This window comes from Bradyrhizobium sp. SZCCHNR1053 (assembly GCF_032381235.1).
Taxonomy (GTDB): Bacteria; Pseudomonadota; Alphaproteobacteria; order Rhizobiales; family Xanthobacteraceae; genus Bradyrhizobium.
In genome coordinates this window covers 1-105,713 of sequence record NZ_JAUHJM010000016.1, presented here as the reverse complement: position 1 = coordinate 105,713, position 105,713 = coordinate 1, and the positions used below count along the sequence as shown (strand labels likewise).

The window sequence follows — 105,713 nt, the reverse complement described above, 5'->3', positions numbered from 1 at the left end:
CTCTCCACCGAACCGGTCGAAAACTTTGAATCACATCCAGAAATCGCTTGGAATCGCTTTCGGGCATCCCGTAGCCCACAAGGGGAGAGGGTGCACCGAATACGTAGCTCAAACTTTCTCGTTATCAAGCCCCTAAGCTCGCTCGCCGAAGCACCAGGCCAGGATGCCCTTCTGCGCGTGCAGGCGGTTCTCGGCTTCATCGAAGACCACCGACTGCGGGCCGTCGATCACCTCGTCGGTGACCTCCTCGCCGCGATGCGCCGGCAGGCAGTGCATGAACAGCGCCTCGGGATTGGCGAGCGACATCAGCTTGGAGTTGACCTGATAGGGCTTGAGCAAATTGTGGCGATGCTCGCCGTCCTTGTCACCCATCGAGACCCAGGTGTCGGTGACGACGCAGTCGGCACCGGCGACAGCGACCTCCGGATCGTGGCCGAGATGGATGTCGGCCCGGGTGGCGCGGATGAAATCCTTCATCGGCTTGCCCGGCGACAACTGCGGCGGGGTCGCGACGTTGAGCCTGAACTTGAAGCGCTCGGCGGCATGGGCCCAGGAGGCCAGCACGTTGTTGTCGTCGCCGGTCCAGGCCACGGTGCGGCCCTCGATCGAGCCGCGATGCTCCTCGAAGGTCATCACGTCGGCCATCACCTGGCAGGGATGCGAGCGCCGGGTCAGACCGTTGATCACGGGCACGGTGGCGTGCGCGGCAAGCTCGAGCAGCGCCTCATGGCTGAGGATGCGGATCATGATGGCGTCGACATAGCGCGACAGCACGCGCGCGGTGTCGGCGATGGTCTCGCCGCGGCCGAGCTGCATCTCGGTGCCGGTCAGCATGATCGCCTCGCCGCCGAGCTGGCGCATGCCGACGTCGAACGACACCCGGGTTCGCGTCGACGGCTTGTCGAAGATCATCGCCAGCACCTTGCCCTCGAGCGGCTTCTTCGCCGGCTCGCGCGCCTTCAAGGTCTTCTTCATCGCGCTGGACAGCGCCAGCACGTTGCGCAACTCCTCCACCGGCATCTCGGTGAGATCGAGGAAATGACGCGGCGTGTTGCCCATGGTCTTGCTCATGATGCGGCCGCCTGCTTGGCAGGCCCGCCCGACAGCGCCGCGCAGGCGCGATCGAGCATCTCGACCGATTGTTCGATTTCGGATTCGTTGACGATCAGCGGCGGCAGAAAGCGTACGACGTTGTCGCCGGCCCCCACCGTGAGCAGCTTCTGATCGCGCAGCGCCGCGACCAGATCGCCCGACGGCACCACCGCCTTGACGCCGATCAGCAGGCCCTCGCCTCGGATCTCGGAGATGACATCGGGATGACGATCGAGAACGGCACCGAGCTTCTGCTTCAACAGCAGCGACATCTTGCGGACGTGATCGAAGAAGCCGGGCGCCAGCATCACGTCGAGCACGGCGTTGGCCGCGGCGACCGCCAGCGGATTGCCGCCGAAGGTCGAGCCATGCGAGCCCGGCGTCATGCCCGACGCGGCCTCGGCCGTGGCGAGCACGGCGCCGATCGGAAAGCCGCCGCCGAGCGCCTTCGCCAGCGACATCACGTCCGGCGTGACGCCGAGCCAGCGATGCGCGAACAGATCGCCGGTGCGGCCCATGCCGGTCTGGACCTCGTCGATGACCAGCAACAAACCGTTGTCGTCGCAGAGCTGGCGCAGCGCCTTGTAGAACGGCAGCGGCGCGGTGCGCACGCCGCCCTCGCCCTGCACCGGCTCGACCAGGATACCGGCGGTGTGCGGACCGATCGCCTTCTTCACTGCTTCGATGTCGCCGAACGGAACCTGATCGAAGCCGTCCATCGGCGGACCGAAGCCGTCGAGATATTTGGCCGAACCTGTCGCGGCGAGCGTGGCGAGCGTGCGGCCGTGGAACGCGCCTTCGAACGTAATGATACGATAGCGTTCGGGATGTCCCTTGGCGGCGTGATATTTGCGCGTGATCTTGATCGCGCCTTCCATCGCCTCCGCGCCCGAATTGGCGAAGAATACGTAGTCGGCAAAGCTCTGCTCGCACAGCCGCGCGGCAAGGCGCTCGCCATCCGGGCTCTTGAACAGGTTCGACATGTGCCAGAGCTTGGCCGCCTGCTCCTGCAGCGCCTTGACCAGATGCGGATGCGCATGGCCGAGCGAATTGACTGCGACGCCCGAGGTAAAATCGAGATAACGGTCGCCATTGGTCGCGATCAGCCACGCGCCTTCGCCGCGCTCGAACGAAAGATCGACCCGGGCGAATACGGGGAGGAGATGCGTAGCGGCAACACTGGTCATGGCGGATCACATGAGCTGACGGGCCGGCCGAGACACGCGCCACGCGGCGCCATCGCGCATCAGGGACCCCACCCTGGAAAACAAAATGTGCCGCCTTTTCAAGGCGGCACGTGTATCTATTGTATGCGGGCAGCGGTGGGAGTCAACTACGCGTCAGCTGATGCATGGGGGGCCGGCCCGTGAGATTCCGGACGCCTGACACAGATCGAGACGTGCCACAGGGAACCACGGAATGTGTGGACTGCGGCCGCCGACTCTTGCGCGGGAGTCACGCCATATTGTAGCGTTTTCAACGTCGAGTACGACATCTCGTGCGGCAGTTCTGATCCCTCTCGAAGTTCTCTGAGTTTGCGTAACGTCCGGGTGCCTTGCGCGCGCCCGGCGAGGGACAAGGGATTCTGCCGCCAGGGATTTTCTTGAGACAGCATCGCAGCGCCGTCCCGGAATTGGCCGGCGCAACGCGAAGGGAAAGGTTCGATGACCGTATTGACCTGGTCCGACGATCGCGTCGAGCAACTGAAAAAACTCTGGGAAGCCGGACTGTCGGCCAGCCAGATCGCCGCGGAACTCGGAAACGTGACGCGCAACGCCGTGATCGGCAAGGTGCACCGGCTGGGCCTGTCCGGCCGCGCCAAGAGCCCGGCCACCGCGGCACCGCGCCAGCGCAAGGCGGCCCGCCCGGCACAGCCGATGATGCGGGTGGCGCGCCCGGTGGCGCGCGGCAACACGGCGCTCGCACAGGTTTTCGAGGTTGAGGCGGATCCCGATCCGGTTGCATTCGACAACGTCGTGCCGATGAACCAGCGGCTGTCGCTGCTGGAGCTCAACGAGGCGACCTGCCACTGGCCGGTCGGCGATCCCTCGAGCGCGGATTTCTTCTTCTGCGGCGGCAAGGCGCTGTCCGGCCTGCCCTATTGCGCGCAGCATTCGCGCGTCGCCTATCAGCCCGCAGCCGACCGCCGCCGCCAGCCGGCGAAGTCGACCACGCGCTGAGCGGCCGGCGACCACGGCGGGCGATGAGGTGCTCCGCATCGCCTCGCGATGTCCGGCCTCTGTTCACAACGATCGATGACGTGCGCCCGGCCTGCGCCGGGCCGCAAGATGCGCCCGCCCGTCAGGCGCGTGCTGCGGGCCTGGACTGCGGAAAGCAGGCCGTGAAAGCGGCGCCGTTGCGCGGCACGCTCTCGATCAGAAGCCGGCCGCGATGGCGGTTGAGGATGTGCTTCACCAGAGAGAGGCCGAGCCCGGTGCCGCCCTGCGCGCGGCTGTCGCCGACATCGACGCGATAGAAGCGCTCGGTCAGCCGCGGCAGATGCTCGGGCGCGATGCCGGGGCCGAAATCGCGCACCTTGACCCGGATCTCCGGCGCGTTCTCGGCGGAGACGGCCTGCTCCAGCGAGACGATCACGCGGCCGCCCGAGGCGCCGTATTTCAGCGCGTTCTCGATCAGGTTCTCGAACACGCGCAGCAGCTCCTCGCGGTCGCCGGCGATCGTCACCGGCGCCTCCGGCAGGCTGGTCTCGATCACCACCTGGCGCTCGCGCGCCAGCGACTCCAGCCCGTCGGTGACCTGGCGGATGATGGGGACGACGTCGACCATGGCGTGGGGCTGGACATGCGCCGACAGCTCGACCCGCGACAGCGACAGGAGATCGTCGATCAGCCGCGCCATGCGCGTCGCCTGGATGTGCATGATGCCGAGGAAGCGCTCGCGCGCCTTCGGATCGTCCTTGGCCGGCCCCTGCAGCGTGTCGATGAAGCCCGAGAGCGCCGCCAGCGGTGTGCGCAGCTCGTGGCTGGCATTGGCGACGAAATCGGCGCGCATCTCCTCGACCCGGCGTAGCGGGGTCAGATCGTGGAACGTCATCAGCATGCATTTGTCGGTGCCGCCGAACGCCGTCGGCACCGGCACCGGCGTGATGATCAGCTCCATCCAGCGATCGACCGGAACGTGATCGTGATAGGTGGCGCGGCGGATCTCGGTGGTGGCGATCGCCTCGCGCAGCGCGGTGATGATCTCCGGCGTGCGCAGCGCGAATTGGGCCAGTTCGCCCTTGCGCAAGGCAGGCGCGAGCTGCGCGGCGGCGGCGTTGAGGTGGATGACGCGGCCGGCGCGATCGAGCAGCACGGCGGGATCGGGGATGCCTTCGACCACCGCGCTCACGGCCGGCGCCTCGACCGGGTTGGCGTGGCGCTCCTCCTCCCGCTTGGCGACCGCGCCATGCAGCCGCCACGGCACCAGGGCTGCGGCGGCGATACACAGGAATACCGCCAGGGCCCGCAGCGGCAGCAGCTCGTCCAGCAGCACGAGCCCGGCAAGCGCGAGCGCCGCAGCCAGCAGAATGATCGCAGAATGGCGCAGCCGGTCCGGCCAGGGGGTGAAGATCGAAAGCGCCGTGTCGGAGGGAGCGTCGAGAGCCATCTCGTCCTACTGTTCCCTTGAGCTGGCGTCAGGCACCGGAATCGCTGCGCTTCCTCACAAAAGCGGCTTCGGGCGGGGGGGCCGGATCGAGGCTGAGCGCGGCCTGCCGCAGCCGTTTCGACCGCGTGCTGATGATAACCTCGCGAAACGTCAGCAAGATTACAGAAATGAGGAACGGCGCCAAATAATACAGCATCCGGAACAAGAGCATTCCGGCCAGCAGCTCCTCGCGGTCCATCTGCCACAGCCCGACCAGCATCGCGGCGTCGAACACGCCGAGCCCGCCGGGGGAATGGCTGGCGAAGCCGAGCAAGGTCGCCGAGACGAAGATCACGGCCACGACGACGAAGCCGAGATTGGGCTCGTCCGGCACCAGCACATACATCGCGAGCGCGCAGAAGCCGAGGTCGATGATGCCGATCGCGATCTGCAGCAGGGTCAGCGGGCCGCTCGGCAACACCACGGTCCACGGCCCGCGGCCGACCACGCGCGGCTTGGTCCATACCCAGGCGACATACCCCAACAGACCGACCAGGATCGCGATCGCCGCCATGCGGTTGGCCCAGGGCGGCAGCTGGTCGATCGAGGCCGCCGCCTCCGGATGATAGCTGATGCCGAGCCCGAGCACGGCGGCATTGCCGAGCCAGAACGTCAGGCCGGCGAGGAAGCAGATCTTGGCGACGTCGATGGCGTTCAGCCCATGGGCCGAATAGACGCGGTAGCGCACGGCACCGCCGGTGAAGACGCTGGCGCCGACATTGTGGCCGATCGAATAGCTGGTGAAGGCGGCCAGCGCATTGACGCGGTAGGGCACGTGGTCGTGGCCGATCGCGCGCACCGCGAACAGGTCGTAGAAGGTCAGCGTGAAATAGCCGGCGGCGACGAACAGCGCGGCGAGCGCGATCTGATGCGGCTCCGTGCTCTTGATCGCCTCGAGCACCTCGTAGGTGTCGATGCCGCGCAGCATGTGGTAGAGGACGTAGCAGGCGACCGCGATCACAGCGATGCTGATCAGCACGCCGAGCTTGTGCAGGACTTGCTTCTCGCGCAGGAACGTGGCCGCTCTGCGTATGGCTTCAAGCATCTACACCTCTCACCGTGATCCGATCACGACGGCCGGGGACGCCGCGCCCCGGAGGCCGCAGCGTCATGTGCGCATACAACGCCCTCGTAGCGCGTTTCGACGCATTGGGGAACACGGAGCGTGCGAACAAAAGCGTACACATGGATATACTTAGCAGGCTTTACGGAAATGCGATGCACCGTTTTGCCGCACATGAGGCAAGACATCAGGCAAAGACATCAGGCAAGCCATCATGCAGGACGGAGCGTCGGCGCACGCTCCCGGCCAGCCTGCAAAGCCCAGGTTAAACTTCGGTGAGGAACGCGCATCTCCGGGCTTTCCGGGGGGCCCCAGGGCTGGGCGGGTCGTCATCGTTCAACGATAAGCGCCGGCTGCGCGTTTGACAGGGTCGCACCTCGTCAAACCTTCGTGTCTCGCAGTTGCGATGACCCGGGCACGCGGACGGCGGCGCGCGCCGCCGCAGTCTTGGCAGGTGGCGTCGGACGCAGACCGGCGGGCGGCCGCTTCAGGCCGCCGATTTCGTCCGCATGCTGCGGATCACCACCAGCGCCCGCAGCCACGTGCCGATGGCGCAGCCGACGAGGTAGGGCACGAACATGATCAGCAGCAGCTCGAGCCAGTAGCCGGCCCGTCCGGGGATCAGGCAGGCCACGGCCGCCGCGACCAGGCCGGCGGCCAGCACCGCCAGCAGCCAGGTCAGCCAGCCCGACACGCGCGGGGCGCGATGCACCACGGCGACCCAGCCCATCGCCAGCCCGATGGCGAAGGCGCCGGCCAGCCAGCCCCAGTGAAAGGCAACGAGATAGGCCATGACGTTACCTCACCACGAATTCGATGCGGCGGTTCTGTGCCCGGCCGTCGGCGGTGTCGTTGGAGACGACCGGCTGGGTGCTGCCATAGCCGATCGGGGTGAAGCGGTCGGCCGGCAATCCGGCCTTGACCAGATAATCGACCACGGCCTGGGCGCGCTTCTGCGACAGCACCTGATTGGCCGCGGGGTCGCCATCGGCATCGGTGTGGCCGATGATCTCGACATTGGCGGAGGGGCAGCGGAACGCGATCTCGACGAGGCGGTCGAGCAGACCGGTGGAATCCCTGTCGAGGTCGCTGCGGCTGGTCTCGAATCGGATCTTCGCCTTGCCGAGCAGGTCGGAGAATAGCTGTTGGCACACCGTGGGATCGACCGGGGCGGCTGCCGGCTTCACCGTGATGTCGGCCTTCACCTGCCAGCCCTGTGGGACATCCTTGGCGAGCCCGGTCCGGATCTGGGCGGCGGCGGCGTCATAGAGCGCGTCGCCGGAGATCTTGATGTCGCGGTCGGACACCACCAGCGTGCCGGTCGACAGCCGGGACAAGGCGCCCAGCGCCGGCACCACCGCATTCACGAAGTTGGTGGGCGCACCGATGCTGTTCTTGAGATTGTCCACGACCTTCTCGCTGAAGAATTTTCGCGATGAAGAGCCGACGACGACGGCGTGGATGTTCTCGTCGGGAACGTTGCCGGCGAGCGTCACGGTGACCGCGACCGGGTCCTTGTAGGCCTGGAAGATGTAGGGCGGCGCCTTGACGTCGTTGCTGGCGACCTTGAAGCCGTCCGGCAGCTTGCCGAGCGCAGCTGCGATCGCCTCGCGGCCGCCGAGCTCGCGTGCCATGCCGGACAATGCGACCTCGCCATCGGAGATCGTGAACTTGCCGTCCTTCAGCCTGCCGATCTGGCCGATCAGCAGCAGCGCCGCATCCTCGAAGCGCGTTGGCGCGCCGCGCGCCAGGCCCATCTGGTCAGCGACCTCCACGCCCGGCAGCGCCGCCCGCGTCGCGTCCATCAGCCTGCCCTTCAAGGCGGGCAACGGCGCATTGCCGCCCAGCGTCACCCGGACGACGTCGCGTTCGGCCGACCAGACGAAGGGCTTGGCCTCGGCGACCAGCCGCGTCTCGTCGTTGACGAGCCGCACGCCGGCCACGCCGTCCACCGCAGCGACCGCATCGCGGCGTCCAGCCTCGGAAAAAGCATTGGCGCGCAGCGAGACATCGCGGCCATCCACCGTGACGCTTGTCCTGTCGAGCACGGCCCCCTTCAGGACGGCCGAACTGCGGCCGGCGAGATCATTCTCCAGGGGAACGGTGCTGGTCCAGGCCGCGAGGCCCCAAAGCACGATCAGCGGGAGGACGCCAGGCCACCATTTCCCGCTCCACCTGAAAAGTCCACGCATTCGTCATCCGTCGCATCGAGGAAGCAGAGAGAAAACAAACCCTTGCATGCCTGTCAAACCGGAAATGAGGCGCGCCGCACGGTACGTTGCGACCGCAGGCTAAGGCTTTCTTCAATCATTCGTCGGTAACCTTGTCCCGACACTCACCGGGCCGCATATTTCAGATGAGGCGATTTCGCAAAACCTTTATCCGTGCCGGCCTGGAAGCGCTGTATCTGAGCGGCGCGCATGTCTGGCTGCGCCCGATCTTCTCGGGCGTGGGAGCGATCTATACGCTGCATCATGTGCGGCCGCACCACGACGCCGATTTCCAGCCCAATCGTCACCTCGAGGTCACGCCGGATTTCCTGCGCGAAATGTTGTCGCACCTGCGCGACCACGACATCGAGATCATCACCCTCGACGAGTTGCACAGCCGGCTGGTGGCGAAGGACTTCTCGCGCCGCTTCGCCTGCTTCACCTTCGACGACGGCTATCGCGACAACCGCGACTTCGCGCTGCCTGTCATGCGCGAGTTCGATGCGCCGTTCACCATCTATGTGACGAGCGATTTCGCATCGGGACTGGGCCGGCTCTGGTGGGTGACGCTGGAGCGGCTGGTCGCGAAGGCGCAAACGATCGACATCGAGATCGGCGGGCTGTCGCTGCAGCTCGATGCATCGACGCCGGCAGCCAAATGCGTGACGTTCCAGCGCCTGCACGATTGGCTGCGCGCACTGCCGGGCGAGCACGACGTCCGGCGTGAGATCAGCGCGCTGTGCGCGCGCTACGACGTCGACGAGGCCTCGATCTGCCGTGAGCTCTGCCTGTCCTGGGACGAGCTCCGGGCGCTTTCGACTGAGCCATTGATCTCGATCGGCGCACATTCGATCAGTCACTGCAATCTCGCCAAGCAGACCGAGGAGACGGCGCGCATCGAGATCGCCGACAGCCGTGCTCGGATCGAGAACGAGTTGCAGCGGCCGGTGCTACACATGGCCTATCCCTACGGCGACTGCGCCGCCGCCTCCCAGCGCGAGTTCGTGCTGGCGGCCGCGAGCGGCTACAAGACCGCCGTCACCACCCGCCCCGGCATGATCTTCGCCGGGAGCGCCGATCATCTCACGGCCCTGTCGCGTGTCTCGCTGAACGGCCACTACCAGGACGCCCGCGTGCTGCCGGTGCTGACCTCGGGCGCGGCCACCGCGATGTGGAACGGCTTCCGCCGCATCGACGCGGCATAGCCCCGCCATAACGTTCCCCCGATTGAATTGCGGCGAATTCGTGCGACTGCGTCTCACTTGACGTGCTGGCGCGTCCCGCTCACAAGCACGCATGACATAAGAAAAGGGAGGCTTCATGCTCAGGAACTTGTTCTCACTCGAAGGACGCATCGCGCTCGTCACCGGCGGCTCGCGCGGCATCGGCAAGATGATCGCATCCGGCCTGCTCGCGCATGGCGCGGCGAGGGTCTACATCACCGCGCGCAAGGCCGGGCCCTGCGAGGCGACCGCCAAGGCACTGACGACGGAATATGGCGGCGAATGCGTCGCGCTGCCGATCGACATTTCGACGATGGCCGGCATCGAGACGCTCGCGAGCGAGATCAAGAAGCGCGAGCCCAAGCTCGACATCCTCGTCAACAATGCCGGCGCGGCGTGGGGCGCCGACTTCGACGAATTCCCGGAGAGCGGCTGGGACAAGGTGATGAACCTCAACCTCAAGACGCCGTTCTTCCTGACCAAGGCGCTCGCAGCTCCCTTGCGTGCGGCGGCCAGCGCCGAACGGCCGGCAAAGGTCATCAACATCGCCTCGATCGACGGCATCTTCGTCAACCCGCTCGAGACCTATTCCTATGCGGCGAGCAAGTCCGGCCTGATCCATCTGACGCGGCGCATGGCGGCCAAGCTGATCAAGGACCACATCGTGGTGACCGCGATCGCGCCGGGACCGTTCAAGTCCGACATGAACAAGGCAGCACGCGACAACGCCGACGAGGTCGCCTCGCGCGTGCCCGCCGGGCGCATCGGCACCGACGAGGACATGGCGGGCACAGCGATCTTCCTCGCCTCGCGCGCGGGCGACTACGTGGTGGGGAATACGATCGCGGTCGATGGCGGTATCGTCTACGCAAATCCGGGCATTCCGGGCGCGGGCTGGGATAGCTGAGAAGGGCGAATAGCGAATAGCGAATAGCGAATAGCGAATAGCGAATAGCGAATAGGCTACTTCCCCTATTCGCAACTCGCTATTCGCCTCTCATCAAGTCTCGATCTTCACGTACTCGAAGTCACCCGGCTTGTTGTCGATGCCGACCTTCGGGGGCGCGATCCACGACGCGTACTCGCCGATCTCGGTGACCGGCTTCATCAATGAGGAGATGTAGGCGCCGTCATCGGTCGAGGGCAGCCAGTCGCTCTTGCGCTTGGCCCAGGTCCCCTCGTCGATCAGGATGCCGTCGGGCGTCGCATGGACGTCCTTGAACTCGCCGATGGCGCGGTGGAAGGCGGTATGCGGCAGCTTGAGCTGGAAGTCGTAGCCCGCCGTGCTGATGATCTTGTTCCAGCGCAACAGGCCCTTGACGCAGTCCTGCGAGTAGTCGTCGCGCAGGCGCATGTTGAGCGCGGTCAGCGCCGGCTCGTCGACCCGCTTGATCTCGCCGTCGACCAGCTTGAGCACCGGATAGGTCGCGTTCTTGAGCTGGTGATCGTCCTGGATCTGGGTCTCGTGATAGCGGCCCTTGATGCCGGCATTGAAGGCGTTCGCAGCGTTGGTCGAGACCTCCGAGCCGAACAGGTCGAGCGACAGCGTGTAATGCAGGTTCAGCTTCTTCTGGATGGTCGGCAGGTCGATGACGCCGAGCGCGCGGACCTTGGCGATGTCGGTGGGATCATCGATCCCGGCGGCCCGCATCGCCTCGACCGTGCGCTGGATGACGCGGCCGACGCCGGTCTCGCCGACGAACATGTGGTGCGCCTCTTCGGTCAGCATGAAGCGGCAGGTGCGCGACAGCGGGTCGAAGCCGGACTGCGCGAGCGAGTGCAGCTGCATCTTGCCGTCGCGGTCGGTGAAGTAGGTGAACATGAAGAACGACAGCCAGTCCGGCGTCTTCTCGTTGAAGGCGCCGAGCATGCGTGGGGAATCCGCGTCGCCCGACCGGCGGCGCAGCAGCTCGTCGGCCTCCTCACGGCCGTCACGGCCGAAATATTTCTGCAGCAGATAGACCATCGCCCAGAGGTGGCGACCCTCCTCGACGTTGACCTGGAACAGGTTGCGCATGTCGTAGAGCGACGGCGCGGTCTTGCCGAGATGGCGCTGCTGCTCGACCGAGGCCGGCTCGGTGTCGCCCTGGATCACGATCAGGCGGCGCATCAGCGCGCGGTATTCGCCGGGCACCTCCTGCCAGGCCGGCTCGCCATAATGCTCGCCGAACGGGATCTTGCGATCCTCTTCCTGCGGAGCAAGGAGAATGCCCCAGCGATAGTCCGGCATCTTGACGTAGTCGAACTTGGCCCAGCCGCGCGGATCGACCGAATAGGCCGTGCGCAGGTAGACGAGCGACTGCTGGAAGCCGTCGGGACCCATGTCGTTCCACCAGTCGACATAGCCGGGATGCCAGCCCTCCAGCGCCTTGAGGACCTGGCGGTCCTCGGCGAGATTCACGTTGTTCGGAATCTTGGTCGAGTAGTCGACGTTCATGATGTTCATGTTCATGGAGACCTCCCGGGGGCTTTGATCTGTTGGAGGCGAGTAGCGAATGGCGAGTAGCGAATAGGGGGTCCAGACATCCTTCCCTATTCGCTATTCGCCACTCCCTGCTCCCCTTACACTCGCGTCATATCGTAGCTCGGCCGCTCGCCGGTGCCGTAGCGCCGGAGCGCGCCCTCCTCGCCGACCGCGTTGGGGCGCTGGAAGATCCAGTTCTGCCAGGCGGTGAGGCGGGCGAAGATCTTCGATTCCATCGTCTCGGGGCCGGCGAAGCGCAGATTGGCTTCGAGACCCGTGAGGCTGTCCGGCGAGAAGCTGGCGCGCTCCTCGAGGAAGACGCGGATCTCGTCCTCCCAGTCGATGTCGTCGAGCGCGAAGGTGACGAGGCCGAGCTCCTCGGCCTCGTCGGCCTCGAGCGGCTTGCCAGTCTGCGCGCGGACACGCTCGAGATCGTTGGGATCAGCGAGGAAGCGCGACTCCAGCCGCGTCAGGCCGTGACTCATCGGATAGGGGCCGAAATTCATCGCCGACAATTCGATCGCCGGCGCCGGACGGTTGTCGCCCTGGATGGTGCCGATCAGCATGTAGGAGCGGTCGGAGGCGAACACGAGCTCGGCGAGTGTGCCGGCAAAGCAGGAGCCGGGCTCAACCAAGGTCACCAGCGTCCGCGACGTGACATCGATGCGCTTCAGAACGCGCTTCCAATAGTGACGGATCTCGTTGACCAGCCAATGCGCCTTGTTGGCCTCCAGGAAGGCGTCATGGGCCAGCACCTGGGCACGGTCGCCATGCGACTTGAACACCAGCATGGCGATGCCGAGCTCGTTGATGCGCAGATGCAGGATGGCATCATCCAGCTCGCGCGCAACCTGCAGCGGCCAGAACGATGCGCCCTGCGCGATCATGCCGTCGATGTCGGCGGGCGGCGCGGTTTCGGGGGCCGAGATCGTGATCGTAGCGATGCGGGCGGCGCGATCGATGTCGACGTTGACGAAGCCGTAGCGTACGCTTGACGCATCGATCACCCGCTTGAGCGGCGTGAGCGCAACGCCCTTGCCGCTGCCGTTGCGCTTGGAGGCGGCCGCGAACTCCTTGGCGCGCTCGGCCACCTTGGCATCGACCTTGGAGTTCGGCGCGATCTCATCGACCAGTCGCCACTGCACGGCGCGCTTGCCCTTGACGCCCTCTTCCGTCGTGCAGAACGCATCGGCGCGATCGCGGCGCACCTTGCGCTTGTCGACGACGCGCGTCAGGCCGCCGGTGCCCGGCAGCACGGCGAGCAGCGGAACCTCCGGCAGCGACACCGAGGACGATCCGTCATCGGCGAGGATGATGTGGTCGGTGGCGAGCGCGAGCTCATAGCCACCGCCGGCCGCTGTGCCGTTCACCACGGTAATGAAGCGCTGGCCGGAATTCTCGCTGGAATCCTCGAAGCCGTTGCGGGTCTCGTTGGTGAACTTGCAGAAGTTCACCTTGTGGGCATGGGTGGCGCCCGCGAGCATGCGGATGTTGGCGCCGGCGCAGAACACACGCGGCTTGGCCGAGCGCAGCACGACCACCTTCACCTCGGGGTGTTCGAAGCGCAGCCGCTGCACGGCGTCCGCCAGCTCGATGTCGACACCGAGATCATAGGAATTGAGCTTGAGCTGGTAGCCCTCGAACAGGCCGCCATTCTCGTCGACGTCCATGGCGAGCGTCGCCACCTCGCCGTCGATCGAGAGCTTCCAATGTTTGTAGCGAGAGGGATCGGTCTGAAAATCGATGAACGTCTTGCCTCCCGCGAGCACGCGGTCTTCCCCGGCCATGAGTCACCCTTCGTTGGAGTGCTTATCGTTGAGATGCACAATAATTCATGTTTTGACTGACGTCTACGACAAAAAGCCGAAACATGCACTTTGTTTCATGTTCGTGATGCCGGGGCCGGCAAGGTCGCGGCCGCGAACTCGGCAATGACCCGCAAGGTGGCGTCCAGAGACTCGCGATGCGGGGAATGGCCGGTCTTGGGAAGCATCGTCACCTCGACCGGGCAGTAGCACTCCTCCTGGATGATCTCGACCTGGCGGATGGTACCGTACTGGTCGTCGATGCCCTGGATCACCGCGACGGGGACGCGGATGTAGGCGAGGTCGCCGGTGACGTCCCAGGCCCGGAATGCCGGATCGAGCCAGGCGCCGTTCCAGCCGTAAAACGCGTTGTCGACGTCCTTGTGCCAGCGGCCGAGCTTGGTGCGCAGCTCCGTGGTTTCGTAAGTGGTCTTGATAGCGGCGATCGACGCGACCGAGACGTCCTCGACGATCACGTGCGGGGCGATCAGCACGACGCCGTCGAGGCGATGATCGGCGCGGCCGCCGGCGTAGATCGCCGCGATCGAGGCGCCGTCGGAATGGCCGACGAGGAGACCGCGCTGGAAGCCGATCGCATCAAGTAGCTTCGGCAGCACATCGCGGGCCTCGCGTTGCATGTAGTCGAGCGGCCGCGGCAGCATCACCGGGCTTGAGGCGCCGTAGCCGGCGCGCGAATAGGCGAACACGGAGGCGCCGGTCGCGGCTTGGAGCTTGTCGGGAAAATCGCCCCACAGGCCGACCGAGCCGAGGCCCTCATGCAGCAGCACGATGCATGGCGCGTCGGATGGCTGCGGACCGATTAAGCGATGTTCGAGTTGAGCGGTGTCGATGGTGAGGAAGCCTGATGCAGCTAGCGCCATCGCGACCGCTCCGTCTGCACGTGATGTAAAATGCTCCCGCAGCTCGCTCCCTCGTTCCCTCCCCCCTTGTGGGGGAGGGCTAGGGAGGGGGGTAAGCCACACGCACCGGCGCGCGTGGTACCCCCCTCTCCACCTCTCCCCCACAAGGGGGGAGAGAGCCGAGCGGAGTTCGCGGCGATGAGTTGCGTCACCATGCACATATCCCGGCCCCGACATTCCGGACGGCGCAGCGAAGCTGGGCCGATCGGGAATCTCGAGATTGTCTGTCGCTTGATCTCACCCACGTCGAGCTTCCGGATTCGCGACTGCGGCGCGCGCGGGAATGACAGCCAATGACAGCTAATGCGCCCCCTCGCGCAGCTTGAAGCGCTGGATCTTGCCGGTCGCGGTTTTCGGCAGGCTGTCCACCACCTCGATCCAGCGCGGATATTTCCACGGGCCGATCTTCTGCTTGACGTGATCCTTGAGCGCCTCGTGCAGGGTGGCGCGGTCGACGCTCGGGCGCAGCACGACATAGGCCTTGGGCTTCAACAGGCCTTCCGGATCGGCTTCCGGCACCACGGCCGCTTCGAGCACCGAGGGATGCGTGATCAGGGCGCTCTCGACCTCGAACGGCGACACCCAGATGCCGGAGACCTTGAACATGTCGTCGGAGCGGCCGCAGAAGGTGTAGCGCCCATCGGCGTCGCGGACATATTTGTCGCCGGTGCGCGTCCAATAGCCCTCGAAGGTCGAGCGGGTCTTGTGGCGCTGATTCCAGTAGCCCTCACCGGCGGACGGTGCATGCACCAGCATCTCGCCGACCTCGCCGTCCGGCACGTCCTGGCCGGCCTCGTTGACAAGACGAACCTGATAGCCCGGTACAGGGCGCCCCGATGAGCCGTATTTGATGTCCCCGGGCACGTTGGACAGGAAGATGTGCAGCAGCTCGGTCGAGCCGACGCCATCGAGAATGTCGACGCCGAACCGCGCCTTCCAGGCATTGCCGACCGATTCCGGCAGCGCCTCCCCGGCCGAGGTGCAGATGCGCAGAGCGCTGCCGGCCTTCTCATGGCGCAGCGACTCATCGTGCAGCATCGCGGCGAACAAGGTCGGCACGCCGTAGAAGATGGTCGGATTGTAGCGGTTGAGGAGCTTGAACATCAGCGCCGGCGTCGGGCGCTCGGAGTTGAGGATCGTGGTTGCGCCGACCGACAGCGGGAAGGTCAGCGCATTGCCGAGGCCATAGGCGAAGAACAGCTTTGCGGCTGACAGACAGACATCGCTCTCGCGGATGCCGAGCACTTGGCTGGCATAGGTCTCGGCCGTCGCGGCGAGATTGCCGTGCAGATGGCGCACGCCCTTGGGCATGCCGGTCGAACCGGATGAATACAGCCAGAACGCAGGCTCATCCTCGTGGGTCGCGACCGTGTCGAACTGATCGCTCTCGCGCGCGAGCTCCTCGGTGAGCAGCTTGTGGCCGAAGGCATTGGCGCCGCACACGACGACGCAATCGAGATCCGGCATCGGGCCGACAATGTCCTTCACGACCGGATACAGCGCCTCGGACACGAACAGCACGCGGGCGCGGCAGTCCGCGAGCACATAGGCGTATTGCTCCGAGGTCAGCAGCGTGTTGAGCGGCACCGGGACGACGCCCGCGCGCATCGCGCCGAGAAACACCGCGGGGAAATCCACCGTGTCGAGCATGATCATCGCCACGCGCTCCTCGCGGCGGACGCCAAGGCGGCGCAGCATGTTGGCGACGCGGCAGGTCTGCTGTTGCAGACCGCGATAGGTCAGCTCCGAGATCGTGTCCGTGTAGGCGAGCTTGTCGCCGCGTCCCGCCTCGACATTGCGGTCAAGCAACCACGATACCGCATTGTACGACTTCACGGCATTCTCCCCGGATTTTTGAATTATAATTCATACAAGGCCACCAACATCGCTTGCTGTCAATCCTCCTCGGCATTATGTTTCCTGGTCAAAAGAGTACCTCAGGGATATGACGCCACACAGCGATGCCCCGCGCGACGACGGCCAGTCCGCGGCCGAGACCGATTTCCTCGACCAGCTGGGCCAGCGGGTGCGGCGGATGCGCGGCCTCGCCGGCATGTCGCGCAAGGTGCTGGCCGAGGTCTCCGGGATTTCCGAGCGCTACATCGCCCAGCTCGAGAGCGGCAAAGGCAATGTCTCGATCGTGCTGCTGCGCCGGATCGCCAATGCGATCAACGCGCCGCTCGACGACATCATCCCCGGCGGCGAGCCATCGCCGGACTGGCCGGTCATTCGCGATCTCCTGAAGAAGGCGACCCCGAGCCAGATCGCGGAGGTCAAGGAGCTGCTTGCCGGCAGCGCATCGGCGCCATTGCGGCGTTCGTTCTCAGGCATTGCGCTGATCGGCCTGCGCGGCGCCGGCAAGTCGACGCTGGGCAAGATGCTGGCGGAGCGGATCGGCTGGAGCTTCGTCGAGCTGAACAAGGAGATCGAGCGGCAGAACGGGCTTTCGGTTGCCGAGATCATCGCGCTCTACGGCCAGGAAGGCTTTCGCCGGATGGAGCAGGCCGCCCTGGTGCAACTGCTCGCGCGCAAGGAGCCGATGGTGCTGGCGACCGGCGGCGGCATCGTCTCCGAGCCGGTCACCTTCGACCTGATCCTGACCTCGTTCTACACCATCTGGCTCAAGGCCGAGCCGGAGGAGCACATGGGGCGTGTGCGCAAACAAGGTGACCTGCGCCCGATGGCCGACGACCGCTCGGCGATGGCCGAGCTGCGCAACATCCTGGCGAGCCGCGAGCCGCTGTACGCAAGGGCCAATGCGGTGGTCGATACGGCGGGGCTGTCGGTCGAGGCAGCGGCCGCACGGCTGGGCGAAGCCGTGAAGCCGGTCATCGCCAATGAGGCGCGCATGTTCGCGCGGGGGTGACGGTCGTTTAGAGGTGAGCGACGCGCGACCTGCGAGCTTTCGACGATCCGAGCTTGAGCTTCTGATGCGAGCGCATCGACACCAGCCTCGCGGTCGAGCCGCCCAGCCGCGTCCGCCACGCCGGCGGCAGCGCATCTGGCGAGACAGCCACGGTCGTCCGCGCGCGAACAGGTGTCGAGGCGTAGCGCGTCGGCTGCTGGCCATCGGCCATCGACACCAGCATGTCGCCATCCTCACCAGGCGGCTGGTATTTCAACCTGCAGTCCGCGGGCGACGGCGGCACCTGATAGGTCTTCAGGCGGTCGCCGTCATAGGACAGCTCGACCGTCTTGACCGCGAGCGGACGAATGCCGTGAAGGTTCAGCAGTCCGGAGCCCGGGACCGCGTCGACCTTGACGGTCCTGACGAACGGGCCGCAGGTCGAACTCGCCGACGGATATTCCTGGACCGCCCAGCGCGGCCACGCCAGGACCTCGCCCTCCTGATAGATGCGATCGATCACGAGTTGCTGGGAGTTGGCGGTGCGGATCGTGTTGGCGAGCAGGTGCGCGCCGGTCACGGGCGAGGGATCGAACGCAAACACCTTCACGATCTTCGGGGCGTTCGGATCGTGCGCGAGCGCGACGAACTGCGCCAGGCCGCCGCCGAGCGAATGTCCCGTCGATACGATCTGCGGCTTCCTGCGCGCCACGCGGTAGCAGTCGAGGCCTTGGATCATGCCGAGAATGCCGTCGATGTTGCGGCGCAGTTGTTGATAGTAGTCATCATAGGGCGAATAGAAGCGGTTGGCGTTCGACAGCCAGTCGCCGGTGCTGAGGCCGACAGTGCCGCGAAACACGAGATTGACCTCACTGCACGCGGTGTGATCGACAGCCGGCGAACGCTTGCGGGCCCAGACCTGGAAGGCGGGCCCGCTGCCGAACTCCCATCCCCGGTTCTTGAAGGCTGCCTGACACGCGGCATCGGTGGGCACGATGCATGTCAACGGCTTGTCGCTGCCGAACTGATATTGCCATCCCTTCAGCGCGGCCTGGCCGAACGGGGCAGCCTTTGGCTCGAAGATGTTGCCGACCACGAAATTGACGTCGGCGCCAACTCCGTCATCGTCCTGCTTGAACCTGTAACGGTCGAGATCATCGATCGCGAGATAGGCCGCAGCGGCCTGGATGGCATAGGGCGCGTAGTAGCGCGCATATTTCACGAACGGTGAGGCCTTGATCCGCTGGACGTCTTCGTCAGACGCCTTCTGCGCATGGGCCGAGCAGGTGATCAGCAATCCGAGGAAGGTCGAAATGACAAGGCATACCGCCGAAACGAATTGTCTGCGCATTGCAGCATCTCACGATTGAAATCAATCAGGGGATGCATATGAACACGATCGCTCGCGAGCGGCAATACGTATCGACCGCCGCGGCTGGCGCTGCGAGAACGCCCTATCCTGACACCCGTTCACGGCGCTGCGGTGACGTGCGCCTGCCTGCCACGATCAGCGCGACGACGAACACGAGAAACGCCACCAAGGCCACCGGGGCCCCGATGAAGACGTTCCAGCCGATCCGCACGGCTTCATGCGCGGGATCGCCGACGTCTCCGCCGTAGATCCTGCACCAGGGTGGAATGCCGCCCTCATTGGGATGGCACTCGGCGTTCACCAGTGGCGAGATCGACAACATCGGCCCAAAATAGGGAAGGATCGCCAGCGGGAGGCTCGTTGCCAGCGCGAGCAGAATGCGGCTCCAACGCCGCCGCCATCCCTGGACGATCGCAAGGTAGCACAGGGCTAGCCACACCGCGGAGAGACCGAAAGAGAAGCCGATTGCAACCATGGAGCCGGCCTGGAGCGCGCCGCGGATCAGGGCGCTGGCCGCAAGCGGGCCAAGATGGCAAGGCGCGTTGGCGGCGGGCTCGCAGCCGCCCAGCCGCGCACCGAAAGAGACGAGCAGTATTGTAATTTCGGGGAGAAATGGAATCAGCACGAGCGCAAGGAGAGCGATTCTCCAGCGCCCGCCGCCACCGCTCCCCTCAGAGTTCGTCTCCATGGGCTCTGCTGTTAGCCAAATCGCGCCCTGGTTGCAATCTCTCCGTAGCGAGCCCTGGGCCCGAGCCGGTCACCTTCGACCTGATCCTGACCTCGTTCTACACCATCTGGCTCAAGGCCGAGCCGGAGGAGCACATGGGGCGTGTGCGCAAACAAGGTGACCTGCGCCCGATGGCCGACGACCGCTCGGCGATGGCCGAGCTGCGCAACATCCTGGCGAGCCGCGAGCCGCTGTACGCAAGGGCCAATGCGGTGGTCGATACGGCGGGGCTGTCGGTCGAGGCAGCCGCTGTGCGGCTGAGCGATGCCGTGCAGCCGGTGCTGACGGGCGACGCCCGGATGTTCGCGCGGGCGTGAGACGTCGTGCGACTTCGACCGCGCCGCAAGCGTCCGGTACGCATTAACCACCACCCACATTTCAATACCGGCGAGACTCGCCACACACCCTCCGATTGATTAATCAATCGTTAAGTCATTGGAGGACGTGGGATGCAAAATCGTCGTCGTGAGGCTCGCCAGCGCGTCTACTATGGCGGCGTGCTGACCTTCAATTCAGGCTGCTCGACGCTGGCCTGCGTCGTGCGCAATTTCAACCACCGCGGCGTCAAGGTCGAGCTCGAGGGCAGCGTGCTGCTGCCGGACCGCGTCGAGATCGGCATCGAACGGCGCGGATGGTCACGACCGGCGCAGATGGTGTGGCGCGACGGCGCGGGCGCCGGCCTCGCCTTCCATCACGACGATGGCGAGGTGATCGATCTCGAAACGGCGCGCGCCTTGCGCCTGCAGGAGCGCGCCAACAGGCAGCTCAAATCGCGCCTCGAGCAATTGCTCTCGGGGCACTGAGCAAATGTCCGAATCCTCGCAAGAGCACGACGACTGGCTGATCGCCCCCGATGCGCCGCCGCCGGTCGCGGCGCGCACCGCCGAGCGCCCGCGATCGCACTGGCTCCGGCGCGTCACGCTGCTGCTCGCCGCTCAATATGTCATCGTGCTGGTGAGCGGCGTCGCCGCGGCCTCGACCGTGCGCGCATTCGTGCTGCCGGAAGTCACCGGTCGCTTCGAGGCGCTTGCAGCGGCGCTCAAGCGAACGCCGCTGCCTTGAGTTCTGAGCTGGTCACTCGATCTCCCGCAGCTCCGCATAGGTCAGCGGCAACAGGCCGGTGCCGTCGAAATAGACAAAGCGCAGCCGGCGGCGGCGTGAGATGAAGTTCGACGGCAGCGGATCGTAGCGGAAGGTGCCGCCGCCGAGATGCGGCGTCAGGCTGCCGACATCGGTCAGCGCATCGATCTCCACCCGCAGCAGCTTGAGGCTGGCGCCGTCGCGCAGGATCTCGAACGGGACGCGCGCCAGCCGCAGGAAGCTGGTCGGATCGGGGGCGGCGATGAAACCGTCGACGAAGGCGGCCTCGACCTTGTCGAGGTCGGGCTCGACGATGGCGGCCGGCTTGGCGCCCTCGGGCTGGTGCGGCGTCTGCCACTGCACCGGTGTGCGCCCGTGCGGATGGTTGTGCCCGGGGCCGTGCGGCGGATGGTCATGATGATGGTCGTGATCATGCGGATGGCCATGATCATGGTGGTGATCGCCGTGGTGGTGGTGGTGATGTCGCATCGCAGGCCTCAATAGCTGACCGGCTTGTTGATGATGTGCTTGTGGCTGCCGAGCTTGCCATGGGCGACCATCGAGCCCAGCGCCTCGACGACGACGCGGACGCCGATCAGCGCGGTGATATCAGAGGTGTCGTAGGGCGGCGAGACTTCGACCACTTCGAGCCCGCACAGCCCCTCGGCGGCGACGAGGCCGAGCAGCTTGAGCGCCTCGCGCGGCAGGAAGCCGCCGGGCTCGGGCCAACCGGTGCCGGGCACGAAGCCGCAATCGATGGAGTCGACGTCGAACGAGATGTAGACCGCGTCGGCATCCTTCCAGGCCAGCTCGAGCGCGATCTCCGCCGTCTTCTCCAGGCCGATCTTCTCGATGTCCGCGATGGTGAGGACGTTGGTGTTGCGCTTGCGCGCGACCTCGACACCCTCGCGCGGCACCTGCCAGCCGCCGATGCCGAGCTGCACCAGGTTGGTCGGCGACACGTTCGGCAAATTGGTCGCCCAGTACCAGGGCGTGGTGTGCATGCGCTCGTCGAGATCCTTCTCCTGGATGTCGATGTGGCGGTCGAAATGAATGATGCCGATGCGCTTGTCGGTACACTCAGCGATGCCGCGCACGCAGGGGAAGCCGATCGAATGGTCGCCGCCGAGCATGATCGGCAGCGCTCCGGACGAGAACACATGCGCGACGCCGCGGCTGATCTGGTCGAAGCTCTTTTCGAGGTTGGCGGGAATGGTGAAGACGTCGCCGGCATCGCACAGGGTCATCTGCTCGCGCAGGTCGACCCCGAGCTCGTAGTTGTAGGGCGTGTAGAGCGCGGAGATGCGGCGGATGCCCTGCGGCCCGAAGCGGGTGCCGGGGCGATAGGTGGTGCCGGAATCGAAGGGAATGCCGATCACGGCGGCGTCGTATTTGGCGACGTCACGGACGTTCTCGACATAGGGCGCCTTCATGAAGGTGTTGATCCCGGCGAAATGCGGCAGCTCACCGCGCGCAAAGGTCGGGATCTCGCGATCGGTCAGGCTGTCGGCACCGGGCAGGCCCATGTCGAGCGCCCATTGCCGCTCCTTGCGCCAACCATTGCTCGGCAGCTTGCCCTCGGCCTCCAGCGCCTGCCAGCCTTGGGTGGCCATCTTGTCGAAGTCCGGATGGTGACGCCGCATGCTCCGGCGCTGCGGCTGCAATCCGGCGCGGCGCGACCGGCGCATGGATGGGAATGACATGAAGACTCTCCTTCGTTTCTTTCGACGTTTCTTGAACTGACTATTGCGCCGCCTGCACGCTGGCGCGGATGAAACCGAGCACGGGCACGGCGCTGTCGCGGGTGAGATCGAGGTCGTAGGTGATGCGCGCGCCGAACCGCTCCGGCGCCTGCGGATCCTTGCGCGGCCGGTCGAGTGCGATCAGCCGCGTGGCGAGGCCGAACGCCTCCTTGATGTCGTGGGTGACCATCACGATGGTCATGTTGTGCTCGCGCCACAGCGGCTTGATCAGCGAATGCATCTGGGCGCGGGTGCCGGGATCGAGCGCGCCGAAGGGCTCATCGAGCAGCAGCACGCGCGGCTGCTTCGCCAGTGCCTGCGCGATCGCCAGGCGCTGCTGCATGCCGCCGGACAACGCGCTTGGATATTTGTCGCGATGCTCGGCCAGGCCGACGGCCTCGATCAGCGCGAGGCTCTTCTCCATCGCCTCCTTGCGCGCCGACCCGAACAGCCGCGCCGTGAACGGGCTCGCCGCGAGCTCATAGCCGAGCAGCACGTTGCCGAACACGGTCAGATGCGGAAACACCGAGTAGCGCTGGAACACGATGCCGCGGTCCGGCCCCGGCTCGGCCGGGAAAGGCTGGCCGTCGAGCAGCACGGCGCCTTGCGTCGGCTTCTCCTGGCCGAGGATCAGACGCAGAAAGGTGCTCTTGCCCGCGCCGGAAGGACCGACGATCGACAGGAACGTACCGGAGGCGATCTCGAGATTGATGCGTTCGAGCACCACCTGGTTGCCGTATTCGACCCAGACATTCCGGAACGAGAGCGTGCTCATCAGCGCGCTCCGCCGTCATATGCCCAGGGGAACGCGCGCCGGCCGATCCACACCAAGGCCAGGTCGAACAGATAGGCGAGCAGCGTGATCCAGACGACATAGGGCAAGATCACGTCCATCGACAGATAGCGCCTGACCAGGAAGATGCGGTAGCCGAGCCCGACGTCGGAGGCGATGGCCTCCGCCGAGATCAGGAACAGGAACGCCGGGCCGATCATCAGCCGCAGGCACTTGATCAGGCGCGGCATGATCTGCGGCAGCACGACACGGATCGCGACCTGCCAGGTCGAGCCGCCGAGCGTTTGCGCCTTGATCAGCTGCTCGCGCGGCATGGCCTGCACCTCGAGTGAGAGATCGCGCACCAGCGTCGGCGTGACGCCGATGACGATCAGCACCACCTTGGACAATTCGCCGAGCCCGAACACGATGAACAGAACCGGCAGCACCGCCATCGGCGGGATCATCGACAGCACCGCGACCAGCGTGCCGAAGCCGGCGCCGGCCACCGGCAGCAATCCGATGGCGAGTCCGAGCACGAGCCCGATCACCGCCGCGATGCCGAGCCCGAGCGCGAGGCGCTGCAGGCTCGCCGCCGTGTCGGACCACAGCACGTAGTCGCCGGAGCGGCGATCAGGCTCGGTCGCGAGCCGCTTGGAGGTCGCGACCATCTCGGAGACCGGCGGCAGCAGCTTGTCGTCGGGATTGTCCGCGCGCCGCTGCGCCGATCCGACCACGTAGATCAGCGCGATCAGCAGGAACGGCAACAGGGCCAGCAACAGCCGGCTGCCCCGGTTCGGAACGACGTTCATGGCACGCGGCATCGACAGACTCCGTCATTCCTCATTGAAAGGAGGCGCGCCAGCGCCGTCTCGAACCATGAGGCCCCGATCCGGGCGTCATTCTTCGAGACGCTTGCGCCCGCGCAAGCTCCTCAGGATGAGGGGAGACACTGGTTGCCCGGCGGGAACACGATCAGAGCTTTCCTTCGGCCGCCATCTTCATGAAGGTCGGATCGAAGCGCAGCTTCACGTTGCTGGCCGAGCCCAGCGCCTTCGTTGGCGTGGAGATGCCGACCGCATCCTTCGACTTCACCTTCTCGCCAAGCAGATTGTGATCGAAGCAGAAGGTGCGCACGAGATCCATGATCTTCGGCAGCTCCGGTCCGGTCATGAAGGCGAGCGCGTCCTTCGGCTCATAGTACATGAACGTGGTCTTGAGCTGGGTCTCGAAACCGGCGAGATCGGTGCCCGACAGCTTGGCCATCGCCTCGCGCGCGGCCTTGCCCTTCTCGCTCTGGTCCTTCATCAGCGAGATGGTCTCGTACCAGATGCCGGTCAGCGCCTTGCCGAGTTCCGGATTGTCCTTGAGCGTCGCGCTGTTGACGACCAGGAGATCCTCGATTTCGCCGGGGATCTTGCTGGAGTCGAACACCAGCGTTGCACCCGGCTCGGCCTTCACCTCCAGGAGTTGCGGATTCCAGGTCACGACCGCGGTGGTGTCGGGCGACTTCGCAGCGGCGACGATGTCGGCGTCGGAGGTGTTGACGGTCTTGATGTTCTTCTCGGACAGCTTCACGGTCTCGAGGCCGCGCGCCAGCAGATAGTGCGACACCGAGAGCTCGACGAGGTTGACCTTCTGGCCCTTGATGTCGGCCAGCGTCTTGCCTTTCTTCAGCACGACGCCGTCATTGCCGTTGGAATAGTCGCCCATGATGATGGCCGACGTGTCGACGCCGCCGGCAGCGGGGATGGTCAGCGCATCCATGTTGGTGACGGTGACGCCGTCGAACTTGCCGGCGGTGTACTGGTTGATCGACTCGACGTAGTCGTTGATCTGGGTGACCTTGATCGAGATGCCGTATTTGTCGGCCCATTTCTTGACGATGCCGGACTCGGCCGCATAGGGCCACGGCATCCAGCCGACATAGATCGTCCAGGCGATATTGAATTCCTTCTTCTTCTCAGCTGACGCTGATGACAGCGATGCGGTCGCCAGCGTCGATGCAGCGAGCAGTGCAACAAACAGATTTCGCGCTTTTCCCATGTCCAGTCCCTCATCGGTTTTCTGACCGCGGACTGGCATGAAGAACCTCGTGCCTGCCAAGCGCGGCCACTGAGGTCTCCCGGGTTTTTATCCCGCCGTGCACCAGGGCTCTCCCCTGGCGGCTGCTCTCGGACCAGCATTCTCGATGGAGAACCGGAACCCTAGCTGCCAACTCTGAGCAGTGAGAGGAGCAATCCGCGTGCCAGCGAAAAATGCTTGCGATTCAACGGAACCGGCGGCACGCTATGCTCAAAAATTCGGCACTCAGAATTCTTCTTGGGCGAGGTGGCGCGTCAGCCGACGCCGGGCCATGCGACGACAGCATGAACCGTCCGGTGCACGGGGGCGACATCATCAGGCAGGCCCGTCAGTCGCGGTGGCTTGGAGTCTCGTTGATATGATCAGGTCTTCCGGGATCGCATTGGCAACCATTCTGGCTCTCAGCCTCGCCGCCGATGCAGCCCTCGCGCAGAGCGCGCCCGCTCCCGATACGCCGGCGCAACCTGCTCCCGCCGCGAGCCCCACGCCGACAGCCACTCCCGCACCAGCCGCCTCGGCCGAGAAACCCGGCGACGCCAAGCCGGCCAGCGAGGCGACCGCGCCGAAGAAGACGCGGACGAGGACCAGCACGCGCAAGGAAGTCGAGGACTCCCTGCGCAGCGGCACGGTGCCGTCGCGCTATCGCAGCCGGGTGCCGAAGGAGTACCAGAAGTACATCCCGTTCCATCGCTGAGGTCTAAAGTGGCGGCGTCATTTTCACGATGATTCCGACGATCAGCATGAAGGCGAGACACAGCCCCGTCTCAAGGTCGGAATGAACAGACCAGAAGCCGCGCAGGCCGGCCACGGCTTTCTGCGGTGATTCGATTCGGATACGAGGTGCACGCATTTGTTCAACCTCTGATAAAAGGAAAAACAAACTACTACCCTGGAAAAATAATCCCGTCCAAGCCGCGCCTCAATGCGAAAAATCGGCGCATGTCGGGGCAACTGTCAAAATCTACGCCCCAACGCCCGACGCGATCTTGATTTGAGTCAATCCGCTTCCACGTCGGAATAGCCGGCAGCGCGCCGCCCTCAAATCCCCAGATAGCGGTGCTGCAGCTCCGGCTCGGCCATCAGTTGCTCCGACGTGCCGTGCCACACGGTGCGGCCACGCTCGATGATGTAGTGGCGGTCGCAGATGCGGGTCAGATGTCCGACATTCTTGTCGATCACCAGGATCGACTGCCCGCGCGATTTCAGCAGCGAGAGGCAGTTCCAGATCTCCTCTCGGATCAACGGCGCCAGGCCCTCGGTCGCCTCGTCGAGGATGAGGAGTTTTGGGTTGGTCATCAGCGCCCGGCCGATCGCCAGCATCTGCTGCTCGCCGCCCGAGAGCTGGTTGCCCATGTTGCTGCCGCGTTCGGCGAGCCGCGGAAACAGCGCGTGGATCTTGTCGAGCGTCCAAGGATCGGACGCGCCGAGCCGGTTGGCCGAGGCCGCCACGAGATTCTCGGTGACGGTCAGATTCGGAAAGATCTGCCGTCCCTCCGGCACCAGGCCGATGCCGAGCTGAGCGATCCTGTAGGACGGCAGCTTTCGCGTCTCCTGACCGCTGAAGCGGATCAGGCCGGCGCGGGCCTGGGTCAGACCCATGATCGAGCGGATGGTGGTGGTCTTGCCCATGCCGTTGCGGCCCATCAGCGAGACCATCTCGCCGGGACGGATCGCCAACGACAGGCCGAACAAGACCTGGCTCAGGCCGTAACAGGTCTCGATGCCGTCGACCTCGAGCAGCATGGCGCTTGTCCCCAGATCAACCATGGCCGACCACCACATGCTGATCGCCGAGATAGGCGCGCTTGACCTCCTCGTTCTGCCGGATCTCGTCCGGCTTGCCTGAGGCGATGATGCGGCCATAGACGAGGACCGAGATGCGGTCGGCGAGCGCGAACACCGCCTCCATGTCGTGCTCGACCAGCACGATCGACACTTCCTTGCGCAGCTCGTTCAGCAACTTCACCATGCGCTGCGACTCGGTCACCCCCAGGCCGGCCATCGGCTCGTCGAGCAGCAGGAGCTGCGGCTTGGTCGCGAGCGCGACCGCGAGCTCCAGCTCGCGCTGCTCGCCATGGCTGAGCTTCGACACCAGCACGTCGGCGCGATGGCCGAGACCGACGCGCTCCAGCGCGGCGTGCGCGGCGGCGCGCAGCGGCTTGTCCTTGCGCGCGGCGGCGAAGAAACGGAACGAGTGCTTGCCGTCATGGGCTTGCGCCGCAAGCGCGACATTGTCGGCCGCGGTGAAGTCGGTCAGCAGCGAGGTGATCTGGAACGAACGCGCCAGCCCCAGCGCGCTGCGCTTATAGGCGGGGAAATGCGAGATGTCGCGGCCCCCTAAGAAAATGCGACCCGCATGCGGCGCCAGGTGGCCGGTGAGCTGGCTGATCAGCGTGGTCTTGCCGGCGCCGTTCGGCCCGATGATGGCGTGGATCTCGCCCTTGGCAACGTCGAGACAGACGTGATCGGTCGCGACGATGCCGCCGAACCGGCGCACGAGATTGTCGACGCGAAGCAGAGGTTCAGCCACGGTTCAACCTCCCGAGCATGCCCATGATGCCGCCGCGGCCGAACAGCACGATCAGCAGCAGCAGCGGCCCCATGATCAGCGCCCAATATTCGGTGATCTGCGACAGCACCTCTTCCAGCACCAGGAACACGACCGAGCCGACGACCGGCCCCATCAGGGTGCCCATGCCGCCGAGGATGACCATCACCATGAGGTCGCCGGAGCGGGTCCAGTACATCACGGCAGGGCTGACGAAATCGGTGTTGTTGGCAAGCAGCGCGCCGGACAGGCCACAGAGCATGCCGGCGATGACGAAGCACGCCAGCTTGTAGCGCTTCGACGGGAAGCCGATCGCCTGCATGCGCTGCTCGTTGGAGCGCAGGCCCTGCAGCACGAGGCCGAAGCGCGAATTGACGATCCGCCAGATCAGGACCACGACGGCAAGCAGGCAGAACAGGCAGAGATAATAGAACTGCACGCGGTTGCCGAGATTGATCAGGCCGCCGAAATCGCTGCGCTTGTAGACCGTGAGCCCGTCATCCCCGCCGTAACGGGCGAGGCCGGACACGACGTAGTAGGCCATCTGCGCAAAGGCCAGCGTAATCATGATGAAATAGACGCCGCGGGTACGCAAGGAGAGCGCGCCGATGACCAGCGCGTAGAGCGCCGAAACCGCGATGGCGACCGCGAACTGTGCATAGCCGGAGCCGATGCCCTCCTGCGCCAGGATGCCGACGGCGTAGCCGCCGATGCCGAGATAGGCGGCATGGCCGAAGCTCATCATGCCGCCATAGCCCATGATCAGGTTGAGGCTGACGGCCGCCAGCGCCAGGATCACGATGCGGGTGAACAGCGTGAGGATGAAGATGTTGCCGGAGAGGTTCGAATAGACCGGCAGCAGCACCAGGCCGGCCACGACGATGATGGCCACGATGGTCGAAACGTTGAACGAGGATTTCATCTGCGGTTGGCCGGAAACAGACCTTCAGGCCGCGCCACCAGCACGATCGCCATCAGGAGATAGATCAGCATCGACGACATCGCCGGCGCCGCAGTGGAGGCCGCGGCCGAGTTCAGGACCTGGCGCAGCAGATTGGGCAGGAAGGCGCGGCCCATGGTATCGATCAGACCGATCATGATCGCCGCGATGAAGGCGCCGCGGATCGAGCCGATGCCGCCGATCACGATCACCACGAAGGCGAGAATCAGGATGTTCTCGCCCATGCCGATCTGCACCGTGAGGATCGGCGCCTGCATGAGCCCGGCGAGGCCGGCGAGCGCGGCGCCGAGGCCGAACACCAACGTGTAGAGCAGCTTGATGTTGATGCCGAGCGCGCCGATCATCTCGCGGTTGGAGGCGCCTGCGCGGATCAGCATGCCGATCCGCGTCCTCATCACGCCGAGATAGAGCAGAAGCGCCACCAGCAACGCCACGACGATGATCGCGAGCCGATAGGCCGGATATTGGATACCGGGCAGGATCGTGACCGGGAAGGCGAGCCAGGATGGCAGCGGCAGCGCCAGTCCCGCCGGGCCCCAGATCAGCCGGACGGCCTCGTTGAAGAACAGGATCAGGCCGAACGTCGCGAGCACGTGGTCGAGATGGTCGCGCCCATAGAGATGGCGTAGTGCCGTGAATTCGAGCACGATGCCGAGCAGAAGCGTGGCACCGAGCGCCATGACCGCGCCGAGCACGAAGCTGCCGGTCCAGGCCACGAAGGTCGCCGCGAAATAGGCGCCCATCATGTAGAGCGAGCCGTGGGCGAGGTTGACGAGGTCCATGATGCCGAACACCAGCGTCAGGCCGGCGGCCAGCAGGAACAGCAGCAGTCCGAACTGCAGCCCGTTCAGGAATTGTTCGACGACGAGAAGCATGCCCCTCACTTCACGCTCAAAAAGACGGCGGCAGAACCCGTTCCAGGCGCTGCCGCCATGTCCGTCCCGATCTTAGGCCGGAGATGTTTTAAGCTTCAAGCAAATTCCAGGCCTGTTTCGTCCCCTGGCTCGGAATTCTTTCCGCTCACTTCATCGGGCACTTGTCGTGGAAGCGGTCCTGGTCGTTCTCGACGATGGTGGCGACCATCTTCAGCGACAGCTGGCCGTCGGCGTCCTTGACCACGTCCTGCAGGTAGAAGTTCTGGATCGGGATGTGGTTGTTGCCGAACTTGAAGGAGCCGCGCAGCGACTTGAAGTTGGCCTTCTCCATCTCGGCCTTCATCGCGTCCTTCTTGGACGTGTCGCCCTTGACCGCAACCACGGCGCTGTTGATCAGCTGCGCCGCGTCGTAGGCCTGAGCGCCGTAATAGGTCGGACGCAGGCCGGTGTATTTCTTGCGGTAGTCGGCGACGAACTTCTTGTTCTGCTCGTTCGGCAGGTCGTTGACCCATTCCTGGGCGCCGGGCACGCCGATCGCATTGTCCTTCTGCAGCGGCAGCGACAATTCGTCGACGGTGAAGGCGGTGTAGAGCGGCATCTTCTCCTTGAGGCCGGCCTGCGAATATTGATTGAGGAATTGCACGCCGGCAGCGCCGGGATAGAACACGAAGATGGATTCGGCGCCCGAGGCGCGCGCCTTGGAGAGCTCGGCGGAAAAGTCGAGCTGGCTCGGCCACACCGTGTATTCCTCACCGACGACCTGGCCCTTGAAGGTGCTCTTCACGCCCGCCAGCATGTCCTTGCCGGCCGCATAGTTCGGGCCGATCAGAAACACCGACTTGACGCCCTTCTGGTTCATGTAGAGGCCCATCGCGGCGGGCGTCTGGTCGTTCTGCCAGGAGGTCGAGAACACGTAAGGCGAGCACAATTCACCGGCGAGCTGCGACGGGCCGGCATTGGCCGAGATCAGAAAGGTCTGGGAATCCACCGCGGTCTTCAGCGACGCCAGCAGCACGTTCGACCAGATGTAGCCGACGATGAAGTCGACCTTGTCGGACTGCACCAGCTTCTCGGTCTTCTGCTTGCCGACGTCAGGCTTCTGCTGGTCGTCCTCGTAGATCACCTCGACCGGTTTGCCGTCGATCTTGCGGCCGAGATGGTCGAGCGCGAGCTCGAACGAGTTGCGCATGTCGTTGCCGATCACGGCGGTCGGGCCGCTGAACGTCGAGACGAAGCCGATCTTGATGGTGTCGCCGGCATAGGCCGTGCTCGAAAACAGCAGTGCCGCAGCACCCGCCAGCCAGAACCTCTTCATGGTCTTCCCTCCCCTCAAGCAAATCGTTCTTATCGTTGTTTCGTCGCCGGCACGCAGTAGCACGACCAGCGGCGGCGTTTCGCCGCAGCGCCCGCCGCGCGGTGCTCATCCTGCGCGCCATCGATCCATGCACCATAATTCCCGGAAACGGACAAAGGCAAGAACTATAGTGCCTGTTAAGGATACCGCAGCACAGCAGAACCGGCCGCGTCAGCCTGACACGGCCGGCTGCGATACTCTCGGTATCACTCGCAACGAGCGTCACTTCACCAGCGCGCAACCACCGTCCGCAATCGGCCGGAACGCCCGCTCGGCCGGAATCGTCGAGACCAGACGATAGTAGTCGTAAGGATATTTCGACTCCTCCGGCTTCTTGACCTCGAACAGATACATCGGGTGCACCACGCGGCCGTCGGCCCGGATCGTCACATCGCCGAACAGCTTGTCCTTGCCCTTCACCGTCTTCATCTGCGGCACGACGTCCTTGGCATCGTCACTGCCGGTGGCCGCAACCGCATTGAGATAGGCAAGCGTCGAGGCGTAGACGCCGGCCTGGTTGCCGCTCGGCATCTTGCCGTTCATGCCGGGGCGCGCCGCGAAGCGCTTGGCGAAGGCGCGGGTATCGTCGTCCATGTCCCAGTAGAAGGCTTCGAGCAGTTGCAGGCCCTGCGCCGCCTTCAAGCCCATGCCATGGATGTCATTGATGAACAGCAGGAACGCGACCAGCGACTGGCCGCCCTGCTGGATGCCGAACTCGGACGCCTGCTTGACCGCATTGATGGTGTCGCCGCCCGCATTCGCCAGCCCGATCACCTTGGCCTTCGAGCCCTGCGCCTGCAGCAGGAACGAGGCGAAGTCCGTCGTGCCGAGCGGATGCTTGGCCGAACCGAGCACCTTGCCGCCGTGCTTCTCGATGTAGTTGGTGGCCTCCGCCTCGATGCCCTGGCCGAGCGCGTAGTTGACCGTGATGAAGTACCAGTCCTTGCCGCCGCGGCCCATCATCGCGGCTGCCGTGGTGTTGCCGGTCGCCCAGGCGTCGTTGACCCACTGGATCGTATTGGGCGAGCACGCCTTGCCGGTCAGATCGGAGCTGGCGGTGGACGAGGCTAGGAACGTCATCCGGCTGTTGCGTAGCAGCTCGTTGACGGTCAGGCCGACCGCGGAGTTGGGCACGTCGACGACGGCGTCGACCTTGTCGACATCGAGCCATTTGCGCGTGATCGCCGAGCCGACATCGGCCTTGTTCTGGTGATCGGCATAGACGATCTCGACCTTGATGCCTTTACCGCCACCGTTGAAATCCTCCGCCGCCATGCGCGCGGCCTCGACCGAGCCCATGCCGTTGGTGTCCTGGAAGATGCCGGAAATGTCGTTGAGCACGCCGACGCGTACGACATTGTCCGAGATCTCGCCGGCCCGCGCCGCGCCTGCAAGGCAGAATATTGCGACCAGCGCCAGCGCGCACGAATTGAGCTGCCTCATGATGTCCTTCCCCGTGTGTTGCTTGTTTGATTGTTGTCGTTGCGACTGGAGATCGTCTCCAGTTGCGAAATCAGCTCTGCCGACCCGGAATGCGCACCACCAGTCCGGCCAGCGCCGGCTGCACCTTGATCTGGCAGGACAGCCGGCTGTTCGGCCTTCGCTCGGCGGCGGTGCCGTCCAGCAGCGCATCCTCATCGTCGGACACGGGATCGAGCTTGCCGGTCCAGGCGCCGTCGACATAGACGTGGCAGGTGGCGCAGACGGCGTTGCCGCCGCATTCGGCGACGATGCCGTCGATGCCGTGGGTCAGGGCCGCCAGCATGACGCTGGCGCCGTCCTCGGCCTCCACGCTTTCGCTGCGGTTGTCGGGATGGATGAAGGTGATCGTGGTCATGGTACAGCTCAGGCTGGAGTAAAGGTGACCGGCAGGCTCTCCAGCCCGCGCAGCGTGTTGTTGTAGCGGCGCTTCGGCTCGCCGCTCATCGTGATGCTCCCGACCTTGCGTGCGAGCGCCGTCAGCACCGCCTCGCCTTCGAGTCGCGCGACGAGCTGGCCGACGCACATGTGGATGCCCGAGCCGAAGCCGACATGGCCTGAGACTTTTCGGGTGACGTCGTAGGCGTCGGGCTGCTCCCAGCGGCGCGGGTCGCGATTGGCGCTACCTAAGAACATCAGCACCTTCTCGCCTTCGGGAATCGTGACGCCGCCGAGTTCGACGTCACGCGTGGTGGTGCGGAAGAAGGTCTGCACCGGGCTCTCGAAGCGGACGGCCTCCTCAAAGGCGTTGCGGGCGAGCGAGGGATCGGCGCGCAGTCGCGCCCATTGGTCGGGGAAGCGCGCGAGGCAATAGACGGCAGCACCGATGCCGTAGACGGTGGTGTCGAGCCCGGCCGACAGCAGCGAGCGCACCAGCAATGGCGCTTCGGCCGGCGTGATGTCGCCGCTATCGGTGAAGGCATGGATGCAGGAGCCGAAGCCGCCGGACGTGAGATTGTCGCGCTGGCACTGCTCCGTGACATAGGCCTGGTGCGGCGCCGAGCGCTCGATCGCCTGCTGGCGCAGCTCATTCGGCGGACCGAATGCGTTGAACACCAGGCTCGCATAGGGAATGAGATGCTCGCGCCCCTCCGGCTTCAGCCCGAGCGCATCGGGAAACACCGACAGCGGATAGGCCTCGGCGAGATCGGGGATCGCGTCGAACGAGCCCCGGCCTACGAGCTCGTCGACCTTGGCCTCGGCCGCGGCCATGAAGCCGTCGCGCAGCCGCTTCATGACAGCCGGCGACAGCACCTTGCTCAGCACGGCGCGGGTGCGCGTATGCGCCGGCGGATCCGCCTCGAGGATTAGGCTCGGCGGCCGCCACGGCTTCTCCTTGGCGAAGTCGCTCAAGCCCACGCCGCGGCTGGAGCAGAACGTCTGGGGATCGTTGAGAACGGCATAGACCTCGGCGTAGCGGGCGACGCCGTAGACGTTCCACGCGTCCAGATGGACGACGGGGCCGGCCTCGCGCATCTCCTGATGCGCGGGATAGGGATCGTCGAAGAATTCATACGAGAACGGGTCGATGGCGAGGTGCGGGATGGCCGGCGCCACACCGGCAGCAGGGGAAAGACCTGTTGGGTTCATGCGGAGCTCCCGAAGTTTGGCCTTGTCATGCGGCTTTTCGTATCCGTATGAGTGGCGATGCATGGACGTTGGGGATCATGAGCGAGAAATCCGGGACGCCGCGCAAGGCGCAGCCGCGCGAAGCTGAGGGGCAAGGCCTCACGCTCGATCTCGACCGCTATGTGCCGGCCTTCATCACCTTCATCGCCAACAAGCTGTCGAACAGCGCCACCGCGTTCTATCAGCGCAATTTCGGCGTCAACGTCACCGAATGGCGTATCATGTCGCTGCTGGCGATCGAGCCGGGCATCCCGGCCTCGCGCATCTGCAGCGTGATCGGCTTCGACAAGGGGCCGGTCAGCCGTACGCTGGCGCTGATGAAGGGCCGCGGCCTGATCGCGATCCGCAACGATCCGGAGGACGGCCGCAGCCATTCGATCTCGCTGACGGCCAAGGGCCGCGCGACGCACGACAAGGTCATCATCGCCGCGCTGGAACGCGAGCGGCGTCTGCTTGCCTGTCTCGACAAGGATGAGCGGGAAGTCCTGATCACGCTGCTGCGCCGAATCCACGACAATCTCGACGCCGTCACGGGCGCGAGCTGAGCCACTCAGGCAGGAGCCGCCGAACGGCTGACCCGTCCGCTGCGGCAATCTGTTGGCGCGCGCGCAAGGGGCCGCGCCTGCGGCGAGCAGGCTGCGCATGACGTTCCCGTCCCTTCTTCGAGACGCGGATCATCCCGCGCCTTCATTGCTGATCGGGTCGATCGTTCCATATATTAGTTGCTTTAGCAACGATATATTTTCGGCCGCATGAGATCCCGCAGCGCGAAAGCGCCGTCGCACTCGATCCTTCAAATTCTAGCTATCGGCGAAGGCGCGCGGCAATTTCGCCCTGATATGCCGTGTCGGCTGCACTCCCGATTGCGGCGCGGCCTGCGGGGAGAGGCGGATGTTGGGGTTCATTTTCGGTTTCAATGCGCGTCTCGGCCGTCTGCAATATTTTCTCGCCTCGCTCGGTCTTGCGCTGGTTTCGGTGGTCCTGATCGTGGTCGTGGCCGTCGGTCTTGCCGCCCTCGCCCCGCAAACGTCGGAGCTGACGGTGAGCCTGCCGATCGTGGTGCTGATCGGCCTATGCCTGGTGGCGAACCTGATGCTGCAGGCGATGCGCTTTCGCGACATCGGCTGGGACCCGGTCTGTGTGATCCCGGCCTGGATCGCCGTCATGGTTCTGGACTACGTGATCGCCGGCCGGTTTCCCGAATACGCGGCGACATCATTGCACCACGGCACGTGGGTGGGCGCCCTGGTCAATCTCGGCCTAAGCGTTGCGCTGCTGTTCTTCCCCAGCGGGGCTGACGACGCGCCGTCGTCGGGAGCTACCGTGGGTCGCCCGCCGTCCGCATCGTTCCGGACGGCCCGCGGCGCCGGCTCGGCCACCGAGGCACGACTTGCGCGCATCACGGGCGGGGAGGCCGAGCGGCGCGGGTACTAGGCGGCGGCGGCGGCGGCGCCAAGCCTGCTCACCAAATAGGCAAATCGCCTTCGGCAGCCACATCCGAACGCCCGACGACCTGCCGGACGGCGCACCAACCTACTGACTTTCAATATTTTTCCGTATCAGGCCCGCATCCCCGCCGTGTACACAATGGCACATGGCTTGCTACGTTCGCAGCCGGATTGGCGAAGCGGAGCGCAAGGGAATGGCAGGCCAGAGTTTGGGCTCGGACGAGACGCGGAGCGCCGCGTGACCGAGACCATTGCCGAGATCGTCGCCGCCCATCGCGCCGGCCTGACAACGCCAAGCGACACGATCGCGCGCTGCTACGCCCGGATTCGCGCGCACAACGACCCCGCCATTTTCATCAGCCTGCGCGGCGAGAAGGACGCGCTCGCGGAGGCCGAAACCCTCGCCGACAGGGACAGATCGTTGCCGCTCTACGGCGTGCCCGTTGCGGTGAAGGACAACATCGACGTGGCGGGCCTGCCGACCACCGCCGGCTGCCCGGCCTTCGCGTACACGCCATCTCGTGATTCCACCGCGGTGGCGCGGCTGCGCGCCGCCGGCGCGATCATCATCGGCAAGACCAATCTCGACCAGTTCGCCACCGGCCTCGTCGGCGTGCGCTCGCCCTATGGCATTCCGAAAAATCCGGTGCGTGCCGATCTCGTTCCGGGCGGATCGAGCTCGGGCTCAGCGGTCGCCGTCTCCGCGGGTCTCGTGCCGCTGTCGCTCGGGACGGATACGGCAGGCTCCGGCCGTGTGCCGGCGATGCTCAACAACATCGTCGGCCTGAAGCCGAGCCTCGGCATGATCTCGACCTCCGGCCTGGTGCCGGCCTGCCGCACGCTCGACTGCATTTCGGTGTTCTCGCTGACGGTCGACGACGCCGTCGCGGCGCTCTCGGTGCTGGCAGCGCCGGATCCGCTCGATCCATTCTCGCGCGACCGGCCGCTTGCGGCCGTGACGGCATTTCCCGAGGGCGTGAAGCTCGGCATTCCCCGCCCCGGGCAATTGATCTTCTTCGGCGACAAGGCAGCGGACGCCGCCTATGGCGCTGCGGCCGCGCGCTTCGTCAAGCTCGGCGCAGAGCTGGTCGAGTTCGACCTCGAGCCGTTTTACGAGACCGCGCGGCTGCTCTATGAAGGCCCCTGGGTCGCCGAGCGCTATCTCGTGATCCGCGATCTCCTCGCCTCCGATCCCGATGCCATCCATCCGGTCACGCGCGAGATCACCATCGGCGGCGCGCGCGGCAGCGCCGCTGATACCTTTGCTGCGCTGTACCGCCTGCAGGCGCTGCGCAAGGTGGCCGAGCACACCTTCGCCGATGTCGACGCGCTGGTGCTGCCGACGGCGCCGACCGCCTACACCACCGCGGACGTGCTCGCCAACCCGATCGAGCTCAACAGCCGGCTCGGCACCTACACCAACTTCGTCAACCTGCTCGATCTCTGCGGGCTTGCCGTGCCGGCTGCGATGCGCAGCGACGGCGTCCCGTTCGGCATCACCCTGCTTGCGCCAGCCGGCCGCGATGCGGCGCTCGCCAGTCTCGGGCGCGCCTTCCATGCCGACACGGCGCTGCCGGTCGGCGCCAAGCCGGTCCCGCTTCCGCCGCTCGCGCCCGTGTCTCCGGCACTGCATGGCGACGAGATCGCCGTCGTCGTCGTCGGCGCGCATCTCTCTGGCATGGCGCTCAATCACGAGCTGACCGCTCTCGGCGGCCGCCTGCTGGAAGCAACGACCACCGCGCCTGACTACAAGCTCTACGCGCTGTCGACCACGCCGCCCAAGCCCGGCATGCTGCGGATCGACGACGGCCAGGGTACTTCGATGGCGGTCGAGCTCTGGGCGCTGTCGGCGGCGAGCTTCGGCAAATTCGTCAACCTGATTCCGCCGCCGCTGTCGGTCGGCACCATCCGCTTGGCGGACGGCCGCACCGCCAAGGGCTTCCTCGTCGAGCCGGCCGCGCTCGATGGCGCCCGCGACATCTCGGAGTTCGGCGGCTGGCGAGCGTATATGGCGCAGAAGGGCTGATCTATTTCGCGCGTCATGATTGCGTGCGCTGCCGTAGGGTAGGCAAAGGCGCGCCCGTACTGTCCCAACGAGCGAGATCGCGGTTGCGCCGTGCCCACCGTTTCGCCGCGGAGTCCGTGGCCCGATGGTGGGCACGCTGCCGCCTAACGGCGGCTGCTTTGCCCACCCTACCGCTCGAACGAAGAGCTACACCGACACCGCGTAGATCTCGTATTCGCCGCGCACCAGCTCGATGTGGGCTTTCATGGCACTCGCCGCGCCGGCCTTGTCGCCGCGCAGGATGGCGACGACGACGCGGTCGTGCTCGGCATGCGACTTGGCGAGGCGGCCGAGATTGCGGAACTGTGCGCGGCGGAACGGCTGCACACGCACCCGCGTCGCCAAGGTGATCTCGGCGATGTAGGCATTGTGCGCGCCGGCATAGATCGCGTTGTGGAAGCGCTCGTTGACCTCGTGGAAGCGCTCGGGATTGCCGGCGTGGCTGAGATTGCGCAGCTCCTCGTGGATGGCTTCCAGCCGCTGCCGCTCGACCGGCGTCATGCGCTGCGCCGCGAGACCGGCGCACAGGCCCTCGAGCTCGGCCATCGCCTCGAACATGCCGGTGAGACGGTCGGCCGACGGTCGCGCCACGACAGCGCCGCGATGTGCACGCGCCTCGATCAGCCCGGAAGTCGCCAATTGACGCAGCGCTTCGCGCACCGGCGTGCGCGAGACGTTGAAGCGCTTGGCGATCTCGGTCTCGTCCAGCGGCGCCCCCGGCGCTAGCGCGCCGCGCACGATCTCATCGGCGAGTTGCAGGCGCAACTCCTCGGCGCGGGTGATCTTCGCAACCGCAGGCGGCGCGCGGTCGATGCGCTTGATCTCGGAGTCGCGGGCGGGCCGCTGCCGCGTTCGCGGCGGAAGATCGTCCAGGCTCATCCTCAGCCGCCTTTTGCTTCATCGATGATGCTGACATGGGCAGCGACGATTCTCCAGCCTTCCGGAAACCGGATCCAGGTCTGCATCTGGCGTCCGACCTTGCCGGGCGCGGTGTCGCGATAGAACAGCGTCGAGGCGACCGCGGCGTCACGGCCGTAAGCGGTGATCACGGTGCGCGCGGTCCGCCGCATCAGCCCGGCCGGCGAACGCGCGGCGCGAAATGCCGCGATCTCGCCGTAGCCGTAGAGGTTCTCGCCGATGCCGTAGCGCAGTGTGCGGGAGTCCTGCTTGAAAAGCTCGTCGAGCACGACGACGTCGTTGCCGACCAGCGCCTGTTCATAGCGCTGGAACTGCGCGGTGACTTCCGCGACAACGTCAGGCAGATCGACTTCCATTCTCCAGAACTCCTCGCGGGGCCGGCGCAGCGGCGACGCCAAGCTGTTGCAAGGCGTGGGCCACACGCAATGCGACATGTTCGCACCACGGCGCCGCGATGATCTGCACGCCGATGGGCATCGGCTCGAGCGGAATCGGAACGGCGACGACGGGAAGCCCTATGAACGAGATCGGCTGGGTATGAATGCCGATATTGGCGCGCACCGGCAGCTCGACGCCGTCGAGCACGAAGGTCGTCTGCCCGAGCTTGGGTGCAACGCAGGGCGTTGCCGGCGCGATCAGCACGTCGACGGACTTGAACAGCTCCAGCACCCGGGCGTGGTACCAGCGGCGAAACTTCTGCGCGCGGTCGACCATCGGCGCCGGAATCATCGCACCCGCAATCAGGCGGTCGCGCACCGCCGGATCGAAATCACCCGGGCGCGTGCGCAGCCGGTCGAGATGCAGCGAGGCGCCCTCGGTGGTGCTGATGACGTAAGCCGCGGCGCGGGCGCGCGCCGCTTCGGGCACCTCGATCACCTCGGTGACCTTCAGCGCGGCCGCGACACGAGCGACCGCTTCGGCGGCTTCGGGAAACAGATTCTTCTGGAAGTGCCCTCCGGCAAGGGCGATGCGCAGATCGCCGATGCCTTGCGAGAATCGACCGGAGACCGGCTCCGGTGCCCGCGTGGTGCACGCGGCGTCGTCCGGATCGGGCCCCTGCATGGCGTCATAGGCGAGCGCGAGATCCTCGACTGAGCGCGCGAACGGACCGAGATGATCCAGACTCATGACGAACGGAAACGAGCGCGCACGCGACAGCCGGCCATAGGTCGGCTTGAGACCGAAGATGCCGCAGAACGAGGACGGCACGCGGATCGAGCCGTTGGTGTCGGAGCCCAGCGCGATCGGCACCAGGCCGCCGCCGACGGCGCTGCCCGAGCCGCCCGACGAGCCGCCGCTCATCCGCGTCGGATCATGCGGATTGCGCGACGGGCCGTCGTGCACGTTCTCGCCGGTGAAGTCGTAGGCGTATTCGCCCATGTTGAGCGCACCGATCAACACCGCGCCGGCGGCTTCCATCCGCGCGATCAGCGTCGAGTCCCGCGTCGCCGCCGGGCGATCGCGGTTGATCCTGGAGCCGGCCCGGGTCGGCAGCCCCGTGACGTCGAACAGGTTCTTCACCGCAAACGGCACGCCGGCGAGCGGACCGACGGGCTTGCCCGCAGCGATGGCCGCATCCACGGCGCGCGCCCTCGCTCGCGCACGCTCGGCGGTGATGTCCGTAAAGGAATTCAGCACACCATCGCGCGCCGCAATCCGCGCCAGCGCAGCGTCGGCGGCCTCGACGGCGGAGAGCTTGCGGGTGGCGACTGCGGCCGCAATCGCGCGCGCGGTCATGTCGGCAGGATCAAGCGGTGAAGACACTGGCAGGCTCGGCTTCGTCAGGCAGGGAGAATTCGTCGACCAGCTTCGCCATCTTCAGCGAGACCTCGAGATTGGCGCGAATCGCCGGGCGCCACGCGTCCTCGATCGGCAGAGCCAATGCATGCCCGACCGCGTCGATGTAGTCGTCCAATGGCTCCGCCATCAGCTTTTCTCCTCAAGCTTTCACGCTCAATGCGCCGGCAATGGCGGGTGCGGAATCGCCGTCAGCAACTCCCGCGTATAGTCATCCTGCGGATGACCTAGCACACGTTCGGAGGTGCCTTCCTCGACGATTCGGCCCGACCGCATCACGATCACACGATCGCACAACAGCCGCACCACATTCAAATCATGGGAGACGAACAGATAGCTCATACCTAATTGCTGCTTGAGGTCCTGCAGCAGATTGAGCACGACCGCCTGCACGGAGACGTCGAGCGCCGCCGTGGGCTCGTCGAGGATGACGAGCTTCGGGTGCAGCGCAATCGCGCGGGCGATGCCAACGCGCGCCTTCTGGCCGCCCGACAATTGGTGCGGAAAGCGGTCGAGCAGATCGAGCGGCAGGCCGACCATGGTGGCCAACTCTTCGCAGCGCGTGCGGACCGCATTGCGTCCCTTGATGTCACCCAATTGCAGGATCGGATCAGCGATGGCGCGCGCCGCGGTGAAGCGCGGATTGAGGCTGTCGGTCGGATCCTGGAACACCATCTGGATGCGGCTGCGCAGCGGCAGCCGGGCAAAGGCCTGCGGCAGGATGTTGCCGATCTCCTCGCCATCGAAGCTGATGCGGCCCGAGCTCTGGTCGAGCAGCCGCATCACCATCATCGACGTCGTCGACTTGCCACAGCCGGATTCGCCGACCAGGCCGACGCTCTCGCCATGACCGACCGTGAAGCTGATGCCGTCGACGGCGCGGAACATCTCCGGCTCGACCGCCGGCTTGCGGCCGAACAGCTTCGACAACGTCGCCGAGGCGCCCTGGCGGGGATATTCCTTGACCAGCTTGTCGACGAGAAGGAGCGGCTTGGTGCTCCTCGCACTCCGGTCGTCCTCCCCACTCCGCTCGTCACCCCCGGGCTTGACCCGGGGGTCCATCACCTTCGACGAGTCTCGCGCAACGGGATGGATGGCCGGGTCAAGCCCGGCCATGACGGAGTGAGGTTGCTGCGACGCCTCCTCCTCCGGCAGCAATTCGCGCAGGGACACGCCGAGCCGCGGCGTCGCGCGCATCAGCTTGCGCGTGTAGGGATGCTGCGGGTTGGCGAAGATGTCGGCGGCCCTGGCGGTCTCGACCACCCGGCCCTTCTCCATCACCACGACGCGATCGCAATAGGCAGCGGCGAGACCCAGATCGTGCGTGATCAGGATCGTCGACATGCCGCGGCTCCTGGTCAGCTCGACCACGAGATCCATCACCGCCTTCTGCGTAGTGACGTCGAGGCCGGTGGTCGGCTCGTCCGCGATCAGCAGCTGCGGATTGCAGGCCAGCGCCAGCGCGATGACGACGCGCTGGCACATGCCGCCGGACAATTCGAACGGATAGGCGTGGTAGCGCTCGCGCGGGCGGGCGATCTTGACCTGCTCGAGCGCTGCGATCGCCTTTTCGGCGCGATCAGTCGCGGCCGCCTGGGCGTGCTGCCTCAGCACGTCCTCGATCTGCTGGCCCACTTTCCGGATCGGATTGAGGGCCGCGCGGGGGTTCTGGAAGATCATCGAGATCTCGCGGCCGCGCAGATCGCGCATCGCGCTTTCCTCGGCCGCCTTGACGTCGATCCCCGAGAACATCACCGAGCCCTCGGCGATCCGTCCCGCGCGGTCGAGGATGCGCATCACGGCATAGGAGGTCACCGACTTCCCCGAGCCGGATTCGCCGACGATCGCGAGCGTCTCGCCCTTGGCGACGGAGATATCGACATGCTGCACGGCCTTGACGATGCCACGCCGGGTGGAGAATTCGACCGTGAGATCGCGAACGTCGAGCAGCGGCTGGGCGGTCATCCATGGCTCCGCTTGTTACGACCGTCATGCGCGGGCTTGACCCGCGCGTCCATCAAGCCAGGGAAGGCCTGTTCCAAGGGATGGATTGCCGGGTCAAGCGCGGCAATGACGGAGTGTTGCTGTGGCGCACCCATCAACTACGTCCTGCGCTGCGGGTCGACGATGTCGCGCAGGCCATCGCCGAGCAGGTTGAAGCAGAATACCGCGATCATCAGCGCAAGGCCCGGAAACAGCGCGATCCACCATTCGCCCGACACCATGAAGGAGGCGCCCTCGGCGACCATGATGCCCCATTCCGCCGTCGGCGGCCGCACGCCGAGGCCGATGAACGACAGGCCTGCGGCATTGAGGATCGCGTAGCCCATCGTCAGCGACATCTGCACGATCATGATCGGCATGATGTTGGGCAGGACGTGGCCGAGCAGAATGCGCAGCTCGCTGTTGCCCGACAGCCGCGCCGCCTGAACGAAGCCGGCGTTGCGGCGGACATTGGCCTCGGCGCGCGCGACCCGCGCGTAAAGCGGGAAGTTCACGATGGCCGTGGCGATGATGATGTTCTGCACGGTGTTGCCGAGCGCGGCGACGATGCCCATCGCCAGCACGAACAGCGGGAACGCCATGATGGTGTCGGCGATGCGGCCGACGATGCGGTCGGTCCAGCCGCCGAAGAAACCGGCGGCGACGCCGGCAAGTCCGCCCATGAAGAACACCAGCGCCACCGAGGCGACCGCGATGAATGTGTCGAGCCGGGTCGCGACGACGACGCGGCTGAAGATGTCGCGGCCGAGCTGATCGGTGCCGAACCAGTGCGCCGCCGACGGCGGCTTCAGCGCCGACGCCGTGTCGCTCGCGAGCGGATCATACGGCACGATCCACGGACCGAAGACCGCGGCGAACAGGATCACGACCAGGAGGCCGAAGGCGAAGCCCGTGACCTTGTTCTCGGCCAGCACATAGCGCGTGTGCCCGATCAGGGCTGACAGTCCCGACATTCGCGAGGGAACGGCGGCAGGCTCAATGGTCGGCGCGACGGAGCTCATCCTTCCAGCCTCACACGGGGATCGATGACGCCATAGAGAATGTCGATGACGAGGTTCAGGACGACGTACATCACGGCCATCGTCAGCACGAAGCCCTGCACCGGCGCGAAGTCGGAGGCGATCAGCGCCTCGACCGCGTAGGAGCCGATGCCGGGCCAGGCGAACACCTTCTCCACCAGCACGTTGGCGCCGAGCAGGAAGGAGAACACCATCGACAGCGTCGTGATGACCGGAAGCATGGCGTTGCGGAACGCATAGGTCACGGTGACTGTCGCGGGCGACAGGCCCGAGGCGCGCGCCGTGCGGACGAATTCCGACGACAGCACCGACAGCATCGAGGCCCGTGTCATGCGCGCGATCGGCGCCAGCGAGAAGATCGCGAGCGTGGCGGCGGGCAGGATCAGCTGACTCAGCGCCGAGCGAAACGCCTCACCGTCACGCGCGATCAGCGTATCGATGAGGTAGAAGCCGGTCACGGGGTCCGGCGCGCTATAAAACACGTCGAGCCGGCCGAGCGGCGCCGGTGACCAGCCTAGCCGGAAATAGAACACGTACACCAGCACCAGCCCGGTGAAGAACACCGGCAGCGAGACGCCCGCTGTCGTGACGACGCGGCAGGTATGGTCGATCCACGACCCCGGCCGGGTCGCCGCGAGCACGCCGAGCGGCAGCGCGATCGCGACCGAAACCAACAGGCCGAGCAAGGTCAGCTCGGCCGAGGCCGGCAGGCGGTTGCGGATCTCGCTGGCGACCGGCTGCCCTGTGGTTAGCGAACTGCCGAGATCGCCATGGGCGAGATCGACGGTGTAGCGGAAGAACTGCTCGACCAGCGGCTTGTCGAAGCCGAGCTTCTTACGGATCTGCTCGACGGCCTCTTTGGTCGCCGCAGGGCCGGCGAAATACGCCGCGGGATCGCCGGGCAGCGCACGCGTGAGCAGGAAGGTGACGATCACGACGCCGATCAGGGAGGGAATCGCGAAGGCGAGGCGCTTGGCGATAAGGCTCAGCATGGGCAGCCCCCCGCCCGAATTGGCCCAGATCCTACAGCACGGCGCAGTCTGCTCCCTCCCCCCTTGTGGGGGAGGGCTGGGGTGGGGGGTGAGCCGAGACGGCAGTGGGTGCGGCTACCCCCTTCCCTGCCCCTCCCCCACAAGGGAGGAGGGAATGAGAGAGCTGGGCTCACACCACCAAGGTCACCCACGTCCTCACCCCTTCACCAGAGCCCGATAGTCGAGCCTGCGGTGGAACCAGTACTGATAGCCGGAGATGTTCTTTTGCATCGCGACGTTGACGAACGGCTGATAGAGCGGAATGCGCGGCACCTCGGCGAAGGCGAGATCGACGAAGCCCTTCACGTCGGCATCGTACGTCGCCTTGTCCCCGGTCGCGGCGGCGTCGCGCGCGCCGTTGATGAGCTTGTCCATCTCGGGCGACTTGTAGCTCATCGTGTTGAACACGGAATTGTTGCCGTGATAGCACCAGTAGAAAAAGTACTCGGGATAATCGAGCCAACCGGAGAAGATGTTGGTGAAGAGCGGCATCTCCTTCTTGTTCAGCTCGGTGCGCCAGTTGGCGCCGGGCACCTTGTTGATGGTGGTCTTGATGCCGAGCTGGGCGAGGCTCTCCTGCACGAGCACGCACAGCGGCTCGTTGACCTGCGCGAAATTGAGGTCGAACGAGATCGTGGTCTCGAAGCCGTTGGGGTAGCCGGCTTCTGCCAGCAGCGCCTTGGCCTTCTCCATGTCGGTGAAATACTTCGTCGGCTGCGGCCACGCCACCTCGGTCGCCTTGTCGGACGGCGCACCGAACATCGGATTGGCAAGGCCGAACATCACGGCGTCGATGATCTTCTGATAGGGCATCGCATAGGCGAGCGCCTGCCGAACCTTGGGATTGTCGAACGGCGGCTTGGTCACGTTCATGCCGATATACTGGATGCCGTTAGAGATCGGCAGCGAGATCACGGTGTGCTTGCCGTTCGACTTCATCTCCTGGAAGTCCTTGTTCGGCAGCTCATAGGAGATGTCGGCGTCACCACGCTCGAGCAGCGCGCGGCGGTTGCCGGCCTGCGGCACCATGCGCCAGATCACGCGCTTGATCTTCGGCAGCGGACCGCACACCCAGTCATCGTTGCGCTCCATGATCACTTCGGTACCGGCGGTCCACTTCGTCACCTTGTAGGCGCCGGAGCCCGCGGTCTGCTGCTTGGTATATTCGAGCCCCCATGGGTCTTTGTCGGTCGCGTTCTTCTTCACGAGCTCCGAGTTGACCACGCAGGGTACGATGACGGCGAGATCGGGGATCGTCAGCCGGTCCTTCTTCAGGAAGTCGACGCGCACGGTGTGGTCATCGACGATGACGAACTGCTCCGGCTTGGTCAGCGAGCCCGCGCTCATCTGGAAGGTCGGGAAGCCACCGACGCTGACGGCGCGATCGAGCGACCACTTCACGTCCTTGGCCGTGACCGGCGTGCCGTCGTGGAATTTGGCGTTCTTGCGCAGCTTGAAGGTCGCCGACATGTCGCCGATGGTCATGTCCTCGGCGAGCTCGGGCTTGAACTTGTCGCGGTCATAGTACGGCACCCCGCCGGGGCCGCTCTTCATCTCGTGGCTGATCAGGCGATCATAGCAGTTCCAGGACACCTCGTAGCCCGGTACGTTGGTGCCGACGCCGTGGATGTCGAGGTTGTTGGGACCGCCTTCGGACACGATCAGCAGCGTCTCGGACCGCGCATCGGCCTTGGCGGAAGACATGATGGCCGGCGCCATTGGCAGCGCGGCCCCCGCAGCCAGACCGGACACGGATTTCAGAAAATCGCGACGCTTCATCAAATGCTCCCGAGAATAACGACTGTCGGGAACAGTGATCGCAAGCTTCGTGCCAAGCCCGGCCGAAAGCTAAGCTATTGAAATATCGACGCGCCTTCACCGAGTGGTACGGCTCGACGCCTCCTATTGCATACAAAGCTGCATATTTGCTGAATTTATAATCACTTCAAATAGCCTGCGACAGATTTACGCAACGCCTGTTGGACCGCCGCCCCGGTTGGGGATCACTCCGGCCAGATCAGCGCCTGCAGCTCGTCGAAGTCGCGGACCTTGGCCGGCCAATCCGGAATGCAGATGTGGCGAACGGGATCGCTCGCCTGGTGCAGTAGCATCAAGGCGAGCAGCCGTCGCTTCAGCTGCCAGTTGATGTCCTCCAGGGCAAATCCGTAGCCGTCGAACAAGGCACGCACGCGCCCGGGCTGACCCGCTGCCATGAAGGCGCTCGGCCCGAGCAGATCATACTCGCCAAGACCGGTCATGACGTCGCCGAAGTCGAACAGCCCGCTCAGCTGCCAGCCATCACCGCTGCGCGTGACGAGGAAATTCTCCGGAATGTATTCACCGGTCAGGATGACCGGCGGCGGATCCTTCGGCAGCAGTGCTGCGGCCTCGCGCAGGAGATCGTCCAGCCCGGCGAGCAGCGTCGGCGGCAAGCCGAGCCTCTGATGGCGTGCATGACATCCGGCCATCTGCATCCTCAAAAAATCCGACCAGCGCGGACCGAGCGCGAGCAACTCGCCAGGCGGGACCCGCTGCACGGCGGCGATCAGACGACCGACCTGCCTGAGCAAGAGCCGCTTGTCCTGCTCCGGTAGTTGCCGCCAGACATCCGAAGCAGGAATGCCGCCGAGCCTGGTCATGATCAGATAGCACCAGCCGTCGCGCTCCCCCTCGTGTCGCAGGTCGGGGGTACGGACGTCGCCGACGCCACCGGCGAGCACGCGCAAGGCCGCCCGCTCGGACTGAAACTTGCCGCGATGAAACGGCGGGAAGACTTTCAGGATCGGTCCGTCGTTCAGCGCGAGAACCAGATTGGTGCCCGCCGCGAACGGCACCAGCCGCGCGTCGTCGTAGCCATGGCCGCGCGCAATATCGCGTGCAGCCGGCAGCCAGCGCGTCGCGTCGGCACGGAGGCGCCGGAGCTGCGCGCCATCGGCGACCGGTGGCAAAGCCATTTTCAGCGATCCGGGCTCGCGCGCTCGAACTGGCGCAGCAGACGGTTGCCGCGGTCGACGGCCGCATCGATCGCCGCCCGCGCCGGCTTGCGGCCGCTGAAGGCCTGCTCCATCTCGTCCTCGATGGCATCACGGATCAGCACGAACGAGCCCAGCCGCAGGCCGCGCGAATTTTCCGTGGGAGGATTGAGCGTCACCTGCTCGATCGAGATCGCTGCTCCCGGATTGCGGTCGTAGAAGCCCTGCGCGCGCGTCAGATCGAATGCCGCCTGCGTAATCGGCAGATAGCCCGTATTCTGGTGCCAGGCGGCCTGAACATCGGGCCGCGACAGATAGGCGAAGAACCTGGCAACGCCCTTGTACTCGGCCGCGGGACGGTCACGCAGCACCCACAGCGTCGCGCCGCCGATGATCGAATTCTGTGGCGCGCCCGCAACGTCAGGCCAGTACGGCATCATGCCGTAGCCGACCTCGAACTTCGAATTCGCCTTGACGTCGGCGCGCGTCGCCGAGGAGCCGATGAAGATGCCGCACTCGCCCTTCTGGAAACGCGGCTCGGCTGCCTGGCCGCGGCCGCCATAGTCGAAGACCTTGCCCTTCTGCCATTCCGCGAGCTGGGCGATGTGCCGCGTGACCTGCGGATTGTTGAACGTCAGCACGGCGTCCAGTCCGGCAAAGCCGTTGGCGCGGGTGGCGATCGGCAGATTGTGGAAGGCCGAGAAATTCTCCACGTTGATCCAGGCCGGCCACGACGTCGTGAAGCCGCAGGCGACGCCGTTGTCGCGCAGCCGCCGGGCAGCCTTGCCTAGCTCGGGCCAGGTCTTCGGCGCCGCGCCCGGATCCAGCCCGGCCGCGCGAAACTGATCCTTGTTGTAGTAGAGGATTGGCGTGGAGGCGTTGAACGGAAACGACAGCATGTTGCCGTCGGCGTCGGCATAGGTGCCGGCGATCGCGGGCAGATAGGCCGACGGCGAAAAGCTCTCCTGCTCGTCGCGCATCAACTCGTAGACGGGGTAGATCGCGCCCTTCGCCGCCGTCATCGTCGCGGTCGCGATCTCGTTGACCTGCACGATGGCCGGCTGGCTGCGCGAGCGGAACGCGAAGATGGCCGCCGTCACGGTCTCGGTATAGCTGCCCTTGTAGCTCGGCACGATGCGATAGTCGGACTGCGACGCATTGAAGTCGGCGGCCAGTCTGTCGACCTGCCTGCCGAGCTCACCCGACATCGCATGCCACCACATGATCTCGGTCGCGGCCTGGGCCGTGCTTGCGCAAACAACCGTCCAGAGCAGGATTGCAGACGAAACAGAACGCAAGAGGACCGTCAACGGGAGCCAACTCCAATTCGATGAATGAATCTGCCCGGGCTGAGATCGCAATCGGACCGAAAATGGGGTCCAACAACCCAAGGCTGCAATAGCCTATCAACAAACCATTGACGCGTATCGCTTTGACGTCAGAATGGCCTTATAGCACCTGTTCGGGAGTGCATTGAACCTTTTCATGTCCGGGCCGACCTCATCATCAGGGGGAAGAGTGTTGCCTGTGTACCGCGCCCATCTTTCGTCGATCTCGAGAGTGGACGTCACGCCGGTGCTGATGCGCGCTGAGGCGGGCGCGCGGTACCGCTCGTCCCTTTCATGCTCGGCGGCGCGACTGGCTGCGCCGCAGCATACAAGCCCGGCTGCGCGCGGCAGAGCGGACGCAGGCAGGCTCCGCACGACCGGCCCGAGGTAGCGATCGTGGCGCGATCCGAGCAGCGGAAATCCGTCGCGCGGCCGCTCAGTCTGGCGGTCCTGGGGCGGGCACGGATCGTGCGCGCGCTGCGGGCGGTTCCGATCCGCTGGCGGATCCTCTCGATCGCCGCGCTCAACTCGGCTGTCGTGATCGTGCTGGCGGCGCTGATCTGGAACGGCGCGACGGTGCTGGGCACAGCCTGGGACGACGTTCGCCAGGTCCGGGAATCCGACAAGGTGCTGGCCCTGCTCGAAAGCGAGACGAGCCGGCTGCAGAACCTCATTCATCGCTACATCAATCAGCCGAGCCCGGAGCTGTTCGCCGAGATCCTGCTGCTGCGCGAGGCCGTGCTCGGGACGCTCACGACGCGCGCCTCGACCGACCCGATGCTGTCGGGGTCGGTCGAGGAGCTGGAGCGCGTCACCGTGCGTTTCCTGGACGGCTTCGGCGAGTTGCGCAGTCTGCAGGCGACGATCTCCAAGACCTATGAGGAAGAGGTTCTCGGCCCCGCCCGCGACATCGCCGGGCTCTATTCGGTGATCGAAGGCGCGACCGGCCATCGCGACGCGCAGATCTGGCCCTCGCTCGGCAAGTCGCGCGAGGCCTTCACCGCGATGCTGGTCGCGGCCAATTCCTACTATCTGTCGCTCGCGCCCGCCTCCGCCGACGACGCGCGCCGCAACACGGAGACGATCGAGAAGACCATCCCGGTGATGTCGAGTCTTGCGGACAATGATCTGCAGCGGCTCGCGCTGCAGCGACTGTCAGCCCGGACCGCGGCGCTACGCGCAGGATTCTCCAAGCTCACCGATCAGCTCACCAACCGCACCGAACTGCTGCGCAACACCATCGATGCGAGCCAGGCCGAAACCATCGGCGCCATCGACGGCCTGTCGGTGAAGATGCGCCAGCACGAGCAGAAGGCGCAGGCGACTTTCGATCGGACGTTGAAGGACATCTCCCGTCGCGTCCTCTCGATCGCCGTGATCTTCCTGGGAGTCATCCTGTCCGCCGGGGTGCTGATCGCCTTGTCGATCAGGCTGCCGTTGCAGCAGATCATGGCCTCGATGCGCGCGATCATGCTGGGCGACTACGACCGCGAGGTCCAGGGCACCGAGGCGCGTGACGAGGTCGGCGCGATGGCCCGCGCCGTCGAGACCTTCCGCGAGAACGCAATCGCCAAGCGCAAGACCGAGGACGAGCTCCGCGCCGCGAAGGAAAAGGCCGAGAGCGCGCTGCTCGAACTCAACGCCGCGCAGCGCAACCTGATCGATGCCGAGCGGCTGGCGGCGCTGGGCGGGCTCGTCGCCGGCGTCGCACATGAGGTGAATAATCCGATCGGCATCAGCCTGACGGTGGCCTCCAGCTTCGCGCGCCGGGTCGAGATGTTCGAGGCCGCACTGCGGTCGCCCGAAGGCGGCCTGCGCCGGTCGCAGCTGGAGGAGTTCGTGCGCTCCTCGCGCGATGCATCCGAGCAGCTGGTCGCCAATCTGCAGCGCGCCGGCGAGCTGATCCAATCGTTCAAGCAGGTCGCGGTCGACCGCTCCCACGCGGAGCGACGGACCTTCGTCCTGAGCGAGGCGACCGATCAGATCATCACCAGCCTCAAGCCGGTGCTCAAGCGCGCGCCGATCGCGCTTGCGGTCGACGTCCCCGAGGGACTTTTCATCGATGGCTATCCCGGGTTCTACGGTCAGATCCTCACCAACCTGTTCCTCAACGCCGTCAATCATGCCTTTGTCGACGGACGCGCGGGCACCATCTCGATTACGGCGCGGCCGCGCGGCGCGGATGACATCGAGATCATTTTCGCCGATAACGGGGCCGGCATGACCCCCGACGTCCAGCGTCAGGCCTTCGATCCGTTCTTCACGACACGCCGCAACGAAGGGGGAACGGGGCTCGGGCTGCATATCGTCTACAATCTGGTGACGCAGCAGCTCGGCGGCCGCATGATGCTGGAATCCCGCGAGGGACAAGGCACCACCTTTCGGATTATCATGCCGCGGGTCGCCAAGGGCGGCGCCGAGACAGCAATGGGCGACGGAACGACGCAATGGCCGAACAGGACGATGTCCTCCAACTGATCGAGGATGCCGGTTTCGACGAGGATGACGGTTCGGCCCGGAAATGGAAGATCGCCGTCATCGACGACGACCATGCCGTGCACGAGGGCACCCGCTTTGCGCTGTCGGATTACAGCCTGAACGGCCAGGGGCTCGAAATCCTGTCCGCCTATTCGGCGGCCGAAGGCCGCGCGCTGATGCGGGAGCACACCGACATCGCGGCCGTGCTGCTCGACGTCATCATGGAGACCGATGTCGCCGGGCTCGAGCTCGTCGAATACATCCGCAACGAGATCAAGAACGAGACCGTCCGCATCATCCTCCGCACCGGACAGCCGGGTCAGGCGCCGGAGCGGCGCGTCATCGTCCAGTACGACATCAACGACTACAAGGCCAAGACCGAGCTCACCGCCGACAAGCTGTTCACCTCGCTCACCGCCGCGCTGCGCAGCTATCAGCAGCTCGAGCGCATGGTACAGACCCGGCGCGGCCTCGAGATCATCATCGACGCCGCCTCGACGCTGTACGACTTCAAGTCCATGCAACGGCTGGCCGAGGGCGTGCTGACCCAGATCGCGTCGCTGCTGAACGTGGATTGCGCAGGCATCCTGGTGCTGCGCGACGACGGCAGCCAGACCGACGATTTTTCGGTGCTGGCCGGCTCCGGCTGCTACAGCCGTTTCTCCGGCGCCGTCACCTCGCGCTCGCTCGATCCGGATCTGCGCGACATGGTGGAGGCCGCCTTCAGGCAGCGCAGCAACGAATTCGCCGACCATCGCACCGTGCTCTATGTCCGCACCGGCTCGGGGCGCGAGGTCGTGGTGCTGCTGCAGGCGGAGCGGCCGCTGTCCGAGACCGATCGCTCGCTGGTCGAGATCTTCTCCAGCCGGCTGTCGATCGCCTTCGACAACGTGATCCTCTATCAGCAGCTGCATGAGGCCAACACCCAGCTTGAGGACCGCGTCGCCCAGCGCACCCGCGCGCTGATGCAGGCCAACCGGCGGCTGTCGGCGCAATGGCTGCGGCTGCAGCGCGCCAACGGCTTCAAGAACGAGATTTTGGGCACCGTCGCCCACGACCTGAAGAATCCGCTCGGCGTCATCCTCGGCCGCACGGAGATGCTGACCGAGCTGATCGCGACCGGCGCCTCCGCCGACGGCATCACCAGCCAGGTCGGACATATCCGAGATGCTGCCAGGCGGCTGACGTCGATGGTCGACCACCTGATCTCGGATGCGATGGCCGACGCCTTCGACATCACCATCCGCCGTGAGCCGGTCGACATCGCTGCCCTGGTCCACGAGGTGGTCGAGGCCAACCAGCCGCTCGCGCTCAACAAGCAGCAGGTCATTGCCGTGTCGGCGCCGCCGCATCTGTCGACCATGTGCGACATCGACCGGATCCGCGAGGCGATCGACAACCTCCTGAGCAACGCGATCAAGTACAGCCCGATCGGCGGCAGGATCACCGTGAATGCCGCCGACGATGGCGACAACACCATCATCGGCGTCACCGACCAGGGCGCCGGGCTGTCGCCGGAGGATCTCGGCCGCCTGTTCGGCCGGTTCCAGCGGCTGTCGGCCAAGCCGACCGCCGGCGAGAGCTCGACCGGGCTCGGCCTGTCGATTGTCAAACGCATCGTCGACATGCATGGTGGCGAGGTGACGGCCAGAAGCGATGGGCCGGGATCCGGATCGACCTTCACGATCACACTGCCGGCGGCCGAATTGTCATGAGTCAGAGCCAGCACATCATCATCGTCGACGACGAGGCCCCTGCCCGCGAAATGGTGGGTGATTACCTCAAGATGCACGGCTTCGCGGTGACGCTGTGCGACGGCGGCAAGAGCCTGCGCAGCGCCATCGAGACCGGCCCGGCAGATCTCGTCGTGCTCGATCTCAACATGCCCGAAGAGGACGGCCTGTCGATCATCCGCGATCTCAAGGGCCGCACCAACATCCCGGTGATCATGCTGACCGCTACCGCCAGCCCGATCGACCGGGTGGTGGGGCTCGAGCTCGGGGCCGACGATTACGTCGCCAAGCCGTGCGAATTGCGCGAATTGATGGCCCGGATCCGCTCCGTGCTGCGCCGCAGTGGGCCGGCCAAGACTGCGGCGGCCGCTACGGACTCCGCTCCCGCCCAGGCGAAGGACCCGCAATTGGTGCGGTTCGGCACCAAATGGCTCGATCTCGATGCCCAGGCGCTGCGGGATGACGAGGGCAACGAGCACCCGCTGACGGCGTCCGAATTCGGCCTGCTCAAAGTGTTCGCTGCCAACCCGAAGCGGGTGCTGTCGCGCGAACGGCTGCTCGAGCTGGCGAATGCACGCGATGCCGAGGCATTCGACCGCGCCGTGGACCTGAGAATCATGCGAATCCGCCGCAAGATCGAGCCGGATCCGACCAAGCCGGCGGTGATCCGTACCATCCGCGGCGGCGGCTACCTGTTCTCGCCGGCGGGCGAGAAGGCCTGAGGACGGCCGGTCGGCGGCGGCGGAAGCGGCCTCTGCATCCACATCCAGTTCCGCATCTTGGAATAGGGCACAATTCCGCCACGAGTGTTTCGCGATGTGCGGCGCGACGAAACATTTCCGCAGGCGCACGAAACCATTTTCCTGTTTTCGTGCAGACGTCCCGAAACGGGCGCTCCTTAACAATCCCTCCCGTCGAAACGCCGCAAGGGGGCGGCGGAACGGGAGAGTGCCATGCAGAACGTCGTTGCCATCAATTCCGCAGCCAGCCAGGGCATCATCGCAGCCCAGGCGACCACGGACGGCATGCTCCTGGAGAGCATTGCCGATGGCGATCGCACCGCGATGCACACGCTTTATGCGCGCCACAATGTGCGGGTCTATCGCTTCATCCTGCGCATCGTCCGCGACACCACGATCGCCGAGGACCTCGTCAGCCAGGTGTTCCTGGACGTCTGGCGCACCGCCAGGCAGTTCGAGGGCCGCTCGCAGGTCTCGACCTGGCTGCTGTCGATCGCCCGCTTCAAGGCGTTGACCGCGCTGCGCCAGCGCCGCTTCGAGGACATCGACCAGGACGAGGTGCGCGAGATCGCCGACGACTCCGACACGCCGGAGACCTCGCTCGAGCGCTCCACCACCAGCGCCATCCTGCGCGCCTGCGTCGCCAAGCTGTCGCCGGCCCATCGCGAGATCATCACCCTGATCTACTACCACGAGAAGTCGGTGGAGGAGGTCGGGCAGATCATCGGCATTCCGCAGAGCACGGTGAAGACGCGCATGTTCTATGCCCGCAAGCACCTCGCCGAACTCCTGCGCTGTGCCGGCGTCCACAGCCTCGCCGCCTGACCAAGGTTCATTCTCGTCGGGGCTGATGTCCCGACGGGTTCCAAAGACGACGCACGAAAATCACCGAACGAAACAATTGAAACAATCGGCGAAATCACCTGGAAAATTTCGGCCGCTAGAACGTTATCCATCGACCGAGCCTCAGTCCCCCAGCTGATCTCGGTTTCGAGCGAGCAAATTCAAGGATAACCTCCACCTCCCAAGGTTGCTCCGAAGACCCGGCGGATGCCCCCGCCGGGTCTTCGTCGTTTATGGACCTGCAGCGCCGCCTTGGTCGATTTGACCATTTGATATCGCGCGTTGCCGGTGCAATCTTCCGTCATGGGGCGATGCGACAAGCCCCGTGGCAATGACGGACGGTGCTGATGTTCGGTTTGGATGCGGTTGAGCTGGCGCGCGCGCAGTTCGCCTTCACGGTCACCTTCCACATCATCTTCCCCGCCTTCTCGATCGGGCTCGCGTCCTACCTCGCCGTGCTCGAGGCGCTGTGGCTGTGGACCGGACGCGACGTCTATCTCAACGTCTTCAATTACTGGCTCAAGATCTTCGCCATTACCTTCGCCATGGGCGTCGTCTCCGGCATCGTGATGTCCTACCAGTTCGGCACCAACTGGTCGGTGTATTCCGACAAGGTCGGACCGGTGATCGGCCCGCTGATGGCCTATGAGGTGCTGACCGCGTTCTTTCTCGAGGCCGGCTTTCTCGGCGTCATGCTGTTCGGCCTCAGGCGGGTCGGCCCGAAGCTGCATTTCCTGGCCACTCTGATGGTCGCCGTCGGCACCCTTATTTCGGCGTTCTGGATTCTCTCCGCCAATTCCTGGATGCAGACGCCCGCCGGCTACGCCGTCAACGCCGACGGCCAGTTCGTCTCGGTCGACTGGCTCAAGGTGATCTTCAATCCGTCCTTCCCCTATCGCCTCGTGCACATGGTGCTGGCGGCCTATCTGACGACCTCGCTCGTGGTCGGCGCCGTCGGCGCCTGGCATCTGCTGCGCAATCCGCACCTGCCGGGCCCGCGCGTGATGTTCTCGATGGCGATGTGGATGGCGGCGCTAGTGGCGCCGCTGCAGATCCTGGTCGGTGACCAGCACGGCCTCAACACGCTCGAGCACCAGCCGGTGAAGATCATGGCCATGGAAGGCCATTTCGAGAGCCACAAGGACGGCGCGCCGCTGTATCTGTTCGGCTGGCCGGACCAGGCCAAGGGCGAGCTGACATGGGCGCTCGGGATCCCTAAGTTCGGCTCGCTGATCCTCAAGCACCAGATCGACGCACCGATGGCCGGCCTCGACACCGTGCCGCGGCAGGACTGGCCGCCGGTGGCGATCACCTTCTGGTCGTTCCGCATCATGGTCGGCCTGGGGCTGTTGATGCTGGCGCTCGGCCTGTTCAGCCTGTGGGAGCGCTGGCGCGACCGGCTGTACATCAATCGCGGCCTGCACCGCTTCGCGATTGCGATGGGACCAGCGGGATTCATTGCCGTCATGGCCGGCTGGATCACCACCGAGACCGGCCGGCAGCCGTTCACCGTGTACGGGCTGCTGCGCACCACCGATTCCGTTTCCCCGCTCGCGGCCCCGGCCGTGGGTGCCTCGCTGCTCGCCTTCATCATCGTGTATTTCATCATCTTCGCCGCCGGCGTGCTGTACATCCTGCGCCTGATGGCCGAGCCGCCGCATCCCGGTGAGCCGGGCCCGAGCAGCGAGCAGCCGGTCCGCACGGCCGGCATCACGCCGGCCGCGGGCGTCGTGCAGGGAGCCGTCGGATCATGAGTGTTGCCGTCGATCTCGCGACCCTCTGGGCCTTCATCATCGCGCTCGCCGTCTTCATCTACGTCGTGATGGACGGCTTCGATCTCGGGCTCGGCATCCTGTTTCCGCTGTTCCCGGGCAAGCAGGACCGCGACGTCATCACCAACACGGTGGCGCCGGTGTGGGACGGCAACGAGACCTGGCTGGTGCTCGGCGGCGGCGGCCTGATGGCCGCCTTCCCGCTCGCTTATGCGATCCTGATGCCCGCGCTGTATGCGCCGCTGATCGCGATGCTGGTTGGGCTGATCTTCCGCGGCGTCGCCTTCGAATTCCGCTGGCGCACCCGCGCGCAGCGCAATCTGTGGGACCTCGCCTTCGCCGGCGGCTCCTGGGTCGCGGCGCTGGCGCAGGGCATCGCGCTCGGCGCCATTCTGCAGGGCGTGCATGTCGAGGGCCGGCACTATGCCGGCGGCTGGTGGGACTGGCTGACGCCGTTCAGCATCCTCACCGGCGTCTCGCTCGTGGTCGGCTACGCACTGCTCGGCGCGACCTGGCTGATCCTGAAGACAGAGGGCGACCTGCGCGACAAGGCGTATCGCATCAGCTGGTATCTCCTGTTCGCCATGCTGCTCGCGATTGCCACGGTCAGCCTGGCGACGCCGCTGCTCACCATTCAATATGCGCAGCGCTGGTTCACCTGGCCGGCCGTGGTCCTGACCGCGCCGGTGCCGCTCGCCGTCATCGGCGTCACCGTGCTGTTGATGAAGCACCTCGCCCAGAAGACCGACGGCTGGCCGTTCTTCCTCGCGCTGGCGCTGTTCCTGCTGTCCTATGCCGGCCTCGGCATCAGCATGTACCCCTACATCGTGCCGCAGAGCATCACGATCTGGCAGGCGGCGGCGCCGGAGCGCAGCCAACTGATCATGCTGCCGGGCGTGCTCGTGCTGGTGCCGCTGATTCTCGGCTACACCGGTTGGGCCTATTGGGTGTTTCGCGGCAAGGTCGGGCACGACAGCGGCTATCATTGATGCCGTCCGAGCAGCCTGCCCCGCTCGCGAAGCGCCTCGCCTGGTTCGTCGTGCTGTGGCTCGCCGGCGTGGCGGCCGTCGGCACCGTCGCCTTCCTGCTGCGGCTCTGGATGAAGCTTGGATGACGGCGGGCGCCCCGCGCTCACCTTGACTTTGCTGCGAATATGCCCCTGAAATTTGGCGGGTGATTTTAATCGGGCGAGCTTCGCAGGGGTCCGTTGAGGAGAGCTTTGAATGCCGAGTTTCCGTCGCCTGCTGTGTACCACCAGCGCCATCATCGCGCTGGCGCTGTCTACGTCGCACAGTTTCGCCCAATCCGAGGATCCCGGTGATCAGCCCGGCCTCGTCGCCGATGACGGCTACGAGCTCGATCCCGAATGGCGCAAGCAGGTGGTGTATTTCCGCACCACCGAGCCGCCAGGCACGATCATCGTGTCCACCGCCGAACGCCACCTCTATCTGGTGCAGCCGGGCGGCCGCGCCATCCGCTACGGCATCGGCGTCGGCCGTGACGGCTTCCAGTGGCAGGGGCTGCTGTCGATCACCAAGAAGGCCGAGTGGCCGGACTGGACGCCGCCGCCGGAGATGATCCAGCGCCAGCCCTATCTGCCGCGCTTCATGGCCGGCGGTCCCGGCAATCCCTTGGGCGCGCGCGCGATGTATCTGGGCACCACCGTGTACCGCATTCACGGCACCAACCAGCCCTGGACCATCGGCAGCAAAATTTCCTCCGGCTGCTTCCGGCTGGTGAATGCCGATGTCGCCGATCTCTATGACCGCGTGCCCGTCGGCACCAAGATCGTGGTGCGGCAGAAGCCGGAACTGTGACGGCGGCCAAGGCCGCCGATTTTCCAGCCATCGCTTCGTCCTGACATTTTTTCGAAAGAGATTGACCATGCGCACTTTCCGAGGCGGCCTGCTGATCGGGCTCGCCGTCGCCGTCCTCGTCGCGGCGCTCGCCGTCACCTATGAGATGTACGACACCCGCACCTTGAAGCGAACCATCCGCCGCGGCGAGGTGCTGTGCGGCGTCAACGCCGGGCTGCCCGGCTTCTCGATTCCCGACGACAAGGGCAATTGGAGCGGCTTCGATGTCGACTTCTGCCGCGCCGTGGCGGCCGCGATCTTCGACGATCCGAAGAAGGCGAAGTTCGTGCCGCTCGACGCCAGTGAGCGCTTCAAGGAGCTGCAGAGCCGCAAGGTCGACATCCTCTCGCGCAACACCACCTGGTCGATGGCACGCGAGCAGAATTACGATCTGTATTTCCCGGCGGTCGCCTATTACGACGGCCAGGGCTTCATGGTGCCGCGCGCGCGCAAGCTGGAGACCGCGCTCGACCTCAACGGCAGCAAGGTCTGCGTGCAGGATTCCACCACCAACGCGCTCAACGTCGGCGACTATTTCCGCACCAACAACATGAAGTACGAGGAGGTGAAGTTTCCCAAGCTCGACGACGTCATCAAGGCGTATGACAGCGGCAAGTGCGACACCTTCACCGCCGACGTCTCGCAGCTCTACGCGCTGCGCCTGACGCTGTCGAAGCCCGGCGATCACGACATCCTGCCCGACCTGATCTCCAAGGAGCCGCTCGCGCCCGTGGTGCGCCAGCGCGACGACGACTGGATGATGATCGTGAAGTGGACGCTGTACGCGATGATCAATGCCGAGGAGCTCGGCATCACCTCCAAGAACATCGACGAGGCGCTGAGGTCGAAGAAGCCGGACGTGATGCGCCTGGTCGGCAACGAGGGCAGCTATGGCCAGGACCTCGGCCTGACCAAGGACTGGGCCGCGCGCGTGATCCGTCACGTCGGCAATTACGGCGAGGTCTATGAGCGCAACGTCGGCAGCGAGTCGAAGCTGAAGATTCCGCGCGGCATGAACCAGCTCTGGAACGCCGGCGGCGTCCAGTATGCACCGCCGATCAGGTAGGCGCTGGGTCTCGACAGCTCGCCCCTCCTCGTACCATCTCGCCACGCGCTTGGTGCACCCTCTCCCCTTGTGGGAGAGGGCGGCTTCGATGCGAAGCATCGAAACCGGGTGAGAGGGGTAGCCACGAGCTCAGACCTGAATGTGTGGCACCACCCCCTCACCCGAGCGAGCTTGTAGTTGGCTTTTGCGTAGCCCTCTCCCACGAGAGGAGCGGGCGCGTTCACGCACACCGCGCGTGCATCAACTATTTCGAATTGCACGATCGAAACAACGGGCGTTGCAGCTTAAGACAGCCATTATCGCTCTCGCGACGCCCTGCGCGTCCGAGCTTTGCCAGATTCTCCACCCTCCGAAAATCGAGGGCGCAGGGAAGGCCAGGTGCCGACTGGCACCTGCGGCCCGCCTGCTTAAAAAAATGCAGGCGGCAGAACCACAGGCTCAGCCAGGACAACCCGGCCTTCCCTGCGCGACGGTGTTAACGCTTATGGCGCGCTCTCCTCGGTGTCCGGCTTGTTAGCTGTGGAGCCTCAGGAGGTTGTCCTCGGTTAAACCGAGTCTGCTGATAGGCGGCTGGGAGTTTATGCCGCCGTGAGGCCGGTGCCAATTATACTGGTGCAGCCAGATGGGCAGTTGCGCGGCGCGCTGATCGGAAGTGGGATAGGTGTGTGCATAGGCCCACTCCCGGAGCGCTGTCTGGATAAAGCGCTCAGCCTTGCCATTGGTTCTGGGCGTGTAGGGCTTGGTGCGGATATGCTTGAGACCAATATCGCGGCAGGCCTTATCGAAATCGAAGCCGATATAGCAGCCACCGTTGTCGGTCATGACGCGGGTGACGGTAACGCCCAAGCTCTTGTAGTGAGCGACAGCGGCCTTGAGAAACGCAACAGCACTCTCGGCGGTCTGATCAGGCTTGAGCTGTGAAAAGGCGACACGGGAGTGGTCATCGATGCAGACATGCATGTACTCCCAGCCAAGTCCGCGACAATGACTATAGCCGCTCCGATTGCCGGTGACGCGATGGCCGCTTTGCGCGAAACGGCCGAGCTTTTTGATATCGATATGGATCATCTCGCCCGGCGCAGCGTGCTCATAGCGACGCACGGGTTCGATCGGCTCCAGATCACGGATTCGGTTCAACCCCAGTCGTCGCAGAACGCGGCTGACCGTGGCCGGCGACACCTTAACCTCAGCCGCAATCTGCTTGCCCGTGTGGCGCTGACGGCGCAAAGCCTCGATAGCGGTACATGTGGCAGCAGTGGTTTGGCCTGGCGATGAGTGCGGTCTGGAGGAGCGATCGAGCAATCCCTCGACACCTTCCTCGCGGAACCGCTTCACCCATTTGGCTACGGTCTTCGGCGTCGTATTGTACTGGTAAGCAGCTTCAGCATAGCTCAGCCCACCCTCAACGACACTCCGCACCATCGCCTCTCGACCTTTCGGTGTCATAGGCGCATTCTTGTGGACGTCCATCTGGTCTCTCCTTGGAACACTGAAGCTTCGCAACCTCAGCTTCCTCGGTTCAGACCGGATGGACAACCTCCTGGAAGACCACAGTTAGCCACCGTCGCCGCCCGGGATCATCACCCGTCGACTTGACGCCAGCATCGGGGCGCCAGGACCACGCGCTTTCACGTCCGCATCGCCATCGTTCGTCGGCGCGATCACTCACGCTGCGATCCGATGCGTCCATCGCGTCACCGGCCCACGTTTCGTAACGATCGCGAAGCGTCCCTCTTGCGGGCCGTGACGGCGGGGAATGTGCGGCTGATTTGCCCGACGAGACAACGCCCGTCGGGTTGCGACAAAATGGCACGACGGGCAATGCGGATGCTCCCGCAAAGCAATTAGTCCCGCGGATTCATGGCTCTCGCGCGATCTGCCCTGGAGGTTCGGGCAGCCGCTCACGAGCTCGTGAACTCATTCTCAAATCCAGCCAATCGCAACGATCGTAACGAGCCTGACCAATCCGGTCGGGTGATGCGCCCCTGCACAACAGGGAGAACAAGAGGTACCGAAATCCTTTTGCGCATCAGCCAACTCATCAGTTCACAGGGAAAAACTCGAATGACGCTGGGATTCCGTTCGTTCATGGCCGGCGCGCTGATGCTGGGCGCGCTCTCCATGTCAGCAGCCGCGGCACGTGCCGCCGATATCGTCGACACCGCCGTCGGCGCCGGCCAGTTCACGACGCTCGTCGCCGCCGCCAAGGCCGCCGGCGTCGTGCCGGTGCTGAAGAGCAAGGGCCCCTTCACCGTGTTCGCGCCGACTGACGCGGCGTTCGCCGCGCTGCCGCCCGGCACGGTCGAGGATCTGCTCAAGCCGAAGAACAAGGGCAAGCTCGCCGCGATCCTGAAGTATCACGTGATCCCCGGCGCGGTGAAGGCGGGCGACGTCGCCGGCAAGAAGCTGAGCGTAAAGACCGCGCAGGGCCAGAAGGTCGACGTCGACGGCACCATGTTCGGCGTGCAGGTCAACGACGCGCATGTCGTGCAGGCCGACATCATGGCCTCGAACGGCGTCATCCACGTCATCGACAAGGTGCTGCTGCCGCCGGCCAAGACGTCGACGCATCATTGATAGGACGAGAGCGCGCCATCGGTGATGGCGCGCTCTTTTTTTTGCGAACTCTGCTGTTGCCGTCGATAGTCACTGTCGTACCCCGCGAAGGCGGGGTGCCCAGTACGCTGCGGCTTGTCGGTCAATCACAACTCTCTCGGCGTACTGGATCGTCCACCTTCGCGGACGATGACAGCTGAGCGTGTGGAGTCGGCGGGGTTCCGACAAGCGGCCTTGCTTAGTACCCCCTGAGCTGAGCCAGCTGCGCTGCGTGATAGTTCGCATCGCCCAGCAGCTCCTCACAGACGCGGGCGCGCTTCATGAAGAAGCCGATATCGAACTGGTCGGTCATGCCCATGCCGCCATGCATCTGCACGCCCTCCTGCACCGCGCGGGTCGCGGTCGCGCCCGCGCGGGCCTTGGCGACGGCCACGGCCGCCGTCGCGCCGGCGGAATCGGCGTCGAGCGTCTGCAGCGCCTTCAGCACCGCGGCGCGGGTGATCTCGATCTCGATGTAGAGCTGCGCGGCACGGTGCTGCAGCGCCTGGAATTCGCCGATGGCCTTGCCGAACTGCTTGCGCTCCTTGAGATACGCGACGGTGCGTCCGAACACCTCCTCGCTGAGACCCACCATCTCGGAGGCGACCGCGCCGCGGCCGAGATCGAGCACGCCGCTCAGCACGGCCGCGCCACCATCGACCTCGCCGAGCACATGATCCGCGGTGACCTCGACATCATCGAAGCCGATGCGCGCCGCGTTGTGCGCGTCGACCATGATGGTGCGCTCGATGGCAACGCCCTTGGCCTTGGGATCGACCAGGAACAAGGTCAGGCCCTCGCGCTCGCCCGGCGCGCCCGCGCTGCGAGCGACGACAAGCAGGAGATCAGCGACGTGGCCGTCGACCACCATCGCCTTGGCGCCGTTCAGTTCGAAGCCATTGCCTGAGCGCACGGCCTGCAGGGCGGTGCGCAGAGGACGATGCTTGGCGCCTTCGTCGAGCGCCAGCGCGGCGAGCAGCGCGCCGCTGGCGATCTTCGGCAGATACTCCGACTTCTGCGCCGCCGAGCCGGCGCGCGTGAGCGCCGAGGCTGACAGCACCGCGGTCGCCAGGAACGGCGACGGCATCAAGGTGCGGCCGATCTCCTCCATCACGACACCGGCCTCGACCGCGCCGAGGCCGGAGCCACCATGCTCCTCGGGCACCAGCAGGCCGGCCAAGCCCATCTCGGCGAAAGTGGCCCAGAGCTCTTTGGAGAAGCCGGTCGCGTCGCGCGTGTCGCGCAGCTTGCGCAGGTGAGACACCGGCGCGTGATCTGAGATCAGGCCGCGCGCGCTGTCGCGCAGCATGGATTGTTCTTCGGTGAGGAGGAGAGGCATGGCACGAATCCCTTGAAAACTGCGTCTGACCGGTTCGCTCTCAACCCTCATGGTGAGGAGGCGCGCAAGCGCCGACTCGAACCATGAGGCCAACGTCGGGGCCTCATCCTTCGAGACGCGCGCCGAGAGGCGCGCTCCTCAGGATGAGGGGAAATAGTTCACGCCCCCGGCAGATCGAGGATACGCTTGGCGACGATGCCGAGCATGACTTCGGACGTGCCGCCTTCGATCGAGTTGGCCTTGGTGCGCAACCAGGCGCGCGGGCGGACGCCCTCGCTGGAGCGCTCGCTTTCCCATTCCAGCGCGTCGATGCCGCCAGCCGACATCAGCAGCTCGTGCCGGCGCTTGTTGAGCTCGGTGCCGTAGTACTTCATCGCCGACGAGAACGCCGGATGGCCCTGCCCCGCCTTGGCGAGATCGACCATGCGCTCGGCGGCGGCCGCGAGCGCAGCCTCGTCGACGTCGAAGGTCGCGATCTCGGCGCGCAGCAGCGCATCGTCGAGCCGGCCCTGCCCGTCGCTGCCGACGGAGTCCGCCGCGACCTGGCCGAGCGGCCGGCTGCCGCCGCGCTCGCCCATGCCGGAGATCATCGCGCGCTCATGCTGCAGCAGATATTTGGCGACGTCCCAGCCGCGATTGACCTGACCCACGACATTGGCCTTGGGCACCCGGACATTGTCGAAGAAGGTCTCGCAGAACGGCGAGCGACCGGAGATCAGGAGGATCGGCTTGGTCGAGACGCCCTTCGACGTCATGTCGAACAGGATGAAGCTGATGCCGTCATGCTTCTTCGCCGCGGGATCGGTACGCACCAGGCAGAAGATCCAGTCGGCGTAGTTGGCGTAGGACGTCCAGATCTTCTGGCCGTTGATGATGTAGTCGTCGCCGTCGCTTTCAGCGCGCGTCTGCAAGGAGGCGAGATCAGAGCCGGCATTCGGCTCGGAATAGCCCTGGCACCAGCGAATGAGACCGGCGGTGATCTTGGGCAGGTGCTCGCGCTTCTGTTCGTCGGTGCCGTATTTCAGGAGTGCCGGCCCGAGCATCGAGATGCCGAACGAGGTGATCGGGGCGCGAGCGCCGATCGCCGCCATCTCCTGGCGCACGATCTTGGCCTCCTCGCCGTCGAGACCGCCGCCGCCATATTCCTTCGGCCAGTGCGGTACCGTCCAGCCCTTGTCGCGCATGCGCTCGAACCAGACGCGCTGCGGCTCGGAGGAGAATTTTGCGTTGCGGCCGCCCCAGAAGGTGTCCTCCTCGGAGGTCATCGGGCGGCGCATCTCTGGCGGACAATTGGCCTCCAGCCAGGAGCGCGTTTCGCGGCGGAATGTGTCGAGATCGGCCATGTCTGGTCCTCGCGCGTTTCCATGATTGCTGTCGTTGGCAACGACCTAACCTCAGCGCTTCCTGGATTTCAACATCGATGTCGCCGCAAGGGCGGTACGCCCTCGCCTTGCATGGCGTTCTATGGTCATGATGCCGCCGCCCGAAATATGAGGACACCGACATGCGCCTGAAACTTCTTTCGCCCGGCGAAATGAGCGCCGACCAGCGCCAGACCTATGACGAGTCGATCGCCAGCAAGCGCGGCGCGCCACCGCCGCCGATGATGGCCTGGCTCAATAGTCCGGAGATGGCGCGGCATGCGACACGGCTCGGCGCCTTCCTGCGCTACGACACGGTGTTTCCCGCAGCATTGTCGGAGATCGCGATCCTGGTAACCGCCCGGCACTGGACCGCGCATTACGAATGGTACGCGCACAAGCGCCTCGCATTGGCGGGCGGCCTCGACATCAAGATCATCGACGCCATTCGCGACCGCCGCACGCCGGCGTTTTCCGATCCCAAGGCGAAGATGATCTACGACGTCGCCAAGTCATTGCATGAGGGCCACGGGCTGACCGATGCGCTGTACGAGGAGGCGATCGCGCTGCTCGGCGAGCGCGGCCTGGTCGAGATCATCGGCCTGTGCGGCTACTACACGATGGTCTCGATGACGTTGAACGCGTTCGACTTCAACCTGCCGGAGGGCGAGGTGTCGGAGTTGAAGTGAGGCGTGAATGTGCTGAAGAGCGGTGCTGATAAGTGCGCCTCTCCTTGTAGGAGAGCGACTTTTGAGTACACATCTTCGCTCATTGGGGTCGCCATTTTGCCGCGACCGCGGTGAACCCCTCCCTCTTGCGGGGAGGGGTTGGGGGTGGGGGTCCACGCGCGCTGAACGTCGTTGAGCACGCCTTTTGATATGTCCAGGGCCTCAGTGCTTCAGAAGCGTAGGAGGCCTTCCAGCCACCATGATCCTACGCGCACAGGGACAACAGAGGCGCTCGATGGGGTCGATCTCTCACGGAGAGAGCACGACTCGTGGACCCCCACCCCCGACCTCTCCCCGCAAGGGGGAGGGGAGCATACTGTGTACGCCGTGCGAGCTCGCACCGCCTCTACCCCCGCTCCGCCACATCCACTGCCGCGAGCCGCGCATCACGGCGCTTCGACGACCACACCAGTGCCAGCACGCACAAGCCCAGCAGCACCGGTGGGAAGACCACGAGGTTCACCGCCGACCAGCCGAAATTCGCGAGCAGTTGGCCCGACGAGAACGAGCCCAGCGCCATCAGGCCGAAGATCAGGAAATCGTTGAACGCCTGCACCTTGTTGCGCTCGGCGGATGTATGCGTCTCCAGCACCAGCGCGGAGGCGCCGACGAAGCCGAAATTCCACCCCACCCCGAGCGCCACCAGCGTGGCCCAGAAATGCATCGCGGTGAGGCCGGACAGACCGATCACCGCTGCGACCGCTTCCAGCGCGAGGCCGACCGCGACGATGACGGGCGCGCCGAAGCGCGCGATCAGCGATCCCGTGAAGAAGCTCGGGCCGTACATCGCGACGATGTGCCATTGCAGGCCGAAATTGGAATCCGACACCGTGAGCCCGCACATCTGCATCGCCAGCGGTGCCGAGGTCATCACCAGGTTCATCACCGGATAGGCGATGGTGCCGCACAGGGCGGCTGCGATGAAGCGCGGCTGGCGCACGATCTCGGACAGCGGCCGGCCGCCATGGAGATCGGCAGCTTCAGGCTTCGGCAGATCGACGCCGGCGACGATCCCCATCGCGACCAGCGCGACCGCCGCCTGGACCAGATAGCTGAACGCGAACAGATAGGGCTGCCAGACGTCCATGGTCCATTGCACGAGCTGTGGACCGAGCAGACCGGCGAAAATGCCGCCCGCCATCACCCACGACACCGCCTTGGGCCGAAACGTCGCGCTGGCGCCATCGGCCGCCGCGAAGCGATAGGATTGCGCGACCGCGCCGTAGAGACCGCCGAGGAAGGTCGCCAGGCAGAACAGCGCGAACGAGCCGCGGAGAATGGCGAGGCAGCCGAGCACGCCGGTGACGACGCCGCAGCCGGTACCGATCAGGAAGGCCGCCCGGCGGCCAAAGCGGCGCGAGATCGCGCCGGTCGGCAGGGTGCCGGCGGCGAGGCCGACGACATACATCGAGATCGGCACCGTCGCGAGCCCGATGCTCGGCGCGATGGTGACGCCGACGATCGCGCCGGTGGCGAAGATCACGGCCGAGTTCGCGCCGGTCAGCGCCTGGGCGGCCGCGAGCCGCGCCACGTTGCGGCGGGCGCGGGCATCATCGGAGGTGTCTTCGCTCACGGTCAGATCGATCATCTCGGGTATCCGGAGGCGTGGGGCGCACGCTCCCGCCTTGCTCGTTTGGCCGCACTATTGCGGGAAGCGCGCGCCCGAGGCAACGGGCGCGAACGGAGACAAGCCATGCGGGCGGCGAACGCGCCATGGAGCGTGATTCGACACTCCCGGCCGGCCCGGCTAATCAAGCCGGCGGTATTCTCGCGTCAACGGCGCCCGCGGAGCTTGAGCCATGTCAATCGACGATCGTCCGACCATCGCGGCGCCCGATGACGATCCGTATCTGTGGCTCGAGGAGATCGACGGCGAGCGCGCGCTCGCGTTCGTCGCGGCGCAGAACCAGCGCACGCTCGCCGCGTTCGGCGATGCGGCCTTCGAACGCGACCGCGACGCGCTCGCCGCCATCCTGGATCGGCCGGACAACATCCCGTTCGTGAGCCGCCGCGGCGGGCTGCTGTACAATCAATGGAAGGACGCGGCGCATCCGCGCGGCGTGTGGCGGCGCACGGCGATGGCGGAGTTCCGCGAGGCGCAACCGCAATGGGATGACCTGCTCGACATCGACCGACTCGCTGCCGACGAAGGCGAGGACTGGGCGCTGAACGGGGTCTCGAGCCTGCCGCCGGCGCATGAGCGCGCCATGCTGAGCCTGTCGCGGGGCGGCAGCGACGCCGTGGTGCTGCGCGAGTTCGACCTCGCGACGAAGCACTTCGTCACGGGCGGCTTCACGCTCTCGGAAGCCAAGGGCAGCGTCGCCTGGCTCGATGCCGACACCCTGCTGCTGGCGAGCGCGTTCGGCCCGGGCATGGCGACGCCGTCGGGCTACGCACGCACGGTGCGGCGCTGGCGGCGCGGCCAGCCGGTCGAGCAGGCGGAGGTGATCTTCGCCGCCGAAGGCAGCCAATCGACATGGGTGCATGTCGGCGTCGATCGCAGCGTCGCGCCGGCGCGGGTGTGGTTCGCCGAGGGCATCGACTTCTTCAACCAGCATCTATGGCTCGGCGACGGCAGCGGCGCGCGGACCAAGCTCGACCTGCCGACCGACTGCTGGATGTCAGCGCATGGCGACTGGATGGCGGTCAAGCTGCGCCAGCCCTGGACCGTCGGCGAGGTCACCCATCCTGCAGATGTGGTGCTCGGCCTCCGGCTGTCAGCATTCCTTGCCGGACGCCGCGATTTCACCCGCGTGTTCGAGCCGGCGCCGCGGCGCGCGCTGCAGGGCCTGTCCTGGGCCGGCGACCGGCTGGTGCTGTCCATCCTCGACGAGCTCAGGGCAAGGTTCGAGGTGTGGACGCCTTCACCGAGGGAGTGGAGCTGCGAGCGGCTCCCCGGCCTGCCGGAGATCGCGACGGTCGACGTCTGGCGGCTCGACACCGACGAGGCGGAAAGCAACGGCGACCTGCTCGCCAACATCCAGGATCCGCTGACGCCGCCGTCGCTGCAGCTGATCGAGAGCTTCGCTGCACCCGCGATCCTGAAGCAGGCGCCGCGCACCTTCAGCGCCGAGGGGCACGTCGTCACACGGCACGAGGCCATCTCGGTGGATGGCGAGCGTATTCCCTACACCCAGACCGGGCCGGCCGAGCTGACAGGCGACGCGCCGGTGCACATGAGCGCCTATGGCGGCTTCGGTCACACGCTCCGTCCGGCCTACAATGCGGCGCTGGGCAAGCTGTGGCTCGAACGTGGCGGCACGCTCGTGGAGGCCAACATCCGCGGCGGCGGCGAGTTCGGCACCGCCTGGCACGACGCCGGCCGCTATGCCGGCAAGCGGCTCGCGCATGATGATTTCGCCGCCGTTGCGGCCGATCTCGTCCGCCGCGGCGTCACAGTGCCGAAGCGCATCGCAGCGCAAGGCGGCTCCAATGGCGGCATCCTGATCACGAACATGCTGGTACGCTACCCCGAGCGCTTTGGCGCATTGTTCTGCACGATCCCGCTGATCGACATGCGCCGCTACAGCAAGCTGCTCGCCGGCGCGAGCTGGATCGCCGAATATGGCGATCCCGACAGCGACGAGGATTGGAGCTGGTTGTCCACCTACTCGGCCTATCACACCGCAATGCCCGGCCAGCCCTATCCGCCGATCCTGATCGCGACCACGCGGCGCGACGACCGCGTCCATCCGGGCCACGCGCGCAAGATGACCGCCAAGCTGCAGGCCATGGGCTACGATGCCTGGTTCTACGAACCCGCCGCCGGCGGCCATGGCTACGGCACCGACAACCGCGAGCGCGCCGGCTTCATCACGTTGGGCACGCGGTTTCTGGCGCGACATGTCGGGCTGGAGATGGAGTGAGCGGCTCCCTCCGTCGTCATTGCGAGGAGCCGAAGACGACGACGCAATCAGGGCCGCGACGGAAGGCTGGATTGCTTCGCTCCGCCGCTCCGCTCGCAATGACGGAGAACGCGTCACGCACCTCGCGCGAACACCAGGATCATGTTGTTGGCCGGCATCTCTATCGTCTCGCGCAAGGCGAGCCCGTGGCGCGCGGCAAGCGCTTCGAGGTCGGTGATGTCGCGCACCCCCCAGTCCGGATTGTGCTCGCGCAGGGAGGTATCGAACACGGCATTGCTGACCGCGGTGTGCTTGCCGGCGCGCTTGAACGGGCCGTAGAGTACGAGCACGCCGTCCGCCGGCAGCGCCTGCCCGGCGCCGGCGAACAATCCCTCTGCCACCGACCACGGCGCGATGTGAATCACATTGGCGCAAAAGATCGCGGTGAGCTGCGAAGGCCCGCCCGCGGCGCGGAACGCCGCAGGCCAGCCGGGATCTGACAGGTCGATGCGCTGGGCATCACGGATGTTCGACAGCCCGGCATGCCTTCGCCACGCCGCGATGCTGGTGAGGTGATTGGCGTTGAGATCGCTCGGCCACCACGTCAGATCCGGCCGCTGGGAGGCGAAATGCACGACATGCTGGCCGGTGCCGCTGCCGGCCTCCAGCACGTCGCCGGTCTTGCCCGCGAGCAGCCGTCCCAACACCGCCCAGATCGGCTGGTGATTGCGGTGGAAGGCAGCCGCGTCCAGTCGTCCGTCCGGTTCCACCGGCCGGCCGTCCCGGCCGAACTCCACGACATATTCCGCCATGCCCATTCTCCCGGCCGCCCCATGAACGGCCTCGTTAACCGCGTTGCCGCGGCCACCATAGCTGCATTGTCAGCCGATGGTCTTTATGCTTTGCAGCGCCTATATTGCCGAGATCACCGAGACGTCGGAACTCCACCTTGATCACACCTGTCCTGCGTACCGCCCTGGCGATGGGGCTCTCGCTCGCCATGTCCATGGCCGCTCACGCCCAGTCCGGTGCCGTCGACGGCCAGAAGCTCGCCTTCGACCGCGGCAAGGGCAACTGCCTGACCTGCCACGAAATCAAGGACGGCGACCTGCCGGGCTCGATCGGCCCGAAGCTGGAGAACCTCAAGGCGAGATACGACCGCGCCGAGCTGATCGCGATTCTCAACGACGAGACCAGGCGCAATCCGCTGACGGTGATGCCGCCGTTCGGCCGCAACCGCATCCTGACCGAGCAGGAAATCAGCGCCATCGTCGACTTCCTGCAGACCCTCTGATTCCGTTTGGAGACCGCCATGACTGCCTCGTTCGGCCCGTTGGCCCACCGCCGCCTGTTCCTGAAGGGCGCCGGCCTCGTCGCGCTGATCGGCCTCGGCAACGCCGTGCTGCACGCCGCGCCCGCCTTCGCCGCGACCAACGACAACAAATATCCGGAAGACGCCTTCAAGCAGAAGAATGCGCCCGACGCGGTCAAGGCGCTGTACGGCCGCGACCACGAGGCCTCCGACAAGATCAAGCTGGACGCGCCGGAGATCGCCGAGAACGGCGGCGTGGTGCCGATCGCGGTGAGCACGAGCCTGCCCAACGTCACCTCGATCGCCTTCATCGTCAGCGAGAATCCGTTCGCGCTGGCGGCGTCGTACCATATCCCCGAGGGCACCGTGCCCGCGGTGGCGAACCGGCTCAAGATGGCCAAGACCTCCAACGTGATCGCGCTCGTCGAATCCGGCGGCAAGCTCTACAGCGCGACCAAGGAGGTCAAGGTCACCGTCGGCGGCTGCGGCGGCTAAGGTCAGGAGATCATCATGGCATCGAGCATCCGCGTCCGCGCCGTCCTGAACGGCGACATCGCCGAGGTCCAGACCCTGATCCAGCACCCGATGGATACGGGCCTGGTCAAGGACGCCAAGGGCGAGTTGATCCCGGCGCACTACATCCAGCAGCTCACCTTCGTGCACAAGGACAAGACGGTGTTCCTGGCCGATTGGGGCACCGCGGTGTCGAAGGACCCCTATGTCAAGTTCGCCTTCAAGGGCGCGGCCAAGGGCGACGAGCTCAAGGTGAGCTGGGTCGACAGCAAGGGCGCGACCGACAGCCTGACGGCGACGATCCAATGAGGGCGCTGCGCCTCGCGCTGACTGTCGCGGCCGCGCTCGCTCTCGGCGCCTCCGGCGCTGCGGCCGCGGACAAGCCGAACCCGGCTGCCGACGCCAAGGCGTTCCAGGATTACTTCATCAAGAAGTTTCCGAAGGTAGCGTTCGACGATTTCGTCAACGGGCCGTATTCAATGAACGCCGACATGCGCAAGCAGTGGGAGGAGAAGGAGCAGTTTCCGCCTTACGAGTTCGCGCTCGATGCCGGCAAGGAGATGTTCGCCAAGCCGTTCAAGAACGGCAAGACCTATGCCGACTGCTTCCCGAACGGCGGCATCGGCATCCGCCAGAATTATCCCTATTTCGACGACAAGGAAGGCAAGGTCATCACCCTCGAGCTGGCGCTGAACCGCTGCCGCGAGGCCAATGGCGAGCAGCCCTACTCCTACGTCAAGGACGAGATGGCATCGCTGACCGCCTACATGGCGTACACGTCGCGCGGCAAGCGTTTCGACATCAAGATCCCCGACGATCCGCGTGCGCTCGAGGCGTTCGAGAAGGGCAAGGAATATTTCTATACCCGCCGCGGCCAGTTGAACTTCTCCTGCGCGAGCTGCCATGTGCAGAGCCCGGGCGAGCGGATCCGCGCAGAGATCCTGGCGCCGGCGCTCGGCATCCTCAACGCGATGCCGATCTACCGCTCGGAATGGAGCGGCATGGGCACGATCAGCCGGCGCTTCGTCACCTGCAACAGCCAGACGCGCGCCGTGCCGCTGGAGCCGCAATCGGACGAATACCGCAACCTCGAATACTATCTGTCCTACGTGTCGAACGGCCTGCCAGTTTCAGGACCGGGAGCGCGGCCATGACAAATGTCAAGACAGCAAGCGTCATGAAAAAGATCGTGTTCGCCATGATGGTATCAGCGGTCGGCGCCGGCTCCGCGCGGGCCGCGTCGGAGGCCGACTATCGCGCGGCTGTCGCGGCGGCCGAGAGCGCCAACAAGGAAGCCGGACGTCTGCGCAACCAATGGACCGTGACCCAGGCCGCACTCAATGCCGCGAAGAAGGCAGCCGATTCCGGCAATTTCGATTCTGCGCTGAAATCGGCGCAGGAGGCCGAGGCGCTCGCCAAGGCATCGATCCTCCAGGCCGCCAGCGAGAAGCAGCGCTGGAAGGACATGGAGATCAGGTAGAGCATGATCCGGAAAAGTGGAAACCGGCTTTCCCTCGCACAAACGCCGAAGGCGTTTGTGCGGAGATCATGCTCAAGCAAAGGGATAGCTCACGATGCGATTCCATGGAATCGAATCATAAGCTAGGACGCGAGCCATGATTCGGCGCCGGGACTTTCTGCAAGCATCAGTTGCCGCCGCGCTCGCCGCGCCGGCGCTGCTGCGCAACGCCCGCGCCGCCGACACCGTCAGCCTCTACGACATCGAGAAGTTCGGCAACGCCCGCATCCTGCACATCACGGACACGCATGCGCAGCTTCGACCGCTGTTGTTCCGCGAGCCCAGCGTCAATCTCGGCATTGGCGAGATGTGGGGACGGCCGCCGCATCTGGTCGAGCGCGCCTTCCTCGACCGCTACGGCATCCGGCCCGACAGCGCCGAGGCTTACGCGTTCACCTCGTTCGAGTTCGAGAAGTACGCCGGGCGCTTCGGCCGGATGGGCGGCTTCGCGCATCTGAAAACCCTGGTCGACAAGCTGCGCGCCGATGCCGGCGACCATCGCTCGGTGCTGCTCGATGGCGGCGATCTCTGGCAGGGCACCGGACTTGCCAATGCGATGCGCGGCGCCGACATGGTGAGCGCCGCCAACCTGCTCGGCATCGACGCCATGACCGGGCACTGGGAGTTCACCTATGGCGAGGAGGCGCTGCGCGCCAACCTCGCCCGCTTCAAGGGCGAGTTCCTGGCGCAGAACGTGTTCCTGACCGAGGAGGCCGCGTTCAACGACGCCAAGGCGTTCGATCACGGCTCCGGCCGCGTGTTCAAGCCGGCCACCATCAAGGAGATCGGCGGCGCGCGCATTGCGGTGATCGGCCAGGCCTTCCCCTACGTGCCGATCGCGCATCCGCGCCGCTTCACGCCGGACTGGACGTTCGGCATCCGCGAGGAGGAGCTGCAGAAGCTGGTCGATGGCCTGCGCGGCGCCGACAAGGTCGATGCCGTGATCCTGCTGTCGCATAACGGCATGGATGTCGACCTCAAGCTCGCGAGCCGCGTCACCGGCATCGACGTCATCCTCGGCGGCCATACCCATGACGCGGTTCCGCAACCGGTCGCGGTCAGCAATGCCAAGGGCGCGACGCTCGTCACCAGTGCCGGCTCCAACGGCAAATTCCTCGCCGTGCTCGATCTCGACGTCGGCAAGGGGCGCGTCGCCGACGCGCGCTACCGGCTGCTGCCCATCTACTCGGAGCTATTGAAGCCCGATCCTGCGATGCAGGCGCTGATCGACCAGACCCAGCAGCCGCAGGTCGCGGCCTGGAGCGAGAAGCTCGCGACGTCGGACCGGCTGCTGTACCGGCGCGGCAATTTCGAAGGCGCGACCGACGACCTGATCTGCGCGGCGCTGCGCCGCGAGCTCGATGCCGAGATCGCGCTGTCGCCCGGATTCCGCTGGGGTCCGACGCTGCTCGCGAACCAATCCATCCTGCTGGAGGACGTGCTGGCGCAGACCGCGATCACCTATCCCGAGACTTATGTGCAGCGAATGACCGGCGCAGAGATCAAGGACGTGCTCGAGGACGTCTGCGACAACCTGTTCAACGCCGATCCCTATCTGCAGCAGGGCGGCGACATGGTGCGCACGGGCGGGCTGTCCTACCGTTGCGCGCCCGCCGAGCCGATCGGCCGCCGCATCTCCGATCTCACGCTCGACGATGGCCGTCCGCTGGAGGCCCGCAAGAGCTACAAGGTCGCCGGCTGGGCCTCGATGAACGCGCAGGACGGCAAGCCGGTTTGGGATGTGGTCGCGAGCCACCTGCGCAACGGTCAGCTGGTGCTGGTCGGAACTAACAAGGTCACGCTCTCGGGCGTCGACGGCAATCCGGGCTTTGCATCGCTGTCCTGAGCGGCGTGGCGCATGCGTTGCGCCAGAATGGCTGGCAGAATCGTCGCCGTGCACCGAAAACGCCGGCCGGCGCGCGCAGGTGCCATGCGCGCGCGTTCGTGGACAATGAACCGTAATCCGATAGTGTGGCGTTGTGTCGCGCGCCCATTATTCGGCAGCCCTTGGTGATTTGCCGGCAACGCGCCCTTCAGGACCATCACTGACGCCGGGAGCCAAACGGATCGACCATGGCTGACGTTTTTGCCGCATCGCAACATGCCGGTGTTCCGGTCCAAACCGCCTCCTCGCTGCGCACATTGGCGCTGATCTCGCTGGCGCACTGGGTCAGCCATCTGCACATGCTGGTGCTGCCGATGCTGTTTCCCTACCTGAAGGAGAAGCTCGGCGTCGGCTACATCGAGCTCGGCTTTCCGCTCACCGTGTTCGCGGTCGTCTCGGCCCTGACCCAGGCGCCCGTCGGCTATCTGGTCGACCGCGCCGGTGCCCGCCGCATCCTGCTGATCGGCCTGACGCTCGGTGGCCTGTCGCTGGCGATGCTCGGCGTTTACCTGAGCTATGCCAGTCTTGTCGTCTCGGCGATGCTGCTCGGCCTCGCCAACGCGGTCTACCATCCTGCCGACTACGCGCTGCTGGCCGCGCACATGGAAGAGAAGCGCATGGGCCGCGCGTTCGGTGTGCATACTTTCGCCGGCTATCTCGGCGGCGCCGTCGCGCCCGCCGTGATGGCGGCGCTGGTCACCACCGTCGGTGGCTCCGGCGCGCTGATCGCGGCCGGCCTGGTCGGTCCGCTCGCCGCGCTGCTTCTGCTCGTCGGCAACGTGCCCGAGGTGCCGCCGCATCCGCATCACACCAGCGCCGACGGCAGCAAGGCGAAACAGCCCAGCCTGCTGACTCCAATGCTGATGCTGCTGACCGTGTTCTTCATGCTGCTCAGCCTATCCAACGCCGGCATCGCCAGCTTCGGCGTTGTCGCGCTCATGAACGGCTACGGCATCTCGTTCTCGACCGCCAACATCGCACTGACCGCGTTCCTCGGCGCCAGCGCCGTCGGCGTGCTCGCCGGCGGCCAGCTCGCCGACCGCATCCGCCATCACAACCTGGTCGCGGCCGTCGCCTATGCGATCAACGCCGTGCTGGTGCTGATGATCACTTTCATCAACCTGCCGACCGTGCTGCTCACGACGATCATGCTGGTCGCGGGCTTCATGAGCGGCGTGATCGCGCCGTCGCGCGACATGCTGGTGCGCAACGCCGCCCCTCCGGGTGCCGCCGGCCGCGCCTTCGGCATCGTCTCCACCGGCTTCAACTTCGCCGGCGTGGTCAGTCCGCTGCTGTTCGGCTGGATCATGGACATGAACGCGCCGCGCTGGGTTTTCGGCGCCTCCGTCGTGTTCATGCTGCTGACCATCGTGCTCGCGTTCTTCACCGAGCCGAGGAAGGCGAAGGCGTAGGTTTCTTGTAGGGTGGGCAAAGGCGCCTGGCACGCTCGTCGTGATTGACGACAGCATCGCGCGCCGTGCCCACCATCCCGCTCGCGGTGGTGGGCACGCGCCGCCTATGGCGTCGCTTTGCCCACCCTACAATCAGGTCGCTGACGCAAGGCTGCTGCCTCTTCCCCGTATGTTGACATCATCGCCTTCCCGCCGATGATGTGCCCATAACAACAACGACCGGGGAAGACACGCCATGGCCCAGCCTGATCTCGTGATCCGCAGCGGAACCATTGCCGATGGCTCCGGCGGCGAGCTCTATGAGGCTGATGTGGCGATTGCGGACGGCCGCATCGTCGAGGTCGGCAAGTTCAATGCATCCGGCCGCGAGGAGATCGACGCACGCGGCAAACTCGTGACGCCAGGCTTCGTCGACGTTCACACCCACTATGACGGCCAGGTGACCTGGAGCCACGATATCTCGCCGTCGTCGCAGAACGGCGTCACCACCGCGATCATGGGCAATTGCGGTGTCGGCTTCGCGCCGTGCCGGCCAGCCGATCATCAGCGGCTGATCCAGCTGATGGAGGGCGTCGAGGACATTCCCGAGCCGGTGCTCGAAGCCGGCATTCCCTGGGAATGGGAGAGCTTTCCGGACTACATGGAGTGGCTCGGCAAGCGCGCCTTCGATCTCGACATCGGCGCGCAGCTGCCGCATGCGGCGCTGCGTGTCTATGTGATGGGCGAGCGCGGCGCGCGCCGTGATCCTGCCACCGCCGACGACAATCGCGCCATGGCGGCGCTGGCGCGCGATGCGGTCAAGGCCGGCGCGCTCGGCTTCTCGACCTCGCGCACGCTCAATCATCGGACCTCGACCGGCGACTACACGCCGACCCTGAAGGCCGGCGAGGACGAGCTGACGACGATCGCGCAGGCCATGCACAGCGCCGGCCGCAGCGTGCTGCAATTCGTGCTCGACATCTCCACGATCCACGAAGACCTGCCGATGATGCTGCGCATCGCCGACGCGACGAAATGTCCGATCTCGTTCTCGGTCACCCAGAACGACCGCGCGCCACAGCGCTGGCGGCAGACGCTGGCCGAGATCAACGCCGCCGCCGCGCGCGGCCTGTCGGTGACGGCGCAGATCGCGGCGCGCCCGGTCGGGCTGCTGCTCGGGCTGGAGCTGTCGCGCAACCCGCTGCAGACGCATCCGAGCTACCAGGCGATCGCGCATCTGCCGCTGGCGGAGCGCGTCGCGCGGATGCGCGATCCGGCGCTGCGCGCGGCCATCCTGGGCGAGCAGGCCAGCGCGACCGACGACCCGCTGTTCTTCAAGCCGAACTACGACAAGATGTACCTGCTCGGCGATCCGCCGGACTATGAGCAGCCGCCGGAACGGTCGCTTGGCGCCCAGGCCCGCACGCGCGGCTGTCGTCCCGAGGAGCTGGCCTATGACGCGATGCTCACAGATGGCGGGCGCGGCATGCTCTACGTGCCGTTCCTCAACTATTCCGACGGCAATCTCGATGCCACCTATGAGATGCTGCGCGACCCGCGCAGCGTGCCCGGCCTCAGCGACGGCGGCGCGCATTGCGGCATCATCTGCGATGCCAGCTTCCCGACCTATCTGCTGACGCACTGGACCCGCGACCGCAAGCGTGGCGACAGACTGTCGATTCCCTTCGTCGTCGCCGCGCAGTCGCGCAAGACCGCGCTCTCGGTCGGCCTCGACGATCGCGGCCTGCTCGCGCCAGGCTACAAGGCGGATATCAACGTCATCGACTACGACCGGCTGCACCTGCATCCGCCCAAGGTGCATTACGACCTGCCGGTCGGCGGTCGCCGCCTGATGCAGGATGTCGACGGCTATGAGGCGACGATCGTGTCGGGCGTGGTGACGCGCCGCCACGGCGAGGCGACGGGCGCGCGGCCGGGTCGACTGGTCAGGGGTGCGCGAAGCGGGGTGCAATAAGGGGAAAGCCAACCTGGACTTGCGCCGCATGACCCCAATGCGCGCCTCACATTCGGTGTCGTCCCGGGCAAGTCCCGACAATGCGCAGCATTGGCGGGACGCCGACCCGGGACCCATACGCCGCGGCGGACGTGCTGGGCGAAAATGATTGACGATCGTGCCTCGAACAACTCCCTGGGGTTATGGATCCCGGATCTGCGCGCGCGTTCCGCGCGCTTGTCCGGGACGACAGCGAGGATTGATCGGCACGGCCTTGCCGTAGCCAAACGACACTCGCAGCCGTCATGCCCCGCATAGGCGGGGCATCCAGCATCCGGCGGCTTATCGGCCTATGCACAACCGCCTCTGTATACTGAGTCCCCCGGTCAGGCCGGGGGACGACAGTCGAGATCATAGCAACCTGTGTTGCGCAAGGCCGCGTTAAGGCCGAGTTCTAAACCAGCGCTCACGCAAATTCCGGCGCGACAGCCTGATGCGCCTGCAGGCGGGCGCGTTCGCTGTTCGGCCAGAGCAGGGCCAGGCCGAGGAGGCCGGAGATCACCATGATCACCGCGTTGATGGTGAAGCCGGACATGTAGCCTTCGAGCAGGCTGCCGGAGGCCTGGATCATCTTGCCCATCACGAGGGGCGCAACGATGCCGGCGAGCGTATAGAGCGCGCCGTAGATCGCCATGGCGGCGCCGCGCTGCGTGACCGGGGTGAACTCGCCGATCATCGGCGGGCAGACGACGTAGATCGAGCCGCACAATCCCGATCCGACCACGAGCAGTGCGATCTTTGCCGAAGCGGCGTCGACATGCGGCATCATCGCCATCAGCCCGCCGCCGATCACGAGCGGCGTCGCGCCGAGCACGCCGCGGGCCATGCGCGTGGAGACGCCACGCGCCATCAGCGTCTGCGACACAAAGCCCGTGGTCAGCACCACGCACGCGCCGAAGATCCAAGGCAGGATCGAGATGAAGCCGGCCTGCTGCTGCGAGAAGCCGAGGCCTTTCACCAGGAACGGCGTGAACCAGGTCAGCCCCAGCGACAGCGCCCAATAGGCGCCGAAGGTCGCGGCGACGCAGCCGACGAAGGTCCGCGACGTCAGCAGTTGCAGATAGGGAACGCGCCGCTCGCGCAATCCGGCGAGCTCGACCTCCGCCAGCGGCCCTTCCTTGCCCAGCCACAGCCACGCCACGCTCCACATCAGCCCGACCACGCCGAGTGCGCCGAAGGCATAGTGCCAGCCGTGATTCACGATGATCCAGTTCAGCGCCGGCACCGCGAGAATGACGCCGAAGGCCGAGCCTTGCGACAGGATCGCCGTGGGCATCGCACGTTTCTCGTCGGGGAACCATTTGTAGACGGCGTGCACGGCGACCGACGCCGCGGGACCTTCGCCGGCGCCGAGAATGATGCGGCAGATCAGCAGCGTGGTGAAGCCGACGGTGCCGACCATCGGGAATTGCGCCAGCGCCCAGATCAGCGCCAGCACCAGCAGCACCCAGCGCGTCGGAACCCGGTTGACGACGAAGCCGACGACGATGGCCGCGATCGAGAACAGGAAGAAGAAGGACGAGCCCAGCAGGCCGAACTCCTCGGCGTTCAGATTGAGCTCGGTCATGATCGGCACGCCGGCGAGCCCGACCACGATCTTGTCGGCGAAGTTCACCAGCATGAACAGGAACAGCAGGAAGGTGATCTTCCAGGCGCCTTTCGGCGTCGCGCTTGCGCGGGATGTGCCCTTCAGCGTCGTTGGCGCGGCCATGGTCCTTCCCCATTCTGTCATGATCCGCCCCTGTCGTCCGGGCGTTTTGACGATGCTACCCACGAAGCGGCTTTGCAGGCAACCGGCTGGCGAGCTAACTTATTGCTGCAACGCGGGAATCCGCCCCCCCTTGGGCTGCATCGCGATACCCTCGCAATCTGATGCACGCGGCCGGCATCACATCAGGGGCGTCATGAAGAACGAGCGCGTGATGTTCGCGTTGGCCCTTGTTATGTTGTGACGCAACAACCCCGATCATGCTCGTGCTCAGCGTCCGTCATCTCACCAAGTCCTATCGATCCGGCGGCGAGCCGATCCACGTCCTGCGTGGCGTCGACCTCGACGTCTCCTCCGGCGAGCGCGTCGCGCTGACCGGTGAATCCGGCTCCGGCAAGAGCACGCTGCTGCATCTCATCGCCGGGCTCGATGCCGCCGACGGCGGCGACATCCTGCTCGACGGCGCTTCGGTCGGCACGCTCGACGATGCTGGACGCGCGGCGGTCCGGCGCGAGCGGCTCGGCCTCGTGTTCCAGCAGTTCAATCTGGTGCCGAGCCTGTCGGTTCAGGACAATCTCAGTTTCCAGGCGCGGCTGGCCGGTCGGCATGATCCGGCGTGGCACACCGAGCTTGTCGAGCGGCTCGGGCTAAAGTCGCTGCTCAAGCGCTATCCGGAGCAATTGTCGGGCGGACAGCAGCAGCGCGTCGCGATCGGCCGCGCGCTAGCCGTCAAGCCGGTCCTGCTGCTCGCGGACGAGCCGACCGGCAATCTCGACGAGGACACCGCCGACGAGGTGATGGCGCTGACGCGCGACCTCGTCGCGCGCACCGGCTGCGGCTTCCTGATGGTGACGCACAGCACCAGGCTCGCCGCGATGCTCGACCGCCATGTGCATTTGCATGCCGGACGCGTCGCATGAGACGCGCGCTCTGGATTCTGGCGGTGCTGCTCAGCCACTGGCGGCGGCATCCGATGCAGCTCGCGACCTTGCTGATCGGGCTGATCTCGGCCACGGCGCTGTGGAGCGGCGTGCAGGCGCTGAACCAGCAGGCGCGCAGCTCCTATGACCGCGCCGCCGCGATCTTCGGCGGCGCGCGCACGCCGATGCTGGTCGCGACCGACGGCAAGATGCTGCCGCAGAGCGCGTTCGCGGAATTGCGCCGCGCCGGCTGGCCGGTGTCGCCGGTGCTCGAAGGCCGCGTGCAGATCGACGGCCGCTCGATCAGACTGCTCGGCATCGAGCCGTTCAGCATTCCCAGGGAGGTCGGCGAAGCGCCGATGGTCGGCCGCAGCGAGCTCGAGGCGTTTCTGACACCGCCGCATCGCACGCTGATCTCGCCGGTGACACTGGCCGATCTCGGACTCAAAGACGGCGCGATGCCGCGGCTCAGCAACGACGCCATGCTGCCGCCTTTGATGGCGCAGCAGCAGCTCGCACCCGGCGTGCTCGTGGTCGATATCAGCGACGCGCAGCGGCTGCTCGGCAAGCCCGGCCAGATTTCGCGGCTGCTGGTCGGCAAGACGCAAGGCCAGCGACAGCCGTTGCAGTCGTTGGCGGACGGCCGGCTGCAGCTCGTGCAGCCGGAGGCCGAGACCGACCTGGAGCGGCTGACCGACAGCTTCCACCTCAACCTCACCGCCTTCGGCCTGCTGTCCTTTGTCGTCGGCCTCTTCATCGTCAACTCCGCGATCGGGCTTGCCTTCGAGCAGCGGCTGCCGGTGCTGCGGACCTTGCGCGCCTGCGGCGTGTCGGCGCGCCAGCTCAATGGCGTGCTGATCGGCGAGCTCATCGCATTCGCATTGGCGGCCGGCCTGATCGGGCTGGTGTGTGGCTATTTCATAGCTGCGGCGCTGTTGCCGAACGTGGCAGCGTCGCTGCGCGGGCTGTATGGCGCGCAGGTGCCGGGCGAGCTGAGCCTGCAACCCGAATGGTGGTTTGCGGGCCTCGTCATCAGCATAGCCGGCGCGCTCGCAGCCGCGACGACGAGCCTGATCAAATCGATGCGGCTGCCGATCCTCTCCACCGCGCAACCCTATGCGTGGCAGGAGGCGCAGCGGCGCTGGCTGCGATTGCAGAGCGCGGTCGCGCTCGCCTTCTTCGTTACCGCCGGCCTGCTGCTGTGGCTCGGGCAGTCGCTGCTCGCCGGCTTCGGCGTGCTCGCAGCCATGATGCTCGGCGCCGCGCTAGTGCTGCCGGCGATCCTCGAGCTGGTGCTGCGGCTCGGTGAGCGCGGCGCGCGGGCGGCGCTGGCACAATGGTTCTGGGCCGACAGCCGCCAGCAGATCTCGGGCCTGTCGCTCGCGCTGATGGCGCTGCTGATGGCGCTCGCCGTCAACGTCGGCGTCGCCACGATGGTCGAAACCTTCAGCCGCACCTTCCTGGTCTGGCTCGACGGCCGCCTCGCGGCCGACATCTACATCAGCGCGTCGGACGAAGCGCAGGCGCGCGACGTCCAGGCTTGGCTGCGCGCGCGGCCCGAGGTGCAGGCGGTGCTGCCGGGCGGCCGCGCCGAGGCGCAGCTTGCGGGCGCGTCGGTCGACATTCTCGGCCTGCCCGATCACGACACCTATCGCGACCACTGGCCGCTGCTGCAGGCCGTCGACAACGCGTGGAAGCAGTTGGTGCGTGGCGACGCCGGCTTCGTCAGCGAGCAGCTGGCGCGGCGGCTCAATCTATCCCTTGGCGACAGCCTGGACCTTCCCGCGCCCGGCGGCGATTGGCGCATCACCGTCGCCGGAATCTATGCCGACTACGGCAATCCCAAGGGCCAGATCACGGTCAACGTCGCCGCGCTGACACGCCGCTTCCCGGCGACGCCCATGACGCGCATGGCCGTGCGCGCGGCGGCCGCCGACGTGCCGGGGCTGATCACGGGGCTCACCAACAAGTTCGGCCTCGATAGTCGCAACGTCGTCGACCAGGCCACCGTGAAGCAGGAATCGAAGCAGATCTTCAACCGCACCTTTGCGGTGACCGGCGCGCTCAACACCTTCACGCTCGGCGTCGCCGCGATCGCGCTGCTGACCAGCCTGCTGACCTTGGCGAACTCGCGGCTGCCGCAGCTCGCACCCTTATGGGCAATCGGGCTGACGCGGCGGCGGCTCGCCGAGGTCGAGCTGTTGAAGACGCTGTCGCTTGCCGGCCTCACCGCGCTGCTGGCGCTGCCGCTCGGGCTTGTGGTGGCGTGGTGCCTGATCGCGATCGTCAACGTCAAGGCATTCGGCTGGCGGCTGCCGTTCGACGTGTTTCCGCTGCAGCTCATTCGGCTCTTGCTCGTCACGCTCATCGCGGCGCTGATCGCCTCGCTGCTGCCGGTGCTGCGGCTGGCGCGGATGCAGCCGGCCGATCTCGTCAGGACCTTCACCATTGAGCGCTAGAGCGACCATTTCGCGACGCATGCTGATCGGCGGGCTCGGCCTGCTGGCGCTGCCCCGCCTCGCGCGCGCGCAGGGCTTTGCGGGACTGAGCGATAGCGCCGACGGCTTTGCGCCGGTGACGCCCGGACGAGAGTTCAGCTTCCCTGCGGATCACGGGCCGCACGACGATTTCCGAATCGAATGGTGGTACGTCACCGCCAACCTCGCCGATTCCAGCGGCAAGGCCTATGGCCTGCAATGGACCCTGTTCCGCTCGGCGGCCCGGCCGGGGCCGCAGGGCGAAGGTTTCGACAATCAGCAGCTCTGGATGGCGCATGCCGCGGTGACGCGTGCCGACAGTCACCGCTCGTCCGAGAAATTCGCGCGCGGCGGCGTCGGCCAGTCCGGCGTCGAGGCCAAGCCGTTCCAGGCGTGGATCGACGACTGGCAATTGCGCGGCACCGCGACGACCGACGATCGAGTGCTGGCGCCCCTGGACATGAGCGCCGTCGGGCCGGACTTCTCCTACGCACTGCATCTGGAGGCGGAGCGGCCGGTGGTGCTGCAGGGCATCGGCGGCTACAGCCGCAAATCCGAGCGCGGCCAGGCGTCGTACTACTACAGCCAGCCGTTCTACCGCGCCCGAGGCCGCATCAGCTTCGACGATCAAGCAGTCGAGGTCTCAGGGCTGGCCTGGCTCGACCGCGAATGGAGCAGCCAGCCGCTGGCTTCCGACCAGAGCGGCTGGGACTGGTTCGCGCTGCATTTTGCCGGCGGCGAGAAGCTGATGCTGTACCGGATGCGGCAGGGCAATGGCGACTACACATCGGGAACCTGGATCACGGCTGACGGCGCCTCGCATGCGCTCGGCCCCGGGGGCATCGTCATGACGCCGACAGAGACGGTTGCGATCGGCGAGCGCAGGCTGCCGGTCGGCTGGCGTGTCGAGATATCAGCGCTCGGCATCGCCATCGACACCGCAGCGCTCAATCCAAACGCCTGGATGGGCACGCGCGTGCCCTATTGGGAAGGGCCGATCAGCTTCAAGGGCAGCCACACCGGGGTGGGCTATCTCGAACTGACCGGATATTAAGAAGCCGTCATCAGGGGGAACCGCGCATGTATCACTTCACCGCACTCGTCACCGTGCTCGCGCTCATGCTGTATTTCTACATGGCCGTCCGCGTCGCGCAGGCGCGCGCCACGTTCGGCGTGAAGGCGCCCGCGACCACCGGCAATGCCGATTTCGAGCGCACCTTCCGCGTGCAGATGAATACGCTGGAATGGCTGCCGATCTTCCTGCCGGCGCTGTGGCTGTTCGCCATCTATGTCAGCGATGTCATCGCCGCACTGATCGGCCTGGTCTGGATCGCCGGGCGCGCGATGTACATGGTGTCCTACGCCAAGGCCGCCGAGAAGCGCGGCCCCGGTTTTGGCGTGCAGGCCCTGGCAGGCTCGGTCCTGCTGGTCGGTTCGCTCATCGCCATCCTCTGGCGCATGCTGCACGGCTGATCGCGCAGTCCCCCGCTGTCGTCTGGGCCTTGAGCCGCGCCCCATACACGCCGGCGAGCCTTGTCACAAAAAAGGAACGACGTGCAGCCTGCCCTGTTCAGAGATCACGCGGTATGGGCCCCGGCTTTCGCCGGGGCGACACCAATGTTCTGGCGCGCGATCACTTCGTCAGCGGACAGCCGCTCTCCTTGGCGGTGAAGAACGCCTTGTCGCCGGGCACCGTGGCGAGCTGCTTGTAGTAGTCCCACGGCTTCTTCGACTCCGACGGCTTCTTGACCTCGAACAGGTACATGTCGTGGACCATGCGGCCGTTGGCGAGCACCTTGCCTTGCGCGAAGGCGTCGTCGACCGGCAGCTCCTTCAGCTTGGCCGCGACCGCATCGGAGTCCTTGGTTCCGGCGGCCTTGACGGCCTTCAGATAGGACAATGTCGCGGAATAGGTGCCGGCGTGGATCATGCTCGGCATCCGGCCGGTGCGCTTCATGAAGCGCTCGCTGAAGGCGCGGGACTTGTCGTCGCGATCCCAGTAGAAGCCTTCGGTGAGGATCAGGCCCTGCGCTGCCTCCAGCCCGAGGCCATGCACCTCCGACAAGGTCATCAGCAGGCCGGCGAGCTTCTGGCCGCCCTTGACGATGCCGAACTCGGCCGCCTGCTTGATCGAGTTGGTGGTGTCGAGGCCGGCATTGGCGAGCCCGATGATCTTCGCCTTCGAGCTCTGCGCCTGCAGCAGGAAGGACGAGAAGTCCGACGAGTTGAGCGGGATGCGCACCGAGCCCAGCACCTTGCCGCCTTTCGACGTCACGATGTCGCTGGTGTCCTTCTCCAGCGCATAGCCGAAGGCGTAGTCCGCGGTCATGAAGAACCAGGTATCGCCGCCGGACTCGACCAGCGCACCGCCGGTGCCGACCGCGAGCGCGCGGGTATCATAGGCCCAGTGGAAGCCGTAGGGCGTACAGGCATCGCCTGATATGCGCGAGGTCGCGGCACCGACGACGATGTCGATCTTCTTCTTTTCCTTCGACAGATCCTGGATGGCGAGCGCGACCGACGAGGTCGTCAGCTCCGTGATCATGTCGACCCCCTCGGTATCGTACCAGCGCCGCGCGATCGACGAAGCGAGGTCCGGCTTGTTCTGGTGGTCGGCGGTGACCAGCTCGACCTTCTGCCCCAGCACCTCGCCGCCGAAATCCTCGATCGCCATCCTGGCGGCCTCGACGGAGTACTTGCCGCCATAGTCCGCGTAGACGCCGGACTGGTCGTTGAGGATGCCGATCTTGACCTGTGCCGACGCCGGCGCCGCCACGAGCAGCGCACCGACGGCAGCAACAGCCAGCAAGCCCGATTTCATATGATCTCTCCCGGAGTTTCTTGGCTTTGAGACGTCATTCGTTGGAATGCCGCGCCATGTTATGCCAGAACCCCGGCCGCGCCCATCCCTTCCCTCCTCAGCCAAAGGGCTGAGAGGCCTGTTGAGAGCCCGGAACCTGTCCGCTAGATTGGCCGCAAACAACGACATGCCGTCCCGTAAGGATGGTACGCGCGGAAGGAAACGGCCCGAGGGCGCGACGAGAACATCGTCGGCGTGACGTTTGCCCTGTGGCCCTCCACCACCGTACCTCCGGCCGGCGTCGGAAGGGAGGACCCATGTACACCGGCAAGCAGGCCCGGCTGCGCCCATTGCAGCCCGCCTTCATCATGGCCTCGACCGGCGAGGCCGTGACCTATCGCGAGCTGGAGGCGCGCAGCAACCGGCTGGCGCATCTGTTCCGCCAGCGCGGCCTGAAGCGGCTCGACCACTATTCGATCTTCATGGAGAACAACAGCCGCTATCTGGAAGCGTGCGGCGCAGGCGAGCGCTCCGGGCTGTATTTCACCTGCGTGAACTCCTACCTCACGCCCGGCGAGCTGGCCTACATCCTCAACAACAGCCGGTCGCGGCTTCTGATCACCTCCCTCGCCAAGCTCGACGTCGCGCGCGAGGCGCTGAAGGAGGCGCCCGACATCGAGCTCTGCATCGTCGCCGATGGCGCAGGCGAGAGCGAGCGGATCGTCGGCCTCGCGGAGGCCACCGCCGGCCTGCCGGCGACGCCGATTGCCGACGAATGCGTCGGCACCACGATGCTGTATTCCTCGGGCACCACGGGCCGGCCGAAGGGCATCCTGCGGCCGCTGCCCGAGCAGCCGCCGGTGCAGCAGCTTCCGATCTTCGATTTCCTGGAGAAGCTGTGGCGCTATCGCGAGGGCATGATCTATCTGTCGCCGGCGCCGCTCTATCACTCCGCGCCGCAGGCCGCGGTCAACCTCACCATCCGCGTCGGCGGCACCGCCATCATCATGGAGACGTTCGATCCCGAACGCTACCTGCAACTGATCGAGCAATGGGGCATCACGCATACGCAATTGGTACCGACGATGTTCTCGCGCATGCTGAAACTGCCGGAACAGATCCGCACGCGCTATGACCTCTCCTCGCTCGAAGTCGCGATCCATGCCGCCGCGCCGTGCCCGGCACAGGTCAAGGAGGACATGATCAAATGGTGGGGGCCGATCATCCACGAATATTACGGCGCCACCGAAGGCCTCGGCTTCACCGCCTGCGACAGCGCGGAATGGCTCGCGCATCGCGGCACCGTCGGCAAGGTGCTGTTCGGCGAACTGCACATCCTCGATGAGAACATGCAGCCGTGCCCGATCGGAACGGCCGGCACGGTGTGGTTCAAGACCGGATCGCCGTTCGAGTATTTCAACGACCCCGAGCGCACCAAGGAGGCACGCTCGGCCGACGGCACGATGAGCACGGTCGGCGACGTCGGCTATGTCGATGCCGACGGCTATCTCTATCTCACCGATCGCGTCACCTTCATGATCATCTCCGGCGGCGTGAACATCTATCCGCAGGAATGCGAAAACCTGCTGATCACGCATCCGAAGGTCGCCGATGCCGCCGTGTTCGGCGTGCCCAATTCCGATCTCGGCGAGGAGGTGAAGGCGGTGGTCCAGCCGATGTCGGGCATCATGCCTGGGCCTGAGCTGGAAGAGGAGCTGATCGCGTTCTGCCGGCAATCGCTGTCGCGACAGAAGGTGCCGCGCTCGATCGATTTCGAGAAGGAGCTGCCGCGGCTGCCGACCGGCAAGCTCTACAAGCGCCTGCTGCGCGACCGCTATTGGGGAAACAAGACTTCTAGGATCGTGTAGGGCGGCACGACCTCGGATTGATCCTGGTCAAGCGCGCGCGATGCCGCGCAGCTATTCTCCGCCGATTGCGATCGCAGCACGAGACGACGACATGCGCGCTCATCAAATCATGACCAGATCCGTGATCGCGGTGACGCCCGGAACCCCGGTGGCCGAGGCGGCGCGGATCATGCTGCGCAACCACATCGGCGGGCTGCCGGTGGTCGACGCGTCCGGCACGCTCGTCGGCATGGTCACGGACGGTGATTTCCTGCGCCGCGCCGAGCTCGGCACCGAACGCAGGCAAGGCCGCTGGCTCGACCTCCTGGTCGGCCGCGGCCGCATCGGCGCCGACTTCGTCCATTCCCACGGCCGTACGGTCGGCGACATCATGAGCCAGCCTCCGGTCACGGTCAGCGCCGATGCCAGCCTGGCGGAGATCGCCGAGATCATGGAGAAGCGCAACATCAAGCGTCTCCCTGTGATGAGTGGCGACCGGCTGGCCGGCGTGGTGACACACACGGATTTCCTGCAAACCGTGGCCGACCTCGCCACTGCCGTTCCGGGCCCCACCCCCGACGATGACGGGATCCGCAGCGCCATTCTCGATTCGCTCGACCAGGCCGCCTGCAAGCATTGCCGCTTCAACGTCGTCGTCCGCAACGGCATCGCGCATCTCACGGGCGCGGTGCGCAACGAGAAGGAGCGGGCCACGGCGATCATGGCGGCCAAGAGCGTCCAGGGCGTCAGGAACGTGCGCGACCACACGTGGGTCTATCCGCCGCCGGAGGACGAGTTCGGCGGCGGTGACATCGTCTCGCTGCAGGACCAGCCGTCGACCGACGACGACCAGCCGCTGTGAGGAGAGCCGGGCGTGCGACGTGCCTCCGTACCATCACTGCTGCTGCTGGTCCTGCTCTCCGCCTCGGCGGCCGCCGAGGATCTCGACCACGGCCGCCAGCTCGCCGAGCGCTGGTGCGCCGCCTGCCATGCGGTGGCCACCGAGCCGACCAAGTTCCGCCGCGCCCGGCCGTTTGTCGCCATCGCGGCCAGGGACGGAGTGACGAAGGACATGCTGGTCAAGTTCCTCCTGCTTCCCCACGCGACGATGGCCAACAATCCGCTCAGTGCGAACGATGCGACCGACCTGGCAGGCTATATCCTCAGCCTTAGGAAGTAGTTGCGGCAAAATTCGCCTTTGGATTGCGCCACCGCCCCGTGGTCGGCCGCGTCCGGACGCAAGAGTGGGCCCTGGCGCCCGATGATACGGCACCTCGCCGGCAATTTAGCAAGATCCTCCGGAACGAAACGCTCAAGCCTGCGTTCTGTGTGTTCGCCGTCGTGAGCTGGAGCACGTCGCATGGCCCCAAACGGGTCTGCTGACGGCAAATCGCCCTGTCCTCGTTGCCGGGAAGACCAACAACAAGCAGCGATCGAGATAGCCCTTGCATTTGCACACAAACAAGTTGGTAATCTGGTGCACGGCGTCTTCTCTACCGACCTGTTAGCAAGGAGCCTGCGACGTGCACGGAATGCCCGGCGCCTCCCCCGCCCCACGCGCGACCGACGACGACACGGCCTATCTGGCGGCGATCGTGGAGTCCTCGGCCGACGCCATTGTCAGCACCACCGCCGACGGCGTCATCCGCAGTTGGAACGCGGCCAGCGAGCGGATGCTGGGGTTCACCGCGGCTGAAATGATCGGCAGATCCGTCTCCGAGATCGTTCCGCCCGAGCTGGCGGAAGAAGCGAACGCCTTGCGCGCCAGGGTCAACGCGGGCGAAGCGGTCGAGAGCTTCGAGACCGTCCGGCTGACCAAGCAGGGACGCCCGATCGAGGTCTCCATCACGTTGTCACCGATCCGCAGCAGCACCGGCGTGATCGTCGGCATCTCCGGAATCATCCGCGACGTCACGCTGTCGAAGAAGGCCGAGCGTGCGGCGGCGATGCTCGCGGCCATCGTCGCCTCGTCCTCGGACGGCGTCGTCAGCAAGACGCTGGACGGCACGATCACCAGCTGGAACAAGAGCGCCGAACGCATCTTCGGCTTCTCGGAAGGCGAGATGATCAACCGCTCGATCCGCACGATCATCCCGCAGGAGCGCCAGGCCGAGGAGGACCGGATCCTCGCCACCGTCCTATCCGGCGCGATCATCGACAATTTCGAGACCATCCGCCTGCGCAAGGATGGTGCGCTCATCGACGTGTCGGTCACGGTCTCGCCGGTCCGGGATTCGAGCGGCCGGATCATCGGCGCCTCCAAGATCGTGCGTGACATCACCGACAAGCGCCAGACAAGGGAGCAGTTGCGCACCTTGCTGGCCGAGGTGAACCACCGCAGCAAGAACCTGCTGTCGCTGGTGCAGGCGATCGCCCGGCAGATGACCCGTCACGGCCGCCAGCTCGACCTCAACCGCTTTCTGGAGCGCCTGCAGGCGATCGCGAGCAATCAGGATCTCCTGATTCAGAACGATTGGCGTTTCATTCCACTCGGCGGCCTGGTCCGCTCGCAGCTCGGGGCGTTCAGCGACTTGATCGGCGACCGCATCGCGATCGACGGACCGCCGATCGAGCTGACGCCAGAGGCCGCGCAGTCGATCGGCATGGCGGTCCACGAGCTCGCCACCAACGCCGCCAAATATGGTGCGCTGTCGAACCACGACGGACGGATCGCGGTCCGCTGGACGCGCATCGACGACAGCTTCGACATGACCTGGGTCGAAAGCGGCGGACCTGAGGTGGCGCCGCCCGAGCACACCGGCTTCGGCAGCCGGGTGATTTCCGACCTGGTGCGCGCTGGCCTGGATGGATCGGTCGAGGTCCAGTTCCTGCCGGCCGGACTGCGCTGGCACCTAAGGTGCCCCCTGCAACGCCTCAGCCGCGACCATCATCATGCGCGCCAGTGAGAAGACTCACCTCCTGATCGTCGAGGACGATCCCCTGATCGGCTTCGACCTCGCGGTCGAGCTCGAAGCCGCCGGATTCACGGTGGTCGGCGTGGCGCCGACCGTGCACAAAGCCCTCCATCTGCTCGAGCGGAATCACTGCGATCTTGCCGTGCTCGACGTCAATCTCGGGCGGGAAACATCGGCGCCGATCGCGCGCGCTTTGGCCGCGGCCGGCGTGCCCTTCGTCGCCGTCACCGGCTATTCCGTCGATCAATGCCCGGAAGAATTCGCCACGGCACCGCTGCTGTCGAAGCCGTTCCAGACGTCGCGGCTGGTCGCGGCGCTGAGGCGGCAATTGCATCCGTGAGGCGCGCGTCGGCCGCGCAACAGAGCCACGATCGGCATTGTTGCCGTTTGAAGGATTAGGGGTCGGTACCCCGCCCTTGAAACAGCGCAGTTGATTTCACGCCTTTGATGGCAGAATTGCCCCCTCGCCTCGACAGCGATGTACTCCCCTCCCCCTTGCGAGGAGGGGTCGCGGGTGGGGGTCCACGAGTCGCGCTCCACGTGATCTGCGCTCCCACCGTGGACGATGTCGACGATGATCTGCGCAACCCGCCAACCGCCTCCTTTGAGTGTTGCAGAATGCAGCGGCGGGACGCTGCATGTCGCGAAGCGATGCCTCCGTGAGAATATCGAAGTCGCATACAACAGAGTTCAGCGCGCGCGGACCCCCGCCCCGCAAGCGGGAGGGAGGTGCAGCATGCCTCGAGCTAACTCACGCCCAGTTGCGCGACGATCAGCCCGCAATCTCCACCACGATCCGACCCGTCGTCACCTGGTCGCCCTCGGCGACCTCGATCGCGGTCACCGTTCCGGCGATGCCGGCAGTATGAACGTGCTCCATCTTCATCGCCTCGAGCGTCACCACCGGCTGTCCCACAGCCACGCTGTCGCCCGGCTCCACCAGCACCGCGACCACGCGACCGTTCAGGGCCGCACGGACCTTGCCATCACCTCCGGTGGCGGCCGAGGATTGCGGCCTCGCCAACGTCAGATCGCGCACTGCCAGCGTCTGACCGCGATGCTGGACGAACAGCCGATCGTCGTCACGGACGAAGCGCGCGCTCTCGACGATCTCGGCGTGCTGAGCGCGGATCGCATCACCAGTGAGCGATACGATCTCGAAGCGATGCTCTGCATCGCCACGCGTCACGCGGTAGCTTCCGTCACGCTCGCGCAGCAGCTCGCACTCGGCCACCTCGCCGGCGATCTCGAACCGGAGCGGCGTCGCGAAGGCGGCCGCGAGCGAGCGACCGCGGCGGACGGGATGTGCGAGCGGATGGCTGACGGAGAGCAGCAGGGCGACCAGCGCGAGGTCTGCCGCTTCGGCGGCCGGCGCACGCAACTCGTCACGATGCGCCGCGATGAATGCGGTGGTTGCCTTGCCCGCGGCGAAGGCCGGATGCCGCAGGCATGAAATCAGGAAGGCCCGGTTGGTCGGGACGCCCAAAGCAACGGCCTGCTCCAATCCGGCGATCAGCCTTGCGCGCGCCTCCTCACGAGTCGCAGCATGGCTGATCAGCTTGGCGATCATCGAATCGTAGTGGGGCGGGATCTCCGCGCCGGACTCCAGCGCATGCTCGACCCGGACCATCCCCGGCATCTGCCACAGCGCCATCCGCCCCGATTGCGGCATGAAGTCGTGCGCGGCATCCTCGGAGCACAGCCGCACCTCGATCGCATGACCCGAGAAGCTGATCTGGTCCTGGCGCAACGGCAGAGGCTCGCCGGCGGCGACCCGCAATTGCCATTCGACGAGATCGAGTCCCGTCAGGGCCTCCGTCACGGGATGCTCGACCTGCAGCCGCGTGTTCATCTCCATGAAGTAGAACTGGCCGTCGGCATCGAGCAGGAATTCCAGCGTGCCGGCGCCCTCATAGCCGAGCGCCTTCACCGCCTGCACCGCCACCGCGCCCATGCGCGCGCGCAGCTCCGGCCCGACCGCCGGCGACGGCGCCTCCTCGATCAGCTTCTGATGCCGCCGCTGTACCGAGCAGTCGCGCTCACCGAGATGGACGGCATTGCCGTGGCTATCGCCGAATACCTGGATCTCGATGTGGCGCGGACTGACGATCGCCTTCTCGAGGATGACGGTGCCGTCGCCGAACGCCGTCGCCGCTTCCGAGCGGGCGCTGCGCAGCAGGTCGGGAAAGGCGTCCGCATCCGTCACAAGCCGCATGCCGCGGCCGCCACCACCGGCGACGGCCTTGATCATTACCGGGAAACCAATGCGGCGCGCCTCGCGCAGCATCGCGTCGTCGCCCTGGTCCTCGCCCTGATAGCCGGGAACGCAGGGCACGCCGGCGCAACTCATGATCCCCTTGGCGCCGGCCTTGTTGCCCATCGCCTTGATCGCCTCGGGCGATGGCCCGATGAACACCAGACCGGCCTCCTTGCACGCTTGCGCAAAATCCTCGTTCTCGGCGAGAAAGCCATAACCGGGATGCACGGCATCCGCGCCAGTCGCCTTTGCGGCGGCGATGATCGCTGCGATGTTGAGATAGGACTGTGCGGGCGGCGGCGCGCCGATGCGGACGGCCTGATCGGCGAACCGGACATGCAGCGCATCGGAATCGGCGTCCGAATAGACCGTGACCACGCCATAGCCGAGCCGGCGCGCGGTGCGCATGATCCGCAAGCTGATCTCACCGCGGTTGGCGATCAGCACCTTGTGGAACGGCCTGCGCGTCATTGCACCCATCTCTTCGCTCATGGCCTGGACACCGAGAACTGCATCCGCTGCGGCTCGCGCGCCTCCGCCTCGCGGCAGATCGCCAGCACTTCCGACAGCACCGCGCGGGTGTCACGCGGATCGATCACGCCGTCGTCGAGCACGCGCGCCGAGGTCGCGAACGCGTCCATCTGGCTGTCGAACACGCCGATGATCTGCGCCTTCATGGCATCGAGCTTCTCGCGCTCCACCGGCTTGCCGCGGCGCGCCGCCGCCGCTTCAGTCACGATCGCCATCGTCTCCGCCGCCTGCTCGCCACCCATCACGGCGGTCTTGGCGTTGGGCCAGGAGAAGCAGAAGCGCGGGTGGAATCCACGGCCGCACATACCGTAGTTGCCCGCCCCGAACGAGGCCCCGCAATAGATCGTGATCTGCGGCACGCTGGCCGAGGTCACCGCCTGGATCATCTTGGAGCCGTGCTTGATCATGCCGGCCTCCTCATAGGCGCGGCCGACCATGTAGCCGGTGGTGTTGTTGAGATAGAGAATCGGCGTTCGGGTCTGGCAGCAGGACTGGATGAAGTGCGTCGCCTTGTTGGCGCCGGCCGGATCGAGCGGGCCATTGTTGGTGACGATGCCGATCGCCTGGCCCTCGATACGGGCATGGCCGCACACCGTCGCAGGCCCGTAGTTTGGTGCCATTTCGACGAAGTCGCTGTCGTCGACGATCCGCGCGATGACCTGGCGCATGTCGACGGGGCGCTTGTGGTCGAGCGGCATGATGCCGAGCAGCTCCTCCTGGTCGTAGCGCGGCGGCTTCGCCGAGTGCGCTTCAGGCGACGGCCGATCCCAGTTCAGCTTGCCCATGATCTCGCGCGCGATGCGCAGGGCGTCGCGGTCGTCCTCGGCGAGATAGTCGCCGAGACCCGAGATCGCGGTGTGCATCTCGGCGCCGCCGAGCTCTTCCTCGGTGGCGATCTCGCCGGTCGCGGCCTTCAAGAGCGGCGGCCCGGCGAGGAAGGCGCGGGTGCGGCCGCGCACCATCACGATGTAGTCGGACAATCCGGTCTGATAGGCGCCGCCCGCGGTCGACGACCCATGCGTCACGGTGACGACCGGAAGGCCCGCCGCCGACAGCCGCGCCAGGTTGCGAAAGATGTTGCCGCCCCGCACGAAGTCCTCGACGCGGTAGCGCAGCAAATTGGCGCCGGCACTCTCGACCAGTTGCACGTAGGGCAGCTTGTTCTCCAGCGCCAGCTCCTGCACGCGCAGGGTCTTGTCGAGGCCGTAAGGCTGTAGCGCTCCGGCATCGATGCCCGCGTCATTCGCCGAGACCATGCAGCGCACGCCGGACACGAAGCCGATGCCGGCGACGACGCCGCCGCCCGGCACACTCTTGGCCGGGTCCGGCGTATCGAACATGTAGCCGGCAAGCGTCGACAGCTCCAGGAACGGCGCGCCGGGATCGAGCACCAAGGCGACGCGCTCGCGCGGCAACAACTGGCCGCGCTGATGGAAGCGCTCCTTTGCCGCCGCCGAGGCATTGCGCGTGCGCGCCTCGAGATCGCGCATCCGCGCGATCAGGACGAGCATGCCGTCACGATTGGCCTGGAAGGCGGCGCCGGCGGGAGAGATGGTGTTGTCGATGGTGGCCATCAGTTCATGCTTTCGTCATTCCGGGACGCGAGTGCGCAGCAAGATGGACGGGCCATCTTGCTGCGCGGGAGCGAACCCGGAATCTCGAGGATCAACCCTCACGCGCTCTTCGCCACGAAATGATCGCCATAGGCCTGGCGCAGCTCGACCTTGCGCAGCTTGCCGGTGGCGGTCATCGGCATCTCCTCGAGCACCCGCACCAGCTTCGGCACCTGGAAGCCGCCAAGCGACTTGCGGCAGTGCTCGAGCAGCTCGGTCTCACTGGCCTGCGCGCCGGGCTTGAGCTTGACGAAGGCCGAGACGGCCTCGCCCCATTGCGGATGCGGCAGGCCGACGACGGCGGCATTCTGCACCGCCGGATGCGCCAGCAGGGTCTCCTCGATCTTGACCGAGGCGACGTTCTCGCCGCCGGACTTGATCATGTCCTTCTTGCGATCGAGGAACAGCACCTCGCCCTTGTCGATGACCGCGAGATCGCCGGTATGGTGCCAGCCGAACTTGCGGGCGTCCTCGGTCGATTTCGGATCCTTGTAGTAGCCCAGCATCACGTTGGGCCCGCGATGCACCAGCTCGCCGATCTCGCCGGGCGGCAGCAGGTTGCCGGCATCGTCCATGATCGCGGTCTCGTTGACGAACAGCGACTCGCCCCAGTAATTGCCGAAACGATTGAGCTGCACCTCGGGACGCGACATCGTCGTCGCCGGATACATCTCGGTCTGGCCGCTGGTCAGCACGAAGTTCGGGCACAGCTCCCTGATGGCGCGCTCCAACAGCGGCCGGCCCATCGGCGCCATCGTGTAGAGGCAAGTCCGCAAGTGGGAGAGGTCGAACTCCTTGCGGCGCGGATGATCAAGGATTGCCTGGTACATCAGCGGCAGGCCGACGAACACGGTGAGGCGGTCGCGCACGATCGCCTCCATGCAGGCGACCGGGTCGAAGCCACGCATCAGCGCCATGCGGCCGCCGACCGAGAGATAGCTGAGCAGCAGCACATGGCCGGCGCAGTGGAACAGCGGAAATTGCCCGGTGATGCCGTCGTCGCGCGAGAGCTGCATCTCGATGCAGTTGCTCATCACGGCCATCACCACGGCGAGGTGACAATGCATCGCGCCCTTCGGCCGCGACGTCGTGCCCGAGGTGTAGATGATCATCGCAAGATCGCGATCGTTGATCTCGATCTCGGGCTCGACGTCCGAATGACCCTGGATGAGGTCGGTGAAGCCGGCAAGCCCCGCGGCCTTCGCCGTCCCGGTGAGATCGACGGCGATCAGCTCGACGCCCCGCTTTTCCAACGCGGCGCGGCGGTCCGCCTGAGCAAACAGATTGTCATCGATGAGCGCGAAGCGGACCTCGGCATGGCCGAGGATGTAATCCATGTCGGCGGGCCCGAGCATCGTATTGATCGGCACCCAGACGAGACCGGCGCGATGGATGCCGAACAGCGCTTTGACGAACTCGATCGAGTTGTTGCAGACGGTCGAGATCTTTTCGCCCGGCTTCAGCCCCTTGGCGACGAGATGGTTCGCAAACCGGTTGGCATCGCGCTCCAGCTCGGTGAACGTCACCTGACGGGCGCCATCGGTGATCGCCACCCGCTCGGGAAAGCGGCGCGCCGCGCGCTTCAGGAGATCGCCGATCGCGACCCGGCCGATGCGGCCGGGACCGGACACGCCGCCGGTGGCATCGAGATTGGTCATTGGCCTGTTCCCTCCCCATCCACGTCATTGCGAGGAGCCGAAGCGACGAAGCAATCCAGGGCGTCGTGCAGAACTCTGGATTGCTTCGCTGCGCTCGCAATGACGGCGTATGCTGCGTCAATTCACCGTGCCAAACATCTGCCGGGCCTCGGCGGGACTTGCGATCTCGCGGCCGGCGCGCCGCGCGCACGCCGCGATGGCCTCGATCAGCTGGCCGTTCGAGGTCACCTTGGTGCCGTCGGCGAGATAGAACGTGTCCTCCAGCCCGGTGCGGAGATGGCCGCCAAGCTCGGCGCAGCGCTGGTGCAGCGGCCAGATCTCGGCGCGGCCGATCGCCGTGACCTGCCAGTGCGCTTCCGGCAGCTTCAGCTTGAGCATGATCGGCAGCAGCTCGGGATCAGCCGGCATGCCGGAGGCAACGCCCATCACGAAATTGTACTCCAGCGGACCGCCATACATGCCGGTCTGGCGATACATCGCGACACAGCGCACGATGCCGACGTCGAAGCATTCGAATTCCGGGATCGTGTGCGCGTCCTTCATCGCGGCGAGATAGTCCTGGATCTTCTCGACCGAGTTGTCGAACATCATCGGCGGCCAGGCCCAGTTGTTGTCGACCTTGACCTTGAGATAGTTCAGCGAGCCGGCATTGCAGGCCGCGATCTCCGGCCGGGTCTGCCGGATGCAGTCGAGCGCACCTTGATAGTTCGGTCCCGACACGCCCGAGGTGTGATTGATGATCACGCCGGGACAGGCCTCGCGGATCGCCTGCTGGATCTCGCGGGAGACGTCGACGTCCCAGGACGGCAGATGCCCCTTGCCCGGCGCCTGCTGGCGCAGATGGATGTGCATGATCGCAGCACCGGCGTCATAGGCGCGCCGCGCCTCGCGCGCCATCTCCTCGGGCGTGACCGGCACATGATGCTGCCTGGGATCGGTGAGCACGCCGTTCAGCGCGCAGGTGATGACGGCTTTGTCGCTCATGGCACTCGTTCGATGGCTTCGCGCAAGCGGCGCTGTGCTGATCCGGCCCGTATATGACGGTGTCTCCGCCTGATCTGCTTGCGTTGACTCGCTGGTTGGAGGCCGCGCAACCCGCTATTGCTCTGCATCAAGCGCCCGGACGGGATCGGCGCTAACTGGTTCCCATGTTTCTCGTCACGGGGCGTGCAATGCCGATCGACACACAACCGGCGCCGACATTTCCGAACGGCCTGAGCGCAGCCGAGGCGGCACGGCGTCTGACGGCGGAGGGATTCAACGAGCTGCCGCAGACCGGCAAACGCTCGATCCTGCGCCTCGTCGCCGACGTGCTGAAGGAGCCGATGCTGCTTCTGCTGCTCGCCGGCGGGGGCATCTATCTCGCGCTGGGCGACGCGGCGGAAGCGATGCTGCTCGGCGTGTTCGCCTCGGCCTCCGTCTTCATCACCATCGTGCAGGAGGCGCGGACCGAGCGCGTGCTGGAATCGCTGCGCGACCTCTCCAGCCCGCGCGCCCTGGTGATCCGCGACGGCGAGCGCATCCGCATCGCCGGCCGCGAGGTGGTGCGCGGCGACCTCATCGTGCTCGCCGAGGGCGATCGCGTCGCGGCCGATGCGGTGCTGCGGGAGTGCGACGATCTGCTGACGGATGAATCGCTGCTGACAGGCGAATCCGTGCCGGTGCGCAAGCGCCCCGCCCCGGCCGAGCCGATCGACACGCCCGCTGCGGCGGCCGGCGGCGACGACCAGCCATTCGTGTTCTCCAGCAGTCTCGTCGTCCGCGGCGGCGGCATTGCCGAGGTGACGGCGACCGGGCCGCACACAGCGATCGGCAGGATCGGCCAGTCGGTGACCGCCCTGGAGACCGAGACGCCGCGGTTGCGGCAGCAGACCCGGCGCCTGGTGCTGGCGTTCGCCATCGGCGGCGGCATCGTGGTTGCGATCACGGTCGTGCTCTATGCGGTGTATCGCGGCGGCTGGCTGGAGGGAATCCTCGCCGGCATCGCGCTGGGCATGTCGATGCTCCCCGAGGAATTCCCGGTGGTGCTGACCGTGTTCCTGGCGATGGGCGCCTGGCGCATCTCGCAGGCGCGCGTGCTGACGCGGCGCGCTTCGGCGATCGAATCGCTCGGCGCCGCCACCGTGCTGTGCACCGACAAGACCGGCACCCTGACGCAGAACCGCATGATGGTGGCCCGGCTGGTGCTGCCGGACGGCGGCGCGCTGCAGCCTGCGACGGCGACGCCGGATGCCATCACGCCGCCCTTCCGCGATCTCGTCGCCACCGCCGTGCTTGCCTGCGACCCGCAGTCGCATGATCCGATGGAGAAGGCGCTGCACGCGCTCGGCGCCGACGCCACCGCAGGCGCCACGTTGCAGCGACGCTACGGCTTGCGCCCCGACCTGCTGGCGATGACCAACGTCTGGTCGCGCGACGGCGCCGGCGTCGTGGCGGCCAAGGGCGCGCCGGAAGCGATCGCATCGCTCTGCGGCGTCGACGGCGGCGAGCTGGCGGCGCTGCAGGCGCGCGTCGAGACGCTCGCCGCCGAGGGCCTGCGCGTGCTCGGCGTCGCCCACGCGAGCTGGAGCGGCGAGGCGCTCCCCGACATACAGCAGGACTTCGCGTTCTCGTTCCGCGGTCTCGTCGGCTTCGCCGACCCGCTGCGTCCGGAGGTGAAGGATGCCGTCGCCGAGTGCCGCTCCGCCGGCGTCCGCGTCATCATGATCACCGGCGACTATCCCGCGACGGCCACCGCCATTGCGCGGCAGGCCGGGATCGATCCCGAGCGCGTCATCGCGGGCCCCGAGCTTGCCGATCTCGACGACGACGCCCTGGCGCTTGCGGCGCGCGCGCCGACGGCGTTCGCGCGCATCATGCCGGAGCAGAAGCTGCGCATCGTCACCGCGCTCAAGGCCGACGGCGAGATCGTCGCGATGACCGGCGACGGCGTCAACGATGCGCCGTCGCTCAAGGCGGCGCATATCGGCATCGCGATGGGCGGCCGCGGCACCGACGTCGCGCGCGAGGCCTCGGCGATCGTGCTGCTCGACGATGATTTCGGCTCGATCGTCAAGGCGATCCGGCTCGGCCGGCGCATCTACGACAATCTGCGCAAGGCGATGAGCTTCATTCTTGCCGTGCACTTTCCGATCGCCGGCCTGGCGCTGCTGCCGCTCGTCACCGGCCTGCCGCTGCTGCTCGGGCCCGTGCACATCGCTTTTCTCGAGATGATCATCGATCCCGTCTGTTCGCTGGTGTTCGAGGCCGAGACCGAGGAGAGCGACATCATGCGGCGGCCGCCGCGCGATCCGCAGGAGCCATTGCTGCCGCGGCCGCTGGTGCTGTGGGGGGCGCTGCAGGGCATCCTGGCGATGCTCACCACGGGCGGCGTCCTGCTGCTGGCACACCGCAATGGCATGCCGGACGACGAGCTCCGCGCGCTGGTATTCTTCACCCTGGTGTCGGTGATCGTCAGCCTGATCTTCGTCAACCGCTCGTTCTCGAGCTCGCTGCGCGAGGCGCTGCTGCGGCCGAACCGCATGCTGCTGCTGGTGATCGGCTTCGTCGTCGCCGTGCTCGCGACCAGCCTGACGCTGCCCGCCGCCGCGGCGCTGTTCCGGTTCGGACCGCTGCATGTCGACGATCTCGCGCTGACCGCGGCAGCCGCGCTGACCACGCTGATCATGCTCGAACTGTCGAAGTTCCCGCTGCGCGCCGCGCTCGCGCGGCACGCAGCCAGGAAAGATCAGGTCAAGGCCGCCTCGCCGGCGCGGTAGATCGCGAGATCGCGCGAGCCGGAGAAGATCGCGCGCGGCTTCAGCCCGTAGAAGCGGCGGATCGAATGGCTGAAATGCGTCGAGTCGGGATAGCCGATATCCTGCGCGAGATGCGCGAGGTTGAGGTCCTGGTTGGCGTAGTTGAGCAGATGCCGCGCGCGCTTCCAGGCGCGGAACGAACGGAAGGAGATGTCGGTCTCCTCCTTGAACAGATGCAGGAAGCGCGACGTCGACAGGCCGACGGCGGCGGCGCAGCTCTCGGCCGTGGCCGGCTCGCCGGAGAAGCGGCCAATCAGACCGATCGCCTTGACCACGCGCGGATCGAGCGTCCGCTGCGGCAGCACCTCGCCGAAGCACAGCCGGTCGAACACTGCGCTGGTGACGTCGCCGCTCAGCGGCCGCTGCACCAGCTCCTCATAGGCGGCGCGAATGCGGCAGGCGAACGCCTCGGCCTCGCGGGCGACGCGGCTGGCGAAGCGGTCGAGGGTGCCAATCGGCACGCTCTCCGGCTCGATCGTCACGACGATGACGGTGCGATAGTCGCTCTCGATGGTGTGCTGCCTGTTGGGCGGCACGACCAGCAGCTCGCCGCAACGCTCCTCGCCGCCATCGGGAATCAGCCGCAGGCTGCCGGTGAGCGCGACATAGATATGGCACGCGCCCGAGCAGCGCTGGCGCGGACGACCGAGCAGCCCGGCGTAGAAGACGCGCTCGGGCGTGATCAGCATGAGATGGCCGGAGTCCCGGCGGGTCACATCCATGGTCTTCCTCCTGAGGCGCGGCTCTGGCGGCCGCTTCTTTGGAGAAGAACCATAGCGCAATTCGCGCCCCTGTCATCGGCGACGATTGCCGATTTTTGTCGCGGTTAATTCACCGATTCGAGATGATCGTGATTCCGGGTTCGATGCTCAAGCATCGCCCCGGAATGACGTCCCCAAAGCTACGGCCTGACCCGCGGCTCGATGCCCTGCTCCACGCCCGCACGCTGCTCGGCGGCGCGTGCCCGCTGATAGCCCTCGCGCTGCTGCAATCGCACCCAATAGGCAGCCACATTCGGCCCAAAATCCTTGGCGAGCCCAAGCGTGTCTGCGAGACGCAATGCATAGCCGATCACGATGTCGGCCGCGGTGAAACGACCCGCGCACAAGAACTCGGCATTCGCCGTCGCTGCCTCCACGGCGCGCAGCCGTCCCAGGAACCACTTGGCATAATCGGTGGCGACCTGCGGCGAGCGCCGCTCCTCCGGCTCGAGCTGAGTGTATCGCAATACCAGCGTCTGCGGGAACGTCAGCGTGGCGTCGGAGAAATACATCCAGTTCAGGAACGCGCCGTAGTCCTTTTCCTCAGGCCCGACCATCAGCGGCGTCGGGCCGTGCTTGATGCCGAGATAATGGCAGATGCCCGAGGACTCCGTCATCTTCGTCTCGCCGTCGATCAGAAACGGGATCGTGCCGAGCGGATTGATCGCCAGATACTCCTTCGCCAGCACCCGCGGCGGGAACGGCAGCATCTTCAACTCGTAGTTAAGTCGAAGCTCTTCCAGCATCCACAACGGGCGAAACGAGCGGGCGCCGTCGCAATGATACAGCGTGATCATCAGGCGCTCCCCGCTTTGCCGGTGCCGGGCAATGTCCCCATCATCTTGCACAGGATGGTCAGCATCACCTCGTCGGCGCCGCCGCCGATCGAGCTCAGGCGCGAATCCCGGTAGGCCCGGCTGACCGGCGTCTCGTTCATGAAGCCCATGCCGCCCCAATATTGCAGGCAGGCGTCGGTGAGCTCGCGCCCCAACCGGCCGGTCTTGAGCTTCACCATGGTCGCGAGCCGCGTCACGTCCTCGCCGGCGATCAGCGCCTCCGCGGCCTGGTAGGTCAGCGCGCGCAGCAGCTCGACCTCGGTCTGCATTTCCGCGAGCTTGAAGTGGACGACCTGGTTGTCGAGGATCGAGCGACCGAACGCCTTGCGGTTGCGGGTGTACTCGATGGTCGCATTGATGATCGCTTCATGCGCCTTCAGGCAGGCCGCGCCGGCCCACAGCCGCTCCTCCTGGAACTGCATCATCTGATAAGTAAAACCCTGCCCCTCCTCGCCGATGCGGTTGCGCTTGGGGACGCGAACGTTGTCGAAGAAGATCTGCGCCGTGTCCGACGAGCGCATGCCCATCTTGTCGAGCTTGCGCGCGACCTGCACGCCCTTGCTCTTCATCGGCACGCAGATCAGCGACTTGTTGCGATGGACAGGTCCGTCGCTGGTGTTGGCGAGCAGGCAGATGAAATCGGCCTGGGTGCCGTTGGTGATCCACATCTTGCCGCCATTGATGACGTAGTCGTCGCCATCGCCGCGCGCCTGGGTCTTGATCGAGGCGACGTCGGAGCCCGCGCCGGGCTCGGAGACGCCGATGCAGGCGACGTAGTCGCCTGAGATCGCGGGCGCCAGGAACTCCTTGCGCACCTCGTCGGAGCCGAACCGCGCCAGCGCTGGCGTCGCCATGTCGGTCTGCACGCCGATCGCCATCGGGATGGCGCCACAATTGATGGCGCCGAGCTCTTCCGCCATCATCAGCGCGTAGGAATAATCCAGCCCCTGGCCGCCGAACTCGACCGGCTTGTTGAGGCCGAGAAAGCCGAGGTCACCGAGCTTCTTGAACAGCTCATGCGCCGGAAAGATGCCGGCCTCCTCCCATTCGTCGACATGGGGATTGATCTCGGCAGCGATGAACTTCTGCAGGATGCGGCGCGGTTCGTCGTGGTCGGCGGTGAAGAGCATTCTTGATCGAGCTCCTGTCGTCTCTTGTCTTGACGTCATGGCCGGGCTTGTCCCGGCCATCCACGTCGTTGTTCTTATATGGCGTACAGCGTGGATGCCGGGGTCAAGCCCGGGCATGACGAGCGGACAGAGTGCGCGTCACAATCCCATCTGCCGGCTGGCCAGATCCTTCATGATCTCCTCGGTGCCGCCGCCGATCGCGTTGACCTTCACCTCGCGATAGATCCGCTCGACCCGGATGCCGCGCATGAAGCCGGCGCCGCCGAAGATCTGCACCGCTTCGGAGGCGCAGTAGGCCATCGTCTGCGTCGCCTGGTTCTTCATCATGCAGATCTCGGCGACCGGATTGTCGCCCTGTTCGAGCCGCCACGCCAGCATTTCCAGCATCGCCTGCGACGCCGCGACGCGCTGCGCCATGTCGACCAGCTTGTGCCTGATCACCTGGTGCTGCGCCAGCGGCTTGCCGAAGGTCTGGCGCTCCTTGGCGTAGGCAATCGCATCGTCGAGGCAGACACGGGCGTAGGCCGTGCAGCTCGCCGCCATGCCCATCCGCTCGCTGTTGAAATTGTGCATGATCAGCTTGAAGCCCTGCCCCTCCTCGCCGATCAGGTTCTCGACCGGCACGCGGCAACCGTCGAAATGCAGGGTCGCGGTGTCCGACGCCCACCAGCCCATCTTGTCGAGCTTGGTGCGCGTCAGGCCCGGTGTGTCGCCGGGAACCAGCAGCAGGCTGACGCCCGCCGGCCCAGGTCCGCCGGTGCGCACGGCGACAGTGATGTAGTCAGCGCGCATCCCGGAGGTGATGAACGTCTTCTCGCCGCTGACGACATAGTGATCGCCGTCGCGGACCGCCTTGGTCCTGAGATTGGCGACATCCGAGCCGCCGCTCGGCTCGGTGATCGCGAGCGCCGAAATCTTCGAGCCCGATAGTATGTCCGGCAGCACCCGCGCCCTCACCTCCGGCCGCGCGGCGCGCGCGATCGGCGGCGCGCCGATCGTATGGCTCATCAGGCTGGCGCTGATGCCGCCGGCACCCGCACGCGCCAATTCCTGCGACGACACGATCTTCATGAACTGGTCGGCCGGCACGCCGCCGAATTCCTCCGGGAAGCCGAGCCCAAGCAGGCCGATCTCCGCCGCCTTCAGATACAGCGCGCGCGGAAATTCGCCGGCCTCGTCCCACGTGCTCGCGAACGGCGCGATCTCCTTGTCGACGAAGCGCCTGATGACGTCGCGGAAGGCCTCGTGCTCGGCCGTGTAGAACGGGCTCTTGGTCATGGCGGCGCCGGGAGGATCCTGCTTCGTGCGCGAGAGAAGATGCGCCGGAAACGCCCGTATCAACTTGCGTGGAGTGGCTGGCCGGCAAAATCAACTGCGGCGCGCCCGATCGGCCCCCGCCAGGTTCCCAAGGCCAGCGCCTGGACGCAAGACAGTGCATTGCACACATCTGCCCACTCGATTGCGGTGAGCGGCCTCCCATGGCCACCATCGCCGCAGGCCAAGAGCAAAAACGACAATCACGGAAATTCAATCGAGGAAGCCCAGGGATGTTGCCGATGACGACCAGGACTCTGCTCTCATTCGCGGCCGCGGCCGCCTTTTCCGTACTGGCGAGCCAGAGCGCGCTTGCGCAGAAGAAATACGACACCGGCGCCACCGACACCGAAATCAGGATCGGCAACGTCGAGGCGTATAGCGGCCCGGCCTCGGCCTACGGCATCATCGGCAAGACCGAGGAAGCCTACTTCAAGATGATCAACGATCAGGGCGGCATCAACGGCCGCCGGATCAACTTCATCTCCTATGACGACGGCTACAGCCCGCCGAAGACGGTCGAGCAGGTGCGCAAGCTGATCGAGAGCGACGAGGTGTTCCTGGTGTTCAATGCGCTGGGCACGCCGACCCAGACCGCCGTGCAGAAATATCACAACGCCAAGAAGGTGCCGCAGCTGTTCCTGGCCACTGGCGCCAGCAAATGGAACGACCCGAAGGAATTCCCCTGGACCATGGGCTTCCAGCCGAGCTACCGCGTCGAGGCGCGGATCTTCGCCAAGTACATCCTCAAGGAGAAGCCGAACGCGAAGATCGCGATCTTCTATGCCAATGACGATTTCGGCAAGGATTACGTCCTCGGCATCAAGGAGGTGCTCGGCGACAAGGCCAAGACCATGATCGTCGCCGAGGAGAGCTACGAGACGACCGAGCCGTCGATCGACTCCCACATCGTCAAGCTCAAGGGCACCGGCGCCGACGTGTTCGTCAACATCTCGACGCCGAAATTCGCGGCCCAGGCGATCAAGAAGATCGCCGAGCTGGAATGGAAGCCGATGCATCTGATGACCGACGTCTCGATCTCCATCGGCGCCGTGATGAAGCCGGCCGGGCTGGACGCCTCCGAGGGCGTGCTGTCCGCCGGCTATCTCAAGGATCCGTCGGACCCGCAGTGGAAGGACGACGAGGGCATGAAGAAGTTCATGGCCTTCATCGACAAGTACATGCCGGGCGCCAACATCTCCGACGCCAACCTCGCCTATGGCTATGCCGCGGCCCAGACCATGGCGCAGACCCTGAAGCAGTGCGGCGACACTCTCACCCGCGACAACGTCATGAAGCAGGCCGCCAGCCTGAAGGATTTTGCGCCCGACACCCTGATCCCCGGCATCAAGGTCAATACCGGCCCCAATGATTTCGCCCCGATCGAGCAGCTCAAGATGATGCAGTTCAAGGGCGGCAAATGGGACCTGTTCGGCGACATCATCAGCGCGGACGTGGGGGGATAGGCGGAAGGAAGATGGCGCGCTGCGCGTCTCGCTCGGCTTCGCAACGCGAGCACACCGAAAATTAGATATCCATCTCTCACGACGACGGCGGCCGGCTCCCCTCCCCCTTGCGGGGAGGGGTCGGGGGTGGGGGTCCACGCGGTATGAACCGGGCTGAGTCCTGACAATTCAGACCGGGTTGATTCCTGACAGGCAAGCTTCGTCCGATTCGAAGGAG

93 protein-coding genes, 1 pseudogene and 1 riboswitch are annotated in these 105,713 nt (G+C 65.8%); of the genes and pseudogenes, 42 read left to right on the top strand and 52 right to left on the bottom strand.

Annotation, left to right across the window (positions count from 1 at the left end):
• Window positions 1-132: 132 nt before the first annotated feature.
• Together argF and QX051_RS27480 are read right to left on the bottom strand one after the other, a co-directional pair.
• On the bottom strand, window positions 133-1,059 hold the full coding sequence (argF, locus tag QX051_RS27485) for an ornithine carbamoyltransferase (protein ID WP_315740625.1): 927 nt from the start codon (window positions 1,057-1,059) through the stop codon (window positions 133-135).
• Between the two features lie 8 nt (window positions 1,060-1,067).
• Entirely contained in the window at window positions 1,068-2,279 is a 1,212-nt protein-coding gene (locus tag QX051_RS27480; protein WP_315740512.1) for an aspartate aminotransferase family protein, read from the bottom strand.
• Window positions 2,280-2,756: 477 nt separating this feature from the next.
• Between QX051_RS27480 and QX051_RS27475 the strand changes: the two genes are divergently transcribed.
• Entirely contained in the window at window positions 2,757-3,272 is a 516-nt protein-coding gene (locus QX051_RS27475; protein WP_315740513.1) for a GcrA family cell cycle regulator, read from the top strand.
• A 121-nt stretch (window positions 3,273-3,393) separates the two neighbouring features.
• Here the strand turns inward: QX051_RS27475 and QX051_RS27470 are convergent, their stop codons facing one another.
• From QX051_RS27470 to QX051_RS27455, 4 genes are all read right to left on the bottom strand, one after another.
• Window positions 3,394-4,701: an ATP-binding protein gene (locus QX051_RS27470; protein WP_315740514.1), complete on the bottom strand. Its 1,308-nt coding sequence runs from the start codon at window positions 4,699-4,701 to the stop codon at window positions 3,394-3,396.
• 28 nt (window positions 4,702-4,729) lie between these two features.
• Window positions 4,730-5,785 carry a lysylphosphatidylglycerol synthase domain-containing protein gene (locus QX051_RS27465; RefSeq protein WP_315778277.1) on the bottom strand — a complete coding sequence of 352 codons (1,056 nt, stop codon included), beginning with the start codon at window positions 5,783-5,785 and terminating at the stop codon, window positions 4,730-4,732.
• 505 nt (window positions 5,786-6,290) lie between these two features.
• The gene (locus tag QX051_RS27460; RefSeq protein ID WP_315740516.1) at window positions 6,291-6,596 is read right to left on the bottom strand and encodes a hypothetical protein; all 306 of its coding nucleotides are present in this window, start codon (window positions 6,594-6,596) and stop codon (window positions 6,291-6,293) included.
• Window positions 6,597-6,600: 4 nt separating this feature from the next.
• The gene (locus QX051_RS27455) at window positions 6,601-7,995 is read right to left on the bottom strand and encodes an OmpA family protein (protein WP_315778276.1); all 1,395 of its coding nucleotides are present in this window, start codon (window positions 7,993-7,995) and stop codon (window positions 6,601-6,603) included.
• 164 nt (window positions 7,996-8,159) lie between these two features.
• Here QX051_RS27455 and QX051_RS27450 point away from each other — a divergent pair, with 164 nt between their 5' ends.
• The gene (locus QX051_RS27450; RefSeq protein ID WP_315778275.1) at window positions 8,160-9,218 is read left to right on the top strand and encodes a polysaccharide deacetylase family protein; all 1,059 of its coding nucleotides are present in this window, start codon (window positions 8,160-8,162) and stop codon (window positions 9,216-9,218) included.
• Window positions 9,219-9,333: 115 nt separating this feature from the next.
• Window positions 9,334-10,143, top strand: coding sequence for an SDR family oxidoreductase (locus QX051_RS27445; RefSeq protein WP_315778274.1), 810 nt, complete (start codon window positions 9,334-9,336; stop codon window positions 10,141-10,143).
• 93 nt (window positions 10,144-10,236) lie between these two features.
• Here the strand turns inward: QX051_RS27445 and boxB are convergent, their stop codons facing one another.
• The 4 genes from boxB to QX051_RS27425 all read right to left on the bottom strand — a co-directional run bounded on the left by boxB (window position 10,237) and on the right by QX051_RS27425 (window position 16,261).
• Window positions 10,237-11,688, bottom strand: a complete 1,452-nt coding sequence (boxB, locus tag QX051_RS27440; RefSeq protein WP_315778273.1) for a benzoyl-CoA 2,3-epoxidase subunit BoxB — start codon at window positions 11,686-11,688, stop codon at window positions 10,237-10,239.
• A 110-nt stretch (window positions 11,689-11,798) separates the two neighbouring features.
• Window positions 11,799-13,487, bottom strand: a complete 1,689-nt coding sequence (boxC, locus tag QX051_RS27435; protein WP_315778272.1) for a 2,3-epoxybenzoyl-CoA dihydrolase — start codon at window positions 13,485-13,487, stop codon at window positions 11,799-11,801.
• Window positions 13,488-13,582: 95 nt separating this feature from the next.
• Window positions 13,583-14,386, bottom strand: coding sequence for an alpha/beta hydrolase (locus QX051_RS27430; RefSeq protein ID WP_315778271.1), 804 nt, complete (start codon window positions 14,384-14,386; stop codon window positions 13,583-13,585).
• Between the two features lie 339 nt (window positions 14,387-14,725).
• Complete coding sequence (locus QX051_RS27425) at window positions 14,726-16,261, bottom strand: benzoate-CoA ligase family protein (RefSeq protein ID WP_315778270.1); 1,536 nt, start codon at window positions 16,259-16,261, stop codon at window positions 14,726-14,728.
• Between the two features lie 109 nt (window positions 16,262-16,370).
• Here QX051_RS27425 and QX051_RS27420 point away from each other — a divergent pair, with 109 nt between their 5' ends.
• A complete protein-coding gene (locus QX051_RS27420) occupies window positions 16,371-17,291 on the top strand; it encodes a helix-turn-helix transcriptional regulator (RefSeq protein WP_315778269.1) in 921 nt (306 codons plus the stop codon).
• A gap of 7 nt (window positions 17,292-17,298) precedes the next feature.
• Here QX051_RS27420 and QX051_RS27415 read toward each other — a convergent pair whose 3' ends face one another.
• On the bottom strand, window positions 17,299-18,621 hold the full coding sequence (locus tag QX051_RS27415) for a lipase family protein (protein ID WP_315778268.1): 1,323 nt from the start codon (window positions 18,619-18,621) through the stop codon (window positions 17,299-17,301).
• 103 nt (window positions 18,622-18,724) lie between these two features.
• Window positions 18,725-19,330, bottom strand: coding sequence for a hypothetical protein (locus QX051_RS27410; RefSeq protein WP_315778283.1), 606 nt, complete (start codon window positions 19,328-19,330; stop codon window positions 18,725-18,727).
• 62 nt (window positions 19,331-19,392) lie between these two features.
• Here QX051_RS27410 and QX051_RS27405 point away from each other — a divergent pair.
• The 3 genes and pseudogenes from QX051_RS27405 to QX051_RS27395 form a co-directional block, all read left to right on the top strand.
• Window positions 19,393-19,686: pseudogene (locus QX051_RS27405) on the top strand (shikimate kinase); the annotation flags it as partial.
• 132 nt (window positions 19,687-19,818) lie between these two features.
• Window positions 19,819-20,172 (top strand): PilZ domain-containing protein, encoded by a 354-nt coding sequence (locus tag QX051_RS27400; protein WP_315740525.1) that lies wholly within the window; start codon window positions 19,819-19,821, stop codon window positions 20,170-20,172.
• Between the two features lie 4 nt (window positions 20,173-20,176).
• Entirely contained in the window at window positions 20,177-20,431 is a 255-nt protein-coding gene (locus QX051_RS27395) for a hypothetical protein (RefSeq protein ID WP_315778267.1), read from the top strand.
• 12 nt (window positions 20,432-20,443) lie between these two features.
• Here the strand turns inward: QX051_RS27395 and QX051_RS27390 are convergent, their stop codons facing one another.
• The 5 genes from QX051_RS27390 to QX051_RS27370 form a co-directional block, all read right to left on the bottom strand.
• Window positions 20,444-20,812 (bottom strand): hypothetical protein, encoded by a 369-nt coding sequence (locus QX051_RS27390; protein ID WP_315740626.1) that lies wholly within the window; start codon window positions 20,810-20,812, stop codon window positions 20,444-20,446.
• A gap of 134 nt (window positions 20,813-20,946) precedes the next feature.
• A complete protein-coding gene (locus tag QX051_RS27385) occupies window positions 20,947-22,152 on the bottom strand; it encodes an agmatinase family protein (RefSeq protein ID WP_315778266.1) in 1,206 nt (401 codons plus the stop codon).
• Window positions 22,153-22,192: 40 nt separating this feature from the next.
• Window positions 22,193-22,966: an ABC transporter ATP-binding protein gene (locus QX051_RS27380; protein WP_315778265.1), complete on the bottom strand. Its 774-nt coding sequence runs from the start codon at window positions 22,964-22,966 to the stop codon at window positions 22,193-22,195.
• Window positions 22,966-23,787 carry an ABC transporter permease gene (locus tag QX051_RS27375; RefSeq protein WP_315740529.1) on the bottom strand — a complete coding sequence of 274 codons (822 nt, stop codon included), beginning with the start codon at window positions 23,785-23,787 and terminating at the stop codon, window positions 22,966-22,968. Before QX051_RS27375 ends, QX051_RS27380 begins: the two co-directional genes overlap by 1 nt.
• Before the next feature lie 151 nt (window positions 23,788-23,938).
• Window positions 23,939-25,009 carry a putative urea ABC transporter substrate-binding protein gene (locus tag QX051_RS27370; RefSeq protein ID WP_315778264.1) on the bottom strand — a complete coding sequence of 357 codons (1,071 nt, stop codon included), beginning with the start codon at window positions 25,007-25,009 and terminating at the stop codon, window positions 23,939-23,941.
• Between the two features lie 74 nt (window positions 25,010-25,083).
• Window positions 25,084-25,185: riboswitch (guanidine-I (ykkC/yxkD leader) on the bottom strand.
• A gap of 221 nt (window positions 25,186-25,406) precedes the next feature.
• On the opposite strand from QX051_RS27370, the gene QX051_RS27365 reads away from it, so the two are divergent.
• On the top strand, window positions 25,407-25,742 hold the full coding sequence (locus QX051_RS27365; protein WP_315778263.1) for a hypothetical protein: 336 nt from the start codon (window positions 25,407-25,409) through the stop codon (window positions 25,740-25,742).
• Between the two features lie 3 nt (window positions 25,743-25,745).
• On the opposite strand, the gene QX051_RS27360 is transcribed toward QX051_RS27365, so the two are convergent.
• From QX051_RS27360 to QX051_RS27320, 9 genes are all read right to left on the bottom strand, one after another.
• Window positions 25,746-25,898 carry a transporter gene (locus QX051_RS27360; RefSeq protein ID WP_315778262.1) on the bottom strand — a complete coding sequence of 51 codons (153 nt, stop codon included), beginning with the start codon at window positions 25,896-25,898 and terminating at the stop codon, window positions 25,746-25,748.
• A 188-nt stretch (window positions 25,899-26,086) separates the two neighbouring features.
• Entirely contained in the window at window positions 26,087-26,791 is a 705-nt protein-coding gene (locus QX051_RS27355) for an ABC transporter ATP-binding protein (RefSeq protein ID WP_315757686.1), read from the bottom strand.
• A 16-nt stretch (window positions 26,792-26,807) separates the two neighbouring features.
• On the bottom strand, window positions 26,808-27,578 hold the full coding sequence (locus QX051_RS27350) for an ABC transporter ATP-binding protein (protein ID WP_315740532.1): 771 nt from the start codon (window positions 27,576-27,578) through the stop codon (window positions 26,808-26,810).
• Window positions 27,571-28,518: a branched-chain amino acid ABC transporter permease gene (locus QX051_RS27345; RefSeq protein WP_315778261.1), complete on the bottom strand. Its 948-nt coding sequence runs from the start codon at window positions 28,516-28,518 to the stop codon at window positions 27,571-27,573. The genes QX051_RS27350 and QX051_RS27345 overlap by 8 nt, the downstream gene beginning before the upstream one ends.
• A complete protein-coding gene (locus tag QX051_RS27340; RefSeq protein WP_315740534.1) occupies window positions 28,515-29,432 on the bottom strand; it encodes a branched-chain amino acid ABC transporter permease in 918 nt (305 codons plus the stop codon). The genes QX051_RS27345 and QX051_RS27340 overlap by 4 nt, the downstream gene beginning before the upstream one ends.
• 145 nt (window positions 29,433-29,577) lie before the next feature.
• On the bottom strand, window positions 29,578-30,747 hold the full coding sequence (locus tag QX051_RS27335; protein ID WP_315778260.1) for an ABC transporter substrate-binding protein: 1,170 nt from the start codon (window positions 30,745-30,747) through the stop codon (window positions 29,578-29,580).
• 261 nt (window positions 30,748-31,008) lie between these two features.
• Entirely contained in the window at window positions 31,009-32,229 is a 1,221-nt protein-coding gene (locus QX051_RS27330) for an ABC transporter substrate-binding protein (protein WP_315778259.1), read from the bottom strand.
• A gap of 70 nt (window positions 32,230-32,299) precedes the next feature.
• A complete protein-coding gene (locus tag QX051_RS27325) occupies window positions 32,300-32,623 on the bottom strand; it encodes a 2Fe-2S iron-sulfur cluster-binding protein (protein WP_315778258.1) in 324 nt (107 codons plus the stop codon).
• A gap of 8 nt (window positions 32,624-32,631) precedes the next feature.
• Window positions 32,632-33,855 carry a cytochrome P450 gene (locus tag QX051_RS27320; RefSeq protein ID WP_315778256.1) on the bottom strand — a complete coding sequence of 408 codons (1,224 nt, stop codon included), beginning with the start codon at window positions 33,853-33,855 and terminating at the stop codon, window positions 32,632-32,634.
• A gap of 77 nt (window positions 33,856-33,932) precedes the next feature.
• Between QX051_RS27320 and QX051_RS27315 the strand changes: the two genes are divergently transcribed.
• The 3 genes from QX051_RS27315 to atzF all read left to right on the top strand — a co-directional run bounded on the left by QX051_RS27315 (window position 33,933) and on the right by atzF (window position 37,368).
• A complete protein-coding gene (locus QX051_RS27315) occupies window positions 33,933-34,439 on the top strand; it encodes a MarR family winged helix-turn-helix transcriptional regulator (protein ID WP_315740539.1) in 507 nt (168 codons plus the stop codon).
• A 346-nt stretch (window positions 34,440-34,785) separates the two neighbouring features.
• Window positions 34,786-35,328 carry a DUF805 domain-containing protein gene (locus tag QX051_RS27310; RefSeq protein WP_315778255.1) on the top strand — a complete coding sequence of 181 codons (543 nt, stop codon included), beginning with the start codon at window positions 34,786-34,788 and terminating at the stop codon, window positions 35,326-35,328.
• Window positions 35,329-35,580: 252 nt separating this feature from the next.
• A complete protein-coding gene (atzF, locus tag QX051_RS27305; protein WP_315778254.1) occupies window positions 35,581-37,368 on the top strand; it encodes an allophanate hydrolase in 1,788 nt (595 codons plus the stop codon).
• Between the two features lie 186 nt (window positions 37,369-37,554).
• Here the strand turns inward: atzF and QX051_RS27300 are convergent, their stop codons facing one another.
• The 10 genes from QX051_RS27300 to ugpB form a co-directional block, all read right to left on the bottom strand.
• The gene (locus QX051_RS27300; protein ID WP_315740542.1) at window positions 37,555-38,286 is read right to left on the bottom strand and encodes a GntR family transcriptional regulator; all 732 of its coding nucleotides are present in this window, start codon (window positions 38,284-38,286) and stop codon (window positions 37,555-37,557) included.
• Window positions 38,287-38,288: 2 nt separating this feature from the next.
• Entirely contained in the window at window positions 38,289-38,681 is a 393-nt protein-coding gene (gene hpxZ, locus QX051_RS27295) for an oxalurate catabolism protein HpxZ (RefSeq protein WP_315778253.1), read from the bottom strand.
• The gene (locus QX051_RS27290) at window positions 38,662-40,062 is read right to left on the bottom strand and encodes an AtzE family amidohydrolase (protein WP_315778282.1); all 1,401 of its coding nucleotides are present in this window, start codon (window positions 40,060-40,062) and stop codon (window positions 38,662-38,664) included. The genes hpxZ and QX051_RS27290 overlap by 20 nt, the downstream gene beginning before the upstream one ends.
• A gap of 10 nt (window positions 40,063-40,072) precedes the next feature.
• Window positions 40,073-40,252: a DUF4089 domain-containing protein gene (locus QX051_RS27285; RefSeq protein WP_315740544.1), complete on the bottom strand. Its 180-nt coding sequence runs from the start codon at window positions 40,250-40,252 to the stop codon at window positions 40,073-40,075.
• A 26-nt stretch (window positions 40,253-40,278) separates the two neighbouring features.
• Window positions 40,279-42,087 carry an ABC transporter ATP-binding protein gene (locus tag QX051_RS27280; RefSeq protein ID WP_315778252.1) on the bottom strand — a complete coding sequence of 603 codons (1,809 nt, stop codon included), beginning with the start codon at window positions 42,085-42,087 and terminating at the stop codon, window positions 40,279-40,281.
• A 137-nt stretch (window positions 42,088-42,224) separates the two neighbouring features.
• On the bottom strand, window positions 42,225-43,127 hold the full coding sequence (locus QX051_RS27275) for an ABC transporter permease (protein ID WP_315778251.1): 903 nt from the start codon (window positions 43,125-43,127) through the stop codon (window positions 42,225-42,227).
• The gene (locus QX051_RS27270) at window positions 43,124-44,137 is read right to left on the bottom strand and encodes an ABC transporter permease (RefSeq protein WP_315740547.1); all 1,014 of its coding nucleotides are present in this window, start codon (window positions 44,135-44,137) and stop codon (window positions 43,124-43,126) included. Before QX051_RS27270 ends, QX051_RS27275 begins: the two co-directional genes overlap by 4 nt.
• Window positions 44,138-44,332: 195 nt before the next feature.
• Entirely contained in the window at window positions 44,333-45,955 is a 1,623-nt protein-coding gene (locus QX051_RS27265) for an ABC transporter substrate-binding protein (protein ID WP_315778250.1), read from the bottom strand.
• A gap of 224 nt (window positions 45,956-46,179) precedes the next feature.
• Window positions 46,180-47,130 carry an aminoglycoside 3'-phosphotransferase/choline kinase family protein gene (locus QX051_RS27260; protein ID WP_315778249.1) on the bottom strand — a complete coding sequence of 317 codons (951 nt, stop codon included), beginning with the start codon at window positions 47,128-47,130 and terminating at the stop codon, window positions 46,180-46,182.
• A 2-nt stretch (window positions 47,131-47,132) separates the two neighbouring features.
• Window positions 47,133-48,458, bottom strand: a complete 1,326-nt coding sequence (gene ugpB, locus QX051_RS27255) for a sn-glycerol-3-phosphate ABC transporter substrate-binding protein UgpB (protein WP_315778248.1) — start codon at window positions 48,456-48,458, stop codon at window positions 47,133-47,135.
• A 510-nt stretch (window positions 48,459-48,968) separates the two neighbouring features.
• Between ugpB and QX051_RS27250 the strand changes: the two genes are divergently transcribed.
• The 9 genes from QX051_RS27250 to QX051_RS27210 all read left to right on the top strand — a co-directional run bounded on the left by QX051_RS27250 (window position 48,969) and on the right by QX051_RS27210 (window position 58,964).
• Window positions 48,969-50,954, top strand: a complete 1,986-nt coding sequence (locus QX051_RS27250) for an ATP-binding protein (RefSeq protein ID WP_409998146.1) — start codon at window positions 48,969-48,971, stop codon at window positions 50,952-50,954.
• The gene (locus tag QX051_RS27245; protein ID WP_315757672.1) at window positions 50,924-52,669 is read left to right on the top strand and encodes a DUF3369 domain-containing protein; all 1,746 of its coding nucleotides are present in this window, start codon (window positions 50,924-50,926) and stop codon (window positions 52,667-52,669) included. The genes QX051_RS27250 and QX051_RS27245 overlap by 31 nt, the downstream gene beginning before the upstream one ends.
• Window positions 52,666-53,409, top strand: coding sequence for a response regulator (locus QX051_RS27240; RefSeq protein ID WP_315740552.1), 744 nt, complete (start codon window positions 52,666-52,668; stop codon window positions 53,407-53,409). Before QX051_RS27245 ends, QX051_RS27240 begins: the two co-directional genes overlap by 4 nt.
• A 231-nt stretch (window positions 53,410-53,640) precedes the next feature.
• Entirely contained in the window at window positions 53,641-54,252 is a 612-nt protein-coding gene (locus tag QX051_RS27235) for a sigma-70 family RNA polymerase sigma factor (protein WP_315740553.1), read from the top strand.
• Between the two features lie 365 nt (window positions 54,253-54,617).
• Window positions 54,618-56,024 (top strand): cytochrome ubiquinol oxidase subunit I, encoded by a 1,407-nt coding sequence (locus QX051_RS27230; RefSeq protein ID WP_315778247.1) that lies wholly within the window; start codon window positions 54,618-54,620, stop codon window positions 56,022-56,024.
• Entirely contained in the window at window positions 56,021-57,031 is a 1,011-nt protein-coding gene (gene cydB / locus QX051_RS27225) for a cytochrome d ubiquinol oxidase subunit II (protein WP_315778246.1), read from the top strand. Before QX051_RS27230 ends, cydB begins: the two co-directional genes overlap by 4 nt.
• On the top strand, window positions 57,031-57,156 hold the full coding sequence (locus tag QX051_RS27220; protein WP_315757675.1) for a DUF2474 family protein: 126 nt from the start codon (window positions 57,031-57,033) through the stop codon (window positions 57,154-57,156). Before cydB ends, QX051_RS27220 begins: the two co-directional genes overlap by 1 nt.
• A 109-nt stretch (window positions 57,157-57,265) precedes the next feature.
• Window positions 57,266-57,859, top strand: a complete 594-nt coding sequence (locus tag QX051_RS27215; protein WP_315740557.1) for a L,D-transpeptidase — start codon at window positions 57,266-57,268, stop codon at window positions 57,857-57,859.
• Between the two features lie 67 nt (window positions 57,860-57,926).
• Complete coding sequence (locus QX051_RS27210; protein WP_315778245.1) at window positions 57,927-58,964, top strand: amino acid ABC transporter substrate-binding protein; 1,038 nt, start codon at window positions 57,927-57,929, stop codon at window positions 58,962-58,964.
• A 513-nt stretch (window positions 58,965-59,477) separates the two neighbouring features.
• On the opposite strand, the gene QX051_RS27205 is transcribed toward QX051_RS27210, so the two are convergent.
• Window positions 59,478-60,434 (bottom strand): IS481 family transposase, encoded by a 957-nt coding sequence (locus tag QX051_RS27205; RefSeq protein WP_315778244.1) that lies wholly within the window; start codon window positions 60,432-60,434, stop codon window positions 59,478-59,480.
• Between the two features lie 651 nt (window positions 60,435-61,085).
• Between QX051_RS27205 and QX051_RS27200 the strand changes: the two genes are divergently transcribed.
• Window positions 61,086-61,541 (top strand): fasciclin domain-containing protein, encoded by a 456-nt coding sequence (locus tag QX051_RS27200; RefSeq protein WP_315778280.1) that lies wholly within the window; start codon window positions 61,086-61,088, stop codon window positions 61,539-61,541.
• Here the strand turns inward: QX051_RS27200 and QX051_RS27195 are convergent.
• The 3 genes from QX051_RS27195 to QX051_RS27185 form a co-directional block, all read right to left on the bottom strand.
• Entirely contained in the window at window positions 61,535-61,666 is a 132-nt protein-coding gene (locus QX051_RS27195) for a hypothetical protein (RefSeq protein ID WP_315778243.1), read from the bottom strand. The two genes, QX051_RS27200 and QX051_RS27195, sit on opposite strands and share 7 nt — an antisense overlap.
• 92 nt (window positions 61,667-61,758) lie before the next feature.
• Complete coding sequence (locus QX051_RS27190; RefSeq protein ID WP_315778242.1) at window positions 61,759-62,898, bottom strand: acyl-CoA dehydrogenase family protein; 1,140 nt, start codon at window positions 62,896-62,898, stop codon at window positions 61,759-61,761.
• A gap of 158 nt (window positions 62,899-63,056) precedes the next feature.
• Window positions 63,057-64,241 carry an acyl-CoA dehydrogenase family protein gene (locus QX051_RS27185; RefSeq protein WP_315778241.1) on the bottom strand — a complete coding sequence of 395 codons (1,185 nt, stop codon included), beginning with the start codon at window positions 64,239-64,241 and terminating at the stop codon, window positions 63,057-63,059.
• 161 nt (window positions 64,242-64,402) lie between these two features.
• Between QX051_RS27185 and QX051_RS27180 the strand changes: the two genes are divergently transcribed.
• A complete protein-coding gene (locus QX051_RS27180) occupies window positions 64,403-64,948 on the top strand; it encodes a carboxymuconolactone decarboxylase family protein (RefSeq protein WP_315778240.1) in 546 nt (181 codons plus the stop codon).
• Between the two features lie 385 nt (window positions 64,949-65,333).
• On the opposite strand, the gene QX051_RS27175 is transcribed toward QX051_RS27180, so the two are convergent.
• On the bottom strand, window positions 65,334-66,575 hold the full coding sequence (locus tag QX051_RS27175) for an MFS transporter (protein ID WP_315778239.1): 1,242 nt from the start codon (window positions 66,573-66,575) through the stop codon (window positions 65,334-65,336).
• Between the two features lie 211 nt (window positions 66,576-66,786).
• Here QX051_RS27175 and QX051_RS27170 point away from each other — a divergent pair, with 211 nt between their 5' ends.
• Complete coding sequence (locus QX051_RS27170) at window positions 66,787-68,853, top strand: prolyl oligopeptidase family serine peptidase (RefSeq protein WP_315778238.1); 2,067 nt, start codon at window positions 66,787-66,789, stop codon at window positions 68,851-68,853.
• Window positions 68,854-68,966: 113 nt separating this feature from the next.
• On the opposite strand, the gene QX051_RS27165 is transcribed toward QX051_RS27170, so the two are convergent.
• The gene (locus QX051_RS27165) at window positions 68,967-69,644 is read right to left on the bottom strand and encodes a DUF938 domain-containing protein (RefSeq protein ID WP_315778237.1); all 678 of its coding nucleotides are present in this window, start codon (window positions 69,642-69,644) and stop codon (window positions 68,967-68,969) included.
• Between the two features lie 188 nt (window positions 69,645-69,832).
• On the opposite strand from QX051_RS27165, the gene soxX reads away from it, so the two are divergent.
• From soxX to QX051_RS27125, 8 genes are all read left to right on the top strand, one after another.
• Entirely contained in the window at window positions 69,833-70,126 is a 294-nt protein-coding gene (soxX, locus tag QX051_RS27160; protein ID WP_315778279.1) for a sulfur oxidation c-type cytochrome SoxX, read from the top strand.
• 18 nt (window positions 70,127-70,144) lie between these two features.
• Window positions 70,145-70,639 (top strand): thiosulfate oxidation carrier protein SoxY, encoded by a 495-nt coding sequence (gene soxY, locus QX051_RS27155; RefSeq protein ID WP_315778236.1) that lies wholly within the window; start codon window positions 70,145-70,147, stop codon window positions 70,637-70,639.
• Window positions 70,640-70,654: 15 nt separating this feature from the next.
• A complete protein-coding gene (soxZ, locus tag QX051_RS27150; RefSeq protein WP_315740567.1) occupies window positions 70,655-70,966 on the top strand; it encodes a thiosulfate oxidation carrier complex protein SoxZ in 312 nt (103 codons plus the stop codon).
• A complete protein-coding gene (gene soxA / locus QX051_RS27145; protein ID WP_315773738.1) occupies window positions 70,963-71,811 on the top strand; it encodes a sulfur oxidation c-type cytochrome SoxA in 849 nt (282 codons plus the stop codon). The genes soxZ and soxA overlap by 4 nt, the downstream gene beginning before the upstream one ends.
• Before the next feature lie 23 nt (window positions 71,812-71,834).
• Window positions 71,835-72,137, top strand: coding sequence for a hypothetical protein (locus QX051_RS27140; protein ID WP_409998145.1), 303 nt, complete (start codon window positions 71,835-71,837; stop codon window positions 72,135-72,137).
• 136 nt (window positions 72,138-72,273) lie between these two features.
• Entirely contained in the window at window positions 72,274-74,022 is a 1,749-nt protein-coding gene (gene soxB / locus QX051_RS27135) for a thiosulfohydrolase SoxB (protein WP_315778234.1), read from the top strand.
• A 227-nt stretch (window positions 74,023-74,249) separates the two neighbouring features.
• Window positions 74,250-75,473, top strand: coding sequence for an MFS transporter (locus QX051_RS27130; protein WP_315778233.1), 1,224 nt, complete (start codon window positions 74,250-74,252; stop codon window positions 75,471-75,473).
• A 235-nt stretch (window positions 75,474-75,708) separates the two neighbouring features.
• Complete coding sequence (locus QX051_RS27125) at window positions 75,709-77,427, top strand: N-acyl-D-amino-acid deacylase family protein (protein WP_315778232.1); 1,719 nt, start codon at window positions 75,709-75,711, stop codon at window positions 77,425-77,427.
• A gap of 445 nt (window positions 77,428-77,872) precedes the next feature.
• Here the strand turns inward: QX051_RS27125 and QX051_RS27120 are convergent, their stop codons facing one another.
• On the bottom strand, window positions 77,873-79,177 hold the full coding sequence (locus tag QX051_RS27120; RefSeq protein ID WP_315778231.1) for an MFS transporter: 1,305 nt from the start codon (window positions 79,175-79,177) through the stop codon (window positions 77,873-77,875).
• Window positions 79,178-79,434: 257 nt separating this feature from the next.
• On the opposite strand from QX051_RS27120, the gene QX051_RS27115 reads away from it, so the two are divergent.
• Genes QX051_RS27115 through QX051_RS27100 form a run of 4 tightly spaced genes read left to right on the top strand, consistent with a single transcriptional unit; the run spans window position 79,435 to window position 84,044 of the window.
• Window positions 79,435-80,094, top strand: a complete 660-nt coding sequence (locus tag QX051_RS27115; RefSeq protein WP_315740573.1) for an ABC transporter ATP-binding protein — start codon at window positions 79,435-79,437, stop codon at window positions 80,092-80,094.
• The gene (locus tag QX051_RS27110; protein WP_315778230.1) at window positions 80,091-82,553 is read left to right on the top strand and encodes an FtsX-like permease family protein; all 2,463 of its coding nucleotides are present in this window, start codon (window positions 80,091-80,093) and stop codon (window positions 82,551-82,553) included. Before QX051_RS27115 ends, QX051_RS27110 begins: the two co-directional genes overlap by 4 nt.
• Window positions 82,543-83,625: a lipocalin-like domain-containing protein gene (locus tag QX051_RS27105; RefSeq protein WP_315778229.1), complete on the top strand. Its 1,083-nt coding sequence runs from the start codon at window positions 82,543-82,545 to the stop codon at window positions 83,623-83,625. The genes QX051_RS27110 and QX051_RS27105 overlap by 11 nt, the downstream gene beginning before the upstream one ends.
• A gap of 26 nt (window positions 83,626-83,651) precedes the next feature.
• Window positions 83,652-84,044: an MAPEG family protein gene (locus QX051_RS27100; RefSeq protein WP_315778228.1), complete on the top strand. Its 393-nt coding sequence runs from the start codon at window positions 83,652-83,654 to the stop codon at window positions 84,042-84,044.
• A gap of 160 nt (window positions 84,045-84,204) precedes the next feature.
• Here QX051_RS27100 and QX051_RS27095 read toward each other — a convergent pair whose 3' ends face one another.
• Window positions 84,205-85,392: an ABC transporter substrate-binding protein gene (locus QX051_RS27095; protein WP_315759417.1), complete on the bottom strand. Its 1,188-nt coding sequence runs from the start codon at window positions 85,390-85,392 to the stop codon at window positions 84,205-84,207.
• Between the two features lie 296 nt (window positions 85,393-85,688).
• Here QX051_RS27095 and QX051_RS27090 point away from each other — a divergent pair, with 296 nt between their 5' ends.
• From QX051_RS27090 to QX051_RS27070, 5 genes are all read left to right on the top strand, one after another.
• Complete coding sequence (locus tag QX051_RS27090; RefSeq protein ID WP_315778227.1) at window positions 85,689-87,239, top strand: AMP-binding protein; 1,551 nt, start codon at window positions 85,689-85,691, stop codon at window positions 87,237-87,239.
• 91 nt (window positions 87,240-87,330) lie between these two features.
• On the top strand, window positions 87,331-88,080 hold the full coding sequence (locus QX051_RS27085; RefSeq protein ID WP_315778226.1) for a CBS domain-containing protein: 750 nt from the start codon (window positions 87,331-87,333) through the stop codon (window positions 88,078-88,080).
• Window positions 88,081-88,092: 12 nt separating this feature from the next.
• Window positions 88,093-88,398 carry a cytochrome c gene (locus QX051_RS27080; RefSeq protein ID WP_315740580.1) on the top strand — a complete coding sequence of 102 codons (306 nt, stop codon included), beginning with the start codon at window positions 88,093-88,095 and terminating at the stop codon, window positions 88,396-88,398.
• A 343-nt stretch (window positions 88,399-88,741) separates the two neighbouring features.
• A complete protein-coding gene (locus QX051_RS27075; RefSeq protein ID WP_315740581.1) occupies window positions 88,742-90,124 on the top strand; it encodes a PAS domain S-box protein in 1,383 nt (460 codons plus the stop codon).
• Window positions 90,111-90,473, top strand: a complete 363-nt coding sequence (locus QX051_RS27070; protein ID WP_315740582.1) for a response regulator — start codon at window positions 90,111-90,113, stop codon at window positions 90,471-90,473. Before QX051_RS27075 ends, QX051_RS27070 begins: the two co-directional genes overlap by 14 nt.
• Window positions 90,474-90,905: 432 nt before the next feature.
• On the opposite strand, the gene QX051_RS27065 is transcribed toward QX051_RS27070, so the two are convergent.
• The 4 genes from QX051_RS27065 to QX051_RS27050 form a co-directional block, all read right to left on the bottom strand.
• Window positions 90,906-92,861: an acetyl-CoA carboxylase biotin carboxylase subunit gene (locus QX051_RS27065; protein WP_315778278.1), complete on the bottom strand. Its 1,956-nt coding sequence runs from the start codon at window positions 92,859-92,861 to the stop codon at window positions 90,906-90,908.
• A 17-nt stretch (window positions 92,862-92,878) separates the two neighbouring features.
• On the bottom strand, window positions 92,879-94,495 hold the full coding sequence (locus tag QX051_RS27060; RefSeq protein WP_315778225.1) for an acyl-CoA carboxylase subunit beta: 1,617 nt from the start codon (window positions 94,493-94,495) through the stop codon (window positions 92,879-92,881).
• Window positions 94,496-94,593: 98 nt separating this feature from the next.
• Window positions 94,594-96,192 (bottom strand): AMP-binding protein, encoded by a 1,599-nt coding sequence (locus QX051_RS27055; RefSeq protein ID WP_315778224.1) that lies wholly within the window; start codon window positions 96,190-96,192, stop codon window positions 94,594-94,596.
• Between the two features lie 117 nt (window positions 96,193-96,309).
• Window positions 96,310-97,176 (bottom strand): 3-keto-5-aminohexanoate cleavage protein, encoded by an 867-nt coding sequence (locus tag QX051_RS27050; protein ID WP_315778223.1) that lies wholly within the window; start codon window positions 97,174-97,176, stop codon window positions 96,310-96,312.
• Window positions 97,177-97,364: 188 nt separating this feature from the next.
• Between QX051_RS27050 and QX051_RS27045 the strand changes: the two genes are divergently transcribed.
• A complete protein-coding gene (locus QX051_RS27045) occupies window positions 97,365-99,950 on the top strand; it encodes a cation-translocating P-type ATPase (RefSeq protein WP_315778222.1) in 2,586 nt (861 codons plus the stop codon).
• Here QX051_RS27045 and QX051_RS27040 read toward each other — a convergent pair.
• The 4 genes from QX051_RS27040 to QX051_RS27025 form a co-directional block, all read right to left on the bottom strand.
• Complete coding sequence (locus QX051_RS27040; RefSeq protein ID WP_315778221.1) at window positions 99,920-100,711, bottom strand: helix-turn-helix domain-containing protein; 792 nt, start codon at window positions 100,709-100,711, stop codon at window positions 99,920-99,922. The two genes, QX051_RS27045 and QX051_RS27040, sit on opposite strands and share 31 nt — an antisense overlap.
• A gap of 179 nt (window positions 100,712-100,890) precedes the next feature.
• Entirely contained in the window at window positions 100,891-101,547 is a 657-nt protein-coding gene (locus tag QX051_RS27035) for a glutathione S-transferase family protein (protein ID WP_315778220.1), read from the bottom strand.
• Complete coding sequence (locus QX051_RS27030; protein ID WP_315778218.1) at window positions 101,547-102,716, bottom strand: acyl-CoA dehydrogenase family protein; 1,170 nt, start codon at window positions 102,714-102,716, stop codon at window positions 101,547-101,549. The genes QX051_RS27035 and QX051_RS27030 overlap by 1 nt, the downstream gene beginning before the upstream one ends.
• 138 nt (window positions 102,717-102,854) lie before the next feature.
• Window positions 102,855-103,994: an acyl-CoA dehydrogenase family protein gene (locus QX051_RS27025; RefSeq protein ID WP_315778217.1), complete on the bottom strand. Its 1,140-nt coding sequence runs from the start codon at window positions 103,992-103,994 to the stop codon at window positions 102,855-102,857.
• Window positions 103,995-104,263: 269 nt separating this feature from the next.
• On the opposite strand from QX051_RS27025, the gene QX051_RS27020 reads away from it, so the two are divergent.
• A complete protein-coding gene (locus QX051_RS27020; RefSeq protein ID WP_315778216.1) occupies window positions 104,264-105,496 on the top strand; it encodes an ABC transporter substrate-binding protein in 1,233 nt (410 codons plus the stop codon).
• Window positions 105,497-105,713: the final 217 nt, after the last annotated feature.

Coding starts and splice junctions, on each gene's coding strand:
- argF (WP_315740625.1), bottom strand. CDS start 1,059: ATGGGCAACACGCCGCGTCATTTCCTCGATCTCACCGAGATGCCGGTG.
- QX051_RS27480 (WP_315740512.1), bottom strand. CDS start 2,279: ATGACCAGTGTTGCCGCTACGCATCTCCTCCCCGTATTCGCCCGGGTC.
- QX051_RS27475 (WP_315740513.1), top strand. CDS start 2,757: ATGACCGTATTGACCTGGTCCGACGATCGCGTCGAGCAACTGAAAAAA.
- QX051_RS27470 (WP_315740514.1), bottom strand. CDS start 4,701: ATGGCTCTCGACGCTCCCTCCGACACGGCGCTTTCGATCTTCACCCCC.
- QX051_RS27465 (WP_315778277.1), bottom strand. CDS start 5,785: ATGCTTGAAGCCATACGCAGAGCGGCCACGTTCCTGCGCGAGAAGCAA.
- QX051_RS27460 (WP_315740516.1), bottom strand. CDS start 6,596: ATGGCCTATCTCGTTGCCTTTCACTGGGGCTGGCTGGCCGGCGCCTTC.
- QX051_RS27455 (WP_315778276.1), bottom strand. CDS start 7,995: ATGCGTGGACTTTTCAGGTGGAGCGGGAAATGGTGGCCTGGCGTCCTC.
- QX051_RS27450 (WP_315778275.1), top strand. CDS start 8,160: ATGAGGCGATTTCGCAAAACCTTTATCCGTGCCGGCCTGGAAGCGCTG.
- QX051_RS27445 (WP_315778274.1), top strand. CDS start 9,334: ATGCTCAGGAACTTGTTCTCACTCGAAGGACGCATCGCGCTCGTCACC.
- boxB (WP_315778273.1), bottom strand. CDS start 11,688: ATGAACATGAACATCATGAACGTCGACTACTCGACCAAGATTCCGAAC.
- boxC (WP_315778272.1), bottom strand. CDS start 13,487: ATGGCCGGGGAAGACCGCGTGCTCGCGGGAGGCAAGACGTTCATCGAT.
- QX051_RS27430 (WP_315778271.1), bottom strand. CDS start 14,386: ATGGCGCTAGCTGCATCAGGCTTCCTCACCATCGACACCGCTCAACTC.
- QX051_RS27420 (WP_315778269.1), top strand. CDS start 16,371: ATGACGCCACACAGCGATGCCCCGCGCGACGACGGCCAGTCCGCGGCC.
- QX051_RS27415 (WP_315778268.1), bottom strand. CDS start 18,621: ATGCGCAGACAATTCGTTTCGGCGGTATGCCTTGTCATTTCGACCTTC.
- QX051_RS27410 (WP_315778283.1), bottom strand. CDS start 19,330: ATGGAGACGAACTCTGAGGGGAGCGGTGGCGGCGGGCGCTGGAGAATC.
- QX051_RS27400 (WP_315740525.1), top strand. CDS start 19,819: ATGCAAAATCGTCGTCGTGAGGCTCGCCAGCGCGTCTACTATGGCGGC.
- QX051_RS27395 (WP_315778267.1), top strand. CDS start 20,177: ATGTCCGAATCCTCGCAAGAGCACGACGACTGGCTGATCGCCCCCGAT.
- QX051_RS27385 (WP_315778266.1), bottom strand. CDS start 22,152: ATGTCATTCCCATCCATGCGCCGGTCGCGCCGCGCCGGATTGCAGCCG.
- QX051_RS27380 (WP_315778265.1), bottom strand. CDS start 22,966: ATGAGCACGCTCTCGTTCCGGAATGTCTGGGTCGAATACGGCAACCAG.
- QX051_RS27375 (WP_315740529.1), bottom strand. CDS start 23,787: ATGCCGCGTGCCATGAACGTCGTTCCGAACCGGGGCAGCCGGCTGTTG.
- QX051_RS27370 (WP_315778264.1), bottom strand. CDS start 25,009: ATGGGAAAAGCGCGAAATCTGTTTGTTGCACTGCTCGCTGCATCGACG.
- QX051_RS27365 (WP_315778263.1), top strand. CDS start 25,407: ATGATCAGGTCTTCCGGGATCGCATTGGCAACCATTCTGGCTCTCAGC.
- QX051_RS27360 (WP_315778262.1), bottom strand. CDS start 25,898: ATGCGTGCACCTCGTATCCGAATCGAATCACCGCAGAAAGCCGTGGCC.
- QX051_RS27355 (WP_315757686.1), bottom strand. CDS start 26,791: ATGCTGCTCGAGGTCGACGGCATCGAGACCTGTTACGGCCTGAGCCAG.
- QX051_RS27345 (WP_315778261.1), bottom strand. CDS start 28,518: ATGAAATCCTCGTTCAACGTTTCGACCATCGTGGCCATCATCGTCGTG.
- QX051_RS27340 (WP_315740534.1), bottom strand. CDS start 29,432: ATGCTTCTCGTCGTCGAACAATTCCTGAACGGGCTGCAGTTCGGACTG.
- QX051_RS27335 (WP_315778260.1), bottom strand. CDS start 30,747: ATGAAGAGGTTCTGGCTGGCGGGTGCTGCGGCACTGCTGTTTTCGAGC.
- QX051_RS27330 (WP_315778259.1), bottom strand. CDS start 32,229: ATGAGGCAGCTCAATTCGTGCGCGCTGGCGCTGGTCGCAATATTCTGC.
- QX051_RS27325 (WP_315778258.1), bottom strand. CDS start 32,623: ATGACCACGATCACCTTCATCCATCCCGACAACCGCAGCGAAAGCGTG.
- QX051_RS27320 (WP_315778256.1), bottom strand. CDS start 33,855: ATGAACCCAACAGGTCTTTCCCCTGCTGCCGGTGTGGCGCCGGCCATC.
- QX051_RS27315 (WP_315740539.1), top strand. CDS start 33,933: ATGAGCGAGAAATCCGGGACGCCGCGCAAGGCGCAGCCGCGCGAAGCT.
- QX051_RS27310 (WP_315778255.1), top strand. CDS start 34,786: ATGTTGGGGTTCATTTTCGGTTTCAATGCGCGTCTCGGCCGTCTGCAA.
- QX051_RS27300 (WP_315740542.1), bottom strand. CDS start 38,286: ATGAGCCTGGACGATCTTCCGCCGCGAACGCGGCAGCGGCCCGCCCGC.
- hpxZ (WP_315778253.1), bottom strand. CDS start 38,681: ATGGAAGTCGATCTGCCTGACGTTGTCGCGGAAGTCACCGCGCAGTTC.
- QX051_RS27290 (WP_315778282.1), bottom strand. CDS start 40,062: ATGACCGCGCGCGCGATTGCGGCCGCAGTCGCCACCCGCAAGCTCTCC.
- QX051_RS27285 (WP_315740544.1), bottom strand. CDS start 40,252: ATGGCGGAGCCATTGGACGACTACATCGACGCGGTCGGGCATGCATTG.
- QX051_RS27280 (WP_315778252.1), bottom strand. CDS start 42,087: ATGACCGCCCAGCCGCTGCTCGACGTTCGCGATCTCACGGTCGAATTC.
- QX051_RS27275 (WP_315778251.1), bottom strand. CDS start 43,127: ATGAGCTCCGTCGCGCCGACCATTGAGCCTGCCGCCGTTCCCTCGCGA.
- QX051_RS27270 (WP_315740547.1), bottom strand. CDS start 44,137: ATGCTGAGCCTTATCGCCAAGCGCCTCGCCTTCGCGATTCCCTCCCTG.
- QX051_RS27265 (WP_315778250.1), bottom strand. CDS start 45,955: ATGAAGCGTCGCGATTTTCTGAAATCCGTGTCCGGTCTGGCTGCGGGG.
- QX051_RS27260 (WP_315778249.1), bottom strand. CDS start 47,130: ATGGCTTTGCCACCGGTCGCCGATGGCGCGCAGCTCCGGCGCCTCCGT.
- QX051_RS27245 (WP_315757672.1), top strand. CDS start 50,924: ATGGCCGAACAGGACGATGTCCTCCAACTGATCGAGGATGCCGGTTTC.
- QX051_RS27240 (WP_315740552.1), top strand. CDS start 52,666: ATGAGTCAGAGCCAGCACATCATCATCGTCGACGACGAGGCCCCTGCC.
- QX051_RS27235 (WP_315740553.1), top strand. CDS start 53,641: ATGCAGAACGTCGTTGCCATCAATTCCGCAGCCAGCCAGGGCATCATC.
- QX051_RS27230 (WP_315778247.1), top strand. CDS start 54,618: ATGTTCGGTTTGGATGCGGTTGAGCTGGCGCGCGCGCAGTTCGCCTTC.
- cydB (WP_315778246.1), top strand. CDS start 56,021: ATGAGTGTTGCCGTCGATCTCGCGACCCTCTGGGCCTTCATCATCGCG.
- QX051_RS27220 (WP_315757675.1), top strand. CDS start 57,031: ATGCCGTCCGAGCAGCCTGCCCCGCTCGCGAAGCGCCTCGCCTGGTTC.
- QX051_RS27215 (WP_315740557.1), top strand. CDS start 57,266: ATGCCGAGTTTCCGTCGCCTGCTGTGTACCACCAGCGCCATCATCGCG.
- QX051_RS27210 (WP_315778245.1), top strand. CDS start 57,927: ATGCGCACTTTCCGAGGCGGCCTGCTGATCGGGCTCGCCGTCGCCGTC.
- QX051_RS27205 (WP_315778244.1), bottom strand. CDS start 60,434: ATGGACGTCCACAAGAATGCGCCTATGACACCGAAAGGTCGAGAGGCG.
- QX051_RS27200 (WP_315778280.1), top strand. CDS start 61,086: ATGTCAGCAGCCGCGGCACGTGCCGCCGATATCGTCGACACCGCCGTC.
- QX051_RS27190 (WP_315778242.1), bottom strand. CDS start 62,898: ATGCCTCTCCTCCTCACCGAAGAACAATCCATGCTGCGCGACAGCGCG.
- QX051_RS27185 (WP_315778241.1), bottom strand. CDS start 64,241: ATGGCCGATCTCGACACATTCCGCCGCGAAACGCGCTCCTGGCTGGAG.
- QX051_RS27180 (WP_315778240.1), top strand. CDS start 64,403: ATGCGCCTGAAACTTCTTTCGCCCGGCGAAATGAGCGCCGACCAGCGC.
- QX051_RS27175 (WP_315778239.1), bottom strand. CDS start 66,575: ATGATCGATCTGACCGTGAGCGAAGACACCTCCGATGATGCCCGCGCC.
- QX051_RS27170 (WP_315778238.1), top strand. CDS start 66,787: ATGTCAATCGACGATCGTCCGACCATCGCGGCGCCCGATGACGATCCG.
- QX051_RS27165 (WP_315778237.1), bottom strand. CDS start 69,644: ATGGCGGAATATGTCGTGGAGTTCGGCCGGGACGGCCGGCCGGTGGAA.
- soxX (WP_315778279.1), top strand. CDS start 69,833: ATGTCCATGGCCGCTCACGCCCAGTCCGGTGCCGTCGACGGCCAGAAG.
- soxY (WP_315778236.1), top strand. CDS start 70,145: ATGACTGCCTCGTTCGGCCCGTTGGCCCACCGCCGCCTGTTCCTGAAG.
- soxZ (WP_315740567.1), top strand. CDS start 70,655: ATGGCATCGAGCATCCGCGTCCGCGCCGTCCTGAACGGCGACATCGCC.
- soxA (WP_315773738.1), top strand. CDS start 70,963: ATGAGGGCGCTGCGCCTCGCGCTGACTGTCGCGGCCGCGCTCGCTCTC.
- QX051_RS27140 (WP_409998145.1), top strand. CDS start 71,835: ATGAAAAAGATCGTGTTCGCCATGATGGTATCAGCGGTCGGCGCCGGC.
- soxB (WP_315778234.1), top strand. CDS start 72,274: ATGATTCGGCGCCGGGACTTTCTGCAAGCATCAGTTGCCGCCGCGCTC.
- QX051_RS27130 (WP_315778233.1), top strand. CDS start 74,250: ATGGCTGACGTTTTTGCCGCATCGCAACATGCCGGTGTTCCGGTCCAA.
- QX051_RS27125 (WP_315778232.1), top strand. CDS start 75,709: ATGGCCCAGCCTGATCTCGTGATCCGCAGCGGAACCATTGCCGATGGC.
- QX051_RS27120 (WP_315778231.1), bottom strand. CDS start 79,177: ATGGCCGCGCCAACGACGCTGAAGGGCACATCCCGCGCAAGCGCGACG.
- QX051_RS27115 (WP_315740573.1), top strand. CDS start 79,435: ATGCTCGTGCTCAGCGTCCGTCATCTCACCAAGTCCTATCGATCCGGC.
- QX051_RS27110 (WP_315778230.1), top strand. CDS start 80,091: ATGAGACGCGCGCTCTGGATTCTGGCGGTGCTGCTCAGCCACTGGCGG.
- QX051_RS27100 (WP_315778228.1), top strand. CDS start 83,652: ATGTATCACTTCACCGCACTCGTCACCGTGCTCGCGCTCATGCTGTAT.
- QX051_RS27095 (WP_315759417.1), bottom strand. CDS start 85,392: ATGAAATCGGGCTTGCTGGCTGTTGCTGCCGTCGGTGCGCTGCTCGTG.
- QX051_RS27090 (WP_315778227.1), top strand. CDS start 85,689: ATGTACACCGGCAAGCAGGCCCGGCTGCGCCCATTGCAGCCCGCCTTC.
- QX051_RS27085 (WP_315778226.1), top strand. CDS start 87,331: ATGCGCGCTCATCAAATCATGACCAGATCCGTGATCGCGGTGACGCCC.
- QX051_RS27070 (WP_315740582.1), top strand. CDS start 90,111: ATGCGCGCCAGTGAGAAGACTCACCTCCTGATCGTCGAGGACGATCCC.
- QX051_RS27065 (WP_315778278.1), bottom strand. CDS start 92,861: ATGACGCGCAGGCCGTTCCACAAGGTGCTGATCGCCAACCGCGGTGAG.
- QX051_RS27060 (WP_315778225.1), bottom strand. CDS start 94,495: ATGGCCACCATCGACAACACCATCTCTCCCGCCGGCGCCGCCTTCCAG.
- QX051_RS27055 (WP_315778224.1), bottom strand. CDS start 96,192: ATGACCAATCTCGATGCCACCGGCGGCGTGTCCGGTCCCGGCCGCATC.
- QX051_RS27050 (WP_315778223.1), bottom strand. CDS start 97,176: ATGAGCGACAAAGCCGTCATCACCTGCGCGCTGAACGGCGTGCTCACC.
- QX051_RS27045 (WP_315778222.1), top strand. CDS start 97,365: ATGCCGATCGACACACAACCGGCGCCGACATTTCCGAACGGCCTGAGC.
- QX051_RS27040 (WP_315778221.1), bottom strand. CDS start 100,711: ATGGATGTGACCCGCCGGGACTCCGGCCATCTCATGCTGATCACGCCC.
- QX051_RS27035 (WP_315778220.1), bottom strand. CDS start 101,547: ATGATCACGCTGTATCATTGCGACGGCGCCCGCTCGTTTCGCCCGTTG.
- QX051_RS27030 (WP_315778218.1), bottom strand. CDS start 102,716: ATGCTCTTCACCGCCGACCACGACGAACCGCGCCGCATCCTGCAGAAG.
- QX051_RS27025 (WP_315778217.1), bottom strand. CDS start 103,994: ATGACCAAGAGCCCGTTCTACACGGCCGAGCACGAGGCCTTCCGCGAC.
- QX051_RS27020 (WP_315778216.1), top strand. CDS start 104,264: ATGTTGCCGATGACGACCAGGACTCTGCTCTCATTCGCGGCCGCGGCC.